Below are 113766 nucleotides of genomic sequence, written 5' to 3'. Positions count from 1 at the left end.
GCCGGCCAAGCTGTTCGCGATCACCGATCCGGGCCGCAGCGCCTTCGAGCACGCCTATGACGACCTGGCCGGGAGCGCGCTGCGCTTCCTGGCCGAGCGCATGGGACGGGAAGCGGTGTCCGACTTCGCCCGCGAGCAGGTCTCCAGCCTGCTGCGGCGGCTGGAGCCGGTCATGCGGACGGTGCCGGCGGACCAGCGCGTGCAGGTGCTGGCGCAGGCGCTGTCGGCGGAGGGGTATGCCGCCTCGGCCAGCAAGGCCAAGTCAGGCGGCGACCAGCTCTGCCAGCATCACTGCCCGGTGGCCCACGCGGCTGCGGAGTTCCCGCAGCTCTGCGAGGCCGAGACGGAGGCGTTCGCGCAACTGCTCGGCACCCCGGTGCAGCGCCTGGCCACGATCGCCCACGGCGACGGGGTCTGCACGACACATGTGAGCCCGCAGAGTTTGGGCGAATCCGCACATAGAGACAAGAGCAAGGAGACCGGAAGGTGACTGTCACCGACCGCCCGGAGCTGGAAGGCCTGGGGAATTACAAGTTCGGCTGGGCCGACCCGGACGCCGCGGGTGCCACGGCCAAGCGAGGCCTGTCCGAGGAGGTCGTCCGCAACATCTCCGCGCTCAAGAACGAGCCGGAGTGGATGCTCGACCTTCGCCTGAAGGGCCTCCGCCTGTTCGACAGGAAGCCGCTGCCCACCTGGGGCTCTGACCTCACCGGCATCGACTTCCACAACATCAAATACTTCGTACGCTCCACCGAGAAGCAGGCCGCTTCCTGGGACGAGCTGCCCGCGGACATCAAGAACACCTACGACAAGCTCGGCATCCCCGAGGCGGAGAAGCAGCGCCTGATCGCCGGCGTCGCCGCGCAATACGAGTCCGAGGTCGTCTACCACAAGATCCGTGAGGACCTCGAGGAGAAGGGTGTCATCTTCGTCGACACCGACACGGGCCTGAAGGAGCACGAGGAGATCTTCAAGGAGTACTTCGGCTCCGTCATCCCCGTGGGCGACAACAAGTTCGCCGCTCTCAACACCGCCGTGTGGTCCGGTGGCTCGTTCATCTACGTGCCGCCGAACGTCGAGGTCGAGATCCCGCTGCAGGCCTACTTCCGGATCAACACCGAGAACATGGGCCAGTTCGAGCGGACCCTGATCATCGTGGACGAAAACAGCTACGTCCACTACGTCGAGGGCTGCACCGCGCCGATCTACTCCAGCGACTCGCTGCACAGCGCGGTCGTCGAGATCATCGTGAAGAAGAACGCCCGCTGCCGCTACACGACCATCCAGAACTGGTCGAACAACGTCTACAACCTGGTCACCAAGCGCGCCGTGGCCTACGAGGGCGCGACCATGGAGTGGATCGACGGCAACATCGGTTCCAAGGTCACGATGAAATACCCGGCCGTCTACCTGATGGGCCCGCATGCCAAGGGCGAGACGCTGAGCGTCGCGTTCGCGGGCGAGGGCCAGCACCAGGACGCCGGCTCCAAGATGGTGCACCTGGCCCCGCACACCAGCTCCAGCGTCATCTCCAAGTCGGTGGCGCGCGGCGGCGGCCGCACCTCCTACCGCGGTCTCGTGCAGATCGAGGAGGGCGCCCACGGCAGCGCCAGCACCGTCAAGTGCGACGCCCTGCTGGTCGACCAGATCAGCCGCTCCGACACCTACCCCTACGTCGACGTCCGCGAGGACGACGTCAAGATGGGGCACGAGGCCACGGTCTCCAAGGTCAGCGAGGACCAGCTGTTCTACCTCATGAGCCGCGGGCTCGACGAGGACGAGGCGATGGCGATGATCGTGCGCGGCTTCGTGGAGCCGATCGCGCGCGAGCTGCCCATGGAATACGCCCTTGAGCTCAACCGGCTGATCGAGCTGCAGATGGAAGGAGCCGTCGGCTGATGGGCCTGAACGAGAAGCCCCTGTCGACTCTGCACGAGCAGGCCTCCTTCGACCTGGGCGACTTCGAGGTCCCGACCGGGCGCGAGGAGGCGTGGCGGTTCACGCCGCTCTCGCGCCTGAAGGGCCTGCACAACGGCAAGGCCGAGGCGGCGGGCAACGTCCGGCTGGACGTCGACGCGGCCCCCGAGGTCACCGTCGAGACGGTGGGCCGCGACGACGCCCGCCTCGGCAAGGCGTTCGTGCCGACCGACCGGGTGAGCGCCCAGGCGTGGCAGAGCTTCGAGAAGGCCACCGTCGTCACGGTGCCGCGCGAGGCCGTCACGTCCAAGCCGACCGTCCTGACGCTGACCGGCTCCGGAGCGGGCGCGGCCTACGGCCACATCGTGGTCAAGGTCGAGCCGCTGGCCGAGGCGGTGCTCGTGCTCGACCACCGGGGCAGCGCCGTCTACGCCGACAACATCGAGTTCGTGGTCGGCGACGGCGCCTCGCTGCGGATCGTCAGCCTGCAGGACTGGGACGACGACGCCGTCCACGTCTCGCACCACCACGCCCAGCTCGCCAAGGACGCGACGTTCCGGAGCTTCGTGGTGACCCTCGGCGGTGACCTCGTACGCCTGTCGCCCAACGTCTCCTACACCGCCCCGGGCGGCGACGCCGACATGTCGGGCGTCTACTTCGTGGACGCCGGGCAGCACCTGGAGCACCGCCTGCTGGTCGACCACTCGCAGCCCAACTGCAAGAGCAACGTCGACTACCGCGGCGCCCTGCAGGGCGAGGAGGCGCACGCCGTCTGGATCGGCGACGTGATCATCAGGGTCGAGGCCGAGGGCACCGACACCTACGAGCTCAACCGCAACCTCATCCTCACCGACGGCGCCCGCGCCGACTCGGTGCCCAACCTGGAGATCCTCACCGGCGAGGTCGCCGGAGCGGGGCACGCCTCCGCCTCGGGCCGCCTCGACGACGAGCACATCTTCTACCTGCAGGCCCGCGGCATCCCCTACGACGAGGCCCGCCGCCTGGTCATCAGGGGCTTCCTCGGCCAGCTCATCGAGAAGATCCAGATCGAGGAGATCCGCGAGCGCGTGCTGAGCGCGGTGGAGGCTGAGCTCGCGCTATGACCAGGACAGAACCCGGCGCGGTGAGCGCGGCCCGTGTGGCGAATGGGGAGTGGTGAGCGACTCATGACCTACGAGAAGGTGTGCCGGCTCGCCGACATCCCCGACGGCGGCGCGCTCGGCGTGGAGATCGGCGAGACCCCCGTCGCGCTCGTCCGCAAGGGCGAGGAGGTCTTCGCGCTGCACGATGTGTGCTCCCACGCCGAGGTGAAGCTGAGCGAGGGCGAGGTCTACGACGGCACGCTGGAGTGCTGGCTGCACGGCTCGTGCTTCGACATCCGCTCCGGCAAGCCCACCGGACCGCCCGCCACCAGGCCCGTGAACGTCTACACAGTCAAGATCGACGGCGAAGACGTTCTCGTCTCGCTCTCGAAGGAGTCATAAGCGATCATGTCCACCCTAGAGATCCGTGACCTGCACGTCGCCGTCGAGGACAAGGAAATCCTGCGCGGCGTCAACCTGACAGTGCGGTCCGGCCAGACCCACGCCATCATGGGACCGAACGGCTCGGGCAAGTCGACCCTCGCCTACGCCATCGCCGGCCACCCGAAATACACGATCACCAGCGGCCAGGTGCTGCTCGACGGCGTTGACCTGCTGGAGCTGTCCGTGGACGAGCGGGCCCGCGCGGGCCTGTTCCTGGCCATGCAGTATCCGGTCGAGGTCCCCGGCGTGTCGGTCTCCAACTTCCTGCGCTCGGCCGTCACCGCCGTCCGCGGCGAGGCGCCCAAGCTGCGCGAGTTCGCCAAGGACCTCAAGAACGGCATGGACGCGCTGTCCATCGACGCGGCCTTCGCCCAGCGCAACCTCAACGAGGGGTTCTCCGGCGGCGAGAAGAAGCGCCACGAGATCCTCCAGCTGGAGCTGCTCAAGCCGAAGATCGCGGTGCTCGACGAGACCGACTCCGGCCTCGACGTCGACGCCCTGCGCGTCGTCTCCGAGGGCATCAACCGCTTCCGCGCCTCCGGCGAGACCGGCGTGCTGCTGATCACGCACTACACGCGGATCCTGCGTTACGTGAAGCCGGACTTCGTACACGTCTTCGCGGGCGGCCGGATCGTCGAGGAGGGCGGCCCCGAACTGGCCGAGAAGCTCGAGTCCGAGGGCTACGAGCAGTACACGAAGGCGACTGCATGACTTCCTTCAGCTTGGATGTGGAGAAGATCAGGAAGGACTTCCCGGTCTTCTCTCGCGAGCTGCCCGACGGGCGTCCGCTCGTCTATCTCGACTCGGGCAACTCCTCGCAGAAGCCCAACCAGGTCATCGAGACCATGCGCGAGCATCTGGCCCTGCACTACAGCAACGTCGGGCGGGCCATGCACGTGCTCGGCGCGGAGTCGACCGAGGCCTACGAGAGCGCCCGTGACAGGATCGCGGCGTTCGTCGGGGCGCCGTCGCGGGACGAGATCATCTTCACGAAGAACGCCTCCGAGGCGCTCAACCTGGTCGCCTACTCCTTCGGCCCGCACCACTGGCGCGCCTCCGGCACGGCGGCCGGCACCGACCCCCGCTTCACCCTCGGGCCCGGCGACGAGATCGTCATCTCCGAGATGGAGCACCACTCCAACATCGTGCCCTGGCAGCTGCTCGCGCAGCGCACGGGCGCGACGCTGAAGTGGTTCGGCGTCACCGACGACGGCCGGCTCGACCTCGACCCGGCGGTGATCACCGAGCGGACGAAGATCGTCTCGATCGCCCACCAGTCCAACGTGCTCGGCACCGTCAACCCGGTCGCCGAGGTGGCCGCCCTGGCCCGCGAGGCGGGTGCGCTGATCATGCTGGACGCCTCCCAGTCGGTGCCGCACCACCCGGTCAACGTGGCCGAGCTGGGCGTCGACTTCGTGGCCTGCACCGGTCACAAGATGCTCGGGCCCTCCGGCATCGGCGTGCTGTGGGGCAGGGCCGAGCTGCTCGACGCCATGCCCCCCTTCCTGGGCGGCGGCGAGATGATCGAGGCGGTCTGGATGGACCACTCGACGTACGCGCCGGTCCCGCACAAGTTCGAGGCGGGCACGCCGCCCATCGTCGAGGCCATCGGGCTCGGCGCGGCCGTCGACTACCTCGGCGAGATCGGCATGGAGGCCGTCGAGGCGCACGAGCGCGAGCTGACCGGTTACGCGCTCGACGCCCTGCGCGAGGTGCCCAGCCTGCGGATCATCGGCCCGGACTCCCTGGAGGCGCGGGGCGGCACGGTGTCGTTCACGCTGGAGGGCATACATCCGCACGACGTGGGGCAGATCCTGGACGACCAGTTCGGCGTCGCCGTACGCGTCGGGCACCACTGCGCCCGCCCGCTGCACCTGCGATTCGGAATACCGGCGACGACCAGGGCGTCGTTCTATCTGTACAACACCACGGGCGAGATCGACGCCCTGGTGCGCGGTCTCCACCACGTTCAGAAGGTGTTCGCATAGCCATGATCGGCGAGTCGATGTACCAGGAGCTGATCCTGGAGCACTACAAGCACCCGCAGGGGCGGGGGCTGCGCGAGCCGTACGACGCCGAGGTTCACCACGTGAACCCGACGTGCGGCGACGAGATCACGCTCAGGGTCAAAGTGGACGACGCCGGCCAGATCCTCGACGTCTCCTACGAGGGTCAGGGTTGTTCGATCAGCCAGGCCGCCGCGTCGGTGCTGCACGAGCTGGCCACCGGCTCGACGGTGGCGCAGACGCTCTCCGTGGTCGATGAGTTCACCCGGCTCATGCAGGGCAGGGGTCAGGTGGCGGCCGACGAGGAGGTGCTCGGCGACGCCGTCGCGTTCGCGGGCGTGGCCAAGTTCCCGGCGCGGGTCAAGTGCGCGCTGCTTTCTTGGATGGCCTACAAGGACGCTGTTGTGAGGAGTGCTGCCCAATGAGCAAGCCAGTGGAGACCCCGACCGCGGGCTTCGACGGCCAGACGAGCGTCGAAGAGGTCATGGAGGCGCTCAAGGACGTCGTGGACCCCGAGCTCGGCATCAACGTCGTGGACCTCGGCCTGATCTACGGGCTCAACCTCGACCCGTCCGACGGCGACCGCCCCGTGGCCACCATCGACATGACGCTGACCAGCGCGGCCTGCCCGCTGACCGATGTCATCGAGGACCAGGCGCATTCCGCGCTCGACGGCATGGTGTCCGACGTCAAGATCAACTGGGTCTGGTTGCCGCCGTGGGGCCCGGACAAGATCACCGACGAGGGGCGTGACCAGCTCCGTATGCTAGGATTCAACGTCTGATCTTTTCTGCTGTTACGGCTGGCGTAAAGCGTCAGCCGTCTCAGGCTGCCAGCGAGGGTCTCGGAAGGTCCGGACCTGTCCGGGGAATATCCGATAACATCCCTGGGTTGGCATCAGATGCACCTGACGTCTCATCGCGCGTCACGCGCCGCCTGCGGCCGGTGCCCGGTGCATCCCCCCTTTGTGATCCCGCCCCCAGCGGCGGGTGCCCCTGCACGTGTACGGCCCACGCCGTACGTCCCGGCTCGTCCTTTCGCAGAAGTGACGCGCCACTTCGACGGAAAGGCACGACTTTCGTGACCATGCTTGACGCTGTCCTGCCCTCGCTCAGCGAGAGCGCCCCCGAGCCGGGCCCCTCCGAGTTCGAGCTGCTGGGCCTGCCCAAGCCGCTCGTCACCGGGCTGGCCAGGCAGGGCATCGACAGCCCGTTCCCCATTCAGAGTGCCACGATCCCCGACGTACTGACCGGCGCCGACGTGCTCGGCCGCGGCCAGACCGGCTCCGGTAAGACCCTCGCCTTCGGCCTGCCCACCATGGCCCGCCTGGCGGGCGTGAAGCCCTCCCCGGGCCGTCCCCGCGCGATGATCCTGGTCCCCACCCGCGAGCTCGCCCTCCAGGTGCACGACGCGCTGGAGCCGCTGGGCCGCGGCCTGGGGCTGCGCATGAAGGTCGTCGTCGGCGGCATGTCCATGGGCAAGCAGATCGAGGCCCTGCGGCGCGGCGTCGACCTCGTCATCGCCACCCCCGGCCGGCTCGGTGACCTCATCCGGCAGGGCGAGTGCTCGCTGGCCGAGATCGAGGTCAGCGTCCTGGACGAGGCCGACCACATGTGCGACCTCGGCTTCTTCCCCGTCGTCACCGACCTGCTCGCGCAGACCCCGGCCGACGGGCAGCGGCTGCTGTTCTCGGCCACGCTCGACGGCGACGTCGACAAGCTGGTGCAGCGCTTCCTCAAGGACCCGATCACGCACTCCGTGGCCCCGGCGACCTCGCCGGTCGACACCATGGAACACCACGTGATGCAGGTCACGCGCGACGAGAAGTTCGACGTGATCGCCGAGATCGCCAACCGCGAGGGCCGTACGATCATCTTCGTGCGCACGCAGCACGGCGTGGACCGGTTGTGCAAGCAACTGGCCAGGGTCGGCGTCAAGGCGGGCGGCCTGCACGGCGGCAAGCGGCAAAATCAGCGCACCCGCATCCTCGCCGAGTTCCGCGAGGGCTCCGTCAACGTGCTGGTCTGCACCGACGTCGCGGCCCGCGGCATCCACGTGGACAACATCAGCCTGGTGCTGCACGTGGACCCGCCCCAGGACCACAAGAGCTACCTGCACCGGGGCGGGCGCACCGCCCGCGCCGGGGAGAAGGGCACCGTCGTCACGCTGGTGCTGCCCAACGAGCGGCGCTCGACCGACGCGCTCACCCGGCGCGCCGGGATCCACCCGTTCCGGCTGAAGGCCACCCCCGGTCACCCGCGCGTGGCCGAGGTGACGGGAGCGCGCATCCCGAGCGGCGAGGCCATCCCCGTCTGGGAGCCGGACGTCCGCAAGCCGCTGCGTCCGCGCCGCGAGGGCGGCCCCTCCGAGCGCCGCGGCGGGCGCCGCGGGCGTCGTGACTTCGACGGCGAGCGCCGTCCGCGCCGCCACGAGGACGGCGAGCGATCGTTCAGGTCCGGTCCGAGTGACGATCGGCGTCCGCGCCGTCATGAGGACGGCGAGCGGCCGTTCGGGTCGGGTGCCGGTGAGGACCGGCGTCCGAGCCGGGAGTTCGACGGCGATCGCCGCCCGCGGCGGCACGAGGACGGAGAGCACGGGTTCGCGCCGCGGCGGCACGCCGAGGGCGAGCGGCCGTTCGGGCGCTCCACCGGGCAGGAGCCGCGCCCGGTCGGCGACGACCGCCGCCGGGACAGCAGGCCGCGCGGCGGCTACCGCTCCGAGGACCGGCCGCTCCGTCAGGACGACCGGCGTGGCGGCGGCTACCGCCCCGACGAGCGCCCCTACCGGCAGGACGACCGGCGTGGCGGTGGCCGTTTCGGCGGCGACCGCGGCCGGCCCTTCTCGGGTGACCGTGACCGCCCCTCCGACCGTGGCGTCCGCTCTGACGACCGCGCGCCCCGCGACGGCTACCGCCCCGGCGGCGGCCGTACGGACGAGCGCGGCAACGGCGGCTACAGCCGCAACTCGGGCCGCCGCTTCGAGCGCTGAACCGGCTGCTCAAAGAAGGACTGATCGCGGGTCGCGTGCCGCCAGGCGCTGACCCGCATCGAGCCTCTGCCCGCCGTACCTTTCCCCCGGGGAAGGTACGGCGGGCAGTCGCTTTGGTGGGGCCGCACGTCCCGCAAGAAGCCGCAGTACACTCGGTCGGCGGTTCACTGCACGCCAGCGGAATTGTACGTCGCTCTGGCGGTCATGAACTGAGCGCGCCGATTAGGTGATCACTCGCGCCAGACCTCCAGCCCGTACTGCCCACATCGCGCGAATGCGGGGTTGGACGGTTGCCGGCCGGCCAAGGTCCTGCGTGTGCATGGAGGCGATCTCGATCACGCGTTGGTGGTGATCAGGGTCTTGCCGAACGCGGTGCGGCCCTCGATCGCGGCATGGGCGGCCCCCGCCTGATCGAGCGGGAACGTCTGCCCGATGACCGGCGCGAGCACACCCGAGGCGGCCTCGTGCAGTGCCTGCTGGACATAGCGTCTGCGGTCGTGCTCGGACAGTTGCACCGCCTCGATACCGGTCACCGAGACGCCTCGTTCGTCGGCGGCCTGCCGGTCGATGCTCGCGAATCGCCCGCTGGGTGCGCCGTGGGCCGAGAACCGTCCGCCCCGGGCGGTGAACGTGAAGCCGGCCTCACCGAGCGGGCCGCCGACGTTGTCCAGCACGACGTCGGCACCATGTTCGCCGAACACCGCTCGGACCTGCTCAGCCCAGTCCGGCCGAGCGGAGTCGATCAACGCGTCGGGACCGAGCCGCGCGACCCGCTCCAGCTTCGCGCCACGGGCGACGGCGGCCACCCTTGCCGCGCGGGCGCGGGCGAGTTGTACGCACAGCACTCCCAGGCCACCGCTGGCCCCGATCACGAGCACCCCGTCCCGTGGGCCGACCTTGGTCGTGTCGAACAGGGCCAGAGCGGTCGCTCCGTCATGCAACAGAGCCGCGGCCACCGTGAGGTCGACGCTGTCGGGCACCTCCACCACCGCCTCGGCGGCGACCACGGCACGCTCGGCGTAACCGCCCTCCCCGCGGGTGTGGGCCACCACTCTGCGCCCGCGCAGGTTCTGGTCGGCTCCCGTACCGATCTGTACGACCCGGCCGGCGACTCCGTTCCCGGGCACGTACGGTGGGCGCATCGGCCAATACTCCTGACCCGCCCCTGAGCGCACCATCGTTTCCAGCCACAATGTGTCGATCACGTCAACGTCGATCAACACCTCCCCGGCGCCTGGTACGGGATCGGGCATCTCGACCACTTGAAACACTTCCGGACCGCCGAACCTCGACACCGTTGCCGCACGCATCCGCACCACGCTCCGTTCTGCTGTTTGTTCCCACAGCCCGCTACGCTAGAAGTTCAACATTGGTTTAAGTCAAGGGGTGGGCATCATGACCGGAGGCGTCGCCGTGCGGCAGCCGTATCTGACGGTCGGGGATCTGGCGCGCGCCAGCGGGGTAGCGCCCTCAGCCGTACGGTTCTACGAATCCCACGGCCTGCTCACCTGCGAACGCACAGCCGGCAACCAACGCCGGTTCGGTAAATCGGATGTCTGCCGGACCAAGGTCATCCGTGTGGCCCAGCGTGTGGGTTTGTCCGTCGCGGAGATCAAGGCGCTCCTCGCCGAACTGCCTGCCGACCCGGTCCTCGCTGACTGGGAGCGCCTGACGATAAGCCTCATGGCGGAGGTCAACCACCGGATACGACAACTGCGGAGCGTTCTCGACGAGATCGCGAGCGGCGAGGAGCTGTGCCACCTCCCACCCGTCGACCGGGCTTCCTGACCCAGCGACAGCCCACCTACCCGCCGGGTCAGTGGTGGTAGCCGTGGATCACCGCATGGCCTTTGCCACGGCCGATGATCCACTTGTTGATCGGGGTGGTCACCAGGAAGGCGACCAGCAGCGCGAAGGCAAGGGTGCCCCAGAACAAGGCGGAGGCCAGCGTGGCGTCCATCGCGCCGGGAACGGCGAGCATCACGCCGTTGTCCACGATCTCCATCACCAGGATCGAGACGGTGTCGGCGGCCAGCGCCAGCTTGATCGCGGTGCGCCAGTTCACGCCGGCCCGGCGCAGCGGCACCAGGGTCAGCAGGTAGCCGAAGAAGAAGGCCAGCACCACGGCTATGGCGATCGAGGGCGCGGTGCTCCAGCCGAGCCAGGTCGCGATCACCAGGCCGAGCACCTCGCCGATGGCGCACCCGGTCAGGCAGTGCAGCGTGGCGGAGGCGGCCATCGACCAGGACGCCTTGCCTGTGTGCGCCTGATGCGTTTCCCTGCCCGGGTGGCCGGTGTGCTCGGCCGGACCCGTGCGGGTGCTGTGCTCATGGGTCTCATGTCCGGTGCGTTCGTGGGGTGTGGGCGGGTTCTGCTCGGCCATCGGGCACTCCTCGACGGTGCGGGTGGATATCGTCGCCCCCGACGTTATACCCCATAGGGGTAGGGGCCGAGTGTTGGCTGGGGGTAAGCGCATCGCCGGTCGGTGCGATGCCTCCTTTACACCGCGCCGCTGCGCAGTTCTTCGTGCGTGCCGTGTTCGTCGTCACATGCCGCCGCTGGAAGCCGTCGTTCTGCGTCGTCGCCGGTGCCGTCAAATTCGTGCCGTCTCGCGTGGCGGACGCGGGGCGGCGTCACTCCCTCGCGCAGACTAGGCTTGACACGCACGTCAGCCAACCTGCGAGAGAGACCATGAAGACCTTCGAAGAGCTGTTCGCCGAGCTGTCAGAGAAGGCCAGGACCCGGCCCGCGGGCTCGGGCACCGTGGCCGCGCTCGACGCCGGCGTCCATGCCATCGGCAAGAAGGTCGTCGAGGAGGCCGCCGAGACCTGGATGGCGGCGGAGCACGAGTCGGACGACAGGGCCGCCGAGGAGATCTCCCAGCTCCTCTACCACGTGCAGGTGCTCATGATCGCCAAGGGCATCGGGCTGGAGCAGGTCTACAAGCATCTCTAGGGCGCCGAGCGCCCACAGCCCCGCCCCCCTTGGAGAAGCACCCGCGACACATCGAAGGACCTGACATGCTGCGTCTGGCAGTACCGAACAAGGGCGCGCTCAGCGACGCCGCCCAGAGCATGCTCAAAGAGGCCGGCTACCGGCCCCGCAGGGACAGCAAGGAGCTCGTCGTCGTCGACCAGGAGAGCGGCTGCGAGCTGTTCTTCCTGCGACCCCGCGACATCGCCGTCTACGTCGGGGAGGGCACGCTCGACGCCGGCATCACCGGCCGGGACATGCTGATCGACTCCGGCGCCCCGGTCGAGGAGGTCATGTCGCTCGGCTTCGGTGCCTCCACCTTCCGCCTGGCCGCCAAGGCCGGCACGATGAGGTCCGTCAAGGACCTCGACGGGCTGCGGGTGGCCACCTCCTACTCGGGACTGCTCGAGAAATACCTGTCCGAGCAGGGCGTGGACGCCCGCGTGATCAAGCTGGACGGCGCCGTCGAGACCGCCATCAGGCTCGGCGTGGCCGACGCCGTCGCCGACGTCGTGGAGACCGGCACCACGCTGCGCAACGTCGGGCTGGAGGTGTTCGGCGAGCCGATCCTGAAGTCGGAGGGCGTGCTGATCAGGCAGCAGAGCGCCCCCGACACCCCCGGCATGGACCAGCTCGTCCGCCGCATCCAGGGCGTCGTGCACGCCCGCGACTTCGTCATGATGGACTACGACATCCGCGTCGAGCGGATCGACGAGGCCATCGGCATCACCCCCGGCATGGAGGGCCCCACGGTCTCGCCGCTGCACCGCGAGGGCTGGGTGGCCGTGCGGGTGATGGTCCGGCGCAAGGGCCACCAGCACGTGATGGACCAGCTCTGGGAGATCGGCGCAAGGGCCATCCTGGTCACCGACATCTACGCCTGCCGCCTGTGACAGCTGCCCGCTGGGCACCACGCCCACGGGCATACCGGGCAAGTCGACCTCCGTCAACCTGCTGCTGGGCCTGCTGCGGCCCACCCGCGGCACGATCACCCTGCACGGCCGTGGCCCGGACGAGGCGGTGCGGGCCGGCGAGCTGGGCGCCATGCTCCAGGACGCGGCGCTCATCCCGGAACTGACCGTCAAGGAGCTCGTCGACGTGGTTCGCCGGCTCTACCCGCGCCCGCTCGGCCTGACCGAGATCCTTGAGCTGGCCGACCTGACCGAGCTCGCCGGGCGGCGGGCGAACAAGTTGTTCGGCGGGCAGTCGCAGCGGGTCAGGTTCGCCCTGGCCATCGCGGGCGCGCCGCGGATCTTGCTGCTCGACGAGCCGACCGCGGCCATGGACGTGGAGTCCAGGCTGCGGTTCTGGGCGGGGACGCACGACTACGCGGCCGGGGGCCGTACCGTGCTGTTCGCCACCCACTACCTGGAGGAGGCCGACGAGCACTCCGACCGGGTCATCGTCATCGCCCGGAGCAGGCTCGCGGCCGACGGCACCGCCGCCGAGATCAAGGCGGGCGCCGGCTGAGCGTGCGCATCCCCGCCCGGGAGGTGGCGCCCGCGTGATCCGGGTGATGCTCGCGGAGGACCAGGGCAAGATACGCGGCGCGCTGGCCTCCCTGCTGGGCCTGGAGCCCGACATCGAGGTCGTCGGCGAGGCCGCGGACGGCCGGGAGGCGATCGCCGTCGCGGTCAGGACCCGGCCCGACGTAGCGCTGCTGGACATCGAGATGCCCGGCATGGACGGGCTCGCCGCCGGAGCCGAGATCGTCGACCAGGTGCCGGGCTGCCGGGTGATGATCCTGACCACGTTCGGGCGGCCCGGCTACCTGCGCACGGCCATGGAGGCGGGGGCGGTGGCGTTCATGGTCAAGGACAAGTCCGGCCAGGGAGCTCGCGGAGGCCATCCGGCGGGTGCACGCGGGGGAGCGGGTCATCGACCCCGGCCTCGCGGCGGCGGCGCTGAGCGCCGGGCCCAATCCGCTGTCGGCGCGCGAGCGTGACGTGCTGTCCGCGGCGGTGGACGGGTCCACGATCGGCGACATCGCCCAGAAGCCGCACCTGTCGGAGGGGACCGTACGCAACTACCTGTCGTCGGCCATCCAGAAGACCCGCGCCCGCAACCGCATCGAGGCCGTGCAACGTGCCAAGTCCCAGGGCCGGCTCAGCGGCACAACGCTGATGAAACGCGGCTCGGCTCATCGCAGGGTCTTCATCGCCTCGATCGCCGCGTCCACCTGCTCGGGTGAGGTCACGATGCTCGTCCCGAACCGCAACAGCGCCGGGCTGTACGGCGTCACGCTCGCCTTCACCTTGCGCTCGTGCAGCCGCTGGACCGCCTCGCCCGGCGACAGGCCGGTCACCGAGCAGCACACCAGCCCGGCTGACAGCTCCGGCGCCGTCGGCGTGGCCAGCGTGACCTGCGGGAGCCCGGCCAGGCCCGCCTTGAGCCGGGTGGCCAGCTCCTGCGTACGCCGCTGGACCCGGTCCTTGCCGATCGCCATCATGAACCCGAACGCCTGCGTCATCGCCCATCGGTGCTCGAAGGCCTTGTACCCGCCGGGCGTCACCAGCGCGGCGGTGCTGGCCCCCGGCGTCCCGCCGTCCAGCCAGGCGCCGAACGAGGCGTCGCTGAAGCTGGGCACGATCGGAGCCAGGGCGTCCCACGCGCGGCCCCACAGGATGCCGGTGCCGCGCGGCCCGAACAGCCACTTGTGCGTGCCGCTGGCCAGGAAGTCGCAGCCCAGGTCCGCCATCCCGTCGGCCATCGCGCCGAACCCGTGCACCCCGTCCACGCACAGCAGCGCCCTGTCCCGCTCGTCGCGGCCCCGGTTGGCCTCGGCCAGCATGTCGGCGATGGCGCGGACCGGCACCCGCACGCCGGTGCTGGAGTGCACCCAGGTGATGGCGACCACCCTGGTGCGCGGGCCGAGCCCCTTTTTGACCGCTTCGACCATCCGGTCGGCCGTGGCCCGCGCCGGGTCGTCGTACAGCCTGACCCGGCGTACCTTCGCCCCCGTGCGTTCGGTCAGCAGCCGCAGTCCCTCGTGGGTGGCCAGGAAGTCGTGCTCGGTGGTCAGCACGTCCTGGCCGGGGCGCAGCCTGATGCCGGAGTAGAGCAGGCCCAGGCCCATCGTGGTGCTGTCGGTCAGCGCGATGTCGCCCGACCGGCCGCCCAGGTAGCGGGCGGCGGCCTCCAGCACCGGCTGGTCGGGGGCACCGCCGTTGGGCGGGGTGTACTCGGGGTCGGCGTCGAGGGCGTCGCGGTGCAGTCTGATCGCCTCGCGGACCGGGGCGGGCGCGGGGGCCAGGACGAAGGCCGCGAACTGCCCGTACGCGGGATCCAGCGCGAACTGGGCGCGTACCGATTCCCAGTCTCCCGGCACGAAGGCGGCGCCCGTGGCGGAGGGCGGTCGAGCAGAACCCGTGGGCGCTGAGGAGGTGCAGGCCGCGACCCCGGCGAGCATCCCGGCACCGAGCAGCGATCTTCTGTCCAGATGCATGCCTACTTCCTACCCCGGGCGTCGGGCGTCGTCAGCTCCTCATCGCGGCCACCTGCCGGATCAGGTCGGAGACGCGCACGATGCCCAGGCAGCGGTTCATCTCGTCGGTCACCACCAGGTCGTCGTAGACGCGGGCCGAGTCCCTGCCGGCCGCCTGCATGGCTGCCACGGCCGGGGTGGTGCGCGGCACCGTACGCGGCGGGTCGGCCAGCCGCTGCGCCGGTTTGGAGCCGTGCAGGGCGTGACCGTAGCGGGCCGCGAACGACAGCAGGAACCGGCTGCGGTCCAGGCTGCCCTTCGGCCGCTGGTACTCGTCCACCAGGATCACGCTGGTGATCGTGGGCTCGTGCCCGAACGCCTCGACCACCTCCTCCGCCTTCGCCTCCGCCGGCAGGGTCACGGCGGGGATCAGCAGCTCCTGGACACGGGGGCCGAGCATGGCCACGGACGGCGCGTCGTCGGCGACGGGGAGCGGGACGCGTACCTTGCCGTCGGGGCCGGGGGCCATCAGCGGGCCGTGCGCCAGGCGTACGCCGAGGCCGCGGGCCACGGCGAGCTGCGGCTCGCGTTCGACGCCGGGGGCGAGCACGTGGGCGCCGATGCCGCGAGCCAGCGTCACCACCGCCCGGGCCACCGCGGTGGCCCGATAGTCGCCCGGAATGCGGGCGACCAGCTCGGGGTCCAGGGCCAGCAGGTACGGGGCGGCGTCGGAGGCCAGGTCCGCCGACACGCCCCGGCTGCCCACGTCGGCGAAGCCGAGGAGGTAGCCGATCGTGCGCAGGCTGTCGAGCCCCACCTTCAACAGCGGCCTGTCGGGTTCTTGGCACGGTCCAGTCAGAAGCAGAATGGCCTCGCGCGGATGCCTGCCGGCCCTCCTGAGGGCTTCGTGGAGTGGGGCGAGGGCGCCCGCGCCGGAAAGCACGACTCCGATGGGAAGCTCCAGCACCATGGGCAGGCGGCTCGCCCGCAGGACGCCGGTGGAGTCGACGACGGCGGGCTGAGCGATGACGGCCCCAGTGTCGAGATCCACCATGGGGCTGGTGAGCAGGGAGGACACGAGTAGATGCTTCCGCTTGCCGCCGGGCTGGCAGAAGTGGCTTGAAACTAAATTCACCCACATTTCGTTTTATTTGCCGCTGATGTGCTACAGGGGCTCCCGCAATGGCCGCGTGCGGCTCCGGCACCGTCGCCCGTCCGGCTGGTCTAGCCTTCGGTGCATGAGTGCGCGTCCTGCCAGAGGCGGCGGCCGGTGGGTCACGGTGCCGCCGGAGCGCGTGCACCCGTGGATCGACGGGTTCGCCGCGCGTCATGGTCCCTTCACCGCGAGCGGGGACGCGAGCGTGGTGCACCTGCGGGCCACGGACGGGGCGGCGGCCGAGTTGCACGTGCCGTTCCCGCCCCTGGACCCGCCGGGGCCGCCGCACGTCACCCGGCTGGTCGCCCACGCCGGGAGGGAGCGGCGGGTGGGGGTGTTCCTGGTGCGGCTCGGGGGCTACGCGGCGGGCGTCTTCCACGGGGACTCGCTGCTGGCCTCCAAGGTGGGGTCGCGGCTGGTGCAGGGGCGTACGGCGGCGGGCGGGTGGTCTCAGCAGCGCTTCGCCAGGCGGCGGCGCAACCAGGCTTCGCAGGCGTACGACGACGCGGTGCAGACGGCGGTACGGGTGCTGACGCCCTACCTGGGGGAGCTGGACGGGGTGGTGCTCGGCGGGGACCGGCGGGCCGTGGACGGGCTGCGGCGGGACCGGCGGCTGGCACCCCTGCTGGCGCTGGAGAAGGAGCCGTTCGTGGTGGTGCCCGATCCCCGGCTGGCGGTGCTGCGCGACACCCCGGCCACGTTCCGGGCGGTCCGCGTGCGCGTACTGGACCCACCCTGACGGTGGACGAGCGCGGGCCGAGGGTTGGTTGAGACGATTCAACTCAATCTTGGATGCCGCTATGATGAGCGAACTCAGGGTGGGCCACGTGCGGGGGCACACCGGCGGCAGCGGTTCACGCCCCTGTGGTGGGCGCCTCCGGCGGACCACCGCGAGCAGCGGCTCATGCATCCACGGCAGCACGGCCTCGTGAGGATCGATGGCGACCAGGAACATCAAGGAGGTCGCGCAGCTTGCGCGCGTCTCCGTGGGCACGGTCAGCAATGTGCTCAACCGCCCGGAGATCGTCGCCCCCGCCACCCGCGAACGCGTCTTCGAAGCGATCAAGAAGCTGGGCTTCGTCCGTAACGAGGTGGCCCGCCACCTGCGGGTGGGGCGCAGCAGGACGGTCGGCCTCGTCGTGCTCGACGTGTCCAACCCCTTCTTCGTGGACGTGGCCCAGGGCGCCGAGTCGGTGGCCGACGACCACGACACGATGGTGGTGCTCTGCAACAGCGCCGGCGACCCCGGCCGCGAGCGCCGCCACCTCGATCAGCTCGAACAGCAGCGCGTCATGGGCATCCTCATCACTCCGGTTGAGATGGAGAGCCCCTGGCTGGAGGAGCTGGCCGCGCGGGGCACGCCGGTGGTGCTGGTCGACAGCCCCGCCACCGGGCTGCAGTGCTCGGTGGCCGTGGACGACCGGCTCGGGGGGCAGATCGCCGGCGCCCATCTGATCGAGCGGGGGCATCGGCGGATCATGTTCGTCGGTGGGCCGCCGTCCATCAGGCAGGTGGCCGACCGGCACGCGGGCATCGGCGCCGCCGTGGCCGCCGCCGCGGGCGCCGTCGAGCTGCTCACCTCCACCTCGCCGACGCTCACGGTGGCCGAGGGGCGGGCCGTCGGGGAGCGCGTGGCGGCACTGCCCGCCGGGGAGCGCCCCACGGCCGCCTTCTGCGCCAACGACATGATGGCGCTGGGGTTCCTGCAGGCGATGGCCTCGCACGGGCTGCGCGTGCCGGAGGACATGGCCATCATCGGGTACGACGACATCGACTTCGCGGCGGCGGCCGCGGTGCCGCTGTCGTCGGTGCGGCAGCCGCGGGAACTGCTCGGACGGACGGCCATCGATCTGCTGCTGGAGGAGGTGGCGGAGCCCGAGGAGCACCGGCACCGTCAAGTGATCTTCCAACCCGACCTGGTGGTCCGCAAGTCCAGCGCCCAGGGCCGCAACCCCTGACCTACGGCCCTGGCCGGACCCCGTCGAGTCCTTGAGTCTCCTTGAGAGTCGTTGACGGTCCTTGACGGGCTGGATGCACGCCCGGGTCCTCGGCGGGCTTGGGGCGGCTCGGCGGGCTCGGAGTGCCTGGGCGTCGCTCCGATGCCGTGCTCGTGCTGTGAGAGGGGTGCCCGTGCTGGGCGCCGTCCGCGTTGCGCCGGGCCCCGCCGCACACCTTCTCGCCGACGCGGCGCGCCAAGGGGGGTCCTGGATCTTGGTGTGCGTGCAGGCGGCGCATCCGGTCCGGGCCTGCGCGTGCGTGTGCTGGCGCGTTCGCTCCGGCGTCCGTGTGCGTGTGGGTGGCGCGTCTGCTCCTGGGCCTTCGTGTGTGTGCGGGCGGCGCGTCTGGTCGGGGCCTCCGAGTGTGTGTGGGCGGGCGCGTCCAGTGTGCGTGTGGGTGGCGCGTCCGCTCCGGGACTCCGCGTGTGTGGGCGTGTCCGGTCGGGGGCCTCGGTGTCGCTCCGAGCCGTGCTCGTGGTGTGAGGGGGTGTCTGTGCTGGGCGCTGTCCGCGTTGCGCCGGGCCCCGCCGCACATCTTCTCGCCGACGCGGCGCGCCAAGGGGGGTCCTGGATCTTCGTGTGTGTGCGGGCGGCGCGTCTGGTCGGGGCCTTTGCGTGCGTGTGGGTGGCGCGTGCGCTCCTGGGCCTTGGTGTGCGTGTGGGTGGCGCGTCTGGTCGGGGACTCCGGGTGTGTGGGCGTGTCCGGTCGGGGGTCTCGGTGTCGCTCCGAGGCGTGCTCGTGGTGTGAGGGGGGTGTCTGTGCTGGGTGCCGTCCGCGTTGCGCCGGGCCCCGCCGCACATCTTCTCGCCGACGCGGCGCGCCAAGGGGGGAGCCTGGATCTTGGTGTGCGTGTGGGTGGCGCGTCTGGTCGGGGCCTCCGCGTACGGGCAGCGCGTTCGCTCTGGGCCTTCGTGTGGGTGGGGGTCCGGTCGGGGCCTGCGGGTGTGTGCGGGGGCACGTCCAGCGCGTGTGAGGGGGCGTGTTCGGTGTGGTTCTGGTGCTCTGGGGGCGTTCGGGGGTGTCGCAGTCGCGAGCGTGGGTGAGGTTGGGTCCCGGTGAAAGCTGGCTGGAATGCTGGGGAAATCTGCGGGGCCTCGTCATTGACTTTGAGTCGATTCAACACTAATTTCGCACCAACCGCCGTTCACTAGCTTGTAACGGAGCAGGAACCACGGTGCGACACATCACCCCCATATCCGGATACGTGCCACCAGAAAGTGGTGCCGGATGAACCAGCCCGCCATGTCGATCAGGATTCAAGCTGCCTGCTCAGAGCTTGTCTGGGCGGTTCGGCTGAATGTCATGTGGATCCTCTTCACCCTCGCCGGGGGAGTGGTGCTCGGGCTCGGGCCAGCCACCGTGGCCGCGTATACGCTGGCCCGGCGGCATGCTCGTAATGAAACGTTTCAGGCTTGGCGCGAATTCTGGACCGTCTACCGGCGGGAGTTCGTCCGGGCGTCGTTACTGGTCCTTCCGGCGGCGGCGGTCGCCGTCGTGCTGGTCGGGAACTACCTGTACTTCTCCGCTCTCGGGCCGGACATGGGAGCCCTGCGGATCGCCACCTTCGTGGCGCTGCTCCTCCTGGCCGCCGTAGGGGCCTACGTCGGCCCGCTCCACGCGCACTACGACCTGCCGCTGTGGGCCTACTGGCCCAAGGCGTCCCAGCTGGCGCTGCTGCGCCCGGCCTCGACCGTGCTGTTGCTGCTGCCGCTCTCGGCCATCGTCTACGCGACCTCGGCGGCGCCCGTCCTCGCGCCGGTGATCAGCTTCGGTGCCTGGATCCACCTCAACACGTGGCTGTGCCTGCGCTTCTTCCAGGAGAACGAGGCGCGCCTGCACTCGAAAGGGGACTCATGAGTGCATCCCGTCGCCGGCGCCTCATCGCCGGGATGTTAACGATAACGGCTGCTCTCACCGCCTCGGCCTGCGCGGGCGGTAGCGCGCCCGCCGCCGACCCCAACACGCTGACCATCATGGCCAAGCTGTTCGGCACCGCGCCCGATCCCAAGGGCGAGCTGCAGCAGGCCGTCGAGAAGTTCCTCGGCAAGAAGCTCCAGGTCACCTGGGTGCCCAACGCCCAGTACACCGACAAGCTCAACGTGACGCTCGCCTCGGACAAGCTCCCGCAGGTCATGGGGGTGGACCCGAAACTGCCGGCGTTCGTCCGGGCGGCACAGGCCGGTGCTTTCTGGGATTTGACCGACAAACTGGATAAGTATCCGAACCTCAAGCCGATGGACGAGCGCACCGCGCTCAACGCCTCCGTCAACGGCAAGATCTACGGCATCTACCGGATGCGGCCCGCGCTGCGTTCGGCGATAGTGATCCGCAAGGATTGGCTCGACAAGCTCGGCCTGAAGCCGCCCGAGACGGTGGACGACTTCTACGACATCGCCAAGGCGTTCACCGAGAAGGACCCCGACGGCAACGGCAAGAACGACACGTACGGGCTGATCATCCCGAAGTGGCCGGGCAACTACGCCAGCTCCAGCCCGTACGACACCCTTGAGACCTGGTTCGGCGCCCCGAACGGGTGGGGCATGCGCAACGGCAAGCTCGTGCCCGGGTTCGACACCCCCGAGTTCCTGGAGGCCAACAGGTTCCTCAAGAAGATGGTCGACGGGGGCATGGTCAACCCGGACTTCGCCACCCTCGACTCCGCCAAGTGGAACGAGCCGTTCCACCAGGGCAGGGGCGGCATGATCATCGACGTTAACGTGCGCTCGCGGCAGGTGCTCGACCTGTTCAGGGACGAGGGGGACAAGGACTACGGCGACAAGGTCGCCATGGTCGGCAACCTCAAGCGCTCCGACGGGCAGAAGTTCTCGCTCCCGTTCACCGGCTACCTCGACGTCCTGGCCATCTCCCGGCAGAGCGTGCCGACCGAGCAGGACCTCGACAACGTGCTGAAGACCCTGGACAAGCTGGGCACGGTGGAGGGCCAGAACCTGGTCATGAACGGCATCGAGGGCCGCAACTACCAGGTCGTGGACAACACCGCGTCGCTGATCAACGAGACCGACCCCGCGATCAGGACCATCCAGGACAACGCCGATGACGCCTTCGTCCAGCTCGGCTTCAAGGGAGACACCGACATCGGCGGCATCGCGCTCCCGCGTACGCCGTCCGGCCAGCCGTACAAGGACATGATCAAGCTGCAGAACGAGCTGATGGCCGAGGACCTCAAGACGGCCGTCCACAACCCGGCGCTGCCGGTCATCTCGCCCACCGCCGTGGCCAAGGGCGCGCAGATCGACACGATCATCCCGGACGCCCGGATCAAGTTCCTGTCGGGGGAGATGACGGAGGACCAGCTGAAGGGCGAGATCAAGCGCTGGTACGACAGCGGTGGCACGCAGGTCACCGCCGAGGTCAACGACCTGGTCGCCAAGCTTCCTAAGTAACCCGTTCCGAGGGGCCCGGGAGGCATCCCCGGGCCCCTCGCACGAAAGGAGGCCGCTGTGGCGACCGACCTGGTGCCGCCTCCTCCCACGAAGGCGGCGCCCAAGGCCAAGCGGGGAGCCGGCAAGGTGCCGCTGCGCGCCGCGCTGCTGCGCTACCGCTGGCTCTACCTGATGCTCATCCCGGGCCTCGTCTACTTCGCGCTCTTCAAGTACCTGCCGATGTACGGCGTGACGATCGCCTTCCAGGACTTCCTGCCGTTCCTCGGCTACTCGGGCAGCCCCTGGGTCGGGTTCAAGCACTTCCAGGAGCTGTTCTCCGGCCCCGACTTCGGCCGGCTGATGTTCAACACCCTGTTCCTGGCGCTGCTGCACATCCTCATCGTCTTCCCCGCGCCGATCGTCGTCGCGCTGCTGCTGAACGAGCTGCGGCTCAACGTGCTCAAGCGCTCGGTCCAGTCGCTGATCTACATCCCGCACTTCCTGTCCTGGACGATCGTGGCGTCGCTGACGTACCTGCTGTTCGCGGCGGACTTCGGGGTGCTGTCCGGCTGGATGCGCGACCTGCTGGGCGACACCGCGAAGATCGACTACATGGCGCAGGAGGAGTGGTTCCGGCCGCTGGTCATCCTGCAACAACTGTGGAAGCAGACCGGCTGGGGCACGATCATCTACCTGGCCGCCCTGGCCGGGGTGGACCCGAACCTGTACGAGGCCGCCCGCATGGACGGCGCCGGACGCTTTCGGCAGCTCTGGCACGTCACCCTGCCCGCCATCCGTCCCACGGTCGTCGTCATGGCCATCCTCTCCTCCGGAAACCTGCTCGACTCCGGCTTCGAGCAGATCTGGCTCATGACCACCTCGCTGAACCGCTCGGTCGCCGACGTGTTCGACACCTACGTCTACTACACCGGCATCACGCAGGGCGCGATCAGCTACTCCACCGCCGTCGGCCTGTTCAAGGGCGTGGCCGGCGTCCTGCTGATCTTCGGCTCCAACTGGCTGGCCAAGCGCCTGGGCCAGCGTGGACTGTTCTAAGGGACCATCGCATGCCGACCATCACCACGACGAAGAAGCAGGCGGTCGTCGACCACCACGGCTCGCTCGGCAGCCGCGTCTTCGACACGCTCAACGTCGTCGTCCTCGCCGGCCTGGCGCTGATCACGGTCCTGCCGCTGCTCTACGTGCTGGCCGGATCCTTCGCGGGCGAGGCGGAGATCTCCTCGCGGCCGTTCTTCCTGTGGCCGGAGAGGTTCGTCACCGAGTCCTACGCCTACATCTTCGCCACCGACGCCTTCCTGCGCGCCCTGCTGACGACCGTCGTGGTGACGGCGGTGGGCATGGTCGTGCAGGTACTGCTGACCTTCACCATGGCCTACCCGCTGGCCAAGCGGTATCTGCCGGGCCGGGTGCTGGTCCTCAACCTGGTGATCTTCACGTTGGTCTTCTCCGGCGGCATGATCCCCACCTACCTCGTGGTGCGCGACCTGGGACTGCTCGACAGCTACTGGGCGCTGATCCTGCCGCTGGCGATCAACCCGTTCTACCTGATCATCGTCAAGAGCTTCTTCCAGGAGCTGCCGCAGGCCATCGAGGAGGCGGCGCGCATCGACGGCTGCAACGAGATGGGCGTCTTCTTCAGGATCGTGCTGCCGCTGTCCAAGCCGATCATCGCCACGTTCTCGCTGTTCTACGCCGTCGGGATCTGGAACGACTACATGTCCCCGCTGCTCTACATCAGCGACCCGCAGAAATGGACGCTGCAGGTCCTGGTACGCCAGCTCACCCAGACCGACGCCGCCAGCGCCCTGTCCCAGATGGACCGGACCTGGGTGCCGCCGGAACAGGGACTCAAGTTCGCGGTCGTGGTGATCGCGACGCTGCCGATCCTGTTCTTCTATCCCTTCCTGCAGAAGCACTTCTCCAAGGGCGTGCTGATCGGCGGCGTCAAGGAATGACACGAAGGAGCTCACATGACCGTACTGCGCTGGCTGGACCGGCCGGTAGATCAGGGGGTGACCTGGGGAGTCCCGTGGCCGCGCGGCACGGCCGCCCGGGACGCGGCGTTCGCGCTGGCCGAGGCCGGCGGGCGTGAGGTGCCGGTGCAGAGCTGGGTGACCGCGACCTGGCCGGACGGCTCGGTCAAGTGGACGGCCCACGCCATGGGCGCGCACGACCCGGCGGAGTCGTACCTGCTCGAACCCGGGCGCGAGCCGGCCGCCGGGCCCCGGGTCACCGTCGAGCGCGCGGACGGCCTGCTGCGGGTCGGCACAGGCGTGGTCACCTGGACGATCGAGGAGCGGGGCGGCACGCTGGCCCGCTCGATCTCGCGCGGGAGCCGCGAGATCGCCAGGGACGTCCGCCTGGTCAGCCTGCGCCAGAGCGAGCCCACCCCGGACGAGGGCGGCGGAGTGCCGCGCGAGCGGGCCACGGGCATGGTCGAGCGGGTCACCGTGGAGCAGGACGGGCCCGTGCGCGCGGTGGTGCGGCTGGAGGGCCGGCACGGCGACTGGCTGCCGTTCTCCGTGCGCCTGTACTTCTACGCCGGAGCCGAGGACGTGCGCGTCATGCACACGTTCGTCTGGGACGGCGACGTCGAGCGAGACTTCCTGGCCGGGCTCGGCCTGCGCGCCGACGTCGTCATGCGCGACGAGCCGCACGACCGGCACGTACGGCTGGCCGGGCCCGAGGGCGGCACGACCGGCTTTTTCACTGAGGCGGTACGCGGGCTGACCGGCCTGCGCCAGGACCCCGGCGAGGCCGCGCGCCGCGCGCAGATCGAGGGCAGGCCGGCCGGCGAGCTGCACCCGGAGGTCGGCGACCGGTTGCGCTACATCCCCACCTGGAACGACTACACCCTCGACCAGAGCTCCGCCGACGGCTTCACGCTGCGCAAGCGCACCGCCGAGGGCCACTCCTGGGTGACCGTCCCGGCCGGCACCCGCTCGGCCGGGTACGGCTACGTCGGCGGCGTGAGCGGCGGCCTCGGCTTCGGCCTGCGCGACTTCTGGCGCCTGCACCCCACCCGCCTGGACATCAGGAACGCGGCCACCGACCTCGCCACCGTGACCGTCTGGCTCTGGTCGCCCTCCGCGCCGGCCATGGACCTGCGCTTCTACCACGACGGCCTGGGCCAGGAGACCTTCGAGCAGCAGCTCGACGCCCTGGAGATCACCTACGAGGACTACGAGCCGGGGTTCGGCGACCCGCACGGCGTGGCGCGTACGCACGAGCTGACCCTGCGCGCCCACGACGCCACGCCCCCGCCCGCCGACCTGGCGGCGCACGCGGCCGCCATGAACCGGCCGGGCCTGCTGGCCGTGACCCCCGAGCGGGTGCTGGAGGCCGGCGTGTTCGGCGTGTGGGGCCTGCCCGACCGCTCCACCCCCGCGCACGCCAAGATCGAGGACCGCCTGGACTTCCTGTTCGAGCACTACGTACGCGAGCGCGAGCAACGCCGCTGGTACGGGTTCTGGGACTACGGCGACGTGATGCACACCTATGACCCCGACCGCCACACCTGGCGCTACGACATCGGCGGTTACGCCTGGGACAACTCCGAGTTGTCGCCCGACCTGTGGCTGTGGCTGCAGTACCTGCGCACCGGCCGGTCGGACGTCTTCCGCTTCGCCGAGGCGATGACCCGCCACACCGGCGAGGTCGACGTCTACCACCTGGGCAGGTGGAAGGGCCTGGGCAGCCGGCACAACGTGCAGCACTGGGGGTGCAGCTGCAAGCAGGTGCGCATCTCCAACGCCGCCTACCGGCGCTTCTACTACTTCCTGACGGCCGACGAGCGCACCGGCGACCTGATGGACGAGCTGAGCGTGCCCGAGGAGACGTTCCTGGTCGTCGACCCGCAGCGCAAGGTGCGCGAGGATGGCTACACCCCCGACCCGTCGGCGCTGTCGATCGGGCTCGGCACCGACTGGGGCGCGCTCGCGGCGGCCTGGCTGACCCGCTGGGAACGGCACGGCGACGAGCGGGCCAAGGACCGGCTGCTGGGCACGATGGCCGGCATCGGGGCGCTGCCGCACGGCTTCCTGACCGGCTCGGCCCGGCTCGACCTGGCCACCGGGCGCTTCGACACCACCAGGGACGACATCTCCATCTCGCACCTGTCGTCGTTGTTCGGGCTGCCGGAGATGTGCGCCGAGCTCATCGGGCTGGGGCTGGACGTGCCCGGCTTCGAGCGGGCGTGGCTGGACTACTGCCGGCTCTACCTCGCCACCCCCGAGCAGCAGGAGGCGGAGGTGGGGCAGCGGCTGACCGGCATCTCGCTGGTGCAGGCGCACAGCCGGCTCACCGCGTACGCGGCCGTGCGGCTGGAGGACGCCGAACTGGCCGCCTGGGCGTGGCGGAAGTTCTACCTCGACGAGGGCGACCAGCGAAACCGCAACCCGTTGCAGCGCAGGCGGGACGACTGGGAGGTCACCCTGGTCGACGGGCCGACCGTCCTTTCCCCCGTGCGGGAGGCGCCGTTCGTGAGCACCAACACGGCCTCGCAGTACGCGCTCGCCGCCATCCACAACCTGGCCCTGATCGGCAAGCACCTGACGGAGTATTAAGCAGAGGTGGGGCCCCCGGCAGGGGCCCTACACTGACCGGTATGCCTACTCCCGATTGATCGGCGTCGCACGCCCCAACCCTCGTTTCCTAGCTCGGGAGTGTTTCGCCATCATGATCATCGCCACTGACATCGAGCTGCGCGCGGGTGCGCGCCTGCTCATCGAGAAAGCCTCGTTCCGGGTCAACCCGGGCGACAAGATCGGGCTTGTCGGCCGCAACGGCGCGGGCAAGACGACCCTGACCAAGGTGCTGGCCGGTGAAGGGCTGCCCGCCGCCGGCACCGTCACCACCTCGGGCGCCGTCGGCTACCTGCCCCAGGATCCGCGCACCGGCGACCTCCAGGTGCTGGCCCGCGACCGCATCCTGTCCGCCCGGGGGCTCGACGAGGTCCTGCGACGGCTCCGCGAGGCCGAGCGGGGCATGTCCTCCGCCGACGAGCGCACCCGGGAGAAGGCCGTCAGGCAGTACGGCCGGCTGGAGGACCAGATGCACGTGCTCGGCGGTTACGCGGCCGAGTCCGAGGCCGCCTCCATCGCCTCCAGTCTCGGGCTGCCGGATCGTGTCCTGTCACAGCCGTTGCAAACGCTTTCCGGGGGCCAGCGCAGGCGCGTCGAATTGGCGCGAATTCTTTTCAGCGGAGCGGAAACTCTCCTTCTCGACGAGCCGACAAACCACCTAGATGCGGACTCAATCGGGTGGCTTCGCGATTTTTTGCGATCTCATCAAGGTGGCTTGGTGATCATCAGCCACGACGTCGGCCTTCTTGAAGCCACGGTCAACAAGGTCCTGCACCTCGACGCCAACCGGGCCATGATCGACCACTACAACGTGGGCTGGACGGCATACCTGGCCCAGCGCGAGACCGACGAGAAGCGCAGGAAGCGCGAGCGCGCCAACGCCGAGAAGCAGGCGGGCGCGCTGCTCGCGCAGGCCGACAAGATGCGGGCCAAGGCCACCAAGGCCAAGGCCGCGCAGGACATGATGAGGCGCGCGCACCGGCTGCTGGCCGGCACCGAGGAGGAGCGCCAGAGCGACAAGGTGGCGCGGCTGCGCTTCCCCGAGCCGCAGCCGTGCGGGCGCACCCCGCTCATGGCCGCGGGCCTGTCGAAGTCCTACGGCTCCCTTGAGGTTTTCACCGACGTCGACGTGGCCATCGACCGAGGTCACAGGGTCGTCATCCTCGGTCTCAACGGCGCCGGCAAGACCACGCTGCTGCGTCTGCTCGGCGGGCTGGAGAAGCCCGACACCGGCGAGCTGCGGCCCGGACACGGCCTCAAGATCGGTTACTACGCGCAGGAGCACGAGACCCTCGACCCGGGCCGCACCCTGCTGGAGAACATGCGCTCGGCCGGCGGCGAGTTCACCGACACGGAGCTGCGCAAGGTGCTCGGATCGTTCCTGTTCACGGGTGACGACGTGGACAAGCCCGCGGGGGTGCTGTCGGGTGGCGAGAAGACCCGGCTGGCGCTCGCGATCCTGGTGCTTTCGAGCGCCAATGTGCTGCTTCTCGACGAGCCCACGAACAACCTCGACCCGGTCAGTCGCGAGCAGGTTCTCAATGCTCTGAGGTCGTATTCAGGAGCAATCGTCCTAGTCACACATGACGAGGGTGCCGTTGACGCCCTGTCACCGGATAGGGTGATCTTGCTACCTGACGGAACTGAAGACGCATGGAGCGACGAATTTTCCGATCTTGTGGCACTTGCCTGATCTTAATTTGAGTGGGTACGGATCTTTTCCCGTGGAGTAGGTAGCCGATCCCGCTGAAATGACTGATCATGGCGGAGTAACGCTGCGGAAGTCCGGCACTACAGGAGGTACTCGTGGCCGAGACACTGAAGAAGGGCACCCGGGTCACCGGGGCCGACCGGGAAAAACTGGCCGGCGATCTCAAGAAGCGCTACGCCGCGGGCGAAAGCATCCGCGCCCTGGCCGCTTCGACCGGTCGGTCTTACGGGTTCATCCACCGCATCCTCAGCGAGTCCGGTGTGACTCTGCGTGGGCGCGGCGGGGCGACCCGAGGCAAGTCCAAGCGCTGACGGCCGCCTCGGAACGTGCGACCGCAGCCGCCCGTCCCTAGTCAGCCGACGTCGCGCCCGTGCCAGAACCATCTTCTGTAGGCTCGGGCGCGACAGTCAGCACGCCGATGGCCGCGCGACCGCGCGCGCTTCGGCGAGCCGACGGGCAGGACTGGAGGATCGGACGATGGCGGAAGCACAGGCGCGACAGCGCGGGGGGTATACGGACGACGGCTCCGCCATGGCGGAGAGCGGAGTTCGCTTCGAGGTGGACGGTGAGATAGCGACGATCACGCTGGACCGGCCGGAAAAGCGCAACGCGATGACGTTCGCGACATGGTCCGGACTGGCTCGCATCGGCGAGAGCCTGCCCGAGCAGGTGCGCGTCGTCGTCGTGAAAGGTGAGGGACCGTCCTTCTCGGCAGGGATCGACCTGCACATGTTCACATCTGATGGGGTGCCCGGACAGGGCTCGTTCAGTTCGGCGGCCAAGAGCGGCGAAGCCGGCATCGAGCAGCGCGTCAGGCAGTTCCAAGCGGGCTTCCTGTGGCTGCGACGACCGGAGATCGTCTCCATCGCCGTGGTGCGGGGCCACGCGATCGGCGCGGGATTCCAACTCGCGCTCGCCTGCGACCTGCGGATCGTGGCCGAAGATGTTTCGTTCTGTATGAAAGAGCCCGCACTGGGCCTGGTGCCCGACCTGACGGGGACCAAGCCCCTGGTCGATCTGGTGGGCCTGGCCAAGGCGATCGACATCTGCCTGACCGCCAGGACCGTGCACGCGGACGAGGCCATGCGCATCGGCCTCGCGGAGAAAGTGGTCGCCGGGGGCGACCTGGACCAAGCTGTACAGGACAAGGTCGCGGAGCTGCTGTCCACCAACCGGGAGGCGGCCATCGCGACCAAGCGGCTCCTCCAGGGAGCGCAGGCACGCACCCTGGAGGAGCAGAGTGCGGCCGAGAGGAGCGAACAGGCGGCCCGGATCAAGGCCCTCTTCGGCTGATCGCGGGCTCAGGACCGCCCCGGGGCGGTCGTGTGCGGCGGGGCGTTCGGGGAAGGGTTCCAGGTGTGCGCCCTGAGAGGCGGACGGCGAGAGGCGGACGGCCGCGGGTTTCGCGGTGAGCTGAGCCGGGAATCACCGCGCGCCCTGGTGGCGCTGTCTCCGGGGGAGTAGGAGGGATCCCCCGTATGACGATGATGGGAGGGGGCTTCGGGCCCCAGGTCTGGACCTCGTTGCGGCGCGACGGCTCCGTCACCAAACAGCGGCTGCGGCCCGGCATCGCGCGGCGGATCGCCCGCTACGCCCGGCCGTACACCAAGCAGATCGCGGCCTTCCTGGGGCTCGTGGTGGTGGGCGCGGTGATCGTGATCGCCAACCCGCTGCTGATGAAGGCGGTCATCGACGACGGCATCCTGGCCCGGCGGCCGGGCGTCGTGGTCGCGCTGGCGGTGACGATCGCCGCGCTGGCGGTGGTGGACGCCGGGCTGACGCTGGTGCAGCGGTGGTTCTCCGCGCGCATCGGCGAGGGGCTGATCTACGACCTGCGCACCGAGGTGTTCGACCACGTGCAGCGCATGCCGGTGGCGTTCTTCATGCGGGCCCAGACCGGCGCCCTGGTCAGCCGGCTCAACACCGACGTGATCGGCGCCCAGCGGGCGCTGACCAGCACGCTGTCGTCCGTGGTGAGCAACGTGGTCAGCCTGATCCTGGTGCTGGGCGCGATGCTGGTGCTGTCGTGGCAGGTGACGCTGGTCGCGCTGGTGCTGCTGCCGATCTTCGTCGTGCCCGCCAAATACGTCGGCCGCCGCATGTCGGCGCTGACCCGTGAGCAGATGCAGCTCGACGCCGAGATGAGCTCGGTCACCACCGAGCGGTTCAACGTCGCCGGCGCCATGGTCGCCAAGCTGTACGGCCGCCCGGAGGACGACGCCGAGGTGTTCGGCCGCCGGGCCGCCAGGGTGCGGGACGTCGGCGTCACCGTCGGCATGTACGGCACCGTGTTCCGGGTCGCGCTCGGCCTGGTGGCGGCGCTGGCCACCGCGCTGGTCTACGGCATCGGCGGCGTCCTGGCCGTCTCCGGCGCCTTCGAGCTGGGCACGCTGGTGGCCCTGGCCGCGCTGCTCATGCGCCTCTACGGCCCCCTCACGTCGCTGTCCAACGTGCACGTGGACGTCATGACGGCGCTCGTGAGCTTCGACCGGGTCTTCGAGATCCTCGACCTGCGGCCCATGGTGGCGCAGAAGCCGGACGCGGTGCCGGTGCCCGCCGGGCCGGTGACGATCGAGTTCGACGACGTGACCTTCCGCTACCCGGCCGCCGAGGAGGTCTCGCTGGCCTCCCTGGAGTCGGTGGCCCGTCAGGACACCGGCCCCTCCCACCAGGTGCTCGAGGGCGTCTCGTTCACGGCCGCGCCCGGCCGGCTCATCGCCCTGGTCGGCCACTCCGGCGCGGGCAAGACGACGATCACCTCCCTGGTCTCCCGCCTCTACGACGTCAACGAGGGCGCCGTCCGGATCAACGGGCTCGACGTGCGGGAGGCCACCCTCGACTCGCTGCGCGACACCGTGGGCGTGGTCATGCAGGACGCCCATCTCTTCCATGACACGATCGGGGCCAACCTCCGCTATGCCAGGCCCGGGGCCACCGACGAGGAGATCTGGGAGGCTCTCAGGGCCGCGCAGATCGGTGATCTCGTGGAGAGCCTGCCCGACGGGCTGGAGACGGTCGTCGGCGACCGCGGCTACCGGCTGTCCGGCGGCGAGAAGCAGCGCCTGGCACTGGCCCGGCTGCTGCTCAAGGCGCCGCGCGTGGTCGTGCTCGACGAGGCCACGGCCCACCTCGACTCCGAGTCCGAGGCGGCGGTGCAGGTGGCGCTGAAGACCGCGCTCAAGGGCCGCACCTCGCTGGTCATCGCGCACCGGCTGTCGACGATCAGGGAGGCCGACGAGATCCTCGTCGTGCACGACGGGCGGATCGCCGAGCGCGGCCGGCACGAGGACCTGCTGGCGCGCGGCGGGCTCTACGCCGAGCTCTACCGCACCCAGTTCACGTCTTCAGATAGCCCAGCCGCATGAGCTCCTCGCGGGCGACCTTCTCCACCAGCTCCAGGTCGCCGCGCCGGAGCCGGGACCGCCAGGCGCCGGCCCTGGGGACGTCCGTGCCGTACATGACGACCTTGGACACGCGCGTGTCCAGATACTCCGCCAGCGTGGCCACCGCCTGGGCGGGCTTGAGCACGAGATCCTCGTAGCGCAGCGTGAGCAGCTGCTCCCCGGGCAGCGTCCGGCGCAGCTCGGCGCTCTGGCGTACGGCGCTGCGCCAGCGCAGGGCGCACTTGCCCGCCGCCGGCATGCCCTTCCACCGGTCGAGGTGCTCGTCCTTGTTGACGCCCAGGAACGCGTTGGGGAACTCGGTCTGGTCCGACAGCATCGCCGGCTTGAACCAGGCCAGGCACGCGGGATCGTCCAGCATGTCGGCCGCCACGTCCCTGCCGTCGCGGATGAGCTGGATGAACCGGGCGTCCGGGAACGCCTGCAGCAGCACGGGCACGCTGTAGAGGAGGTCGGGGCTGCCGTCGCCGAACCGGGTGATGTCGGTCGCCGCCACGCACGGGCCGGTGCCGGTGACGCCGCCCGCCTCCCGGCAGGGCTCCGCGCACTCCCCGCAGGAGCGGGGCAGCACCTGCCAGGACTCGGCCAGCGCGTCCCGCATGACGCGGACGGCGCCGGACGTACGGCCGATGGACGGTTTTCTGGCGAAGGCGTAGACCACGTGCGCCACGCTCGCGCGGCCCATCGTCACGTGGAAGCCTGGAGACCGTTTCAGGGCGCGGGCCAGCAGGTCCGTGCCGGAATGCGGCGCTCCGACCAGGAAGACCGGCCGGCGGACCTTAATGCCGTTGACCACGAGGATGTGAGGCGGAAGTCGCATACGAGAGGTAAGTGTGACACCGTTTGCCACGTGAAGGAGCCAATGTCAGTGTCGGTGCTCACTGGAGCGGGCATCTCCACCGATTCCGGCATCCCGGACTTCCGGGGCCCGCAAGGCGTGTGGACCAAGAACCCGTCCGCGGCCGCCAACGCCTCGATCGACCGCTACCTGGCCGATCCCGGGATCAGGCGTGACTCCTGGCGGGCCCGGCTCGACCATCCGGCCTGGCAGGCCCGCCCGAACGCCGCCCATCTCGCCCTGGTCGACCTGGAGCGCGCCGGGTTGCTACGGGCGCTCATCACCCAGAACATCGACGAGCTGCACCAGCGCGCCGGCTCCGCGCCGGAGCTGGTCATCGAGCTGCACGGCACGCTGCACCGGGCGGAGTGCGTCTCCTGCGACCTGATCACACCCATGCCCGAGGTGCTCGCCAGGGTGACCGCCGGCGAGGAGGACCCGCCGTGCCCGCGCTGCGGCGGCATCCAGAAGTCCAACACGATCTCGTTCGGCCAGGCGCTCAAGCCCGACGTGCTGGACGCGGCGCTGACCGCCGCCCGCTCGTGCGAGCTGTTCCTGGCCGTGGGCACCTCGCTGACCGTGCACCCCGCCGCGGGCCTGTGCGGCGAGGCCCTCGACGCGGGCGCCAAGCTGGTGATCATGAACGCCGAGCCCACGCCCTACGACCCCTTCGCCGATCGGGTGATCAACGAGCCGATCGGCGCGGCACTACCCGGTCTCGTCAAGGAGCTGATCGATGCAGCGCGGTGACACCGTCGCGATCGTCTCGCCGTCGGGCCCGCCCAACGCCGTCCTGCTCAGGCGCGGCGTCGAGCGGCTGGAGTCCCTCGGGCTGAAGGCGGTGGTGGGCGCGCACGCGCTCGACCGCCAGGAGCTCGACTACCTGGCGGGCGGCGACGCCGACCGCGCCGCCGACCTGCAGGCCGCCTGGTGCGACCCGTCGGTCGCGGGGGTGTTCTGCTGCCGGGGCGGCTACGGCGCCGGCCGGCTCCTCGAACTGCTCGACTGGGACGCCATGCGGGCCGCGGCCGGGGCGGGCGGCAAGGTCCTGCTCGGGTCGAGCGACATCACGGCCCTGCACAACGCCTTCGCCGTCGAGCTGGGCGTGCCCACCCTGCACGGGCCGATGCCGGCCTCCGACGTCCTGGCCGGCGAGTCCGGCCCGGAGCCGCTGACCTGGGAGAGCCTGCAGGCGGCCCTGTTCGGCGAGGTCATGCCGGTGCCGGGGGATCGCGTGCTGGCGCCAGGGCGGGCCGAGGGCGTGCTGGCCGGGGGTAACCTGTCCCTGCTCGCCTCGATGTGCGGCACGCGGTGGCAGCCGTCCTTCGACGGGAAGCTCGCCTTCCTGGAGGACGTGGGCGAGGAGCCGTACCGGATCGACCGGATGATCACACAGTTGCTGCAGGCGGGGGTGTTCGACGGGGTACGCGGGATCGCGCTCGGCTCGTGGGTGGGCTGCGGAGACCCTTATCCGGTGCTCCGGGACCGGCTCCTGCCGCTCGGAGTGCCGGTATTGGCGGGACTTCCGGTGGGGCACGGGTCACCACAGATGAGTGTGTGGCTGGGGGCACTTGGTGTTATCGATACCGAATCGTGCTCGCTGTCCGGTCCGTTCCGCGACGAGGAGCAGGCAAGGTAGGAGGGACGAATCCGACAGAGAGGGACACAACGCGTGAGCTGGTTCCGGCGTAAGCGCGAGTCCGCGCGTCGGCCTGTCGAGCACGTCGATCTGGACTCGCTACTCGCCCTCGTCGCCGAATCCCTCGGCTACACCTTCGCGTTCGCCCGTGACGGCTCCTCGATGTCGCTGAAGGCCGCGCCGGGCACGTCCCCGGAGGGCGCCGCCGAGCTCGCCGTCCGGCTCACGGGGCTGCGGCGTGAGGCCGGGCGCAGGGCCAGGGAGGACTGGCCGATGCTGGTCTCCGAGCACCTCGCGCACGCCGTCGCCGGCTCGGGCGACCCGGTGGACGCGTGCGACCTCGACCAGGCCCGGCCGCTCATGCGCACCCGCGTGGAGTCCGTGGACGAGGTCCCCGACCTGACCCGGGTGGTCGGCCGCCACCTCAACGCCGATCTGGTGGAGCTGCTCACCGTCGGCTCCCGCGCGGTGCGGCCCGAGGAGGCCGGGTGCTGGCCGGTGGCCACGGTGCAGGCCCTGGACCTGGCCGTGGACAACGTACGGCGGGAGGAGCGGCTGGGGGTCGAACGCATCGAGTTGTCGGGCACGCCGGTGACCCGCCTGACCGGCGCGTCCCCCTCGGCCGCCACCCACCTGCGGTGGCTGGACGACTATCTGGCCGTGCCCGCCGACGGGGCCCTGGTCGCGCTGCCCGACCCGTACACGCTGCTGCTGCACCCGGTGGACGGGATCGGCGTGGTACGCGCCATCGAACGGCTGCGCGTGCACGCGGCGCGTACGGGCGGGCTCAGCTCCCAGGTGTACTGGTGGCACGAGGAGCGGCTGCGGCTCATCAAGTCCGACATCGTCACCCAGAGCGGCCAGACCAGGCTCGTGGTGGCCCCGCCGCCGGAGTTCGCCAAGGTGCTGGCCCGCCTGGCCGTCTGAGCGCGAGGCAGGCGGGCCGCTCGCCTGGCCTACCGCCCGACGTATTCGCGCAGGTGGATCGCGGTCAGCGAGGTGCCGGTGGCGACCAGCTCGGCCGGGGTGCCGGTGAACACCACCTCGCCCCCGTCGTGACCTGCTCCCGGACCCAGGTCCACGATCCAGTCCGCGTGCGCCATGACGGCCTGGTGGTGCTCGATCACGATGACCGTGTTGCCGTCGTCGACCAGGCGGTCCAGCAGCTCCAGAAGCTGGTCCACGTCCGCCAGGTGCAGGCCGGTGGTCGGCTCGTCCAGGATGTACGTGGTGCCGTTCTTGGCCATGTGGATGGCCAGCTTGAGCCGCTGCCGCTCGCCGCCGGACAGCGTCGTGAGCGGCTGGCCCAGCCCCAGATAGCCGAGGCCGACCGCGACCAGCCGGTCCAGGATCGTCCTGGCCTGCCCGGAGGTGAAGAACTCGCGGGCCTCGGCCACCGGCATGGCCAGCACCTCGCTGATGTTCTTGCCACGCAGCCGGTACGTCAGGACCTCCGGCGTGAACCGCTTGCCCTCGCACTTCTCGCACACCGACGCCACCTCGGCCATCATCGCCAGGTCGGTGTAGATCAGGCCGATGCCCTTGCAGGCCGGGCAGGCCCCCTCGGAGTTGGCGCTGAACAGGCCGGGCTTGACCCCGTTGGCCCGGGCGAACGCGGTGCGGATCGGGTCGAGCACCCCCGTGTACGTCGCCGGGTTGCTCCGGCGCGACCCCCGGATCGGCGACTGGTCGGCCACCACGACGCCGTCCCGGCCGGCCAGATAGCCGTGGATGAGCGAGCTCTTGCCCGACCCGGCCACCCCGGTGACCACGGTGAGCACGCCGAGCGGCAGGTCCACGCTGACGTCCTTGAGGTTGTGCAGCGTGGCGCCCTTGATCGACAGCTGCCCGGCCGGCTCGCGGAACCGCTCGCGCAGCCGCGCCCGGTGGCCGAGGTAGCGGCCGGTCAGGGTCCCGGAGTCGGACAGCCCGGCCAGGTCACCGGTGTAGCAGATCCGGCCGCCGGCCGTGCCCGCGCCGGGGCCGAGGTCCACGATGTGGTCGGCGATCCTGATCGTCTCCGGCTTGTGCTCGACGACCAGCACCGTGTTGCCCTTGTCGCGGAGCTGGAGGAGCAGGTTGTTCATGCGCTGGATGTCGTGCGGGTGCAGGCCGGCCGTGGGCTCGTCGAAGACGTACGTCACGTCGGTCAGGCTGGAGTTGAGGTGGCGTACCATCTTGACGCGCTGCGCCTCGCCGCCCGACAGCGTGGAGGACTCGCGGTCGAGGCTGAGATAGCCGAGGCCGATCTCGACCAGCGAGTCCAGCGTCGAGCGCAGCCCCTCCAGCACCGGGCCGACGGACGCGTGGCCGAGGCCGCGCACGAAGGCGGCCAGGTCGTTGATCTGCATCGCCGAGCAGTCGGTGATGCTCCGCCCGGCGATCAGGCAGGACCGCGCCGCCTCGTTGAGCCGGGTGCCGCCGCAGGAGGGGCACGCGGCGAGCCTGACCGCCCGGTCCGCGAACGCCCGGGCCGCCGGCTGCATCGAGTCGCGGTCCTTGGCCAGGTAGGTCCGCTTGACCCGGAGGAGAAGCCCTTCGTAGGTGAAGTTGTTCGAGCCGTACTTGAGCTTGGTGGCGGGCTTGTGGAGCAGGTCGTCCCACTGGGCGGGGGTGAAGTCCGCGAGCTTGACGTCCGGGTCGAACAGGCCGGAGCCGGCCACGATCTGCCAGGGCCAGGAGTCCACCGCGTAGCCGGGGACCTTGATTGCGCCCTCGTTCAGCGACAGGTCGCGGTCGACCAGCTCGTCCACGTCGATGTCGGAGGCCCTGCCCAGCCCCTCGCACTCGGGGCACATGCCCTCGGCCATGTTGAAGCTGAAGGCGGAGGCCGGGCCGACGTGGGGCTCGCCGATGCGGCTGAACACGATCCGCAGCATGGTGTGCGCGTCGGTGGCGGTGCCCACGGTGGAGCGCGCGTTGGCGCCCATGCGCTCCTGGTCGACGATGATCGCCGCGCTCAGGTTGTGCAGGGCGTCGACGTCGGGGCGGGCCAGGCTGGGCATGAACGCCTGGATGAACGCCGTGTACGTCTCGTCGATGAGCCGCCGCGACTCGGCGGCGATGGTGTCGAAGACGAGCGATGACTTGCCGGAGCCGGACACTCCGGTGAAGACGGTGAGGCGCCGCTTGGGGAGGTCGAGGGAGACACCCTTGAGGTTGTTCTCCCGCGCGCCACGGACCTGGATGAGGTCGTGGCTGTCCGCGGCGGTGTGATCGCGATGCCGGTCGGTGCTTGCCTGATGGCTGGGGCCCACGGAATCCTTCCATCGTCGAGCGACAATTTATGGTGTAAGGGGATAGCCGGGACAGCTTACATTGCCGCGCGCCCGGCCCGGTCGCTCGTCGAGGTGTGGGGATTCGTCAGGCCGACAGCGGGTTGGCGTGCCTGTGGTGCAGCCCGATGACCGGGATCTCGTGCAGGCTGCCCGAGTACAGGAACTGGGTCATGCCGATCAGCAGCCGCCGTACGTCCTCCTGGGGGCGTACCACGAGGCGCAGGAACTGGCTGGTGGTGCCGAGCTTGTTGCCGCACTCGCGGACGTACACGCCGTGTTCGGTGAGCAGGTGGTCGCGCAGCGGAACCCCGTCGTGCCCCGGCGGCAGCTTCACCAGCAGGAAGTTGCCCTGCGAGGCGAACACCGACAGCCCCGGCATGGTGCTGAGCTGCTGGAACATGGCCCGCCTGTCCTGGCCCAGCCGCCTGAGGCTCTCCTGGTAGCCGGACCAGAACTGGCGCATCATGAACACCACGACCTCGGCGAAGGAGTTGAGGTTCCACTTGGGCAGCGCGTCGCGCACGCGCCCCGCCAGCGCGGGGTTGGCCACCATGTAGCCGAACCTGATGCCGTGCAGGCCGAAGTTCTTGCCCAGGCTGCGCAGCACGATCACGTTCGGGCGCACCGCGGCCTCGGCCGCCACCCCCGGGTACGGCTCGGCGTCCACGAAGTCGCCGAAGGACTCGTCCACGATCACCAGGTCCAGGTCGATGAGCTCGTCGAGCAGCCGTACGACCTCGTGCTTGGGCAGGTAGCCGCCGTCGGGGTTGTTGGGGTTGCAGATCACCGCCACCCGGGAGCCGCGTACGCGGACGAACGACACGAAGTCGCTGACGTCGAGCGCGAAGTTGCGGCTCTCCAGCAGCGGATACATGTCCACCCGCTTGCCCGTCTCCAGCGGCTGGTCGGTCCAGCGGCCGAACGTGGGGATCGGCACCGCCAGGCTCTCTCGCACCAGCAGGTGGTCGATCCAGGTGATCAGCTCGGTGGAGCCGTTGCCCATGGCGACCGTCCTGGGATGCAGCCCGAGGGTGGAGCAGAGCTCCTCGGTGATCGCGCCCGCGTCGCTCGGATAGAACTTGAGTATCGTCTCCAGGTTCCTGCCCAGGTGGTCGAAGATCTCCGGGGTCGGGAAGTACGGGTTACAGGGAACGCAGAAGTCCACCGGGGCGCGCTCTCCCGACGAGCCGCGCATCAGTGAGAAGAACGACGGGCTGTGCGCCTGTGCGCGCAAGAGGCTGAGCTCCACGACACCTCCAGGGACCATGTCCGATGTGTGGAGGTACGCGCTGATGCGGCGACCGGTTCATGACAGAACGGCCGGTTGGTTCATGGTTCGTGGCCGTCCGGGGGTTCGCCGTCCACGAACTGGCGGGAGTCGGCCGACCAGCCCACCCTGCGCATTGGCTCGGCCCTGCGCAGCGTCAGCACGGCGACGTCGTCGCGCGGGGTCCCGGTGAACTCGCGCAGGTCCTCGCCCAGCGTCTCGGCCAGCCTGGGCGGCGGGGACGCGGCCCAGGCGCGCAGGCGGGTCTCCAGCGGGTAGAACAGGCCCGCCGGGTTGCGCGCCTCGGTGACCCCGTCGGTGCACAGCAGCATCGTCGCGCCCTGCGGGAAGGGGAAGCGGATGCCCCTGCGCGGCGAGGGGGACAGGGAGGCCAGCCCCAGGGGCACGGCGGGCTCGCCGAGGTTGATCTCCCAGGCGCCGCCGTCGTGGATGACGAACGGGGCGATGTGCCCGCAGTTGATCGCCTCGACCTCCAGCTCCTGGTCGAGGTCCAGGACGAGCGCGGTGACCAGGCGCTCGGGCTCGCCGGTCAGGGTGGCGAACGCGTTGGTGCGGACCACGGCGTTCTCCAGTGAGGTCACGACGCCGGCCAGCGTGGGCTCCCGGTAGGCGGCCTCCCTGAACGCCCCCAGCACCGCCAGCGCGGTCCCGATGGCGGGCAGCCCCTTGCCCTGCACGTCGGTGATCAGCACCCTGGTCCCGTACGGGGAGGGCGCGACCTCGTACATGTCGCCGCCCACCATGGTGTCCTCCTCGACCGGCTGGTAGATGCCGTCGACCACCACGTTGGCGGTGCGCAGCGGCAGCGGGCGGACGATCTGCCGTTGCAGGGCGGCCACCGCCGAGCGCAACCGGTGCACCTCCTCCTCGCGCCGCACCCGATATCGGCAGCTGAACACGCTCAGCACCCCGAACAGCGCCGTGAACCCCGTGGCCAGCATGTTGTCGTCCCACTGTCTGCCCACGTAGGCCACGGTGCAGGCCACGACCACGACCACCCACGCCGAGGCGATGGCGGTCTGCCGCACCGAGCCCAGGCCCGAGACGACGGCGGGCAGGAAGATCAGCAGCGGGAACAGCCGGATGGCCGAGCCCGTGCGCAGGTCGAGCGCCACCACGACCACGCTGACGACGATGAGGCCCAGGATGAACACCGGCGCCGGCAGAGAGGGCCGCTGGAGCCCGTGATCCTCCTCCGTCACGACTCTCCGTCACCCCCCTGCGTCCTGTGCCAGTCTGTCCGCTGCCCTGGCCTCCATCGTGCCGGGAGAACAGTGCCCTCGATTATTCGTCACCCCCGGAGAAAGCGGCCTTCCCCGCGTTTCCAGGCGCCGTGGAATCGGCGCGCGTACGGTAACGCGTATTTTACTCGCCCGCGCCGGGCGTGCTCCTGTGCGGCGGCCTGTCATGCCATCTGTACAGGAAGAATACCGGGATGACTGCGTATAGTAAAAAACCTTTGCCCCTATTGGCGGGGTTTGGTGGCGTTGCTTCCTCTCGTCCAACTGACGTGTCCCTAAAATTCGCGCAAAGAAAGCGAAAGGTCTCCATGGACATCGAAGGTGCCGCCGGCCGTTAAGGGGCGGGGGAGGGCGGGTGAGCGGGAAATCGGTTGGTCTACTGGTGGAACGTGGCGGCGCTGCTGCGGGCCAACGTGCTGCGCTCCGTGCTGACCGCCCGCGGGCCGGCCGCCGCGCGGCTGCCGCACTCGCCGGGGGAGTCGGTGGCCCGGCTGCGGGACGACGTGGCCGACGCGGTGGACTTCACCGACGAGAGCGTCAGCCTGGCGGGCACGACGCTGTTCGCCGCCGCCGCGCTGGCCATCATGGCCACCGTCGATCCGGCCGTCACGCTGGCCCTGGTGGTGCCGATGATCGCGGTCGGGGTGCTGAGCACGAGGCTGCGCAGGGTCATCGGGCGGCTGCACCGGCGGGCCAGGACGCTCGGCGCGGCGGTCACCGCGTACGTCGGCGAGATCTTCGGCGGCGTACTCGCGATCAAGACCGCCGGGGCCGAGGCGGCGGCGCTGGAGCGGCTGCGCGAGCACAACCGGCGGCGGCGCGCGGCGGCCGTCAAGGACCGGCTCGCGACCGAGCTGCTCGACGCCGTGACGGGCGCCACCGTCGAGCTCGGCATCGGGCTCGTGCTGCTGCTGGCCGCGCCCGCGATGCGCGGCGGCGACTTCACCGTGGGGGACCTCGCGCTGTTCACCAGCTACATCGGCTGGCTCACCGCCCTGCCGCGGACGATCGGCGCCGTCCTCTACCGCCTGCCCCAGGCCGCGGTCGCGACCGAGCGGCTGACCCGGCTGATGGCGGCGCACGAGGACGCCGCCGACCTGTCCGCGGGCACCGGCGTGCACCTGCGTGGCGAGCCGCCGCCCGTAGCGGGGCCGCCGCGCCACGCCGACCCCCTGCGCGTGCTGGAGGCGCGCGGGCTGACCGTGCGCCACGACGGCGGCGAGCGCGGCGTGCACGCCGTGGACCTGCGTATCGAGCGCGGCTCGTGCACCGTGATCACCGGCGCGGTCGGCGCGGGCAAGACCACCCTGGTACGCGCCCTGCTCGGCCTGTTACCGCTGGATGAGGGGACGATCACCTGGAACGGCGTCCCGATCGACGACCCCGGCACGTTCCTCGTCCCCGGCCGGGTGGCCTACGCCGGCCAGGTGCCCCGGCTGTTCTCGGAGACCCTGCGGGATAACCTGCTCCTGGGCCGGCCCGCGAGCGATCACGAGCTCGGGCGGGCGCTGGAGCTGGCCGCGTTCGAGGCGGACCTGGCCGGGATGCCCGACGGGCTCGGCACCGTCGTCGGCCCGCGCGGCGTGCGGCTGTCCGGCGGGCAGGTGCAGCGGGCCACCGTCGCCCGCGCCCTGGTCCCCGCGCCCGACCTGCTGGTGGTGGACGACGTGTCGTCCGCGCTGGACGTGGAGACCGAGCGGCTGCTGTGGGACCGGATCGCCACCGGCGGCCCGGAGACGCTGCTGATCGTCTCGCACCGGCAGGCGGCGCTCGAACGAGCCGACCAGATCGTCGTGCTCGACCGGGGTCGCGTCGCCGGTCGCGGGCGGCTGGCCGAGCTGCTGGAGACCTGTCCGGAGATGCGGCGATTGTGGAGCGCGGAGCTGATCGCCGAGGCGGAGGAACGAGCAGGAAAGTAGATCGGGCACTATGGATGCTGTGACGGGAAGCACGACGACGGCCCCGGCCGAGGCGCTGGCCGAGCTGGTCGGGCAGGGTGGTGTGGCGGTGCTCAGCGGGGCGGGGCTCTCGACGGAGTCCGGGATCCCCGACTACCGCGGGCCGACCGGGCGGGCCCGGCGTGCCGAGCCGATGACCTACCAGCAGTTCGTCGGCAGCGCGGAGGCGCGGCGGCGCTACTGGGCGCGCAGCCACGTCGGCTGGCGGCAGATCGGCCTGGCCCGGCCCAACGCCGGGCACCGGGCGGTGGCCGAGCTGGAGCGGCGCGGGCTGCTCGCCGGGATCGTCACCCAGAACGTCGACGGCCTGCACCAGGCGGGCGGGGCGCGGGGGGTGATCGAGCTGCACGGCGGGCTGGACCGGGTCATGTGCCTGTCGTGCCGGGTGCGGACCCCGCGCGCCGAGCTGGAGCGGCGGCTGCGGGAGGCCAATCCGGGCTTCGACGCCGACGGCCTCTTTTCCGGCGGCCGGGTCAACCCCGACGGCGACGCCGTGCTCACCGACAGGCAGGTCGCCGGGTTCCGGGTGGTGGACTGCACCGGGTGCGGCGGGCTGCTCAAGCCGGACGTGGTGTTCTTCGGCGAGAACGTGCCGCGCGACCGTGTCGAGGAGTGTTTCGCGGTGGTGGCGCGGGCGCGGGCGCTGCTGGTGCTCGGGTCGTCGCTGAAGGTCAAGTCGGGGCTGCGGTTCGTGACCAGGGCCGCGGCGCTGGGCGTGCCGATCGCCATCGTCAACCAGGGGCCCACCGGCGGCGACGAGGAGGCCGTGCTCACCCTTGACGCCCCGCTGGGCACGACCCTGACCGACCTGAGCACCCGGCTGGCCCTGCGCCCCCGGAAGCAGTGACTCCAAGCCGACCGGGTCACATGAGGACGCGTCGGCGGCGACCACGGCACGGCGGCCGGTGGACGTGCGCTGTGCGGAGTCCTGGCTGCGGCGGCTCGACCCCGGTGATACGGCGTAGCGCGGAACGGCACAATGGAGGGCATGCCTGCTCGATCGTGCCCCTGTGGTCTGCCCGCCTCCTATCAGGACTGCTGCGGCAGGTTGCACCGCGGGGAGGGGGCGGCGGCCACCGCCGAGCAGCTCATGCGGTCCAGGTTCAGCGCGTTCTGGGCGGGCGATACCGCCTACCTGCTGCGCACCTGGCATCCCGCCGCCCGCCCCGCCCGCCTCGACCTGGACAGGAAGGTCCGCTGGGTGCGGCTGGAGGTGCTGGAGAGCACCGGCGGCAGCGTCGTGCACACCGACGGCACCGTACGCTTCCGCGCCCACTACCTCGAGCGCGGGCGGCCGGGGGAGATGGAGGAGAACAGCCGGTTCGTCCGGCTCGACGGCCGCTGGGTGTACGCGGGCCCCGACCACGCGGCCCCGTGAGGGCTCAAGGGTCGCGCGCCTGGCTTGGGTGACCTTATGCGGATTCGCGGATGACCAGCTCCGTCGGCAGCACCACCGGATCGACGTGCCCGGCGCCGTCGATGAGGGCCAGCAGCAGGCGGATGGTCTCCTGGGCGACCTCCGCCAGCGGCTGGCGGATCGTGGTCAGCGGCGGATGCGTCGAGACGGCCACCGACGAGTCGTCGAACCCGCCCACCGCCACGTCGTCCGGCACCCGCCGGCCCGCCGCCCGCAACGCTGCCAGCGCCCCGGCCGCCATCAGGTCCGAGGCCACGAAGACGGCGTCGAGGTCCGGTGCGCGCGCCAGCAGCTCCGCCATCCCCCGCTCGCCGCTGGCCTGCGTCCAGTCGCCGTGCGCGATCAGCTTCCTGGACGCCTTGCGGCCGAGCACGTCGGCGAAGCCTTCGAGCCGCTGGATTCCGCCCGGCGTGTCCATCGGCCCGGTGATCATGGCGATCCGGCGGCGGCCCTGGCCGACCAGGTATTCGGCCATCTGCCGGGCGCCGAGGCGCTCGTCGGTGGCCGCGTACGGGATGATCGTCTCGCGGCCGATGACGGCGCCGCAGGAGACCGCGGGCGGGCCCGCGGCCAGGGCGTCGACCAGCGGGTCGCCCGCGTGGGTGGAGACCAGCAGCACGCCGTCGGCGTGGCCGCCGCGCACGTAGCGCACCACGCGCTCGCGGTCGCCCTCGTCGCCCGCCAGCATCATCACCAGCGACATGTCACGCTCGGCGAGCATGCGCACGGCGACCCGGGTGAGCGTGCTGTAGTTGGGGTCCTCGAAGAACTTGGCGTGCGGCTCGGACATCACCATCGCAACCGTGCCCGTGCGCTGCGTGACCAGGCTGCGGGCGGCCCGGTTGACCACGTAGCCGGTCTCCGAGATCGCCCGCTCGATCGCCGCCCGCGCCGCCGGGCTCACGTATTTGTCCCCGTTGAGCAGCCGGGACACCGTGCCGCGGGACACGCCCGCGGCGGCGGCGACGTCGTGGATCGTTGGGCGCTTCATTTCACGGCTCCGGAGGACAGGTCGGTCTTCCAGTATCGCTGCATCGTGAGGAAGAGCACGATCAAGGGGATGAGCGACAGGAAGGCGCCCGTGAGGATGAGGTTGTAGAGCGCGGGCTGGTTCGCCCCCGCGGCCAGCAGCGTGTAGAGCCCCACCGTGAGCGGGAACTTGCCGTCGTCGCCGAGCATGATGAACGGCAGCAGGAAGTTGTTCCAGATGGCCACGAACTGGAACAGGAAGATCGTCACCATCCCCGGCACCATCATCGGCAGCGCCACCCGGGTCATCAGCCGCCCCTCGCTCGCCCCGTCGATCCGGCCCGCCTCCAGCATGGAGTCGGGGATCGCCGCGGTGGCGTAGACGCGGGCCAGATAGATGCCGTACGGGTGCAGGATCTGCGGCAGCAGTACGGCCCAGTGGCTGTCGGCCAGGCCGATCTTGGAGAACAGCAGGTACTGGGGGATCGCCAGCACCACGGAGGGCACCAGGATGCCGCCGATCAGCAGGTTGAAGATCAGGTTCCGGCCGGGGAAGCGGTATTTCGCCAGCGCGTACCCGGAGACGGCCGAGACCGCGGTGGACAGCAGCGCGCCGCCGCCCGCGTAGAGCAGGGTGTTGCCCGCCCACAACCAGAACACGCCGTCGCGGTAGGCGAACAGCTCGGCCACGTTGTCGAAGAAGCCGGTGCCGAAGGCGAGCGTCGAGGTGGTGAACAGCTCGCCGGGCGACTTGGTGGCCGCGATCAGCACCCAGCAGACCGGGAACAGGCAGTAGAGCGCGCCGAGCAGCAGCAGCCCGGTCGGCACCACCCCCCACGGCCGGCGTACGCGTACGGTGTGCGCGGCCATCAGCCCTCCCCGAAAGCGCGGTCGCGGACGATGCGCAGGAACCCGAACGACAGGACGAGCGAGATCGCCGCGATGACGATCGAGGTGGCGGCGGCCGAGTACAGGTCGCCCGTGGTGAACGCGTCGCGGTAGACCTTCATGAGCGGGCTCCAGGTGGAGCTGATCGTGTTCGTCAGCGGGCGCAGGGTGGTGGGCTCGGTGAACACCTGGATCGTCGCGATGATCGAGAACACCGTGGTGAGAATGATCGCCGGGGTCAGCAGCGGGATCTTGACGCGTACCGCGATCTGCAGCTCGGAGGCGCCGTCGAGGCGGGCGGCCTCGTACAGGTCGCGCGGGATGGCGCGCAGCGTGGTGTAGAGCACCAGCATGTTGAAGCCGGTGCCGCCCCACACCGCCACGTTCGCCATGGAGTACGTGACGGTGGTCGCGCCCAGGAAGTCGATGTCCAGCACGTCCCGGATCGGGCTGAGCGAGGGCAGGTAGAGGAAACCCCACAGCAGGGTGGCCGCCACCCCCGGCACCGCGTACGGCAGGAAGATCGCGATCCGCGAGAACCGGGCCAGCCGCACCCGCGTCGAGTCCAGCAGCAGAGCGAACAGCAGCGCGAGGCCCAGCATCACGACCAGCACCAGCGTGCCGTAGCCGAGCACCCGCAGCCACCCGGCCCACAAGTCGCCGTCGGCCAGGGCGGCGGCGACGTTGTCGAACCCGACGAACACCTCCCGCCGCGCGCCCCTGCCGAGCCCCAGCCCGGAGACCCGGGTCCGGCGCGTCGCCAGGTAGAGGGTGTAGCCGATGGGCACGGCGAGGAAGAGCGTGAACAGCACGATCGCGGGCGTCAGGAACAGGTACGGCCACGCTCCCCGCTGAGAGCGGTTCATGAGGCGAGCTGGAAGCCGGACTTGCGCATGTCGGCGACCGTGGCGTCCTGCATGCCCTGCACGGCCTGGGAGAAGGGGGTCCCGTCCCGCAGGGCCTGGTCGAAGCCGTCCTTGAAGGCGTTGTAGGTGACGCCGACGTTCGGGCCGAAGGTGAAGCCGCGCGCCCCGGCGGACACGGCGGCGGCCTGCTGCCAGAAGTCGGCCTGGTTGGCGAAGTAGTCGGGCGCCTGGCCGAGCGACGACTGCGCCTTGGTCGCGGCCGGGTAGATGGCGGCCTCCTTGACCAGCAGCCCGATGGCCTGCGGGTCGGTGTTGAGCCAGGTGGCGAACTGGACGGCGGCGGCCTTGTGCGGCGTCTTCGCCGACACGGCCGTGGACGAGCCGCCCCAGAAGCCGCTGTGGCTCTCGCCCGCGTTCCACTGGGGGAGCGGCGCGACGGCCCACTTGCCCTTGGCCTTGGGCGCGTTGCTCGACAGCACGCCCGGCGCCCACACCGCCGACGGCCAGGTCAGCAGTGTGCCGTCGTTGAGGGCCTTGTTCCACTCCGGGGTGAAGTACGGCATGTCGTCGATGACGCCCTCCTTGACCAGCGCGCCCCAGTAGTCGGCGACCTTCCTGGTGGGCTCGTCGGCCACGTTCACCTTCCACGACTCGCCGCTGATCGACCACCACTGCGCCCCGGCCTGCTGGGCCAGCCCTGTGAACGCTCCCGGGTCCTTGCTGGAGAACGTGCCGAGGAAGACCTTCGGGTCCTTCTTCCGGACCGTACGGGCTGCCTCGGCGTACTCCTGCCAGGTCTTGGGGACCTCGATGCCGTACTTGTCGAACAGGTCCTCGCGGTAGAAGAGCATCATCGGCCCGCTGTCCTGCGGGATGCCGTAGACGGCGTTGGTGCCGAGCGTGACCAGGCCCCACAGGCCCTCGGTGAACTCGCCCTTGACCGGGGCGGTCTCGGCCTTGAGGTCGGCCACCGCGTCGGCGGCGATGAACGAGGGAAGGTGCTGGTACTCGGCCTGCACCAGCTCGGGAGGGTTGCCCGCCTTGGCCGCGGTGAGGAACTTGGCCGCCGCGTCGTCCCCGCCCGCCTGCTTGCTGACGGTGACCTGGATGTCCGGATGGGCCTGGTTCCAGACCGCGACGATCTTGTCCATGTTGGGGGCCCAGGTCCAGTACGTGAGCTTGACCGGCCCCGAGCCGGCGGCCGTGGGGCTCTGCGCCGCCCCGGTGCCGTCGGCGGGCTCGCCGGACGCGCAGCTCGCGAGCGTCACCGTGAGGACGACGGCCAGGGCGGCTCCCAGGCGGTTGGCGCGCATGCGTACCTCCAAAGGTTCTGTGAACGTGCACAGAGTGATTCAGGTCGGAAATGGCCGTCAAGGGGTTGTTACGGTCTCGTTAACGTCCCGGCCGCTCGCCTGGCTTCTTGCGATATTTCGGGAAATCTAGGGCTTGCCGTTCCGTTCGTCGCGTGATGAGCATTACTGTGCACGTTCACAGAAGCCTTCGAGGGGGATGGATGTATCCGGAGCGTCCTGCCGGTATCGCCTTTGGCGGGGACTACAACCCAGAGCAGTGGCCGCGCGAGGTCCTGGAGGAGGACGCGGCCCTGATGCGCGAGGCCGGGGTGAACCTGGTCAGCCTGGGCGTGTTCTCGTGGGCGCTGATGGAGCCGGCGGAGGGGCGCTTCACGTTCGGCTGGCTAGACGAGATCCTCGACCGGCTGCACGCGGCGGGGGTCGCGGTCGCCCTGGCCACGCCGACGGCCGCCCCGCCCGCCTGGTTCGTCGCCCGCCATCCCGACGTGCTGCCGGTGACCAGGGAGGGCACCAGGATCGGGTTCGGCGGCAGGCAGAGCGCCTGCTCCAGCGCCCCCGCCTTCAGGGAGGCGACCGCGCGGCTGGTGCGGGCGCTGGCCGGGCACTACCGGGACCATCCCGCCGTGGCCATGTGGCACGTGCACAACGAGTACGGGGCGCCGCTCGGCGAGTGCTACTGCGAGCACAGCGTGGCCGCCTGGCGGGAGTGGCTCCGGCGCACCTACCGCGAGGTCCCCGCGCTGAACGACGCCTGGGGCGCCGCCTTCTGGGGGCAGACCTACACCGACTGGTCCGAGATCGACGCCCCCCGCGCCAACCACACGGTCGTCAACCCGGCCCAGCGCCTGGACTACGCCCGCTTCAGCGACGGCGAGCACCGGGCGCACTACGCGCTCCAGCGTGACATCCTGCGCGAGCTCACCCCCGGCGTCCCCGTGACCACGAACTTCGCCGGCACCGTCAACTGCAAGTCCACCGACCTGTGGCGGTGGGGCCGCGAGGTGGACGTGGTCGCCAACGACCACTACCTGCGGGCCGAGCGGCCGGACAACCACATCGACCTGGCCATGTCGGCCGACCTCGCGCGCTCGGTGGCCGGGGGCGCGCCGTGGATGCTGATGGAGCACTCGGCGGGCGCGGTCAACTGGCAGCCGCGCAACCTCGCCAAGCGGCCGGGCGAGATGCGCCGCAACAGCCTCGCGCACGTCGCCCGCGGTTCCGACAGCGTGCTGTTCTTCCAGTTCAGGGCGTCGCGGTTCGGGGCGGAGAAGTTCCACTCGGGGCTGGTGCCGCACGCGGGGACCGGCTCGGAGCAGTGGCGTGAGGTGGTCCGGCTCGGGGCCGACCTGCGCAGGCTCGCGGGGGTGCGGGGGAGCCGGGTCAGGGCCGAGGTCGCGCTCGTGTGGGACTGGGAGTCGTACTGGGCGCTGGAGCTGGACTGGCGGCCGTCGGTGGACCTGGCCTTCCGGGAGCGGATGGACGCCTTCTACGAGGCGTTGTGGCGGGAGCACGTCACGGTGGACTTCGTCCATCCTTCCGCTGATATTTCGGGTTATCGGGTGGTGGTGGCGCCCAGCTCGTACCTGCTGACCGAGGCGTCCGCCAAGAACCTCCACCGGTACGTCGAATCAGGCGGCAACCTCTTCGTGTCGTACTTCTCCGGCATCGTGGACGAGCACGACACCATCCACCCCGGCGCCCACCCGGGGGCGCTGCGCGAGCTGCTGGGCCTGTCGATCGAGGAGTTCCACCCGCTGCGCGAGCACGAGACCGTCACGCTGACCGGCGGCGACGGCGACCACGCGGGGACGGCCCGCGTCTGGTCCGAGCGGGTCAGGCCCGCGGGGGCGCTCGCCGTACGGGAGTTCACCTCGGGGCCCGACGCCGGCCATCCCGCCCTCACCCGCCACGACCTCGGCGCGGGCACCGCCTGGTACCTGGCCACGGCCCCCGTGACGGGCCTGCGGGACCTGCTGGCGCAGGTGCTCGACCACGCCGGCGTGTCCCGCCCGCGCGGCCTCCCCGACACCCTCGAACTGGTGCGCAGGGGCGGCCACGTCTTCCTGATCAACCACGGCGACGAGCCCGTCACGGTCGAGGGGGTGACCGGCGTGAGCGTGCTCGACGGCGTACGCCACGACGGGCCGGTCACCGTCGCGTCCGGTGCGGTCACGGTCGTCGCGGACACCCCCCAACCCTAGGGAGCCCCCATGAAACGGATCCTGACCGCGCTCCTGTTACTCGCCGCCGTCCTGGTCGCCGCGCATCCGGCGCAGGCCGGGACGGGTCCCGGCCGCCTGCAGATCCGGGGCGCCGACATCTCCAGCCTGGCCAAGTCCGAGGCCCTGGGCGGCCTCTACCGCGACAGCCGCGGCCGGACCGGCGACGCGCTGCGCATCATGTCCCAGGCCGGACTCAACTACATCAGGCTCAAGGTCTGGGTGAACCCGGCCGACGGCTACAACACCAAGACCCAGGTGCTCGCGGTGGCCAGGCGGGCCAAGGCCCTCGGCCTGCGGCTGCTGGTAGACTTCCACTACTCCGACACCTGGGCCGACCCGGGCAAGCAGTTCAAGCCGGCCGCGTGGGAGGCGATGCCGTTCGACCAGCTCAGGCAGGCCGTGTACGACCACACGTACGACGTGCTCGACGCCCTGCGCCGCCAGGGCACCACGGCCGACATGGTGCAGGTGGGCAACGAGATCAACGGCGGCCTGCTCTGGCCCGACGGCTCCAACTCCTCCTGGGCCGGCACGGCCGCGCTGCTCGGCGCCGGGTACGACGCGGTCAAGCGGGTGTCGAGCGCCACGAAGGTCGTGCTGCACCTGGCGAACGGCGGCGACAACGGCCTCTACCGGTGGTGGTTCGACAACGCCGCCGCCCAGGGCATCCGGTACGACGTGATCGGGCTGTCGTACTACCCGTTCTGGCACGGGACCCTGGAGGCGTTCCAGGCCAACCTCAACGACGTGGCCGCCCGGTACGGCAAGCCCGTGGTCGTGGTGGAGACCGCCTATCCGTTCACCACCGGCGACGACGACAACTGGCCGAACATCATCACCTCGGCGGAGCCGTACCCCGGATACCCGGCCACCCCGCAGGGGCAGTCGGCACTGCTGGCCAGGGTGGCCGACATCGTGCGCGCCGTGCCGAACGGGCGTGGCCTCGGGCTGTTCACCTGGGAGGCCACCTGGACGGGTGTGCGCGGCAACGGCTGGGACCCGGCCGACCCGGCCTCCGGCAACGGCTGGGAGAACCAGGCGCTGTTCGACTTTGGTGACCGGGCGCTGCCCGCGCTGTCCGTACTCGGTCGCGGCTGAGCCGGCTCCGGGCGGGCGGCCTCGGCCGTGAGCCCCTCCGCCCGGCCCGGAGACCCGGGCCGGGCGGGCGCCGAGGCCGGGTGGGCGCTGCGGATCGCGCGGTGAGATTGACATGATGGGCGCATGACGATCAAAGCTCTGGCGCCCGACGAGTTGCTGACCACCACCCGCAGCGTCCGCAAGCGACTCGACCTCACCCGTCCCGTGGACCCGGCTCTCGTGCGGGAGTGCCTGCGGATCGCCCTCCAGGCGCCCAGCGGCGGCAACCGGCAGGACTGGCACTGGATCGTGGTGACCGACCCCGAGCTGCGCCGGGCGATCGGTGACTACTACAGGCGCTCGTTCCAGGTCTACCAGCAGTCGGGGAGCTCGGCCGGAGCGCTCTTCCAGGACGAGCCGGCACGCGCGGCGACGCAGCGGCGCGTCTCCGAGAGCGCCGTCTACCTGGGCGAGCACATGGGAGAGGTGCCGGTGCTGGTGATCGGCTGCATCGCGGTGTCCGGTGGCCGGCTGCCCGAGGGCAACCAGGCCGGGCTGTGGGGCTCGCTGCTGCCCGCCGCCTGGAGCTACATGCTCGCCGCCCGGGCCAGGGGCCTCGGCACCGCGTGGACCACGCTGCACCTGGCGTACGAGAGCGAGATCGCGACGCTGCTCGGCATCCCGAGCGAGGTACGGCAGGGCGTGCTCATCCCCACCGCCTACCACACCGGCGAGACCTTCAAGCCCGCGCACCGGCAACCGCTCGACGAGGTGCTCCACCTCGACCGGTGGTGAGCGCGGCGCAACCGGTGAACGCACAGTGAGAGGACCGACGTGAAGGAGAAGTCCGTGATGTCCCTGCCGCTGCTGCCGACGTCGCTGGTCGGCAGCTACGCCCAGCCCGAGTGGCTGATCGACCGCGCCCGGCTGGCCGGGCGGTTCCCGCCGCGGGTGCGGGCCAGGGAGCTGTGGCGGGTGCCGCCCGAACTGCTCGCCCAGGCCCAGGACGACGCCACCGAGCTGGCGATCAGAGCGCAGGAACGCGCCGGGCTGGACATCATCACCGACGGCGAGATCCGGCGCGAGAGCTACTCCAATCACTTCGCCACCGCCCTGGACGGCCTCGACCTCGACAATCCCGGTACGGCGCTCGACCGCAGCGGCCACCCGAACCCGGTCCCGCGCATCATCGGCCCGATCCGCCGCCCGCGCCCGATCGAGGTCGGCGACCTGCGGTTCCTGCGCGAGCACACCGGCCACGCGGTCAAGATGACGGTGCCGGGGCCGTTCACGATGAGCCAGCAGGCGCAGAACGAGCATTACCTGGACGCCGAGGCGGCCGCGATGGACTACGCGGCGGCGGTCAACGCCGAGATCCGCGACCTGTTCGCCGCCGGGGCCGACATCGTGCAGATCGACGAGCCGTACATGCAGGCCAGGCCCGAGGCGGCACGCGCGTACGGGCTGGCCGCGCTCAACGCCGCGCTCGACGGCGTCACCGGCACCACCGCGGTGCACATCTGCTTCGGCTACGCCGCGATCATCCACGAGCGGCCGGAGGCGTACTCGTTCCTGCCGGAGCTGGCCGGGTGCCCGGTGCAACAGGTGTCGATCGAGACCGCGCAGTCCGGACTGGACCTGGGCGTGCTGTCCGACCTCAAGGACAAGACGGTCATCCTTGGGGTGATCGACCTGTCCACCCCGGACGTGGAGCCGGTCGAGGTGGTGGCCGGGCGGGTGCGCAGGGCGTTCGACCGGGTGCCGCCCGAGCGGATCGTCATCGCCACCGACTGCGGGATGAAGTATCTGCCGCGCGAGTCGGCCGAGGGCAAGATGCGGGCCATGGCCGGTGCCGCCCGGCTGTTGCGAGCAGAGCTCGGAGCAGGCGGCTGAGATCGCCGCCCCCCGCACCCGCCCCCGCCCCCGAGGCCCGGCCGCCGACCAGGCCACCACGACCGTGGCGGGCGGGCTCCGGATCAGGCCGCCGGCAGCTTGCCGGAGGTCACCACATCGCGGTACCAGTGGGCGCTGTCCTTCCAGGTGCGCCGCATCGTGTCGCGGTCCACCCGGACGATGCCGAAGCGCTTGGCATATCCGTGCGCCCACTCGAAGTTGTCCATCAGCGACCACACGAAATAGCCGCGCACGTCGGCCCCCGCCGCCATCGCCGCGGCCACGGCGCTGAGGTGGCGGCGCAGATAGTCGACGCGCCGCTCGTCGTGGACGCGGCCGTCGGCGTCCGGGACGTCGGCGAACGCCGCGCCGTTCTCGGTGATCATGAGCGGGGTGGCCGGGAAGTCCCTGCGCAGCCGCAGCAGCAGCTCGGTCAGGCCGGTCTCGTCGATGTTCCAGCCCATCTCGGTGTACGGGCCCGGCTGGCGCACGAACTCGACGTCCTCGCAGCCGATCCACGGCGAGGCGGCGCCGTCGGCGTGCCCGTCGGCGGTCTCCCTGGCCGATACCCCGTCCCACTGCCGGACCAGCACCGGGTTGTAGTAGTTGACGCCCAGCACGTCCAGCGGCGCGCACGCGGTGGCCTCGTCGCCGTCGCGGACGAACGACCAGTCGGTCACGGCGGCGGTGTCGTCGATGAGGTCACGCGGGTAGGCGCCCTCCAGCATGGGGCCGAGGAAGGCCCGGTTGGCCAGCGCGTCGGTGCGCCGTACCGCGTCGGCGTCCCGCTCGGACACGCCGCGTACGTGGTGCAGGTTGAGCGTGACCGACATGGCCGCGCCCGGGTCGGCGACCGAGCGCAGCGCCGCCACGGCCAAGCCGTGGCCGAGATTGAGGTGGTGCGCGGCGGCGAGCGCGGCGGCGGGCTCGGTCCTGGCCGGGGCGTGCACGCCGGAGGCGTAGCCGAGGTAGGCCGAGCACCACGGCTCGTTCAGGGTGCTCCAGGTGGTGACGCGGTCGCCGAGCGCCTCGCCCATGAGGCGGGCGTACTCGGCGAAGCGCAGCGCGGTGTCGCGGTGCGGCCAGCCGCCCGCGTCCTCCAGCTCCTGCGGCAGGTCCCAGTGGTAGAGGGTGGCGACGGGCGCGATGTTCCTGGCCAGCAGGCCGTCCACGAGCCGGTGGTAGAAGTCCAGTCCCCGCTCGTTGACCGGGCCGCGCCCGCCGGGCTGCACCCGGGGCCAGGAGATCGAGAAGCGGTAGGCCCCGACGCCGAGGGCGGTGAGGAGGTCGAGATCCTCCTCCAGCCGGTGGTAGTGGTCGCAGGCGACGTCACCCGTGTCGCCGCCCGCCACCCGGCCCGGGGTGTGGCTGAAGGTGTCCCAGATCGACGGACCGCGGCCGTCCTCGGTAGCGGCGCCCTCGATCTGGTACGCGGCGGTGGCGGTGCCCCACAGGAAGGTGCCGGGGAAGGTGATCATGTCACTCCGTTGAAACGTTTCGCACAACCTAAAGTCCGTTTTGTCGCGATGTCAAGATCGTGGAACCCGACCGGAACTCCTGCCCATCGGCCGCCACCACATCACGAAGCCCCAGCGGGCGGCTCACCGAGTGGCGCAGTGGGTGGTGCGGTGGGCAGCGCGGCGGGAGGCTCACTGGGTGGCGCATTGGGTGGCGCGGCCCTGCGCGGCCGCCTCCGCCTCCGCGCCCTTGATGATCTCGGCGTAGACCGGGTTGGCGAAGTCGGGGATGAACAGCCCGAACATGTGCGCGCAGGTTGCGGCTGCTCTCCCCGCGTCCATCGACTCGTAGAGCGCGGGGTGCCGAGGTTGTCCCCGCCGGAGGCCGCCCTCGCCGGTCGTGCGGCAGCGAGCCCATAGGCCCGCTCACCGCGTCGGGCGGCCACACCATCAGACGGGTGCGCGGACTACTGCCAGCCGAGCTCCGCGTGGAAGGCGGCGCGGGCGCGGGCGAACGCGGCCCGGTCGAGGACGGCGCCCTCGTGCGGGCCCGCGGCGATCGGCTCCTCGTGCAGCCGGGCGGGCAGCTCGTCCGCGCCGCCGCCGCCCTCGCGGACCGCGTACGCGCGCAGGCCGTCCAGGCGCCGCTGACCGGCCGCCAGCAGGTCCTCCACGGTGAACTCAGTGCCGAGCACGGCGGTGACCAGCGTGGTCAGGCGGTCGAGGGTGAGCGGGCGGGTCGGGGAGGAGGCGAACACGCACAGGTTGAGCGCGTCCAGGCCGCTCCACAACCGCAGCAGCAGGGCGCTGCGCCGGCCCCGCTCCTCGTCCAGCGCGCCGGCCGGGGCGGGCTCGGCCCCGATCCGCGCGGCCTCGGGGAAGCTGTAGAGCAACCCGGCGACGGGGTCGAAGTCCAGGTCGTGCTCCAGGGCGTCGTAGCGGGGACCGCCCGGCGCGAGGGCGTACCCGAGCCCGATGCCCGGCTGGATGCGCGGGTCGAAGCACGGCAGCTCTACGCCCTTGACCGTCATCGCGTAACGCGCCGCCGCGGGCCCGAGCCGGACGGCGGCCCTGGCCGCGCCCTCGGCGAGCAGGTCGCCCAGCTCCCCGGCGCGCGCCGCGACGTCGCGGACGAGCCCGGGCAGCGCCGCCGCGTCGCCGAAGGCGGGCCCGTGGGGGAGCAGGCCGTGCTCGGCGCACTCCATGGCGAAGGCCAGCGTGCCGCCGAGCGAGACGGGGTCGAGGCCGAGGTCGTGGCAGAGGGCGTTCGCGGCGAGCACGGTGTCGAGGTCGTCGATGCCGAGGTTCCAGCCGAGCGACAGGAACGCCTCCTGCCCCAGCCCGCCGGCCCGCCGCTCGATCCTCGCCGCCGGGGGCGCGTACACCTTGAAGCAGTCAGTCGGGCAGCCGGGGCAGCAGCCGGTGGTCGACACCGCGCGGCCGTCGTAGTCGGCGGCCCGCGGCACCCGCAGGCCCGGCGCGCCCGGCAGCGAGAAGTTGCGTACGGAGGCGTAGCCGGGGACGAGGGTGTCGCCCACCCATCCGGCGAACCCGGGCACGCCGGCCTGGAGGGCGGTGAGCGGGTTCGAGGCCAGCGCGTCGCGGTAGTGGGCGGCCAGCCCGGCGACCGCCTCCGGGTCGGCGACCTCGGCGGGGGCCCCGTCGTGGCCCGCGCACACGATCGCCTTGAGGTTCTTGGCCCCGAAGACCGCGCCGAGGCCGTACCGGGCGGCGGGGTAGGCGTAATCGGTGACCACGCTCGCGTAGCGGACGAGGCTCTCCCCGGCCGGGCCGATGGCCGCGACGTGCGCGCCGCCGCCGTGGCGGGCGCGCAGCGCGTCCGTCGTGGCGGCGGTGCCCAGCCCGCGCAGCTCCCCGGCGTCGTGGCAGGTCACCTCGCCCCCCTCGACCAGCAGGTACGACAGCCGCTCGGCCCGCCCCGCGACCGCCAGGGACGTGACGCCCGCGCTGCGGAGCCCGGCCGCGAACGGTCCCAGCGCGTGCGACTCCCCGGCCACCCCCGTCAGCGGCGACTTGGCCAGGAACACCGCCTTGGCCAGACCCGGTGCCGCCGTCCCGCCGAGCGCCCCGGCCGCCACGTAGAGCAGCGCCCGCGGATCGTACGGGTCCAGCCCGGTGGGAGTGCGCTCGCCCATGAGCCGCACCCCGAGAATGGTCCCGCCGAAGTGCCCTTCCTCGGCGGACCGGTCGTCACGCTCGACCTTTCCGCTGGTCAGGTCGACGATGATCGGCACAGTAAAGCCTCCATGAGACGAAACAAGAGGATCACCGCACAGTAACGTCAGTTGACCGGCGTACGCGGAGCCGAGCCCGACAGCACGTCGGCCACGTTGGCCACGGCCAGCCCGCACATGCGTTCCCTGGTGACGGTGCCCGCGCTGCCGATGTGCGGGGTCAGCACGGCGTTGTCCAGCTCCAGCAGCGCCGGGTCGACCCGGGGCTCGCCCTCGAACACGTCCAGCCCGGCCGCCGCGATCCGGCCCGCGCGCAGCGCCTCCACCAGCGCCCGCTCGTCCACCACGCCGCCGCGGGCGGTGTTGACCAGCACGGCCGTGGGTTTCATCAGGGCGAGGGCGCGGGCGTCGATGAGGTGGCGGGTGGCCGGGGTGAGCGGGCAGTGCAGGCTCACCACGTCGCTGCGCGTCAGCAGCGTGTCCAGGTCCACGATCTCGACCGGCTCGTCGCCGGGCGGGGCGGAGGAGGGGGTGGCCAGGATCTTCATGTCGAACGCCCGCGCCCGCCGGGCCACGGCCCGGCCGATCCGGCCGTACCCGACGATGCCCAGCGTGGCGCCCGCGCCGAGGTCGAGCCCGAGCATCATCCGCGGCCCCCACACCCAGGGCGTGCGCTGCCGGAGCAGCCGGTCGCCGTCCAGCACTCTGCGGGCGGCGGCCAGGATCAGCGCCATGGTCAGGTCGGCGGTCGCCCCGTCGAGCACGCCCGGCGTGTTCGTCACCCGGACGCCGCGCTCGGTGGCGGCCGGCACGTCGATGTTGTCGTAGCCCACCGCGACGTTGGCCACGACCTTCAGGCCGGGGCCCGCCGCGTCCAGGAACTCGGCGTCGATGCGTTCGGTGATCGTGCAGATCACGGCCGTGGCGCCGGCGGCCCGCGCCAGCAGCACCTTTCTGTCCGGCGGCGCCTCGTCACCGACCGTGACGGGGCCGAGTCGCCCCACCTCGGCCATCGCGGCATCCGTCAGCACCCGGGTCACATAGATCATCGCCCCACCACTCTCGCACAGCCGTTGACGGCTCACAGATTAGGAGGATCCGGCCGGGTGGCATTCCCGGTACCCGTGTCTCGGCGCGACGACGGGTGAGGACCGGGCCGGATGCTCCTGAGATCGTACTCAGGCGTTGATCATGGACCTATGGCGCTGTTACCCGCATATGTCGGGCATATTTCGGGACAATAGATCCGACTTTTAATTCTTGTCAACATAAGTCAGTCGATGTCCGAAGTAAGGTAGTTCGCATGACAAATGGTTCCAACGGCCAGAGCGCGGGGGCGGGAGCGCTGTTGGCGATCCTCCGGGACGGGCGGGCGCGCACCCGAGGTGAGCTCGCCGAGCTGACCGGGATGTCCAGGTCCACCGTCTCCCAGCGGCTCGACGGGCTGATCGACCGGCACTGGGTGGTGGCGGGCGAGGGCTCGATCTCCTCCGGGGGCCGGCCGGCCGCGGTGTTCGCCTTCAACGAGGGCGCGCGGGTGGTGCTGGCCGCCGACCTCGGCGCAACCCACGCCCGCCTGGCCGTGGTGGACCTCGGCATGACCGTGCGCGCCGAGCGGGCCATGGAGCTGCCCGTCGATCGCGGGCCCGAGCCCACGCTGGAGCGTGTGGTCGCCGCGTTCCGCGAGCTGCTGGCCACCGGCGGATACGACCCGGCCCAGGTGTGCGGGATCGGCGTCGGCCTGCCGGGGCCGGTGGAGCACGCCTCGGGACGGCCGGTGAACCCGCCGATCATGCCCGGCTGGCACGGCTTCGGGGTGCCCGCGTGGCTCGGCGAGCGGCTCGGCGTCCCGCCGGCAGGACCGGGCCGGGTGCTGGTGGACAACGACGTGAACGTGATGGCGCTCGGCGAGCACTGGGCCGCCCGGCCCGCCGTGGACCACCTGATCTTCATCAAGATGGGCACCGGGATCGGCTGCGGCATCATCACCGGCGGCCGGCTGCACCGGGGCGCGCAGGGGGCGGCGGGCGACGTCGGCCACATCCGGGTGCCCGCGTCGGACGCGCCCTGCCGGTGCGGCAACTCCGGCTGCCTGGAGGCGGTGGCCGGCGGGGCGTCGATGGCGGCGGTGCTGCGCGAGGCCGGGATCGAGGCGCAGGGCGGCCGGGACGTGGTGACGCTGATGCGGGCGGGCGACCTGCGCGCCACCTGGCTTGTCAGGCAGGCGGGCCGTGAAGTCGGTACGGTGATGGCCTCGATCGTGAACTTCTTCAACCCGTCGGTCATCGTGATCGGCGGTGACATCGCCGAGGCCGGTGAACAGGTGCTGGCCGGAGTCCGGGAGGCGATCTACAGCCGGTCGCTGCCGCTGGCCACGCAGCACCTCGGCATCCGGGCCAGCCGGCTGCGCGACCGCTCGGGCGTCATCGGCGCGGCCGTCATGGTGGTCGAGGACGTGCTCGCCCCGGCTGCCATCGACCAGGCCGTCACGTGAAGGGCGGTAATGGGCCCCTGTCAAAGGCATCGTCGCCCAATGCGCACCATTGACCCCCCGTCAACGACGTAGTAACAATTGATCGTCCCTGGCTTCAGCGGCGGTGGCATGCTCGCGGGCCCGGGCGCAGATTCGCCGTGACGTGGTCGGCGCACGCGTCCCTCAAGGAAGGGAACCGCGCGTGAGCCATACCCATGAACAGGAAGAGGCGCTCCGCCGTGGGCTCGGACTGAGCCGCCGCCAGGTGCTCGCCGCCACGACCGGCGTCGCCGCCGCGGCCTCGCTCCCGCTCGCCCAGCCGGCAGCGGCCGCCTCCCGGCGACCGCTGGTCCCGCCGAACCGGCGGGGCATCATCCTCTACACCGTCCGGGACGCGATCTCACGTGACCCGCTGTCCACGACCCTGCCCTCGGGCTTCCGCCGCGTGTTCGAGGCGCTGTCGGGCTACGGCTACCGGCAGGTCGAGTTCGCCGGCTACCGCCAGCACGCCAACGCCGAGGGGGGCGCCGACCTGGAGACCGTCGAGGGCGCCCGGCTGCTGCGCCGCTGGCTCGACGACAACGGGCTGCGCGCCGAGGGCAACCACGGGTTCATCCCCAGCTCGTGGCCGCTGACCACCGCCGACCGCGACCGGTTCATCCAGGTGCTGGAGATCGCCAACATCCTGGGCCTGGACCACGTGGGCACCGGCAACGACCCGACCTCCAGCGCGTACAAGGACGACTGGGACGTGGCCGCCGACAAGTGGAACCACCTCGGCGAGCTCGCCCGCGGCGCCGGGATCAAGCTCTACACCCACAACCACGACGCGGCCTACGCCTTCCTGCTCGACCGCGGCCCGCTCGACGAGCAGGGCAGGCCGACGCGCTCGTCCGGCATCCGCAGGCTGGAGTACTTCTTCGAGATCAGCGACCCGCGCCGGGTCCACTTCGAGATGGACATCTTCTGGGCGTACGTGGCGCAGTTCAAGCACCGCACCTACACCGCGTACGACGGGTCCGTGCGGACCGACGTCTTCGACCCGCTGGCCACCGTCCGGGCGCGGGAGAGCCGCTTCCCGCTGTTCCACGCCAAGGACGGCACCTCCAACCCGGCCGCCGCCAACGGCTACGACATGGTGCCCTTCGGCACCGGTGACATCGACTACCGCCGCTTCTTCGACAAGCTGCGCGACCGGAACTTCCACAACCCCATGTACGAGCAGGACAACGCCCCCGGCACCGACCCCGCCCAGTCCCTCCAGTACGCCGAGCTGAGCTATCGCAACATGGCCGCCCTGCGCGGCTAGGCGACCGCCGGACCGCCACGTGACTCCGCCGTTGCCGCGGCCGGCGTGGCGGCCCGGGTCATGACACTCCTCGTCCTAGGAGCAGCATCACCATGCAGCGTACTCTCGCGGTGCTCGCCGGCCTGTGCCTGGCGGCCACCACCCTCGCCTTACCCGCCCGGGCGGCCGACCCGGCGACCGTCTGGACCAGCTACGAGAAGATCACCCTGACCAAGAACGTGGGCGAGCCGATCGACCTGGCCGTCCTGCCGGACCGGAGGGTCCTGCACACCGCCCGTAACGGCGACGTCCGGCTGACCGACCCCGCCACCGGCGTCACCAGGATCGTCAACACGGTCCCGGTCTACGCCAACTCCGAGGACGGCCTGCAGACGGTCGCCCTCGACCCGGACTTCGCCGAGAACCGCTGGGTCTACCTCTACTACGCGCCCCGGACGATGACGGCGCCCTACCCGGAGACGACCCCGGTCGGCTCCGCCCCCGAGTCGCTGCCCGCCGGGGCCGACGAGACGTACTGGAACCAGTGGAAGGGCTACAACCAGCTCTCCCGCTTCAAGTGGACGGGCAACGCCCTGGACCTGTCCACCGAGCAGGTCATCATCAAGGTCGAGACGCAGCGCGGCCAGTGCTGCCACGTCGCGGGCGACCTCGACTGGGACGCCGACGGCAACCTCTACCTCGCCACCGGCGACAACACCCCGGCGAGCACGCCGGGCGCGAGCGGCTACGCGCCCAACAACGACGCCCCCCGGATGAACCCCGGCTTCGACGCCCGGCGCGGCGCGGGCAACAGCAACGACCTGCGCGGCAAGATCCTGCGGATCAAGGTGGGGGCCGACGGCACGTACACGATCCCGCCGGGCAACCTGTTCCCGCCCGGCACGGAGGGGACCCGGCCGGAGATCTTCGTCACCGGCGTACGCAACCCGTTCCGCATGGACGTGGACGCCGAGACCGGCACCGTGTCGTGGGCCGACTACGGCCCCGACGCCGGGACCGCCAACCCGCAGCGCGGCCCGCTCGGCTACGTCGAGTGGAACATCACCCCGGTCACCAAGCCCATGAACAGCGGCTGGCCGTACTGCACGGGTGACCAGTTCAACTACAACGACTGGGACTTCGAGACCGCCACGCCGGGGGCCTGGTTCGACTGCGCGGCCGGGCCGGAGAACACCTCCCGCTGGAACACCGGCCTCACCCGGCTCCCGCCCGCGGTGCCCGCCGACCTGTACTACGGCGACAACAACACCCACCAGCCCGCCGCCTGGGCCGGGCTGACCGACTTCGACCCGCAGACCGGCCAGGGGCCGATGGGCGGGCCGATCTACCACTACGACGCCGACAACCCGGCACCCGGCAAGTTCCCGCAGTACTGGGACGGCAAGGCGTTCTTCGCCGAGTTCTCCCAGGACTACCTGGCGGCCTTCACCGTGAGCCACCCGGACGGGCCGGTCACCGCGATCGAGCACTTCCTGCCCAACAGCGCGCTCAGGGCGGCCGCCCAGCCCATCACCGACAGCCCGATGGACATCGAGTTCGGCCCGGACGGCTCCCTGTACGTGCTGGACTACGGCGACGGCTTCTTCCGCGCCAACCCGGACGCCGGGCTCTACCGGATCGACTACACCCCGGACAACAAGACGCCCCAGCCGCGGATCGTCGCCGACCGGACGTCGAGCAGCCAGGCGCCGCTCACCGTCGCCTTCGACGCGCGCACGTCCACCGACACCGAGCCGGGCACGCTGACGTACGAGTGGGACTTCGACGGCGACGGCACCTTCGACGCCACCGGGGCGACCGCCTCGCACACCTACACCGAGCGGGGGCAGTACGCGGCGCGGCTGCGGGTGACCGACTCCGGCGGCCGGGCCGGGCTCACCTCGATCGAGATCACCGTGGGCAACACCGCGCCCGTCGTGACCATCCAGACCCCGCCCGACGGCGGGTTCTTCGACTGGGGGAACGCGGTGCCGTACCGGATCGGGGTGTCCGACGCCGAGGACGGCGACACACCGGTGTGCTCGCGGATGCAGTGGACGTTCGGGCTCGGCCACGACGTGCACGCCCACCCGGAGACCCTGGGCACCGGCTGCGCCGGCGCCTGGCCCACCCCGGCCAACGCGCCCGACCACGGCGAGACCGAGAACATCTACGGCGTCGTGGTCGCCAGCTACCGCGACAACGGCTCGGGCGACATCCCGCCCGCGCTCGGCGAGGACACCCTCGTGCTCAACCCGAAGCTGACGCAGGCCGAGCACGCCGACGAGACCAGCGGCGTCACCGAGACGCCGGACGACACCGCCTCCGGCAAGGCCAAGGTCACCTCGTTCGACGCAGGGGACTGGCTGGCCTACCAGCCGGTCAACTTCACCGGGATCACCGGCGTCCAGACCAGGGCCTCCGGCGCCGGCACGCTCGCGCTGCGCTGGCAGTCGCCGACCGCCGAGCCGTTCGCCACCGTACAGGTGCCCGCGGGAACGGGCTGGCAGACGGTCACCACCGCGCTCACCGGCCTGCCGTCCGGCTCCGGCCGCCTGTACGTCACCTCGACCGGCGGCGTGGACGTGGACGCGCTCACCTTCCAGGGCCGCGGCGTGGCCGACACCAGCCCACCCACCGTCACCGCCGCGCTCAACCCGGCCCAGCCGGACGGCGCGAACGGCTGGTACACCGGCAACGTCACGCTCACGGTCACCGCGACCGACAACGGCACGGTGGCGAGCCGCCAGTACTCCCTCGACGGCGGCCTCACCTGGTCCAACGCCAACAACCCGGTCACGATCGGCACCGAGGGCACCCGGGAGGTCCGCTACCGGGCCACCGACAACGGCGGCAACGTCTCCGCCGTCGGCACGCTCACCGTCAAGATCGACAAGACCGATCCTGTGCTGTCGGCGAGCGGGGTGGAGGCCAGGCCGTACGGGGACTCGGCGACGGTCACGCCCGTCGTGTCGGCCACCGACGCCACCGCGGGCGTGGCGAGCACCGCCGTGCGGATCGACGACAAGCCGGTGACCTCCGGAAAGCCGGTCGAGCTGTGGCGGCTGCCGCTCGGCGCGCGTACGCTCACCGCCACGGCCACGGACGGAGCGGGCCGGGTCACCACCCGGACGGTCACGTTCGAGGTCACGACCTCCTACACCGACGTGCGGTCGCTGATCGCGCGGTTCGGGAAGGCCGGGTCCGTGACCGGCAAGGCCGCCGACGAGCTGCTCGCCCACCTCGGCCAGGCCGAGCGGCACGAGAGTCAGGGCAGGCCCGGGGCGGCGATCGACGCGCTGAAGCGCTTCGTGAAGACCGCCGAGAAGCGGGGCAACGTCAAGGACGCCGCGGTCCGCGCCGTCCTGGTACGTGACGCCAACGCCCTGATCGAACGGCTGCGTACGGCCTGACGACCCCGGGACCTCGAGCCCGGCGCGGCCCACCGCCCCCAGCGGCCGCCCGGGCCGAGGCCCCGGCCCTCATCACGCTCTCTGACCGCGTGCATTTGCACACGAAAGCCCTCAGAGAAAACCCGCCCCGCCGTGTCGCGACGAGAGTGCCCCGCGGAGCCGACCGCCCCCGGTAGGTTGACCCTCCATGGAGGCACGCCGGAAGCACCCACGACGCCCGCCCCGCGCCCGCGCCGTCATCGCGCTGACGACGGTGACCCTCATCGGAGGATCGGCCTGCGGAGTCTCGACCGCCGCCGACGGGCGCCCCGCGCCGACCCCTTCCACCGGCCCATCGGCCACCAACCCGGTCACGGGGCCGGCCACCGAGCGGGCCGACCCGCTCCCGGCCCCCGACGCGTCCATCCCCCAGAGCCCGGCCAAGTTCGCCACGGCCCTGACGAAAACCACCGCCGCCCTCAACGACGCCATCGACGCCTGGTCCAAGCAGGGCCTGCCCCCGGAGGACGTCGAGCTGCTGGCTCTGCACCAGCAGCGCCTCTACCGCCACGCCGCCCGCCACCCCGAGACCGCCTCCCGCGCCTTCGCCCGCTTGGAGGCCCCGCTGGCCGCCCAGGCCAGGGACAACACGTCCGCCATCCGCGGGCTGGTCTCCCTGGCCCGCCCGATCAAGCCCTCGGCCGTCTTCAAGGTGCAGGAGCCCAGGCCCGCCGCCGAGCTCCTCGGCCACTTCAAGAAGGCCGAGCGCCGCTTCGGGGTGGAGTGGGAGGTGCTGGCGGCGGTGATGTTCGCCGAGACCAAGTTCGGCCGGGTCAAGTCGCCGAGCTACGTCGGCGCGCAGGGGCCGATGCAGTTCATGCCCGCGACCTGGAAGGCGTACGGCCTGGGCGGCGACGTCCACGACCCGCGCGACGCCGTCATGGGCGCGGCCAACTACCTGCGCGCCACCGGCGCCCCCCGCGACTACCGGCGCGCGTTGCACGCCTACAACCCGTCGCAGGCGTACGTGGACGCCATCCTCAAACACTCCCGCCAGATCAAGCGGGACCCGCGCAACTACTACGCGTACTACAACTGGCAGGTGTTCGTCCTGACCACGAAGGGCGAGCGCCGCCTGACCGGCCCATGAGCCCAGACGCAAGCTACGAGAGCGCCCGCGCGGCGTGGATCAGCGGGACGTGGCTGAAGGCCTGCGGGAAGTTGCCGACCAGCCGGCCGTAACGGGGGTCGTACTCCTCGGCCAGCAGCCCCACGTCATTGCGCAGGCCCAGCAGCCGCTCGAACAGGTCCCTGGCCTCGTCCTTGCGCCCCTGCATCGCCATGACCTCCACCAGCCAGAAGCTGCAGGCCAGGAACGCGCCCTCGCCACCGGGCAGGCCGTCCACCTCGTTGTCGGCCGCCACCGGGTAACGCAGCACGAACCCGTCGGCCATGAGCTCCTTCTCGATCGCGGCCACCGTCCCCACCACCCGGGGATCGTCGGCGGGCAGGAAGCCCACCATGGGGATCAGCAGCAGCGCCGCGTCCAGCTCCGAGGACCCGTACGACTGGGTGAAGGTGTTGCGCCGCGGGTCGAACCCCTTGTCGCAGATCTCCGCGTGAATGACGTCCCGCAGCCTCCGCCACCGCTCCACCGGCCCGGTGCGCCCGAACCCCTCGACGTATTTGACCGCCCGGTCGAGCGCCGCCCAGCACATCACCTTGGAGTGCACGAAGTGCCGCCGCGGCCCGCGGACCTCCCACAGGCCCTCGTCGGGCTCGTCCCAGTGCTCCTCCACGTAGTCGAGGAGCTGCCGCTGGATGCTCCAGGCCCGGTCGTCCGGGGCCAGGCCACGGGTGCGGGAGACGTACAGGCAGTTCATCACCTCGCCGTACACGTCGAGCTGGAGTTGCCGGACCGCCTCGTTGCCGATTCGTACCGGCCGCGAGTCCTCGTATCCGTCGAGCCAGTCGAGCTGCAGCTCGGGCAGGCGGCGTTCGCCGGCGACCCCGTACATGATCTGCAGGTCCTGCGGCCGGCCGGCGATGGCCCGCAGCAGCCACGAACGCCAGTCGGCCGCCTCCTCCAGGTAGCCGGAGCTGATCAGCGCGTCGAGCGTCATGGTGGCGTCGCGCAGCCAGCAGAAGCGGTAGTCCCAGTTGCGCACCCCGCCCAGGTCCTCCGGCAGCGAGGTGGTGGGCGCGGCCACGATGGCGCCGGTCGGGGAGTAGGTCAGGCCCTTCAGCGTGATCAGCGACCGGACCACGGCCTCCCGGTACGGTCCCGAGTAGGTGCAGCGGGCCACCCACTCCGCCCACATGGCCTCGGTCTCGGCGAGCTGGGTCTCGGAGTCGATGCGCGGTGGCATCGGCTCGTGCGAGGGATGCCAGGTGAACACGAACGGCAGCCGATCACCCTCGTTGACGGTGAACGTCGCGCGGTGGGCGTAGTCACCGCCCTTCAGCGGCACGGTGGAGTGCAACCACACCGAGTCGGGCCCGCCGACCGCCTGCAGATGCCCGTTGTCCCGGCGCACCCACGGCACGATCCTGCCGTAGTCGAAGCGCACCCGCAGCTGCGTGGACATCTCCACCGACCCGGCCACGCCCTCGACGATCCGCACGACGTCGGGGTTGCGGTCGCGCGGGGGCATGAAGTCGATCACCCGGACGGTCCCGGTGGGGGTGTCCCACTCGCTCTCCAGGATCAGCGTGTCGGGACGGTAGCGGCGTCTCGTGGCCGGCCGGCGTCCCTGGGGGCCCAGCCACCAGTGGCCGTTGCGTTCGTTGCCCAGCAGCGCGGCGAAACAGGACGGCGAGTCGAACCTGGGCAGGCACAACCAGTCGATCGAGCCGTCACGGGCCACGAGGGCGGCCGACTGCATGTCTCCGATGAGGGCGTAATCCTCGATCCGCATGCCCTTGACGTTACTCGGCGAAAAGGTGATCCCGCGGCCGAGCCGATCATGTCGCGTCATGATCGGCCCCGGCCCGCGGGATCACGTCAGCGGGAACCAGCGGGTGAACAACTGCGTCAACGGCCCGATGGCCAGCGCGAACACCAGCGTCCCCAGGCCCACGGTGCCGCCCAGCAACCACCCGACGGCCAGTACGCCGGCTTCGACGAGGAAACGCCCCAGCCGGACGGAGAAGCCGCGCCGCATCAGCCCCGTCATGAGGCCGTCGCGGGGTCCCGGCCCCATCCCGGCCCCGATGTAGAGCACGGTGGCCAGGGCGATCGAGACGACCGCGAGCACCACGTACGACCCCTGCAGGGGCAGCGATCCCGGCGTGGGCAGCAGGTGGATCGCGGCGTCGGCGAACAGGCCCACGAACACCACGTTGCTGATGGTGCCGAACCCGGGTTTCTGCTTCAGCGGGATCCACAGCACCATCACCAGCGCGCCCGCGGCGATGATCACGGTTCCGATGGACAGCCCGGTCTTGAGGGCCACACCCTGGTGGAACACGTCCCAGGGGCTGTTGCCCAGCCCGGACTCCACCTGCAGTCCGATGCCGAGCCCGTACAGGGCCAGCCCGCCGTAGAGGCGGAGAAGCCGGGAGGGGAGGGATCCCAGCCGCTGGAAGGTTGCTTCGCTCATAGTGGCCCCAGATTGGCATCTCTTCGGTTTGCCAAAACAGTGCCAATCCAGAAAAGTGGCCTTATGAGGCATATGTCGGCAACGCAGCTGGCCCGGCTCGTCGCGCTGGACCCCGCCGCCCGCCCGTACTACCGGGCACTCGCCGACGCGATCCGCACCCGGATCATGGACGGCCAGATCCCGGTCCGCCTGCGCCTGCCCGCCGAGCGCCACCTCGCCGAGACTCTCGACGTCAGCCGCACCACCGTCACGGCCGCCTACGACCTGCTGCGCGAGCGCGGCTATCTGGAGAGCAGGCAGGGCTCCGGGAGCTGGACCGCCCTGCCCGACCCGGCCATGACCGCCGACAACCCGTGGCTCAGCACCGACGGAGACGGCCTCGTCCAACTCCAGGTGGCCGCCCCGCCCGCCCCCGCGCTGCTGCACGCCGCCATGGTGGAGGCGGTGGAGGACCTGCCCAGGTACGGCATGGGCAACGGCTACGACCCCATGGGCCTGCCGATCCTGCGCGAGCGCATCGCCGCTTACCACACCGCCCGGGGGCTGGCCACCAGGCCGGAGCAGATCGTCGTCACCACCGGCTCCCAGCACGCCCTCCAGCTCGTCGCCGGGCTGCTCGTCGGCGCGGGGGACCCGGTGCTGGTGGAGTCGCCGACGTACCCGCACGCCATCGAGGTGATGCGCCACCGCGGCGCCCGCATCGTGCCGGTCGGCATCTCGCACGGCGGCTGGGAGCCGGACCTGCTGGCCGGGTCCATGCGCCAGTCCGGCGCCCGCCTGGCCTATCTCATGCCCGACTTCCAGAACCCGACCGGCGCCCTGATGGACGACGCGACCCGGGCCGCCGTGGTGGGCGCGGCCCGGCGCGCGGACACGATGGTGCTGGTGGACGAGACCTGGACGGAGCTGGCGCTGGACGACGTGCCGCGGACCGCGCCGCTGGCGGCGTTCGACACCGACAACCGGGTGATCGGCGTCGGCTCGGCCTCCAAGCTGTGGTGGGGCGGGCTGCGCATCGGCTGGATCCGCGCGACGGCGGCGCTGGCCCGGCGCCTGGCCATGTACCGCTCGTCGGTGGACATCGCCAGCCCGGTGCTGGAGCAGCTCGTGGTGGTGCGGCTGTTCGACCGGCTGGCGGAGACGCGGGCCGAGCGCCGCCGCACGCTGCGGGCCTCCCGTGACGCGCTGGTCACGGGCCTGCGCACGCAGTTGCCCGAGTGGACGTTCACCGTCCCGCGCGGCGGCGGCACCCTGTGGGTGCGCCTGGACGGGGTCGGCGCCACCCCGTTCGCCGAGGCCGCGCTCACCCACGGCGTACGCCTCGCGCCCGGCCCCTGGTTCGGCCTGGAGGGCACCCTGGAGAGCTACCTGCGCCTGCCCTACACCCAGCCGCCCCAGGTGCTCACCGACGCGGTCACCCGCCTGCGCGCCGCCCGCGACCACGGCCCCGCCGGCGTCGTGCGCCCGCCGGACCCGCTCATCGCGATGGTGTGAGCCCACGCCCCTACCGTGCGCCACCCGCTCATGGACTACTCGTCGAGCCCCCTGGCCAGCGGCGCCCGCCACTTGCGCCGCATGGCCGCGATCCGCAGCCCGAACGCCAGCAGCGCCGCCGCCAGCGTCGCCGGCCACCCGTGCGTCCCGTGCCACGACAGCCCCGCCATCACGGCCGACCCCAGCATCGCGGGCACGGCGTAGAGCTGGCGGTCGTAGAGCAGCGTCGGGATCTCCCCGGCCAGCACGTCCCGCAGCATGCCCCCGCCCACGCCCGTGACGACGCCCAGCAGGGCGGCGTGCAGCGGGCTCAGGCCGTACTCGACGGCCTTCTCCGTGCCCACCGCGCAGAACAGGCCGAGCCCCGCCGCGTCCAGCACCAGGATGGCCGGCATCACCCGGGCCACGTGCGGATGCCAGAAGAACACGATCACCGTCGCGGCCACCGGCACCGCCACGTAGCCGAGGCTCTGGAACGCGGCGGGCCGCACGTTCAGGATCAGGTCGCGCACGACGCCCCCGCCCAGGGCGGTCATCTCGGCCAGCACCAGCATCCCGACCACGTCGAGCCGCTTGCGCACGCCCATGAGCGCCCCCGACAGCGCGAAGACGAAGATGCCGACCAGGTCGAGAAGCTGAGACACGTTCGGAATGTCTACCGCATCCCCGGCCCTGCTCGCGCCGGGGGGAGCGATGGGCGATCGGACGACTACCGGCAGTGTCGGATATGGCACTCTTTTGGCCAGGGCTTGAAGCCTTCTTGAGGGTGTGGTGCGATGCATCCCACTCCGCAAGTGAACGCTGACTGGAGGCGGGTCCATGGCCGAAGCCCTCGAGGTCCGTGCCGAGATCGAGCAGGAGATCGCCGGCCGTACCATCTGTGAGCAGCTCAAAGCCGTAGCCGACGAGCACCCGGACGCTCCTGCCTACTCCGACCCGGAAGCCGACGGCTGGCGCACCCTCACGTACGCGCAGGCACGGCGGCGCGTCCTGGAGATCGCCGCGGGGTTCGCCGCCCTCGGGCTCGAACCCGGCGACTCCGTGGCCCTCATGATGGTCAACCGGAGCGAGCACGTCCTGGCCGACCTCGGCGCGGTGCACGCGGGAGGCGTCGGGTGCACGGTCTACTCGACGTTCGCCCCCGACCAGATCGCCTTCGTGGCCTCCGACGTGGCCGCCAAGTACGCCGTCCTCGGCGGCCCGGCCGACCTGGCCCGCTGGCAGCCCGTGCTCGACCGGCTGGACGGCCTGCGCAAGATCATCGTGCTGGACGGCGCCCCCGCCGGCGACCGCTACATGAGCTGGGCGGACTTCCTCGCGCTGGGCCGGGAACGGCTGACCGCGGACCCGGCCCCGGTCGAGGCCCGCTGGCGCGCCGTCACCTCCGACGACGTCGTCACCATCCTGTACACCTCGGGCACCACCGGCACCCCCAAGGGCGTCCCGCTGACCCACGCGAACGTCTTCTACGAGGTCGCCTCCACCGACCGCATCACCGGACTGCCCTCGATGGGCACGCAGATCTCCTACCTCACCTACGCCCACATCGCCGAGCGGGTGCTCAGCCTCTACCTCCCGCTGGTCAAGGTCTCCCACGTGCACTTCTGCACCGACCTCGCCCACCTCGGGACGACGCTGGGGCAGGTCAGGCCGATGATGTTCTTCGGGGTGCCGCGGGTGTGGGAGAAGATGATGGCCCGCCTGCTGGCCCTGCTCGCCACCCAGCCGGAGGAGCGGCAGGCCGCCGTGCGCGAGGCGATGCGGGCCGGGGCCGCCTACGTCGAGGCGGGCCAGTACGGCGGCACCGTCACGCCCGAGATCCAGGCCGCCTACGAGCAGGCCGACGCGTCCATGCTGTCGGTCATCCGCGGCCTGATCGGCTTCGACCGCGCCCAGTGGACCGCCACCGGCGCCGCGCCGCTGCCCGCCGAGGTGCAGCACTTCTACGCCGGCCTGGGCCTCAAGGTCATCGACGTGTACGGCATGACGGAGACCACCGGCGCCTTCACCGGCAACGGCCCCACCTGCTACCGCCTGGGCACCGTCGGCAGGGCCGAGCCCGGCGTCGAGGTCCGCATCGCGGACGACGGCGAGATCCTCACCCGCAGCCCGCTCAACACCCGCGGCTACCTCAACCGCCCCGACGCCACCGCCGACCTCCTCGACGAGGACGGCTGGCTGCACACCGGCGACATCGGCTCGGTCGACGAGGACGGCTTCTACCGCGTCGTGGACCGCAAGAAGGAGCTGATCATCACCGCGGGCGGCGAGAACATCTCACCGGCCGAGATCGAGAACCACCTCAAGGAACACGTCCTCATCGGCCAGGCGCTCGCCTACGGGGACCGGCGGCCGCACCCGGTGGCCGTGCTGACCCTGGACGGCGAGGTGGCGCCCGGCTGGGCGCAGGCGCGCGGCATCGCGTTCGGCTCGCTGGCGGAGCTGGCCGAGCACCCCCAGGTCCGCGAGGAGGTGGGGGCCGCGGTCGAGGCCGCCAACGCCAAGCTGGCCCGGGTGCAGCAGGTGAAGAGGTGGGTCCTCTTAGGCACCGAGTGGACCGCCGAGAGCGGCGAGCTCACTCCCAGTCTCAAGCTCAAGAGACGTGTCATCCACGCGAAGTACGGTGACGTCATCGAGGGCCTCTACAGCGGGCCGCACTGAGCGGTCTCCACCCGGCTTTGCCATTCGTGGCGTGTGTTGCGGTCCTGGCCATTACCGGGTGGTTCCTACCGTCTCGATCATGACCAGAAGCCTTCTTCTCGTCTCGCTCGCTGTGGGGCCGTTCCCGGCGCCCGCACCCCCCGTCGCGACCGAGCCAGTCATCCGCGCCATCACCGTACGCCCGGCGGCCCCCGTGGTCGGGGCGCAGGGCTCCGTCCGCCTGGTGATCGACGTGATCGCCAAGGGGGCGCGCGGCCGGGACGGCGTCACCGTCAAGGTGGAGCCCGGCCGCCCGCCCGGCCCACTCCTGTCCGACAAGCCGCCCGTCGCGGACGTCGCGGCCCCGGCACCGGCACCGGCCCCGGCCCCGGCACCAACGCCGGCCCCGATCACCAGGCCGAGCCGGCCGGCGCAGCCGCCGGTCGGCTCGGTGCCCTTCCTCGACCCGCAACCGGACCCGGTCAGGGCCGAGGTCCCGGACCCGGCGGAGCAGACGCCGGAGCCGGCCAGAACGGCTCCCAAGGAAGGCGTCAACGCGGAGGGCCGCCAGGCCGCCGCGCCGCCGATCCTCGTCCGGCGCCAGGGCTCGGCCCCGCCGGCGCGCGTGGCCCCGGGCTGGGAGACCTGGCGTTTCCTGCCGGACAAGAAGCTCAACCGGTTCTATCCGACCGGCACCTGGACGATCGCCGCCACCGCCAAGGGGCCGAATGGGACGACGGTCACGGAATATGCCTCGTTCCAGCTCAAACGCGCGACGAAACTCTCATCGGTACGGGCGGAAAAGAGCGCGGGCCCGGCCACCGGCGTACGCGTGCGCGGCACGCTCACCAGGGTCGACCCGCGCGGCCTCACCGATTTCGGGCCTTTCGCCAAGCAGCCGCTGGAAATCCTGTGGCGCCCGGACAGCGAGTCGGCCTGGGTGAAGGTCGGCGACGCGAGGACCGACGCCGCCGGGGCGTTCGTCAGCACGGTCCCCGGCCGGCCGGGCGGCTACTGGCGGGCCCGCTACCCCGGATCCGAACACTACGCACCGCACCACTCAAAAGAACGACAAATAACCACATAATGGCATAAAGCGGTACAAGCGAAATGCATTGAGCGGCGCCATTATGGCGGTCGTTGCGGAATCGTGATCAACATCATCGCAACTTTTCTTTACCCTTACGCGTCATTGCCGGTGACGTGCCCCGACTTGGGGCTTTTGGACGGGGAAGGAAGTTTGTTGTGAAGATGCGACGCCTAGCCGCAGGACTGGCGGCCGCCGCTCTGGGCGCCACGGTGGTGGCCACCGCCGCCTCGCCCGCGCTCGCGGACCCCGCGGGCCACACGACCCTGCAGTTCGACGCGGGTCCCGAGCCCGCGTGGCGCGGCAAGGCCATCACCCTCAGCGGCAAGCTGTCCGTGGAGTGTGACGGTGACTACATCAGCGGCATCGTCTCGGTGCACAAGGCCGACCACTGCAGGGGTTCGGAGCGCTGGCACCGCCTGGGCTGGAAGCGGATCGTGATCCTCTTCCAGCCGGCCGGCCACGGCAAGTGGGAATACGTCGACACGATCAAGACCGGCAGCAGGGGCTACTTCGAGACCAGGGTGCCCGCCCGTACGTCGGGCACGTGGCGCGCGGTCTTCGAGGGCTCCGGCCCGCTGGCGCCGGCGCAGGCCACCGACTGGGTCAAGGTCATCGGCCGCCGCTGACGCGACACCCGGACGCCCGGCCACCCAAGGCCGGGCGTCCGGCATGTCCGCCCCCGTCAGTACGACACCGCGACCTGCGCCCGGTGCCGGCGCGGCCGTTCGACCTCGTCGACCAGGGCCGCCGCCAGATCCGCGTACGAGAACACCGGATCGGCCGGGTCCTGCTCCGGCACCCGCCCGTCCCCGAACCGGTACCGCCCCGTCCCCGTGGCCTCGGCGTCGAGGATCACCGGCGGCGGCGCCAGTACCACCCAGTCCAGCCCGGACTCCGCGAGCACCGCCAGCTCCACGGCGTGCCCCAGCGAGAACGCCCGCGCCTCCGCCGGGAACCCAGGCGTGTCGATCAGCCGCACCCCGGGCGAGACCTCCAGCAGGGAGCCGATGCCGAGCGCGACCAGCCGCGACACCCCGGCCCGCCCGAGCCCCTCGGCGAGCGCCCGCGCGGCCGCGCCGTAGAACTCCTCGGACGGCATGTCGAGCCGCGCCGCCACCTGGATCGCCGCCCCGTGCCCCGCCGCCGTCTCCGCCACGCTGGCGGCATCGGTGACATCCCCGCCCACCACCCGAACCCGCCCACGCCGGTCGCCCACCCCGCCGCCCCGAAGCCCCACCGCGCCAGGTCCCTCCGCCCCACGGGCCTCCGCTCCACGGGCCTCCGCTCCACGGGCCTCCGCCCCACGGCCCTCCACCCTGGGTCCCTCCGCGCCGAGGACCGGCACCTCCGACAGATGCGCGTACCTGTCCGGATCCCGCACCACGGCGGTCACCTCGTGCCCCCGCCGCGCCGCCTCCGCGACCACCCGAACCCCGGCCCGCCCGCCGGCCCCGTACACCACGATCCTGCTCATCGCGCCATCACTCCGTTCGCCCGAAGCCCGGACGGACTCAGATCGGCCCGTCCACGCCGGAGACGGTAGATGGCGACCCCACGCTTTCCGCAACGATAGTGACCTGCCTACGATGGCGGGCATGCCGGAGCCGCTCGATCCAGACATGTTCGCCGGGTGCCCGCCCGTCGCCGCCCCCGTCCGCATCGGCGACAAGTGGACCGCGAAGATCATCCGCTGCCTGGAGCCGGGCCCGCGCCGTTTCACCGAGCTGCAGGTGCCGCTGCGCGGCATCACTCCGAAGGTGCTCACCGAGTCCCTGCGCGCCATGGAACGCGACGGCCTGCTGACACGCACCGCGTACGAGGAGATCCCGCCGCGCGTCGAGTACGCGCTGACCGACCTCGGCCGCAGCCTGCTCGCCCCCATGAACGCCGGCTGCGAATGGTCCCGGCGCCACCTGGCCGAGCTGATCCGGGCCCGCGAGACCTGGCACGCCACCGCCGCCCGGTAGCCGGGACGGGCGTTCACCCTGCCTCCGGCCAGCCGGGGAATCGATCTAGGATAAATGCGTTGTGCCTAGAGCGGGCGGTTTTGAGCCTCGGACGAATGCCGTCATAGTCTGGCCTTCGGGCCAAATGAACAGGAGGTGACGCCATGTTGCGAGACTCGTTCGGACGGGTGGCGACGGATCTGCGGGTGTCCCTCACGGACAAGTGCAACCTGCGCTGCACCTACTGCATGCCTCCCGAGGGTCTCGACTGGCTGCCGAACGCCCAGCTCCTCACGGCCGACGAGATCGTCCGCCTCGTCGCGATCGGCGTCGAACGCCTCGGCATCACGGAGGTGCGCTACACCGGCGGCGAGCCGCTGATCCGGCGCGAGCTGGTCGACATCGTCACCCGCACCGCCGCCCTCACGCCCAAGCCCCAGGTCTCGCTGACCACCAACGGCATCGGGCTGGCCCGCCTGGCGGGGCCGCTCGCGGAGGCCGGGCTGGACCGGGTCAACGTCTCGCTCGACACCCTCGACGCGGCCACGTTCAAGCGGCTCGCCCACCGCGACCGGCACGCCGACGTGATCGCCGGGCTGGCCGCCGCCGACGCCGCGGGCCTGCGCCCGGTCAAGGTGAACTCCGTGCTGATGCGCGGTGTCAACGAGCACGAGGCGGTGCCGCTGCTGCGGTGGTGCCTGGAGCAGGGCTATGAGCTGCGCTTCATCGAGCAGATGCCGCTCGACGCCCAGCACCGCTGGAGCCGCGACGACATGGTCACCGCCGACGAGATCCTCGACCTGTTGTCCGGCTCGTTCGACCTCACGCCCGACGACCTGGAGGAGCGGGGGAGCGCGCCCGCCGAGCGGTTCCTGGTGGACGGCGGCCCGTCCAGGGTGGGCGTGATCGGCTCGGTGACCCGCCCGTTCTGCGGCGCCTGCGACCGGGTCCGCCTCACCGCCGACGGCCAGGTGCGCAACTGCCTGTTCGCCACCGAGGAGTCCGACCTGAAGTCCGCGCTGCGCGCGGGCGCGTCCGACGAGGAGTTGGCCGCGCGCTGGATGGCGGCCATGGCGCGCAAGCGCGCCGGGCACGGCATCGATGACCCGTCCTTCCTCCAGCCGTCCAGGCCCATGTCCGCGATCGGCGGCTGAGCGACCCCCGGCGGACCGGCGCGGCCGGTCCAGAGCTCCTGCGAGGGGTACGCCGGGTGCCGTGGGGAAGGCCGTGATCTGATCGCGGACTGCCTGCGACACAATGGACGACCACCCGGAGGAGGCTCGTATGCACGTGCTCAACGAATGGACCGCGCTGGCCTGCAAGGAGCTGGGCATCGACCCGGCGACCGTGGACCGCGACCAGATCCTCGACCTGACCAAGGAGGTGGCTCACGGCGTCGCCAGGCCGGCCGCGCCGCTGACCGCCTACCTGCTCGGGCTAGCGCAGGGGTCAGGCAGCGCTCCGGAGGATGCCGTGGCCAGACTGACCACATTGGCGAAAAACTGGGGCGAAGCGACTACTGAGACGCTGACTGACAGCTGACACCCGAACGAACTCGTGATGTCAAGCTCCCTCCCGCCTGAAGATTTCCTGTGAATAACGAGGCGGGAGGGAGTGTAAACGATTTCGGGAAAGCGGTCCTATCCGATGACCGGCCCGAGCGCGCCCTTGATCGTTACGGGTCGCGGGTTTCCCCTGGAGGAAAGGGCGACGCCGGGTGGTTACGGGGGCAAACCACCCGGCGTCGCTTCATCGGCGTTCCGACGGGGGCCCGGAACGCCGGCACCAGCACTCCGACGGGGGACCGGAGCGCTTGGCTAAAGCGTACACCTACAACCCATGGGATGCGTCAAGACTTAGTCACGACCCGATCTCGCGTCGATGCAGCGGTATCTCGGTTTGGTTAGCCTCAGGCGACTGAAAGGTAGGAGGCGGGGCAGGCTTGCCCCTCTCATTGGCCCCGATTACGGCTATGTATGGCAAAAAGACCGCCGCCCCGATGAACAGCAGCCGGTACGGCCACGGCACCGGCACCACGACCGCCAGGATCAGGCAGATCGTCCGGATGCCCATCTTGATGAGGTAGCTGATCTCCCGCTTGCGGATGTCGGCCGACAGCGACGGCCCGGCGTCCGTGACCTGGTGGACAGCCTGCTTCTTACGCCACCCCTTCATACCTTCCACGGTAGACCTCGGAGGAGCCGCCCGCGAGTGCGCCCCTGGACGGGGACGAGGGTCATGCGATCATGGCCTTCTAGTAAGGAGGATGTGGAGATGACGGATCGAACGTATCGGGTCACCGAGATCGTGGGCACCTCGGCGGAAAGCGTGGATCAGGCCATCCGCAACGGGGTCAAGCGGGCCTCGCAGACCCTGCGCCACCTCGACTGGTTCGAGGTGACGGAGATCCGCGGATACCTCGACGCGGGCGAGGTCGCGCACTTCCAGGTCGGCATGAAGGTGGGCTTCCGCCTCGAGGACGCGTGATCCACGGGTGACACGGCGGGCGCCGGAAGGCACACTACGACCATGCGAACCCCTGCGGTGGCGGTGTTGTCGGCCCTCGTGCTGGCGTCAGCGGCGGCATGCGCGCCTGAGAGCCCCTCAGAGGCTCCGGTGCCGCTGAGCCGCTCCGCGCGGCCGGCGCCCCCCTCCGCGGCCGTCCAGGAGGTTCTCAGCCAGACGCGGGACGAGATCAGCCGGACGGCGGCCACCCTGCGCCAGGTGGACGACATGCCGCTGTACGAGATGACCTACCACGGCCGCTACGACGCCGAGGCCCCGCTCACCGAGGCGGAGCTGGCCCGGCGCGGGGACGGCTGGGCGTGCTCGCTGTTCCACCGCCCCGGCGAGTTCGGCAGGAACTTCGACTGGGACCCCAACCCCGCCATGATCGTCCACAACGACCCGCGGGACGGCTACGCCTCGGTGTCCATGGCCGACGTCTCCTACCTGTTCCCGCCGGGGGCCAAGCCGGACCTGAGCGCCCCGCAGGACCGGCGGCGGCTGGCGCACGCGGTGCTGACCCCGTTCGACGGCATGAACGAGCAGGGGCTCGTCATCGGCCTGGCCCAGGCGCCCGACGCGCGGTTACCCGACCCGGCCCCGGGCCGCACCACCGTGAGCGGCGTGCGGATCATCAGGCTGATCCTCGACCGGGCCGCGACCGTGTCCGAGGCGATCGCCCTGATGGGCCGCTACAACCTGGACTTCACCGGCGGCCCCCAGCTCCACTACCTGATCGCCGACCGGGCGGGCAGGTCCGCGGTCGTCGAATTCGGCGAGGGCCGCCTCAACGTCATCGACGACCGCTATCTCACCAACATCACGATGACCGGCGCCGACCGGGCCGCCAAGCTGTCCGACGCCCGCTACCGCAAGCTCGCCGAAGGCGCGGGGACCGAGGCGATGGAGCTGCTCAGGAGGGTCGCCCAGGTGCACACCAGGTGGTCGGTCGTCTACGACCAGGACGACCTCACCGCCCGGCTCGTCACGGCTCAGAAGTGGGACCGCGTGCACGACGTGCGCCTCTCGGCGGCGGGCGGCAGCGGCTAGCGTGAGCGACGAGTTCGGCATCCTGCCGGTCTGCACGGCGGACATCTGCCGCTCCGCGATGGCGGAGGTGATCACCCGGGCGATGCTCCGCTCCACGGCCCAGCCCATGGCCGTTCCCATGACGGTGGCCGGCGCGGGGGTGTCCGCACCGACCGGCCACGCCATGGCGCCGCACGCGATCACGACGCTCGACCGGCTGGGCCTCGACCCGGCCGCCGAGCGCCGCCACCCGCGCCGGGCCGCTCAGCTCGCCTGGCTGACCGTCGACATGTTGAAGTCCGGCACCCGCACCGCGGGCATGACCGTGCGCTGGAAGTAGTCGTTCCACTCCCGGGGCAACGTGCGCTCGCTCGCCCCCACCTCGGTCATCCGCCCGAGCAGGTCCACCGGGCTCTCGTTGAACCGGAAGTTGTTCACCTCGCCGACCACCTCGCCGTTCTCGACCAGGTAGACCCCGTCCCTGGTCAGCCCCGTCAGCAGCAGCGTCTGCGGATCGACCTCCCGGATGTACCACAGGCAGGTGACCAGCAGCCCGCGCCGGGTGCCGGCGATCATCTCCTCCAGCGACCGCCCGCCGGCCGGCCCCTCCATGATCAGGTTGTCGATCCCCGGCGTCACCGCCAGCCCGCTCAGCTCCGCCGAGTAGCGCGTCTGCAGCAGCGCCTCCAGCCGCCCGTCCCTGATCCAGTCGGTCGGCCCCAGCGGCAGCCCGTTGTCGAAGACCGAGCTGTCCCGGCCGGAGGCGTGCGCCGCCACGAACGGCGCGCACGCGATCCCCGCCGCGCCCGGATCGCTGGACAGCGACACGGGCAGCGTGGCGAGCCGCTCGCCCACCCGCGTGCCGCCGCCCGGCCTGGAGAACACCGAACGCCCGTCGAGCGCGTCCCTGGCCCCCGACGACCAGTACATGTAGATCATCAGGTCGGCCACCGCGCCCGGCGGCAGCAGCGTCTCGTAGCGCCCCGCGGGCAGGTCCACCCTGGTCCTGCCCCAGTCCAGGCGCCGCGCGAGCGCGGACCCGAGCGCGGTCACGTCCACGTCCGTGAAGTCCCGCGTGGACACGCCCGTCCACGCCGAGCGCTTCAGGTCGGAGGACTTGGCGTTGAGCTCCAGCCGCCCGGTGGGCTGGTCGTGCCGCAGCCGCAGGCCGCTGGACGTGCCGAGGAACGTCGAGGTCAGCGAGTGCTCCGCGAATCCGTACAGTCTCCTGCCGCCCGCCTCCGCGTCCGCGAACGCCTCGCCGAGCGCGGGCGCGAACCTCTCGAACACCCCGAAGTCGGTCGGCCGTATCTCCTCGTCCCAGTGCGGTGAGGCCGGCACGCCCTCGACGAGCGCGCGGGCGTCCTCGGCGGGCTGCGCCGCGCGTGCCGCCGCGTCGGCCGCGGCCACCACGTCGGCGAGCTGCTCCTCGCGTACGGCCGCCCGCGACACCACCCCGACCCCCTGCCCCGCGATCGAGATCACGGTCAGCCGGGACGACCGGGCCACGCCGTTGGTCGTCAGCGTGTTGCCCGCGAACCGCAGGTTGGCCGTGGACTCCTCGTCCACCAGCACCACGCAACCGTCATTGGCGGACAGCTCCAGCGCCCGCTCCACCATCCCCTGCGGAGAGACCTGGACCGGCATGCCGGGCGTTCCCTCCGGGAATCCGCGCTCGCCGAGCTCGCTCACTTTCCACCCTCCTGCACGGTGTTGAGGATCCGCACGCCCCTGAACAGCGCCGCCGGACAGCCGTGGCTGACCGGCGCGACCTGCCCCGGCTGGCCCTTGCCGCAGTTGAACGCGCCCCCGAGCACGTAGGTGCCCGGCCCGCCGACGGCCTCCATCGACTGCCAGAAGTCCGTCGTCGTCGCCTGGTAGGCGAAGTCCCTGACCTGCCCGGCCAGCCTCCCGTTCAGGATCCGGTACGCCCGCTGCCCGGTGAACTGGAAGTTGTAGCGCTGCATGTCGATCGACCAGCTCTTGTCACCGACGATGTAGAGGCCGCGCTCGACCCCGGCGATCAGCCCGTCGGTCGACGGCCCGCCGGGCGCCGCGGCCAGCGACACGTTGGCCATGCGCTGGATCGGCATGTGCCCCGGCGAGTCGGCGAACGCGCACCCGTTGGACCGCCCGAACCCCTGCATCAGCGCCATCCGCCGGTCGAGCTGGTAGCCCACCAGGATGCCGTCCTTGATGATGTCGAAGCTCTGCCCCTGCACGCCCTCGTCGTCGAACCCGACCGTCGCCAGGCCGTGCGTCACCGTCCTGTCGCCGGTCACGTTCATCGCCGGCGAGCCGTAGACCAGCTCGTTGAGCTGCTCGAACGTGGCGAAACTGGTGCCCGCGTAGGCCGCCTCGTAGCCGAGCGCCCGGTCCAGCTCGGTGGCGTGGCCGACGGACTCGTGGATCGTCAGCCACAGGTTGGACGGGTCGATCACCAGGTCGTAGTCGCCGGCCTCGACCGAGGGCGCCGCCAGCTTCTCCGCCAGCAGCTCGGGCAGCCTGGCCAGCTCGGCCTGCCAGTCCCAGCCGGTGCCCGTCAGGTATTCGTAGCCGCGGCCGACCGGCGGCGCGATGGTCGACATGTCGTCGAAGCCGCTTTCGCCCGCCTTCATCGCGTTGAGCCTCGGGTAAACCCGCACCCGCTGCTGCGTGGTGACCGTGCCGGCGGTGTCGGCGTAGAACTTCTGCTCCTTGACCTGCAGCAGCCGCGCGGAGACGTGGTCGGCGCCTTGCAGCAGCCCGGCCGACCACTCCGCCAGCAGGCTCACCTTCTCGGCCGCGGCCACCTCGAACGGGTCGACGTCGTAGGCCGACACCCACACGGCCTCGGCGTGCACCGGCTCCTGGGCCAGCTCGATGGGCTCCCGGTTGACGGGCGCGCTCACCTCCGCCACCCGCACCGCCTGCTCGGCCACCGTGGCGGCCGCCTCGGCGGTCAGGTGGATGCCCGCGGCGAACCCCCAGGTGCCGCCCTTGACGACGCGGACGGCGTAGCCGAGGTCGTCAGCGTCCATGGCGCCTTCGAGCCGGGCATCATAGAGACTGAGCGTCTCCGCTCGTACACGTTCGAGCCTGAAATCGGCGTGCTCGGCGCCGAGGTCGCGGGCGCGCTGGAGAGCGGCGTCCGCGAGCCGCCGCAGCGGCAGTTCCAGGAAGTCGGGATCGATCTGGCGCATGTCCACGATCCTAACCCTGTGATCTTGTGCCACCCGGACAAGCGGATACTCGCCGGTAGGGGATAGCGTCAGATGCCATGGCACGTTCTGTACTCGTCACCGGGGGCAACCGGGGCATCGGCCTCGCCATCGCCCGTGAACTCTCCGCGAACGGCGACGCCGTCGCCGTCACCTACCGATCGGGGGAGCCGCCCGAGGGCCTGTTCGGCGTGCGCTGTGACGTCACGAGCACGGCCGACGTCGAGGCCGCGTTCGACAAGGTCGAGGCCCAGCAGGGCCCGGTCGAGGTGCTCGTCTCCAACGCCGGCGTCACCAAGGACACGCTGCTGGCGATGATGAAGGAAGACACCTTCACCGACGTGATCGACACCAACCTGACCGGCGCCTACCGCGTCGCCAAGCGGGCCATCCGGCCCATGATGAGGCTCAAGCGCGGCCGGATCATCCTCATCTCCTCCGTGATCGGCCTGTCCGGCCAGGCGGGCCAGGCCAACTACGCCGCCTCCAAGGCGGGCCTGATCGGCTTCGCCCGCTCGCTGGCGCGCGAATACGGCTCGCGCAACATCACCGTGAACGTGGTCTCGCCCGGCTTCGTCGCCACCGACATGACGGCCGAGCTCGACCACGACACGATCGTCTCCACCATCCCTCTCGGGCGGCAGGCCAGGCCCGAAGAGGTGGCACGCGTCGTCCGCTTCCTGGCAGGCGACGACGCCTCCTACATCACCGGGGCCGTGATCCCGGTCGACGGCGGACTCGGAATGGGGCACTGACGGTGGGAATTCTCGAAGGCAAGCGGATCCTGGTCACCGGCGTCCTCACGGACGCCTCGATCGCGTTCTCGGTGGCCAGGCTGGCCCAGGAGGAGGGCGCCACGGTCGTGCTCACCGGCTTCGGCCGCCTGAGCCTGGTGGAGCGCATCGCCAAGCGCCTGCCGGGCCCGGCGCCCGTCCTGGAGCTCGACGTACAGAACACCGAGCACCTCGACACCCTGGCGGCCCGGGTGGGCGAGCACGTGGACGGCCTCGACGGCGTGGTCCACTCGATCGCCTTCGCCCCGCAGACGGCCCTCGGCGGCAACTTCCTCCACACCTCCTGGGAAGACGTCGCCACCGCCGTCCAGGTCTCCACCTACTCCTTCAAGTCCCTGGCGGTGGCCTGCCTCCCCCTGATGAAGGAGGGCGGCGCGGTGGTCGGCATCGACTTCGACGCCTCCAAGGCCTGGCCGGTCTACGACTGGATGGGCGTGGCCAAGGCGGGCCTGGAGTCCTGCAACCGCTACCTGGCGCGTGACCTGGGCCCGCACAACATCCGGGTCAACCTGGTGGCGGCCGGCCCGCTGCGCACGATGGCGGCCAAGTCGATTCCGGGCTTCAAGGACTTCGAGGACAGCTGGCCGGACAAGGCCCCCCTGGGCTGGGACCTGGCGGACACGACCCCGGCCGCCAAGGCCTGCGTCGCCCTGATGTCCGACTGGTTCCCTGCCACCACGGGCGAGATCGTCCACGTGGACGGCGGCGTCCACGCCATCGGCTGACCCGCTGACCCCGCACCCCGGACCGGCCGCGTGAGCCGTGTCCGGGGGGGCGGGTCAGGCCAGGCGGTGGCGGCTGTTGCCGGCCCGGGCCGGCTCGAAGGGGATCGACTCCACCGGCTCCTTGCGGTGCCGCCGCTGCTGCACGATCCGGGTGGCCAGCACCGCCGAGCCCAGCAGGGCGATCGTCAGCGCCGTGCCCAGCACGTCGGAGGCGGGAGGGCTCGGCCGGACCACCCGCCGGTCCTGCATCGGCACCGTCAGCTCGTGCGCGAACGGGTTGGGCCACAGCAGATCGACCCGCGGCTCCTCCGCCGAGGCCGTCTCCTTCTTCTGCACCGGCCGCGCGGTCTCGGTGAGCTGCGGCCGGCTCTCCGGCCGCGCCTGCGTCCTGGTGGGCGTCGGCGGCGACGGCTCCACGCGCCCCTCACGCGGCGGCCGGCGCGAGTGCCCGGCCGAGGGGGTGGGCGACAGCGTGCCGGCCGTGTCCGCCTCCCGCCCGTCGCAGGCCAGCACCGGCAGGCACACCTCCTTGAGCGTCTCGGGCACCAGCCCGTCGCTCGTGATCGTCGGCACGGGTGAGGAGTCGGCGCGCCGGGAGGGGGAGGCATCGGCCGTCGGCACGGCCTCGCCGACCTTGCCCAGCACCTCGTCGGTGGTCTTCTCCACGCCTTCGGTCACCGGGTCGGTCGTCCCGCCCGTGAGGGTGCCCACGGTTCCCGTGACCGCGTTCACGACGTCGCACAGGGCGTTGGTCACTCCCGAGAGCAGACCCCCGTCGCGCGTGCAATCCTGCGCTGCCGCCGACGCGGCCGGAGCCGCCATCGGGACGGCCGCCAGCGCCACCGCGAGAACTCCGGCCGAGATCGCGGTTCTGCTCCCCATCCGTCCCCTCCTGCGTCGCTTCCGGGGGAAATCTTTATGGACATCGCGCGTCAGACGCAGGCGTTTGCCGGGTAAAGTTGCGATTCGGTATCGAGTAGTGATACGCGAGTGTCCCTCCGCTTCCGGGTCAGTCGAGTGACGACACGTCATCAAGGGCCTCTCGGATCTCTATGGGCAGCACGACGTCCTCGGCCGGGAGGGCCCCGGTGAGCTGCGCGTGCGTACGGGCTCCGACGATGGCCGAGGCCACCCCCGGCTGGTCGCGCACCCAGGACAGGGCCACGGCCACGGGGGAGACGCCGAGCCCGTCGGCGGCGGTCATGACGGACTCGACGACCCGGCGGCTGCGCTCGTCGAGATAGGGGCGGACGAAGTCGGCGAAGTGCGGGGTGGCGGCACGCGAGTCGGAGGGGATGCCGGTGCGGTATTTGCCGGTCAGCACCCCGCGGCCCAGCGGTGACCAGGCCAGCACGCCGACGCCGAGGTGGGCGGCGGCGGGCAGCAGCTCGCGTTCGGGCTCGCGGGCGAGCAGCGAGTATTCGGCCTGGGCCGAGGTGATCGGGATGCGGCCGGGGATCATCTTCTGGGTGACCGCGGCGGCCGCGAGCTGCCAGCCGGCGTAGTCGCAGACGCCCGCGTAGACGGCCCGGCCGGAGGAGACGATGGCGTCCAGCGCGGCCAGGGTCTCTTCGAGGGGCACCTCGGCATCGTACGTGTGGAGCTGCCACAGGTCGACGTAGTCGAGCCCGAGCCGGTTGAGCGACTCGTCGACCGCGGCGATCAGGTGGCGTCTGGAGGCGTCGCGCGGCCTGCGGCCGTTCGGCGTCACCACGGCCTTGGTGGAGATCACCAGCTCCGAGCGGGGCACGGAGTCGCGCAGCAACCGGCCCAGCAGGCGCTCGGAGTCGCCGCCGGTGTAGACGTCGGCCGTGTCGACGAGGTTTCCGCCCGCCTCGAGGAACGTGCGGAGCTGGGCCGCCGCCTCGTCCCCGTCGGTGTCACGCCCCCAGGTCATCGTGCCGAGTCCCAGCCGGGACACCGACAGCCCGCTGTGGCCGACATAGCGCTGCTCCATGATCCCGCCAGGTTACCGTTCAGGCCGATGAAACGTTGTGATCGACGCCTGCGACACTTGATGCGTGACCACGCTGCTTCTGGCCCGGCACGGGCTGACGGATCTCACCGGGCCGGTGCTGGCCGGCCGCACCCCGGGGGTGCACCTGAGCGAGGCGGGCCGGGCGCAGGCCGCCGCGCTCGCCGGGCGCGTCGCGGGCGTCAGGCTCGACGCCATTGTCTCCAGCCCGCTCGAACGCTGCAGGGAAACGGCCGAGGCGGTCGCCGCGGACCGCGACACGGAGGTGGCGATCGACGAGGGCTTCATCGAGTGCGGCTACGGCACATGGACCGGCCGGCCACTGAAGGAGCTCGCCCAGGAGCCGTTGTGGCAGGTCGTCCAGGCCCACCCGAGCGCCGCGACGTTTCCGGAGGGGGAGTCGCTGGCCGAGATGCAGCACCGGGCCGTCGCGGCGGTCCGGGGGTGGAATCAACGCCTCGGGGAGAAGGCTGTCTACCTGGTTTGCAGCCATGGCGACGTGATCAAGGCGATCGTCGCGGACGCTCTGGGCCTCCATCTCGATCACTTTCAACGGATAACAGCTGATCCGGCGGCTCTCACCGTCATTCGCTATGCCCCCTTGCGTCCCTTTATTCTCAGGCTTAACGATATGGGGGAATTGCGGCTTCCTGAGGATTCGGAGGAGAAAGACGGGGGAGAAAACATCACCGGGAGCGATGCCGCCGTCGGCGGTGGACCCGGAACCACGTAAGGTCAGGCTATGCCGGTCTTCGACTACGACCCACCAGAGAGGTTCGTCGCTGGCGCCTTGGGGCAGCCGGGCGCACGGGTCTTTTATCTGCAGGCAAGGGCCGAGGGCAGACTGACCACGGTGGCGCTGGAGAAACTGCAGGTCGCCGCGCTGGCGGGCAGGCTCGACGAGCTGCTCGACGAGGTGCTGCGGCTGAGCGGGGGGACCGCGGGGGTGCCCGCCATGGCCCCGGCCGACCTGAAGGACGAGGAGCCTCTCGACGTGCCCGTCGCGGAGGACTTTCGCGTCGGCACCATGGCGCTGGCCTGGGACGCGGAGAGATCGCAGGTGGTGATAGAAGCACAGGAGGTCGCCGACGAGGACGACCTTGAGAGTCCCGACCCCGCGGTGCTGCGTGTGCGCATCAGCGCGGGGGCGGCGCGTGCCTTCACCCAGCGGGCCCTCCAGATCGTCGCGGCGGGCCGACCGCCGTGCCCCCTCTGCGGACAGCCGCTCGACGCCGCCGGGCACGTCTGTGTCAGGCTCAACGGCTACCGCGGGGGTGAGGCGGCTTCATGACCGCTCCGGAGAGCGAACCGGCCATCAAGCCCACCCAACCCCCGGTCACGGACGAAGACGCGCTCACGTTGCTGCGTGACGGCCGCCTCGAAGTGGCGGGGCGCCTCGTCGAGGCCACCAACATGACGCTCTACTGCTCGGTCAAGATGGGCTCCCGCTCGGCCGCCTGCGTCTACAAGCCGGTGCGGGGCGAGCGGCCGCTGTGGGACTTCCCCGACGGCACCCTCGCCGCCCGTGAGGTGGCCGCGTTCGAGGTGTCGCAGGCGACCGGCTGGCGCATCGTGCCTCCCACGGTCTACCGCGAGGGGCCCTTCGGGCCCGGCATGTGCCAGCTCTGGATCGACACCGAACGCGAGATCGACCTCATGCGGCTGGTCAGGAGCCGCAACCCGGTCGTGCGCCGGATGGCGGTGTTCGACGCGGTGGTCAACAACGCCGACCGCAAGGGCGGCCACCTGCTGCCGCTGCCCACCGGGCACGTCTACGGGGTCGACCACGGGGTCTGCTTCTCCGTCGAGGACAAGCTCCGCACGGTGTTGTGGCAGTGGCGAGGCAAGCCGCTGGCCCGCGAGGCGGTGGCGGTGCTGGCCAAGCTGGAGCGCGACCTGGAGTCCGGCTCGCTCGGGCGCAGGCTGCGCGAGCTGCTGTCGCTGGCCGAGGTGGAGGCCACCTGGCAACGGGTCAGGAGGCTGCTGGACACCGGCGTGCACCCCTACCCGTCAGAGGGCTGGCCCGCCATCCCCTGGCCACCCATCTAGCCCACGCCCCAGCCAGAACCGGCCGCCCTGGTCACATCGGCTCCGGGCGGCCCGCCCTGCCATGCCCGCGCCGCCCTGGTCACTTCGGCTCCGGGCGGCCCGCCCTGCCATGCCCGCGCCCCCCGCGGACCGGCGGCCCGGCTGAGGGGCATCCGCTGTCGGTCGGCCTGAACGCTTTTATTACTCTTTGCCCATGTGCACGCTGATCGTGAGAACCGGGCGGCCGCTGACGCTCATGGGCGTCAGGGACGAGTTCGCCGACCGTCCGTGGGAGGGGCCGGGGGAGCACTGGCCGGAATACCCGGGTGTGATCGGCGGGCGCGACCTCAAGGCGGGCGGCACCTGGCTGGCCGTCAACCCGGTGGCCCGCCGTGCCGCCGCCCTGCTCAACGGCCACGGCACGCCCGCCGCGGAGGTGAGCAGGGTCTCGCGGGGCGATCTGGCGCTGCGGGCGGCGTACACGGGGGAGCCGCCCACGGCCGGCCTGACCCGCTACGACCCCTTCCATCTGGTGATCGCCGACCTGGCCGGGGTACGGCTGCTGAGCTGGGACGGGCGGCGGACGGCCGCCTCCGGCCTGCCCGAGGGCACCAGCATGGTGGTCAACTCGGGTCTGGATCCGGCGAGCGAGCGGGTGGCCGCGTACCTGCCCAGGTTCGAGACCGAGCCCTGGAAGGAGCTGATCACGGCGGAGCCGTCGTCCGAGCCGGACGCGCTCATCGTCCGGCACGAGCTGCCCGACGGCCGCGTGTTCGCCTCCCTGGCGGTGATGGAAGTGACGCTCACGCCCGACGGTGTGACGTACGACTTCACCGACCTGACCGCCGATTGGGATAGATAGGCTCAAGGACATGAGATCGTGGTCTGCCCCGAACATCCCGAAACTCCCAGGTGAGAGCGTTCCACTGCGGCTCTACGACACCTCCGCCAAGCAGGTGAGGCAGACCGACCCGGGCCCGACCGCCAGGATGTACGTCTGCGGCATCACCCCCTACGACGCCACCCACCTCGGCCACGCCAACACCTACCACGCCTTCGACCTCGTCGGCCGGATCTGGCGTGACGCGGGCCACGAGGTCCACTACACGCAGAACACCACCGACGTCGACGACCCGCTGCTGGAGCGGGCGGCCCAGACCGGCGTCGACTGGCGGCGGCTGGCCGAGCGGGAGATCGAGCTGTTCCGCGGCGACATGGAGGCGCTGCGGATCGTGCCGCCGCGCGACTACGTCGGCGTCACGGAGGTCGTCGGCCGGGTCGCGGACCTGATCTCCAAGCTCGCCGCCAAGGGCGTCACGTACGACCTCGACGGCGACGTCTACTTCAGCGTGGCCGACGCCCCCAAGTTCGGCCAGGTGTCCGGCTACGACGAGGCCCAGATGCTGGCCCTGTTCGCCGAGCGCGGTGGCGACCCGGACCGACCGGGCAAGCGGCACCCGCTCGACTGGCTGCTGTGGCGGGCCGAGCGGCCCGGCGAGCCCGTCTGGGACACCTCCCTGGGCCGGGGCCGCCCCGGCTGGCACATCGAGTGCAGCGCCATCGCCCTCGACAACCTGGGCGCCGGCTTCGACCTCGCGGGCGGCGGCTCCGACCTGATCTTCCCCCACCACGAGTGCGGCGCCTCGGAGGGCCACGCCGCCACCGGCGAATGGCCGTTCGCGAAGCTCTATGTGCATACGGGGATGGTCGCCCTCCACGGCGAGAAGATGTCCAAGTCCAAGGGCAACCTGGTCTTCGTCTCCAAGCTGCGCCGGGAACACGACCCGATGGCCGTCCGGCTCGTCCTGCTGGCCCACCACTACCGCGCGGACTGGGAGTACGTGCCCGAGATGATCGGCGCCGCCGAGCACAGGCTGGCGCGGTGGCGCTCGGCCGTCGCGCTGCCCTCCGCGCCGCGCGCCGGTGACCTGCTGGCCACGGTGCGCGAGCGCCTGGCCGACGACCTCGACTCGCCGGCGGCGGTGGCCGCCGTCGACGCCTGGGTCGAGCGGGCCCTGGCCGAGGGCGGCCCAGACGCGTCCGCCCCCGCCCTGGTCAAGGACCTGGCCGACGCCCTGTTCGGCATCACGCTCTGACCCGCCCCCGGCTGTCGCAGCACCACCTCTGAGCCCCGCGCACCTCGTGGCGCGGGGCTTTGTCATGCGCCCGTGAACCGCTGAACGAGCGCCGCCCCTGGACAGCGCCCGCACCTGTCCCTAGGCTGATTGTCAGCAGTACTGATTATTCGCCTTTCTGATGGATGGACTCATGATTCTGATCACCGGCGGGCTCGGCTTCATCGGCACGCACACCACCCGCGCGCTGCTCGACCTGGGCGAGTCCTGCGTGCTCGTCCAGCGCCGGGCCGCCACGACCCCCGGCCACCTCCCCGCCGACCGCGTCTTCGTCGAGCAGGCCGACCTCGCCGACCTGAAGGCCCTGCTGGACGTCGGCCGCCGCCACGACATCACCGGCATCGTGCACCTCGCTGGATCCATGCCCTGGCCGCCGGGCGCGCACGAACCGCTCGAAGGGGCGCGCGGGGCACTCGACACCCTGTTCAACGTGTTCGAGGCCGCCCGGGAATGGCAGGTGCGCCGGGTCGGCGTGGCCAGCACGATCGGCGTGTACGGCGGCGTCACGGCCGAGAGCCCGCTTCCCGAGGACGTGCCGCTGCCGCTGACGGCCGGCCACCCGATCCCGGCCTTCAAGAAGGTGGGCGAGCTGATCAGCGACCACCTGGCCGGCACCATGGGCCTCGACGTGGTCAACTACCGCATCGGCGCCATCTGGGGCCCGCTCGGCCACACCCCGTCGCGGTTCTTCGGCGCGCCGCAGCTCGTGCACGCGGCGGCCGCCGGCACCGTCCCCGACCTGTCCACGGTGATCGCGGGCCGCCGCGCGGGCGACGGGACCGACCTGTGCTACGTCAAGGACTGCGGGCGGGCCATCGCGCTGCTGCAGCTCGCGGACCGGCTGCGGCACCGCACGTACAACGTGGCCTCCGGGCGGGCCACCACCAACGGCGAGGTCGCCGCGGCGATCCGGAGGATCGTCCCGGACGCCCGGGTGGACCTGCCCGAGGGCCGCGACGCCCCGCCGATGTGGCTCGACATCAGCCGGCTGCGCGCGGACACCGGCTACGAGCCCGCCTACGACACCGAGCGGGCCGTCGCCGACTACCTCGCCTGGCTGCGCGCGGGCAACCCGCGCTGAAGCCCCGGCCCGGCGGCTCAGACCTGGAGCTCTTCGAACCCTTCGGCCGTGGCCAGCTCCGCGGAGAACCACTCGATCGTCCGCTTCAGGCCCTCCTCGGCCGGCACCCTGGCCTGCCAGCCCAGCCGCTCGGCCGCCAGCGACGTGTCGGGGCGGCGTACCTTGGGGTCGTCGGCCGGCCGGTCGATGAACTCGATCTCCGACGACGACCCGGCCAGGTCCCTGATCATCGTGGCCAGCTCCAGCATGGTCAGCTCCTTCGGGTTGCCGATGTTGACCGGGCCGGTGAAGTCGCTTCGAGCCATGGCCAGGATGCCGGACACGGTGTCGTCGACGTAGCAGATGGAGCGCGTCTGCGAGCCGTCCCCGGTGATGGTGATCGGCTCGCCCGTCAGCGCCTGCCGGATGAACGTCGGTATCGCCCGGCCGTCGAAGGGCCGCATACGGGGCCCGTAGGTGTTGAAGATGCGCACGATGCCGGTGTCGGTGCCGCGCGAGTGGTGGTAGGCGGTGGTCAGGGACTCGGCGAAGCGCTTGGCCTCGTCGTAGACGCTGCGCGGGCCGACCGGGTTGACGTTGCCCCAGTACGTCTCCCGCTGGGGGTGTTCGAGGGGATCGCCGTACACCTCGCTGGTCGAGGCCAGCAGGAACCTGGCGCCCTTCTCCCTGGCCAGGCCCAGCGCGTGCAGCGTGCCGACGCTGCCCACCCGCAGGGTCTCGATCGGGTAGCGCAGGTAGTCGGCGGGCGAGGCGGCCGAGGCGAAGTGCAGGACCAGGTCCAGTCGCCCGCCGACGTGTACGTAGCCGGTCAGGTCGCACTCGACGATCCGGAACTCCGGCCGGTCGATCAGGTGCTCGACGTTGCGCGGCCCGCCGGTCAGGAAGCTGTCCATGCAGACCACCTCCGCCCCCTCGTCCAGCAGCCGCTCGCACAGGTACGAACCCAGGAACCCGGCGCCTCCGGTGACCAGAGCCCTCATGACGTGACCTCCAAGGCAGCGTCGACCACTTCGGAAACCTCGATCCGCAGCAGGCCGGGATCCACCCGTTCGCCGTGCGGATCACCGCTCCGCCCCGCCCACAGCGCCACATGACGCCAGCCGGGCGGCGGACCCCACAACGACGGCGAGACCGGCCCGAACAGCACCACCGACGGCACGCAGAACGCCGTCGCCAGGTGCGCCACGCCGGTGTCACCGCAGACCACCAGCTTCGACCTGCTGACCAGGTCGATCAGGTCGCCCAGGGACGTACGCCCGGCCAGCATGCGCTCCGGCGGCAGCCCCGCCAGCTCGGCGACCCGCTCGGCCAGCGGCACCTCCTCGGCGTTGCCGGTGACGACCACGTCGTCCAGCTCGGCGGCGACCTCGGCGAAACGCTCCGGCGGCCAGCGGCGGGCCGGGTAGGCCGCCCCCGGGTGCACGATCGCCGGGCCGGTCCGGTCCGAGACGCCCAGCGTCAGGTCCCCGGGGTCGGCGCGGATGCCGTACCACTCCAGCAGGCCGCACCAGCGCCGCACCTCGTGCACCCCGTCCTGCCACGCGGGCCCGGTGCCGAAGCTGATCAGCCGCCCCGGGTCGGTGCGCCGCAGCGCGTCGATGCTCTGCGGGCCCCGCCCGTGCAGGTTCACCGCGATGTCCGGCCGCTCGAACGGCACCGGACCCGGCCCCCGCACGTCCACCTGGGCGTCCACCGCGCCGGTCAGCGGCAGCAGGGCCTCCAGCGCCCGCGGTGCCGCCAGCGTGATCCGGTGCCCGGGGAACGCCTGGCGCAGCGCCCGCAGCGCGGGCACGGCCGTGAGCAGGTCGCCCAGGCCGAGCCCGCGCAGCACGAGCAGGTTCAGGGCCATGACGTCTCCGTGGACGGGCAGACCACGAGCTCCCTCACCTCGCATCCGGCCGGCTGCCGCAGCGCGAACACCACCGCCTGCGCCACGTCCGCCGGGTCGTTCAACCCTGCCTCCGGCCCCGGTTTGTACTGCTCGGGCCGCCCGTCGAAGAAGCTCGTCCGCATGCCGCCGGGGATGAGCAGCGTCACCCCCACCTCCCCGCGCAGCTCGATGGCCAGCCCCCTGGTGAAGCCGACCACGCCGAACTTCGACGCCGAGTACGCCGACGCGTCGCTGAGCGGCCGCAGCCCCAGCGTGGAGGCGCAGGTGACGACCTTGCCCCGGGAGTGCTTCAGGTACGGCAGCGCCGCCCGCACGACGGCGGCCGTGCCCAGCAGGTTCACCTGGATGACCCGCTCCCAGTCGGCGGCGGGCACGTCCTCCAGGCGGCCGCACGCGTCGATGCCCGCGGCCGTGACCACACCGTCCAGCCCGCCGGCGCGCTCGGCGAGCTCGCGTACCGCCCGCTCGGCTTCCCCTCTGTCGGCCAGGTCGGCGACGACATGTTCGAAACGCTGGTCCGGCCGGCGGACGTCGACGACCAGCGGCCGCCAGCCCTCCTTCTCCACGGCCTCCGCGGTGGCGCGGCCGAGCCCGGAGGCGCCGCCGGTGATCAATATGTTCATCGGATCTCCCTGATCAGGTTCGTTGTCGAACGGCCCGGCAGCATGCTCAGCACGACGGTCTCCGCGCCGAGCCTGCCGAGGACCTCGGATTCGGGCAGCAGCTCCCCTTCGTACTCGCCGCCCTTCACCCACACGTCGGGGCGCAGCAGCTCGATCACGGCCGCGGGGGTGTCCTCCTCGAACACCTGCACCGCGTCCACGCAGCTCAGCGCCCTGAGCACCTCGACCCGGTCGCGCACGTCCACGATGGGCCGGGTGGGGCCCTTCAGCCTGCGCACCGAGTCGTCGGAGTTGACGCAGACGATGAGCGCGTCGCCCAGCGCCCTGGCCCGCCGCAGCAGGCTCACGTGGCCCGCGTGCAGCAGATCGAAGCAGCCGCCGGTGGCGATCAGGCGGCCGCCGTACCCGCGGGTCAGCCGGGCCACCTCGACCGCCGTACGCGGCCGGTCGCCCAGCCGCTGCTCCTGGACCCGGACGGCGGCGGCCCCGCCGCGCTCCACGAAACGCGAGGCCGCGTCCACGCCGGCGGTGACCGCGTCCACGACGCCGGCGCCGTCGCGCAGCGCCAGCGCCGCGGCGCCGGCGAACCGGTCGCCCGCGCCGCACGCGTCCCGGCCGCCGGCCGTCACCGGCGGCCGCACCGTGGTCAGCGGGCCGCCCTCGACGGCCAGTACGGCCCCGCGCGCTCCCGTCGTGACGGCCACCGCCCCGGCCCGCATGTCCCGCACCAGGCGGCGGGCCGCCTGATCGGGGCCGTGGTAACCCGGGCACCACCCGCGCGCCTCCGCCTCGCTCGGCGTCAGCAGCGCGCAGCCCGGTGGCGGCCGCTCGCCCCGGGGATGCGGGTCCCACACCACCGGTACGGACACGTCGCGCAGCAACTCGCGGGCCATCCTGGCGACGCCCCTGCCGTAGTCCGACACGAGCACCACGCCGGCGCGGGCGATCGCCTCGCGGGCCTCCTGGCTGGGGGCGTACCGGGCCAGGCCGTCGCCGGTGTCCAGCCTGAGCAGCGTCTGGCCGCCGGACCTGACCCTGGCCTTGCGCACGGTACGGCCGTGCAGCGGCAGCCGTACGAGATCGACCTCCTCCGACAGCAGCCCGCACAGGCGGTGGCCGTCGGCGTCGTCGCCGATCGCCGTGATGAGCACGACGTCCGCGCCGTCGCGGGCCGCCAGCAGCGCGGCCAGCCCGGCCCCGCCCGGCCGCGCCTGCTCGGCGGCCACGTCGACCACCGGAACCGGCGCATCCGGACAGAGCCGCTCAGCCGCCCCCTCGACATCCACGTCCAGCAAGGTGTCCCCGACCACCACGATCGGCCCCGTCACAGCGTCTCTTTGTCGAGCTGCGCTCGGTGTGCTGTGGCGGATGTCCTCGCTTCGCTGCGGATCCGTCACAGCGCGCCCTCCAGCGCATCGCAGAGGAGGTGGATCAGGGCCAGGTGGACCTCCTGGACGGTGGCCGTCTCCTCGGCGGGAACGGCGATCGCCTCGTCGCAGAGGTCGGCCAGCGGGTTCGGCGCGGGACCCGTCATGGACCAGGACACGATCCCGAGCTCCTGCGCCGCCCGGGCGGCGGCCAGCACGTTCGGGCTGCCACCGCTGGTGGACAGGCACAGCAGCACGTCTCCCGCGCGGCCGTGCGCCCGCACTTGGCGGGCGTACACCTCCTCGACCCCGTAGTCGTTGGCGATGGCCGTCAGCGACGAGCCGTCGGCGTGCAGCGGGATGGCCGCGTACGGCCGCCGGTCGTCCCTGAACCGGCCGACCAGCTCGGCCGTCAGGTGCTGCGCCTCGGCCGCCGAGCCGCCGTTGCCGCAGGCCAGCAGCCTGCCCCCGGCGCTCAGCACCCCGGCCAGCTTGCCGCCCCAGGCCCGGATGGTGACGACGTGGTCGTCGACCTTCTCCAAGGCGTTCGAGAGCTTTTCCAGATGAGCATCCATGATCAACCCCCCAGGGCAGCCAGACGGCAGACCTTGCCATCGATGACCTGCGTGTAGACCGCCTCGGTCAGCTCGGCCACGCGCGCCCAGCCGTACCTCTCGCGGGCCCGCCGCGCCCCCGCCGCCCCGAGCTGCTCCCGCCTGCCGGGATCGTCCAGCACCTCCCGCAGCGCCCTGGCCAGGGCCCGTGGGCGGCGCGGCGGCACCAGCACGCCGCAGCCGGCGACGGTGTCCAGGTGCCCGCCGACCGCCGAGGCGACGACCGGCACGCCGCACGCCATCGCCTCGATCGGCACCATGCCGAACGGCTCGTACCACGGCACCGCCACCACCACGTCGGCGGAGCGCATCAGCGCGGGCACGTGCTCGCGTGGCACGCTGCCGAGCACGTGCACCCGGTGCTCCAGCCCGTTCGCGACGGCCAGCTCGCGCAGCCTGACGGCCTCGGCGTCGTCCGGATGCCCGCCCGCGATCACCAGCTCCGCGCCGGGGAGCAGGCGCAGCGCCCTGACCACGGTGTCCACGCCCTTGCGCGGCACCATCCGGCCGATGCTGAGCACCGTCGCCCCGCCGGGACGCGGCGCCACCGGCCCCTCCGGGCAGAACGCCGACAGGTCAACCCCGCACGGCACCACCGAGACGCGCCGCTCGGGAATCCCCATCGCGCACAGCTCACGCACCTCGTCGCCGCAGGTCGCGATGACGGCGTCGGCCCGCTTGCCGATCTCGCGCTCGGTGTCGACCCGGTGCGCCGGGCTGGTGTCCGCCACGCCCTGCCAGCGCCGCTTGACCGTGCCGAGCGCGTGGAAGGTCTGCACCACCGGCACCCCGCCGGCCGCCCCCAGCGCAGCCTGCCCGCTCATCCAGAAGTGCGCGTGCACGACGTCCGGCCGGCGCTCGGCCCACCGGCCGGCCAGCCGGGCGGTGAACTCCGGTATGTACGGGGGCAGCTCGTCCTTCGGGACGGGGACCGGGGGACCGGCGGTGACGTACTCGACCGTGACGCCACGCGCCAGGGTCACCGACTGAGGTTGGGACGCCGAGGAGCGCCGGGTGTGGATGACGACCGAATGCCCGCGCTCGGCCAGCGCGACGGCGAGTGCTGCGACGTGGACGTTCTGACCGCCCGAGTCGACGCCGCCGACCGCCGCCAGCGGGTCCGCGTGCTCGGAGACGAGATCGACCTTCACTGAGTCAGCTCCCTCACTGCCTTGACCACCTGCTCACTGGTCACCTGGGACAGGCACGGATGCCCGGCCACCGGGCAGTCGCGCGCCCTGCTTCCGCGGCAGGACGCCTGCTGGTCACCGAGCATCGTCACGGGCACGCCGTACGGAGCCCACCGCGCGGCCGGGACGACGGGGGCGAACAGGCTCACGACCGGTGTGCCGACCGCCGCGGCAAGGTGCGCCGGGCCCGTGTTGCCGGCCACGAGCACTCCGGCGCGTTCGATCACGGCGGCCAGTTCGGCGAACGTGGTCACACCGCCGAGATCGGTGGCGAGGTCGCCGGCGACGTAGGCGGTGAGATCACGTTCTGTTCCGGTCACGACGACTCGATGCCCGTCTTCGACCAGCTCCCGTACGGCCTGCCGATGCCGGTCGGCGGGCCAGGTACGGGCGGGGGCCGAGGTCCCTGGGTGCACCACGACGTACGCGCCTTTGTCGGCAGGGGCGCCGACGCCTACCTGGTGCCCCAGAAAGTGGCCGATATCCGGCAAGGGCCGCTGAACAGCGAGTTTGCCGTCATCGCCCTTCGGCAGCTCGAACCCGGCCGCCCTGGCGACCGCCAGCATGCGCTCGGCCTCCGGCACGTCGACGCTCTCGTCAAAGACGTGCCGGACGTCGAGCAGGGAGCCCGGGTAGTCGTTGCTGATCGCCGTGATCCGGCCCACCCCGGCCAGCCTGAGCAGCAGTGCCAGCGGTAGCGCCGACTGGTGGAACGAGGTCAGCACGACCGCCTCGTCCAGCCCGCGCAGGGCGGTCACCAGGGCGGCGACCTGGTCCTCGGTGACGGGCGGCGGCGTGTGGTCGATCCACGGCGCCCGCCACTCGATCACGCGGTCCACACCGGGCAGCAGTTCGGCGGCGGCCCGGCCGTTCGGCCCGGCCAGGAACACCACCTCGCGGGCCAGCGTACGCACGGCCCTGACGGCGGGCCCGGCCAGCAGCACGTCACCGGCGTCGTCCAGCCGCGCCACCAGCACCCGCCCCCGTCCCCGCCCTCCGGCACCGCGGCGGGCCGAGGGGTTGGAGGCCGCGCGGGTCGCGGGCGCGGCGGTGGCGCCGGTCGCGGGCGCCTCCGCCGTCCGGCCGGTCGCGGCACCGCGGGGCCGCCGGCCGCGCGGCCCCGTTCCCGGGATGCGAGCGTTCATCCGCGCACCCTCCATTCCCCCCGCAGCCGGTGCGCGCAGGCGACCGGCGGGATCACCACGCTGGTGACGGCCATCCGCGCCACCTCAGCGGCGGTACGCGGCCCCGGCGCGATCCGGCGCCAGGCGAACTCGCAGGTCAGCACCCCCCACAGGCCGGCCGCGAGCCCCGCCGCCACCTTCACGCCACGACCACCGCCCGCCCGCCCGGAGCCCGCCGCCAGGGCCAGGGTCACCGCCGCCAGGCCCGCGGCGGTCGTCAGCGCGTGCGACGGCAACCGGCCCCGCGCGCCGCCGATGTCCGCGCGCCAGCGCGGGCCGTGCAGGCGCCGCATGAGCGCGTCGTCGGCGTTGCCCCGCTGGAAGCGCACGCTCGCCCAGAACCCGTCCGCGCGCACCGGATGCTCCGTCACCCGCCCGCCCCGGACCAGCCGGTGCCCCGCCCGTCCGGCCCGCAGCGCGAGGTCGGCGTCCTCCCGGTACGCCCTCGGGAACCGCTCGTCGAACCCGCCCAGCGACTCCAGCACCGAGCGCCGGTAGGCCATGTCGGCCGTCACCCACAGCGCGGAGGCCAGCCCGGCCGTGTGCCGTTCGATGTCCGTCGGCGCCCGGCCGGCGGGCGGCGGCACCACGATGCGTCCCTGGCTGCCCGCCACGTCGGCGGGCAGGTCCACCAGGTCCTTCCAGACCGCCTCGGCCCACCCCGGCGCGGGGATCACGTCGTCGTCCAGGAAGGCCACCCAGGGTGTGTCCGCGGCCCGCCACCCGGCGTTGCGCGCCGCAGCCGGTCCCCGGCCGCCGGACCGTACGACCCGCACGTGGGCGGGCAGCCCCGTCAGGCCGGTGGCGGCGCCGGGCCGGTCGTCCACCACGATCACCGGCAGCGCGGAGCCCACGGCCGCGAGCGTGGCGCGCAGCGTCGGCCGCCCCACCGTGGGGATCACCACGGTGATCACGAGGCGAACACCTCCTCGCGCCGCACCAGGTACGGCCCCAGCGCCAGCACGTCCACCGGCGCGGACCCGAAGCACTCCAGCGCGTCCCGCGGATCGTCCACCATGGGCCGCCCGGCCGTGTTCAGGCTGGTGTTGACCACCACGGGCAGCCCCGTCCGCGTCTCGAACTCGGCCAGCACCCGCGCCATCAGCGGCTCCTCGGCCGGCGAGACCGTCTGGACGCGCGCCGTCCCGTCCACGTGCACCACCGCGGGAATGCGGTCCCGCCAGTCGGGGTGCACGTCGTGCACGAACAGCATGTACGGCGACGGCACCGGCCCCCGCCCGAAGATCCCGGCGGCCCGCGACTCCAGCACCATCGGCGCGACGGGCCTGAACTGCTCGCGCCCCTTGACGTCGTTCAGCCGCTCGGTGTTGTGCGCGTACCCGGGATGGGCCAGCAGCGACCGGTGGCCGAGCGCGCGCGGCCCGTACTCGGAACGCCCCTGGAACCAGGCCACGATCCGGTCGGCGGCCAGCTCGGCCGCCACGGCGGCGGCCAGGTCGGCGGGCCGGGTGTGCGGCACCCGGGCCACGTCCAGCCAGGCCCCCAGCTCCTCGTCGGTGAACCCCCGCCCGAGCGCCACGCCCGGCATCGGACCGGCCGGCTCGCCGTGCGCCTGGGACAGGTGCAGCGCCCCGCCCAGCGCCGTGCCCGAGTCGCCCGCGGCGGGCTGCGCCCACACTTCGTCGAACGGCCCCTCGGCGAGCAGTCGGGTGTTGGCCACGCAGTTCAGCGCCACCCCGCCGGCCAGGGCGAGCCGCCGCTCGCCGGTGCGTTCGTGCAGCCAGCGGGCCAGCTCCAGCAGCACCTCCTCCAGCCGCGCCTGCACGCTGGCGGCCAGGTCGGCGTGGTCGGAGGTCCAGGGCGCGTCCTTGGGCAGGGCCTTGGCGTAGCCGCCCCAGTCGATCGGCTCGACCCGGAAACCGCCGTCACCGGTCGGGTAGATGAGCTCCCGCAACGACTCCAGGTGCCGCGGCCGGCCGTAGGAGGCCAGCGCCATCACCTTGTACTCGTCGCTGGAGCGCAGGAAACCCAGGTGTTCGGTGACGTCCTCGTACATGAGGCCGAGCGAGTGCGGCAGCTCCTGGGCGGCCAGCACCTCCAGCTCGCCGTCGCGGTAGCGGCCCGCCAGGTGGGACACGTTCTCGCCGCGCCCGTCGCACACCAGCACCGCGCAGTCCCGCCCCGCCGTCCCCGACCACCGGCAGGCCAGCCCGGCCGAGGCGGCGTGCGCGACGTGGTGCGGCACGTACGTGACCCGGCCGGGGTCCAGCCCCGGCAGCGCCGTGGAGAGGAAGGCGGGGGCGCGCACCGCGTACCTCGTGCGCAAATCCTCCCAGTCGCCGTCCGGCCGTCCGGTCACCAGCGTGGGGTCGTAGGAGTAGGCCACGGCGTCGAGGTCCTCGGGACCGAGCCCGGCCTGGCGCAGGCACCACGCGGCGGCCTGCTCCGGCAGCTCCCACGCGGAGAACACCAGTGGCCGCTTGCCGTGCTTGCGGCGGCTGAAGCGCTCCTCCTCCGCCGCGGCGACGATCTCACCGTCGACCACGAGCGCCGCGGACGGGTCGTGAAAGATCGCATTGATGCCAAGAAATTTCATCATTCCTCCCCATGCGCTGCCGAGAACCGCTACCGAGAGAAGTGGTTCTCAAACCTGGCCACCTCCGATACCAGCCAAAACAGGCCATATCGCCTGGGGTTGGTCACTGTCAGTAGTTGTTTGCCGAGTCGGCCCACGGGTAGCTGCCCGGCACGTTACGGAGGTGAGAGTTGTTCGAGAAGCGACGTCCCGGCGCCGTTCTCTTCGACCGGGACGGGACCTTGATCAGGGACGTGCCGTACAACGGTGACCCGGCCCTCGTCGAGCCCATGCCGGGTGCCGTGGAGGCGCTGGGCAGGCTCCGCCGGGCCGACGTGCCGGTGGCCGTGGTCACCAACCAGTCCGGCGTGGCCAGGGGACTGCTGACGCCGGATGACATGGACCAGGTGAACGCCAGGGTGGAGGAGCTGCTCGGGCCGTTCGACGCGTGGGCGATCTGCGTCCACGACGACAACGACGGCTGTACGTGCCGCAAACCCGCGCCCGGGCTCGTGATCAGGGCGGCCGCCGTGCTCGACGTCAGCCCCCGGGACTGCGTGGTCGTGGGGGACATCGGCAGGGACATGGAGGCGGCCAGGGCGGCGGGAGCCCGCGGCATCCTCGTCCCGACCCCGCAGACCCGCCTGGAGGAGATCGAGGAGGCCGCCGAGGTCGCGGACGACCTCACCGACGTCGTGGACCGCGTGCTCAGCGACGTGGCAGGACCGGTGCCGGCCGTGTCGGCGCCCTGGGCCCGGGCGATGGGCTGGAGCCGCTGGTGAGGATCCTCCTGTGGCACGTCCACGGCTCGTGGACCAACGCCTTCGTCCAGGGCGGGCACGACTACACGCTTCCCCTCGTCCCCGATCGCGGTCCCGACGGCCGGGGACGGGCGCGCACGTACGACTGGCCCGCCTCGGTGCGCGAGGTGCCGTGGGACCGGCTTCGCGACGAACCCGTCGACGTGGTCGTCCACCAGCGCCCGCACGAGCTGGAGCTGGCCCGCGAATGGCTCGGCCGGGACGTGCCCGGCGTGTACGTCGAGCACAACACCCCCGCGGGTGACGTGCCGCGCGCCCGGCACCCGCTGGCCGGCCGGACCGACCTCACGCTGGTGCACGTCACCCACTTCAACGAGCTCTACTGGGACAACGGCCGGGCGCCCACGCGCGTCATCGAGCACGGCGTGCCCGACCCCGGCCACCGCTACACCGGGGAGCTGCCCAGGGCGGGCGTGGTGGTCAACGAGCCGGTACGCCGCGCCAGGGTCGCCGGGACCGACCTGCTGCCGCGCTTCGCGGCCCGGGTGCCCCTCGACGTGTTCGGGATGAAGGTGGCCGGGCTCCCGTACACCACCCACGAGGACCTGCCCCAGCACGTCATGCACGCCGAGCTCGCCCGGCGCCGCGTGTACCTGCACCCCTACCGCTGGACTTCGCTCGGGCTGGCCCTCATCGAGGCCATGACCCTGGGGCTGCCGGTGGTCGCGCTGGCCGCCACCGAGGCCGTCGAGGCGGTGCCGCCGGAGGCGGGCGTCCTGTCCACCCGGGTGGACGTGCTCGCCGACGCCCTGCACGCCTTCGTGGCAGACCCCGAGCGCGCGAGCCAGGCCGGCAAGGCCGCCAGGGCCGCCGCGCTGGCCCGCTACGGGCTCGCCCGGTTCCTCGCCGACTGGGACCGGCTGCTGTCGGAGGTATGACGCCGGGACACCTGGGTAGGCGCGAGAAGCATGATGACGCTCGACTGGACCCGCAGGGCGGCCTGCCTCGACTTCGACCCGGAACTGTTCTTTCCCATCTCCCTTGAGGGGCCGAGCCAGTCCCAGGTCGAGCGGGCCAAGAATGTCTGCCAGGAATGCCCCGTGCGCCGGCCGTGTCTGGACTACGCGCTCACCACCCGGCAGGCGGACGGTGTGTGGGGCGGCACCGACCCGGCCCAGAGACGCGAACTCGCCCGCCACCTCCCGGTGGCATAGGACCGGCCCCGGCACGGATCAGCCCGGCAGGGCCGCCTCCAGGAAGCGCGCCCGCTCGTCGGCCGCCAGGTGATCGCTGAACAGCACGCCGTCGAGGTGGTCGGTCTCGTGCTGCAGCACCCGGGCCAGCACGCCCAGCGCCCGCACGGTCACGGGCTTGCCGAACATGTCACGGCCACGCGCCGTCACCATGTAGGAACGTTCCAGTGGCCACCACACACCGGGCGCCGACAGGCACGCCTCGTCGGCGACGATCCGCCGCTCCGACAGCTCCAGCCGCGGGTTCACCAGATGGCCCGACTTGCCGTCGTAGGAGTAGACCACCACCCGCACCGGCTCGCCGATCTGCGGGGCCGCCAGCCCGGCGCGGCCGGCTCCCGCCCGCATCGTCGCGGTCAGGCTCTTGACCAGCTGCCGCAGCTCCCGATCGAAATCCTGGACCGGTGCCGCGACCGTGCGGAGCACCGGATCGTCGAACACGCGTATAGGCCGGACCGTCACCCGCAACTCCCCGATAGGCGGCGTCATCACGACGAACATTTCCCCCGGCCCCTGCCGGCCAACCATGCCGGACCGGTCTTGTAGCACAGCGGTAACAGAGGAGACCCAGGGGCGAAACCACCCGAAAGGAGTATCGGAGGGTGATCTCACTTGTGTCACACGTGCCTGTGATGCCGGGCCGGGTGCTCGGGGCCCGGCCCGGCGTCACGCCGACGATCCCCCAAGACCTGGAGTGGCCCGTGCGAGCGGAAACGAGCGGCCGGCCCGCGGAGGCGCCATGACCGTGCTCCCCTCCGAGGGCGGCCCGTCGCCGGAGACGGCGCCCGACGCCCTGTCCGGTTTCACGATCGGGGTGACCGCGACGAGACGGCGCGAGGAGTTCGGCGCGCTGCTGGAGCGGCGCGGCGCGCGGGTGGTCAGCGCCCCGGCGATCCGGCTCGTCCCGCTGGCCGAGGACGCCGACCTGCTGGCCGCCACCCGGCTCAGCCTGGAGAGGCCGGTGGACGACGTGGTGGTCACCACCGGCGTGGGCTTCCGCGGCTGGATGGCCGCCGCCGAGGGCTGGGGCCTGGCGGCCGACCTGAGCGCGCACCTGTCCCGGTCGCGCCTGCTGACGCGCGGCCCCAAGGCCAGGGGAGCGGTACGCGCCGCCGGGCTGAACGACCACTGGACCCCGGCCACCGAGTCGTGCCAGGAGGTCAAGGAGTACCTGCTGGCCCAGGACCTGCGCGGCCGGCGCATCGCGGTGCAGCAGCACGGGGAGCCGCTCGATGACTTCGTGGCCGACCTGCGGGAGGCGGGGGCCGAGGTGATCGAGATCCCGGTCTACCGGTGGCTGCCGTACCGGGACGTCTCGCCGCTGCGCCGGCTGATCAGCCAGACGATCTCCGGCTCCGTGGACGCGGTGGCCTTCACCAGCGCGCCCGCCGTCCACGCCATGCTGGGCATGGCCCGCGCCGAGGGGCTGGAGGACACGGTGCTGGCGGCGTTCGGCGGGTCCGTGGTGGCCGCCTGCGTGGGGCCGGTCACCGCGGGGCCGCTGACCTCGCGCGGCGTGCCGACCCTGCAGCCGGACCGCTCGCGGCTGGGCGCGCTGGCCCGCGCCCTGGCCCGGCACCTGCCCGAGCACGGCGTCACCCGGCTGATGGCGGGGGAGCACCGGCTGGAGATCCGCGGGCACGCCGTGGTCGTGGACGGGGAGTTGCGGCCGCTGCCACCGGCCCCGATGGCGGTGCTCAAGCGCCTGGCCGACAAGCCGGGGCACGTGGTGTCGCGTGGCGACCTGCGTACCGTGCTGCCGGGCAGCCTCGCCCGCGAGTCGGCCGAGCACGCCGTGGAGATGGCCATCACCCGGCTGCGCCGCGCACTCGGGCCGAGCGGCATCGTCGAGACGGTCGTCAAACGCGGCTACCGCCTCGCCTGCCGGTACGAGCCCATCCCATGACCACACCCCACCCGACCCCCCACGGCACCCCCGCCCTTGTGCTGGCCGCGCACGGCACCCGCAGCGCCGCGGGGGAGCGCACGCTGGCGGCGCTGGCGGAGGCGGCCGGCAGGGCCCGTCCCGGGTGCCGCGTCGAGCTCGGCTACCTGGAGATCAGCTCCCCGCTCCTGTCCGCGGTGTTGCCGTCGGTGCCCGGCCCCGTGGTCGTCGTCCCGCTGCTGCTGGCGGGCGGCTACCACACCCATGTCGACCTGCCCGCCGTGGTCGCCGGGTGCAGGCCCGACGCGGTGGTGGCCGGCTGGCTGGGGCCGCACCCGCTGCTGACCTCCGCGCTTGCCCGCCGGCTGGCCGAGGCGGGGCTGCGCGGGACGGACGCGGTCGTGCTCGGCGCGGCCGGCTCCACCGACCCGGCCGCCCTCGCCGACGTCCGCGCCGCCGCCCACCACCTCGCGGTACGCCTGGCCCGCCCCGTCACGGCGGCCTTCGCCGCCGCGGGCTCTCCGTCACTGGCGGAGGCCATGGACCGGCTCGCCTCGACCCCGGCCCCGCGGGTCGCCATCGCCTCGTACGTCCTGGCCCCCGGCCACTTCCACGGACGCCTGGCCACGGCGGGCGCCGGGCTGGTGAGCGCGCCGCTCGGCGCCGGCCCGGACGTGGCGGCACTGATCTGGCACCGCTACGACGAGGCCCTGAGCCGCCACCGCCGTGCCAGCACCCCGCACCGGGCGGCCTCCCGCTAGCCTCCCTCCTGGGGAGTGCTACGCGGAGGCGGACTCCAGGCGCAGCTCGCGGACGATCTCACGGGCGCTGGCGTCGCGTGACGGCCCGGCGTCGGCGCCGACGAACATCTCGATGTAGGCGCGGTGGAAGCAGCCCGCGATCAGCAGCCGCGCGCTCGCCTCCGGGTCCACGCCGGCCGCGATCCGCCCCAGACGCTGCTCGGCCGCCAGGTAAGCGGCCAGCGGCGCGGTCTCCGCGGGCGGCCCGAGCCCCGTGTCGCGGATCGCCTCGCGGAAGCGGACGGTCACGTGGGGCGAGGTGAACGCGGGCAGCGCCGCGCCCTGCACCTCCAGGTAGTAGTCGATGCCCGCGCGCGCCACCGGCAGCAGGTTGTCCGCCACGCGGCCCTTCCCCACGCGGTGGGACAGATCGTGGAGGATGCTCAGCCAGAGCGGAAGCCGGTCCTGCAGCAGGGCGAGGAAGTGGTCCACGGAGCCGCCGGGGCGGTCCTCCCTGACGAAGACGGCCATCTCCAGGATGCGCCGTCGCGTGTCCTGACTACGTTGGTGCGGGTCTACCCGGGAAGTCGCCATGGCGTGCCTAACGTGCGCGGTCGGTCAAGCCAGTGAGTGAGCAGGTCCAGTGAGTGAGCGGGTGTCGCGGCGCGGAGCCGGACGGCGGCCGCCGTTCAGCGGCCAGATCTGGAGTCCCAACTAGGGCGAGCAGGTGCGATCCTCGATTATTACTCGAAATCGCGAAAAGATGTCGAATTTAAGCCCAAGCGTTAGCTGTCAGTGTCTCTGTCCCTGCGGCGCAGGTAGCGCTCGAACTCGGCCGCGATGGCATCGCCGCTGGCCTCGGGCAGCTCGGCGGCGTCCTTGCGCTCCTCGAGCTCCTTGACGTATTCGGCGACCTCGCTGTCCTGCGAGGCCAGCTCGTCGACGCCGCGCTCCCACGCCCGGGCCTCCTCGTCGAGGTCGCCCAGCGGCATCGGGATCTCCAGCACGTCTTCCAGGCGCCGCAGCAGCGCCAGGGTGGCCTTGGGGTTGGGCGGCTGGGCGACGTAGTGGGGCACCGACGCCCACAGCGAGATCGCGTCGAGCCCCGCCGCGCCGAACGAGTGCTGCAGCACCCCGACGATGCCCGTCGGGCCCTCGTAGCGGCTCAGCTCCAAGTTGGTCGAGCGGGCCAGTGCCGCGTTGGTCGCGCCCCCGAGGATGGGCACCGGACGGGTGTGCGGGGAGTCGTTGAGCAGCGCCCCCAGCATCACCGCCAGCTCGACGCCGAGCTCGCGGCAGACCTCGATGATGTCGGCGCAGAACGAGCGCCAGCGCATGTTGGGCTCGATGCCGCGCAGCAGCACCACGTCGCGCTCGCTGCCCGGTGGCCGCGCCCGCAGCAGCCGCGTCGTCGGCCACACGATCGACTGGGCGAGCCCGTCGTTCATCTCCACCACGGGCCGCGTCACCTGGAAGTCGTAGTAGTCGTCAGGGTCGAGCGCGACGAGCGGCTCGGCCTTCCAGGCGGATTCGAGATGGGCGATCACGCCGCTGGAGGCCTCTCCCGCGTCGTTCCACCCCTCGAACGCGGCTATGAGCACCGGGTCGACGAGCTCGGGGAGCCCTTCGAGCTCTATCACGTGTCGCCTCCTCTCTCCATCGTCCAGCTAAGCCTATGCGGTCGGCAGGCATCAACGTCACTGATCTCCCCCGAACCCACGGGACCGCCTGCCACACGGGCGTTCCGGGGCTCGGCGGGCGCCCCACGGCGGCGTACCCGCTCGGCGGGCCCGCCAACAGCGCCGCCCACATCGAGCCGCCCCCGCCCGCGCTCGATCCGGGCCCCGTCCGCGAGTGAGCCACTGGCGAGAAGGGCGCTCGAGCGGCACCCGATAAGCTCTACCTCATGAGCATCTCCCCATCCTTCCGAGAAGTACTGTCCCAGCGGGTCGTCGTCGCTGACGGGGCAATGGGCACGATGCTCCAGGCCCAGGACCCGACGATCGACGACTTCCACGGCCACGAGGGCTGCAACGAGGTGCTCAACGTCACCCGGCCCGACATCGTGCGCGGCGTGCACGACGCCTACTTCGCCGTCGGCGTCGACTGCGTGGAGACCAACACCTTCGGCGCCAACATGGCCGCCCTCGGCGAATACGACATCGCCGAACGGGTATACGAATACTCCGAGGCCGGCGCCGCGATCGCGCGCGCCGCCGCGGACCACTGGTCCACGCCCGACCAGCCGCGCTTCGTGCTCGGCTCCATGGGCCCGGGCACCAAGCTGCCCACCCTCGGCCACCTGCCGTACGCGAGCCTGCGCGACGCCTACCGCGACAACGCGGCGGGCCTGATCGCGGGCGGCGCCGACGCGCTGATCATCGAGACCTGCCAGGACCTGCTCCAGGTCAAGGCCGCCGTCATCGGCGCCCGGCGGGCCGTGGAGGACTCCGGACGGGACGTCCCGATCATCGCGCAGGTGACGATCGAGACCAACGGCGCGATGCTGCTCGGCTCCGAGATCGGCGCCGCCCTGACCGCGATCGAGCCGCTCGGCGTCGACGTCGTCGGCCTCAACTGCGCCACCGGCCCCGCCGAGATGAGCGAGCACCTGCGCTACCTCGCCCGCCACTCCCGGCTCAAGCTGTCCTGCATGCCCAACGCCGGCCTGCCGGTGCTGACCGCCGACGGCGCCTACTACCCGCTGTCGGCGGGGGAGCTGTCCGACGCGCACGCCACCTTCACCCGCGACTACGGCCTGTCCCTGGTCGGCGGCTGCTGCGGCACCACCCCCGAGCACCTGCGCCAGGTCGTCGAGCGGGTGCGCGGCAAGGAGGTCGCGCAGCGCCGCCCGCACCCCGAGCCGGGCGCCTCCTCCCTCTACCAGACCATGCCGTTCCGGCAGGACACCTCCTACCTGGCCATCGGCGAGCGCTGCAACACCAACGGCTCCAAGGCCTTCCGCGAGGCCATGCTGGAGGGCCGCTGGGACGACTGCGTCGAGACGGCCCGCGACCAGGCCCGCGACGGCGCCCACATGCTCGACCTGTGCGTCGACTACGTCGGCCGCGACGGCGTGGCCGACATGAAGGAGCTGGCCTTCCGCTTCGCCACCGCCTCCACGCTGCCGATCATGCTCGACTCGACCGAGCCCGCGGTGCTGCAGGCCGGGCTGGAGATGCTCGGCGGGCGCGCCGCCGTCAACTCGGTCAACTACGAGGACGGCGACGGCCCCGACTCCCGCTTCCAGAAGATCATGCGCCTGGTGCGCGAGCACGGCGCGGCCGTCGTCGCGCTCACCATCGACGAGGAGGGCCAGGCCCGCACCGCCGAGTGGAAGATCCGCGTCGCCACCCGCCTCATCGAGGACCTGACCGGCAACTGGGGCATGCGCGTCGAGGACATCATCGTCGACTGCCTGACCTTCCCCATCGCCACCGGCCAGGAGGAGACCAGGCGCGACGGCCTGGAGACCATCGAGGCCATCCGCGAGCTCAAGCGCCGCTACCCGGGCGTGCAGACCACGCTCGGGCTGTCCAACATCAGCTTCGGCCTCAACCCGGCCGCCCGCATGGTGCTCAACTCGGTGTTCCTCAACGAGTGCGTCAACGCCGGGCTCGACTCCGCCATCGTGCACGCCTCCAAGATCCTGCCGATGGCCCGCATCCCCGACGAGCAGCGCCAGGTAGCCCTCGACATGGTCTACGACCGGCGCCGCGACGGCTACGACCCGCTGCAGCGGTTCATGGAGCTGTTCGAGGGCGTCGACGCCGCCGCCCTGCGCGCGGGCAAGGCCGAGGAGCTGGCCGCGCTGCCCCTGTGGGAGCGGCTCAAGCGGCGCATCATCGACGGCGAGAAGAAGGGCCTGGAGGCCGACCTCGACACCGCCCTCGACCAGCGGCCCGCCCTGGAGATCATCAACGACGTGCTGCTCGACGGCATGAAGACGGTCGGCGAGCTGTTCGGCTCCGGGCAGATGCAGCTGCCGTTCGTGCTGCAGTCGGCCGAGGTGATGAAGACCGCCGTCGCCTACCTGGAGCCGCACATGGAGCGGGTCGAGGGCGAGTCCAAGGGCCGCATCGTGCTGGCCACCGTCAAGGGCGACGTGCACGACATCGGGAAAAACCTCGTCGACATCATCCTGTCCAACAACGGCTACCAGGTGGTCAACCTCGGCATCAAGCAGCCGGTCTCGGCCATCCTGGAGGCCGCCGACGAGCAGAAGGCCGACGTCATCGGCATGTCCGGGCTGCTGGTCAAGTCGACGGTCATCATGAAGGAGAACCTGGAGGAGATGAACTCCAGGGGCCTGTCCGACAGATACCCCGTGCTGCTCGGCGGCGCCGCGCTGACCCGCGCCTACGTCGAGCAGGACCTGGCCGAGCTGTTCGAGGGCCAGGTGCGCTACGCCCGCGACGCGTTCGAGGGGCTCCGGCTGATGGACGCGTTCATGGCCGTCAAGCGCGGCGTCGCCGGGGCGACGCTGCCGCCGCTGCGCGAGCGGCGCGTCAGGACCGGCGCCACGCTGGTCCGCACGCCCGTCGAGGAGCTGCCCGCCCGCTCCGACGTGGCCGCCGACAACCCCGTCCCGAAGGTCCCCTTCTACGGCGACCGCGTCGTCAAGGGCATCTCCCTGGCCGAATACTCCGCCTTCCTCGACGAGCGGGCTTTGTTCCTCGGGCAGTGGGGGCTCAAGCCCTCCAGGGGCGGCGACGGGCCCGGCTACGAGGAGCTGGTCGAGACCGAGGGCCGGCCGCGGCTGCGCATGTGGCTGGACCGCATCCAGACCGAGGGGCTGCTGGAGGCGGCCGTCGTCTACGGCCACTTCCCGTGCGGCTCCGACGGCGACACGCTGATCGTGCTCGACGACGACGGCGACGAGCGCACCCGCTTCACCTTCCCGCGCCAGCGCCGCGACCGTCACCTGTGCCTGTCCGACTTCTTCCGGGCCAAGGACTCCGGCGAGGTCGACGTGGTCGGCTTCCAGGTGGCCACCATGGGCTCGAAGATCTCCGAGGCCACGGCGGAGCTGTTCGCCAAGGACGCCTACCGCGACTACCTGGAGCTGCACGGCCTGTCGGTGCAGCTCACCGAGGCGCTGGCCGAATACTGGCACGCACGGGTGCGCGCCGAGTGGGGCATCGGCGGCGAGGAGTCGCTCGACGACATGCTCAAGGTCAACATCCAGGGCTGCCGCTACTCCTTCGGCTACCCGGCCTGTCCCAACCTGGAGGACCAGCAGCAGCTCTTCCAGCTCCTCGACCCCGAGCGCATCGGGGTCACGCTGTCGGAGGAGTTCCAGCTCCACCCCGAGCAGGCCACCTCGGCGCTCGTCGCCCACCACCCGGAAGCGAAATACTTCAACGTCTGACCCGCCACCGGCCGCCCGCCGTTCATCGGCGGGCGTTGACAATGGCAGGCACGGGAGCACTGAACAGGGGTGGGCATGCAGGCGGTCTTCTTCGACATGGACGGGTTGCTGGTCGACAGCGAGAGGGTCTGGCTGGAGATCGAGACCGAGGTGGTGGCCAGGCTCGGCGGCCAGTGGACGACCGAGCACCAGGCCCACCTGGTCGGCGGGTCCATGGAGCGCACGGTCGCCTACATGCTGGCCGTCTCCGGCTCAGAGGAGAGCCCCGCGACCGTGGCCGGGTGGATGGTCGCCGGCATGGTGGACCGCCTGTCGCGCGGCGTGCGGGTCATGCCGGGCGCCTCCGAGCTGCTCGACGCGCTGCGGGCCGAGGGCGTGCCCGTGGGGCTGGTCACCTCGTCGCTGAAGGAGATCGCCGACGCGGTGCTCAAGGGCGTGGGCCGCGACCGGTTCGACGTCATCGTCACCGCGAACGACGTCACCCGGACCAAGCCCGACCCTGAGCCGTACCTGACGGCCGCGCGGCTGCTGGGGGTCGAGCCGGTGCGCTGCGTGGTGCTGGAGGACTCGCCCAGCGGCGTGGCGGCGGGGACGGCCGCCGGCTGCGCGGTCGTGGCCGTTCCCAGCGTGCTCGCCATCGACCCGGCGCCCGGGCGGCTCGTGGTCGCCTCCCTCGAAGAGGTCGGCGTCGCCGACCTGCGCGCACTCATCACCGTCTGACGGCCCTGAGATCCCCCGCCGCCCCGGAGGCGATGATCCCTAGGGGACAAGTGGTCCTCGCGGAGGAGGGGCCGGCGCGGATTCGCGTGCCAGGATGGAGTGCAGGAGCCACGATGAGGGGCGGCACGATGGAGACGTTCAACACGATCGCTTGGCTACCGCTGTGCGGCGGGGCGACCGCGGTGGGGCTGGTGCTCAGCTTCCTGGCCTTCAGGCGCAGGGGAGCGGCCGCGGGGATGAGGGTGATGGCGTGGGCGCTGCTGCCGCTGGCGGCCTACCTGACCAAGGCCCTGCAGACGCTGTGGACCATCGGCAGCAGCATCGTGACCTTCGTGACCAGCCTGGTGTTCAACCCGCTCGTGTGGGCCGGGGTGGCCGTCGCGGGGCTGTCGGTGGTGCTTTTCGTCGTGTCGGGGGTGATGCGCGGCAGGACGCTGTCGGTCGGCCGGCGCAAGACCGGTGACAAGACCGGTGACAAGGCCGCCAAGGCGCCCGCGGAGCGCCCCGCGGTTCAGCCCTCAGCGAACAATCCGGCCGCGCCCACCAAGCCGCAACCCTCCGCCGCCGCCCGGAAACCGGCCAAGAGCGACGACGATTTCTCCGACATCGAGGAGCTTCTGAAGCGCCGCGGCATCAGCTGAATCCACTGCGAAACCCAGTGCTATGTCACAGTTCCGAGACGCAACCGGAACCCGGCCTAGACAATCAAATCAAGATCAATACGAATGAGTTTCGCATCAATCACAGATTAGCCACATAGCACCCCAAGGGACTGGTCATACCAGCTCAGGCCATAGATTCTGCCTCCTGAGGTCGCGACTCGCGGTCTAAAGTACGTAGTTCAAGACGGCCGTCGTCTGGTACCAGGGGGCATTTCGGCATGACCGCACCGCTAGACGTTTCCGGCTCCGCAACAGAAGCTCAACCGGAGTCGGTGCTCGCGGGAGCGGGCAAGGCGATCCAGGGCCGATCCCTCACCCGGATCGCCTGGATGCGGCTCAGGCGCGACAAGGTCGCGCTCGCGGGCGGGATCATCGTGATCCTGCTCATCCTGATGGCGGTCTTCTCCTCGCCCATCATCTCCTTGTTCGGGCACCCGCCGCTGGAGTTCCACCAGGACCAGATCGACCAGTCCACACTGCTGCCCAAGGGCACCTTCGGCGGCATGAGCAGCGAATACCTGCTCGGCATCGAGCCGGTCAACGGACGTGACATCTTCAGCCGCATCGTGGCCGGTGCGTGGGTCTCGCTCGTGATCGGCTTCCTGGCCACCGTCCTGTCGGTCATCATCGGCACCACACTGGGCGTGATCGCCGGTTACTTCGGCGGCTGGGTCGACCAGGTGATCGGCCGGCTGATGGACGTCTTCCTCGCCTTCCCCCTGCTCGTCTTCGCCATCGCGCTGGCGGGGGTCATCCCCGACAAGGGGTTCGGCCTGGAGGGCAACGGGCTGCGCATCGCGATGCTGATCTTCATCATCGGCTTCTTCAGCTGGCCCAGCATCGGCCGCATCGTCCGCGGTCAGACCCTCTCCCTGCGCGAGCGCGAGTTCGTCGACGCGGCGCGCAGCCTGGGGGCGCGCAACGGCTACATCCTGTTCCGCGAGATCATGCCCAACCTGATGGCGCCGATCCTGGTCTACGCCACCCTGCTCATCCCCACCAACATCCTGTTCGAGGCGGCGCTGTCCTTCCTGGGCGTCGGCATCAACCCACCCACCCCGACCTGGGGCGGCATGCTCTCCGAAGCGGTCCGCTTCTACACCTTGCCGCACTTCGTGCTCTTCCCGGGTCTGGCGATCTTCGTCACCGTCCTGGCGTTCAACCTGTTCGGTGACGGGCTGAGGGACGCCTTCGACCCGCGAGCTCACTGAACTTCGCCCAGGCCTCGTCCCCCGCATCTCACTAATCAAGGGGTTAGTAAATGAGAAGGAAACACGCACTGGCAGGAGCCGCGACAGCGGCGCTCGCCCTGGTGCTCTCCGCCTGTGGCGGCGGAGGTGGCGGAACACAGCAACCCGCTTCATCGGGCTCCGGCGACGCCGCTGCCGCGCAACCCGTGTTCAACGCCGGCCTCACTCAGGTGTGGAACCCGTCCACCAAGAAGGGCGGCACGCTGAAGGCCGCCCACCCGGCGGACTGGGACAGCCTCGACCCGGGTGACACCTACTACGGCTTCTCCATCAACTTCGGCCGCTTCTACTGGCGGACGCTGACCATGTACAAGCCGGGTCCCGGCCCCGAGGGCAACACCGTGGTGCCCGACCTCGCCGAAGGGCTCGGCACGCCCAGCTCTGACGGCAAGACCTGGACGTACAAGCTCAAGAGCGGGCTGAAGTTCGAGGACGGCACGGCGATCACCGCCAAGGACGTGGCGTACGCGGTGGCCCGCTCCTTCGACAAGGAGACCTTCGCGCACGGCCCCTCCTACCTCAACGAGCTGCTCGAGTGGCCGAAGGACTTCAAGGGCGTCTACAAGTCGCCCGACATGGACTACTCCTCGGCCGTCGAGGCGCCCGACGACTCCACGGTGGTCTTCCACCTGAAGAAGCCGTTCGCGTCCATGGACTACGTCGTGCAGATGCCGATGACGGCGCCGGTGCCCAAGGCCAAGGACACGGGTGCCAAATACCGCGAGCACGTGATCTCCTCCGGCCCGTACAAGTTCGAGACGAACCAGGCCGGCAAGAGCTTCTCCCTGGTCCGCAACGACCAGTGGGACCCCAAGACCGACCCCTACCGGCCCGCCCTCCCGGACCGGATCGAGGTCCAGCTCAACGTCAACGCCGACGACCTGGACAACCAGCTCATCGCCGGTGACATCCAGCTCGACGTCAACGGCACCGGCGTGCAGCCGGCCGCCCTCGGCAGGCTCCTGCCGGACCCGGCGCTCAAGGCCCGTACGGACAACCCGACCATCCCCAGGCTCTGGTACGTGTCGGTGATCCCGTACAACAAGCCGCTGGACAACATCGAGTGCCGCAAGGCCGTGCAGTACGCCGCCGACCGCGTCGCCAACCAGACCGCCTTCGGTGGCGAGCTGGCCGGTGGCGAGATCGCCACGAACGTCATGCCGCCGGCCATCGTCGGCCAGGAGAAGTTCGACCTCTACCCCTCCCCGGGCAACAAGGGCGACCTGACGAAGGCCAAGGCCGCGCTGGCCGCCTGCGGGCAGCCGAACGGCTTCTCCACCACCATGACCTACCGCGCCGACCGCCCCAAGGAGAAGGCGCTGGCCGAGGCCATGGAGCAGGCGCTGGCCAGGGTCGGCATCAAGCTCACGCTCAAGGGCTTCCCGGGCTCCAGCTACTTCTCCGAGTACGCGGGTAACGTCGACTACGTCAAGAAGAACGGCATCGGCCTGGCCGCCCACGGCTGGGGCTCCGACTGGCCCGACGGCTACGGCTTCATGCAGGCCATCGTCGACAGCCGGACCATCCGTGACGCGGGCAACTACAACCTCAGCGTCATGAACCCCGAGGTCGACAAGCTGATCGACCAGGCCTCCTCCGAGCTCGACGAGACCGCCCGCGCCAAGCTCTGGGTCGACGTCGACAAGAAGGTCATGGAGGACGCCTCCATCCTTCCGGTGGTCTGGGCCAAGACGCTGCTGCTGCGCGGCAAGGGCCTGACGAACGTGGCGTACAACGAGGGTCAGTCGATGTACGACTACGTCATGCTCGGCGTCGAGTGACCAGGCGAGGTTCGGGGATCTAGCGAAGGCAGGTGAAGGCAGGAGTGGCCCGTGCGGATACGGACGGGCCACTCGGCCGGTAGCGGTGCTCACATATATCATCAGACGACTGATCGGCGCGTTCGCGATGCTGATCGTGATCAGTATGGTCACCTTCGGCATCTTCTTCGTCGTGCCGCAGTGGGCCGGGGCGAGCCCCGAGGCCCTCGCCTCGCGCTACGTCGGGCGCGCGGCGACCCCGGAGACCGTGGCCCTCGTGACCGAGCGGCTCGGATTCAACGATCCCGTGGTCGTACAGTACGGACGATTCGTCAAGGGCATCTTCGCCGGCGCCCAGTACGACTACGGCGCAGGTGTCGAGCAGTGCCCGGCGCCCTGCTTCGGCTACTCCTTCATCAGCGGCCAGCCCGTCTGGCCGGACCTGGTCGACCGCATGCCGGTCACCTTCTCCCTGGCCATCGGCGCGGCCGTCATCTGGGTGCTGGCCGGGGTGAGCGTGGGCGTCCTGTCCGCGCTCCGCAGAGGCAGCTTCTTCGACCGGCTGTCGATGGGCACCGCACTCGCCGGCGTGTCCCTGCCGATCTTCTTCACCGGCATGATCTCGCTCGTCATCTTCAGCTACGGCCTGGGCTGGACACCGCCGGGCGGCGCCTGGACCGACCTGACGGAGAACCCCGCGCAGTGGGCCTACAACCTGCTGCTGCCGTGGATCACCCTGGCGTTCCTGTTCGCCGCCGGATACGCCCGGCTCACCCGCGCCGGGATGCTGGAAACCATGGGGGAGGACTACATCCGCACCGCCCGCGCCAAGGGCCTGAGCGAGCGCCAGGTCGTGGTCAAACACGGGCTGCGGGCCGCGCTGACGCCGATCCTGACGCTGTTCGGCATCGACTTCGGCCTGCTCGTCGGTGGCGC

At 71.4% G+C, this 113766-nt stretch carries 104 protein-coding genes and 1 pseudogene (1 of these 105 only partly in view); 69 read left to right on the top strand and 36 right to left on the bottom strand.

Going from position 1 to position 113766, the window contains the following annotated elements:
• From BLS95_RS37365 to BLS95_RS37325, 9 genes are all read left to right on the top strand, one after another.
• Positions 1-490, top strand: the 3' portion of a protein-coding gene (locus BLS95_RS37365; RefSeq protein ID WP_090943084.1) for a helix-turn-helix transcriptional regulator. The gene continues 227 nt to the left of window position 1, outside the view; the window shows 490 of its 717 coding nt (coding positions 228-717); its start codon lies beyond the left edge, outside the window; the stop codon is at positions 488-490.
• Positions 487-1899: a Fe-S cluster assembly protein SufB gene (gene sufB, locus BLS95_RS37360; RefSeq protein ID WP_090942847.1), complete on the top strand. Its 1413-nt coding sequence runs from the start codon at positions 487-489 to the stop codon at positions 1897-1899. Before BLS95_RS37365 ends, sufB begins: the two co-directional genes overlap by 4 nt.
• Positions 1899-3020: a Fe-S cluster assembly protein SufD gene (sufD, locus tag BLS95_RS37355; protein ID WP_090942845.1), complete on the top strand. Its 1122-nt coding sequence runs from the start codon at positions 1899-1901 to the stop codon at positions 3018-3020. Before sufB ends, sufD begins: the two co-directional genes overlap by 1 nt.
• A 63-nt stretch (positions 3021-3083) precedes the next feature.
• Positions 3084-3401 (top strand): Rieske (2Fe-2S) protein, encoded by a 318-nt coding sequence (locus tag BLS95_RS37350; RefSeq protein WP_176993584.1) that lies wholly within the window; start codon positions 3084-3086, stop codon positions 3399-3401.
• Positions 3402-3407: 6 nt separating this feature from the next.
• A complete protein-coding gene (gene sufC, locus BLS95_RS37345) occupies positions 3408-4154 on the top strand; it encodes a Fe-S cluster assembly ATPase SufC (protein ID WP_090942838.1) in 747 nt (248 codons plus the stop codon).
• Positions 4151-5431 (top strand): cysteine desulfurase, encoded by a 1281-nt coding sequence (locus BLS95_RS37340; RefSeq protein WP_090942835.1) that lies wholly within the window; start codon positions 4151-4153, stop codon positions 5429-5431. Before sufC ends, BLS95_RS37340 begins: the two co-directional genes overlap by 4 nt.
• A 2-nt stretch (positions 5432-5433) precedes the next feature.
• Positions 5434-5874: a Fe-S cluster assembly sulfur transfer protein SufU gene (sufU, locus tag BLS95_RS37335; protein WP_090942832.1), complete on the top strand. Its 441-nt coding sequence runs from the start codon at positions 5434-5436 to the stop codon at positions 5872-5874.
• The gene (locus tag BLS95_RS37330; protein WP_090942829.1) at positions 5871-6233 is read left to right on the top strand and encodes a metal-sulfur cluster assembly factor; all 363 of its coding nucleotides are present in this window, start codon (positions 5871-5873) and stop codon (positions 6231-6233) included. The genes sufU and BLS95_RS37330 overlap by 4 nt, the downstream gene beginning before the upstream one ends.
• A gap of 302 nt (positions 6234-6535) precedes the next feature.
• Positions 6536-8437, top strand: a complete 1902-nt coding sequence (locus BLS95_RS37325; RefSeq protein ID WP_090943082.1) for a DEAD/DEAH box helicase — start codon at positions 6536-6538, stop codon at positions 8435-8437.
• 335 nt (positions 8438-8772) lie between these two features.
• On the opposite strand, the gene BLS95_RS37320 is transcribed toward BLS95_RS37325, so the two are convergent.
• Positions 8773-9690, bottom strand: a complete 918-nt coding sequence (locus BLS95_RS37320; RefSeq protein ID WP_425434775.1) for a zinc-binding dehydrogenase — start codon at positions 9688-9690, stop codon at positions 8773-8775.
• A gap of 142 nt (positions 9691-9832) precedes the next feature.
• On the opposite strand from BLS95_RS37320, the gene BLS95_RS37315 reads away from it, so the two are divergent.
• On the top strand, positions 9833-10225 hold the full coding sequence (locus tag BLS95_RS37315) for a MerR family transcriptional regulator (protein ID WP_090943080.1): 393 nt from the start codon (positions 9833-9835) through the stop codon (positions 10223-10225).
• A 28-nt stretch (positions 10226-10253) separates the two neighbouring features.
• On the opposite strand, the gene BLS95_RS37310 is transcribed toward BLS95_RS37315, so the two are convergent.
• Complete coding sequence (locus BLS95_RS37310) at positions 10254-10820, bottom strand: DUF4396 domain-containing protein (protein ID WP_090942823.1); 567 nt, start codon at positions 10818-10820, stop codon at positions 10254-10256.
• 308 nt (positions 10821-11128) lie between these two features.
• Between BLS95_RS37310 and BLS95_RS37305 the strand changes: the two genes are divergently transcribed.
• From BLS95_RS37305 to BLS95_RS37290, 4 genes and pseudogenes are all read left to right on the top strand, one after another.
• A complete protein-coding gene (locus BLS95_RS37305) occupies positions 11129-11392 on the top strand; it encodes a phosphoribosyl-ATP diphosphatase (RefSeq protein ID WP_090942820.1) in 264 nt (87 codons plus the stop codon).
• A 65-nt stretch (positions 11393-11457) separates the two neighbouring features.
• Entirely contained in the window at positions 11458-12303 is an 846-nt protein-coding gene (gene hisG / locus BLS95_RS37300) for an ATP phosphoribosyltransferase (protein ID WP_090942817.1), read from the top strand.
• 10 nt (positions 12304-12313) lie between these two features.
• Positions 12314-12880, top strand: coding sequence for an ABC transporter ATP-binding protein (locus tag BLS95_RS37295; protein WP_342742811.1), 567 nt, complete (start codon positions 12314-12316; stop codon positions 12878-12880).
• A gap of 34 nt (positions 12881-12914) precedes the next feature.
• Positions 12915-13518, top strand: a pseudogene (locus BLS95_RS37290) (response regulator transcription factor); the annotation flags it as partial.
• A gap of 32 nt (positions 13519-13550) precedes the next feature.
• Here BLS95_RS37290 and BLS95_RS37285 read toward each other — a convergent pair.
• Positions 13551-14855 (bottom strand): aminotransferase class V-fold PLP-dependent enzyme, encoded by a 1305-nt coding sequence (locus BLS95_RS37285; RefSeq protein WP_090942814.1) that lies wholly within the window; start codon positions 14853-14855, stop codon positions 13551-13553.
• A 31-nt stretch (positions 14856-14886) separates the two neighbouring features.
• On the bottom strand, positions 14887-15912 hold the full coding sequence (locus tag BLS95_RS37280) for an EAL domain-containing protein (protein ID WP_245765509.1): 1026 nt from the start codon (positions 15910-15912) through the stop codon (positions 14887-14889).
• Between the two features lie 160 nt (positions 15913-16072).
• On the opposite strand from BLS95_RS37280, the gene BLS95_RS37275 reads away from it, so the two are divergent.
• From BLS95_RS37275 to BLS95_RS37225, 11 genes are all read left to right on the top strand, one after another.
• Positions 16073-16729, top strand: coding sequence for an acVLRF1 family peptidyl-tRNA hydrolase (locus tag BLS95_RS37275; protein WP_090942808.1), 657 nt, complete (start codon positions 16073-16075; stop codon positions 16727-16729).
• A gap of 199 nt (positions 16730-16928) precedes the next feature.
• A complete protein-coding gene (locus BLS95_RS37270; RefSeq protein WP_090942805.1) occupies positions 16929-17948 on the top strand; it encodes a LacI family DNA-binding transcriptional regulator in 1020 nt (339 codons plus the stop codon).
• Between the two features lie 1342 nt (positions 17949-19290).
• Positions 19291-19845, top strand: coding sequence for a YesL family protein (locus BLS95_RS37265; protein ID WP_090942802.1), 555 nt, complete (start codon positions 19291-19293; stop codon positions 19843-19845).
• 32 nt (positions 19846-19877) lie between these two features.
• Positions 19878-21392: an extracellular solute-binding protein gene (locus BLS95_RS37260; protein WP_245765508.1), complete on the top strand. Its 1515-nt coding sequence runs from the start codon at positions 19878-19880 to the stop codon at positions 21390-21392.
• 57 nt (positions 21393-21449) lie between these two features.
• The gene (locus BLS95_RS37255) at positions 21450-22427 is read left to right on the top strand and encodes an ABC transporter permease (protein WP_090942798.1); all 978 of its coding nucleotides are present in this window, start codon (positions 21450-21452) and stop codon (positions 22425-22427) included.
• Between the two features lie 11 nt (positions 22428-22438).
• Positions 22439-23347 (top strand): carbohydrate ABC transporter permease, encoded by a 909-nt coding sequence (locus BLS95_RS37250; RefSeq protein WP_090942795.1) that lies wholly within the window; start codon positions 22439-22441, stop codon positions 23345-23347.
• Positions 23348-23362: 15 nt separating this feature from the next.
• On the top strand, positions 23363-25957 hold the full coding sequence (locus BLS95_RS37245; protein WP_090942792.1) for an exo-rhamnogalacturonan lyase family protein: 2595 nt from the start codon (positions 23363-23365) through the stop codon (positions 25955-25957).
• A 112-nt stretch (positions 25958-26069) separates the two neighbouring features.
• Positions 26070-27668, top strand: a complete 1599-nt coding sequence (locus BLS95_RS37240; protein WP_090942789.1) for an ABC-F family ATP-binding cassette domain-containing protein — start codon at positions 26070-26072, stop codon at positions 27666-27668.
• Between the two features lie 113 nt (positions 27669-27781).
• The gene (locus tag BLS95_RS37235) at positions 27782-27997 is read left to right on the top strand and encodes a helix-turn-helix domain-containing protein (RefSeq protein ID WP_020547488.1); all 216 of its coding nucleotides are present in this window, start codon (positions 27782-27784) and stop codon (positions 27995-27997) included.
• A 166-nt stretch (positions 27998-28163) separates the two neighbouring features.
• Positions 28164-28979, top strand: a complete 816-nt coding sequence (locus BLS95_RS37230) for an enoyl-CoA hydratase/isomerase family protein (RefSeq protein ID WP_245765507.1) — start codon at positions 28164-28166, stop codon at positions 28977-28979.
• Positions 28980-29164: 185 nt separating this feature from the next.
• On the top strand, positions 29165-31051 hold the full coding sequence (locus BLS95_RS37225) for an ABC transporter ATP-binding protein (protein ID WP_090942784.1): 1887 nt from the start codon (positions 29165-29167) through the stop codon (positions 31049-31051).
• On the opposite strand, the gene BLS95_RS37220 is transcribed toward BLS95_RS37225, so the two are convergent.
• Positions 31023-31907, bottom strand: a complete 885-nt coding sequence (locus BLS95_RS37220) for a sulfotransferase family protein (protein ID WP_090942781.1) — start codon at positions 31905-31907, stop codon at positions 31023-31025. The two genes, BLS95_RS37225 and BLS95_RS37220, sit on opposite strands and share 29 nt — an antisense overlap.
• A 42-nt stretch (positions 31908-31949) precedes the next feature.
• On the opposite strand from BLS95_RS37220, the gene BLS95_RS37215 reads away from it, so the two are divergent.
• The 3 genes from BLS95_RS37215 to BLS95_RS37205 are packed head-to-tail and all read left to right on the top strand — an operon-like array spanning position 31950 to position 34491.
• The gene (locus tag BLS95_RS37215; RefSeq protein WP_090942778.1) at positions 31950-32675 is read left to right on the top strand and encodes an SIR2 family NAD-dependent protein deacylase; all 726 of its coding nucleotides are present in this window, start codon (positions 31950-31952) and stop codon (positions 32673-32675) included.
• Entirely contained in the window at positions 32662-33564 is a 903-nt protein-coding gene (locus BLS95_RS37210; RefSeq protein WP_090942776.1) for a S66 peptidase family protein, read from the top strand. Before BLS95_RS37215 ends, BLS95_RS37210 begins: the two co-directional genes overlap by 14 nt.
• 33 nt (positions 33565-33597) lie before the next feature.
• Positions 33598-34491 (top strand): hypothetical protein, encoded by an 894-nt coding sequence (locus tag BLS95_RS37205; protein WP_090942773.1) that lies wholly within the window; start codon positions 33598-33600, stop codon positions 34489-34491.
• A 29-nt stretch (positions 34492-34520) separates the two neighbouring features.
• Here BLS95_RS37205 and BLS95_RS37200 read toward each other — a convergent pair whose 3' ends face one another.
• The 3 genes from BLS95_RS37200 to BLS95_RS37190 all read right to left on the bottom strand — a co-directional run bounded on the left by BLS95_RS37200 (position 34521) and on the right by BLS95_RS37190 (position 39332).
• Positions 34521-36821, bottom strand: coding sequence for an ATP-binding cassette domain-containing protein (locus BLS95_RS37200; protein ID WP_090942770.1), 2301 nt, complete (start codon positions 36819-36821; stop codon positions 34521-34523).
• Positions 36822-36927: 106 nt separating this feature from the next.
• Complete coding sequence (locus BLS95_RS37195; RefSeq protein ID WP_218136168.1) at positions 36928-38091, bottom strand: pyridoxal phosphate-dependent aminotransferase; 1164 nt, start codon at positions 38089-38091, stop codon at positions 36928-36930.
• A gap of 80 nt (positions 38092-38171) precedes the next feature.
• Entirely contained in the window at positions 38172-39332 is a 1161-nt protein-coding gene (locus BLS95_RS37190) for a PP2C family protein-serine/threonine phosphatase (RefSeq protein ID WP_090942765.1), read from the bottom strand.
• 410 nt (positions 39333-39742) lie between these two features.
• Here BLS95_RS37190 and BLS95_RS37185 point away from each other — a divergent pair, with 410 nt between their 5' ends.
• The 3 genes from BLS95_RS37185 (at position 39743) to BLS95_RS37175 (ending at position 42707) form a co-directional block, all read left to right on the top strand.
• On the top strand, positions 39743-41290 hold the full coding sequence (locus BLS95_RS37185) for an ABC transporter ATP-binding protein (RefSeq protein ID WP_090942762.1): 1548 nt from the start codon (positions 39743-39745) through the stop codon (positions 41288-41290).
• A gap of 10 nt (positions 41291-41300) precedes the next feature.
• A complete protein-coding gene (locus BLS95_RS37180) occupies positions 41301-42176 on the top strand; it encodes an NAD-dependent protein deacetylase (RefSeq protein WP_090942759.1) in 876 nt (291 codons plus the stop codon).
• A gap of 141 nt (positions 42177-42317) precedes the next feature.
• Positions 42318-42707, top strand: coding sequence for a YchJ family protein (locus tag BLS95_RS37175; protein WP_090943078.1), 390 nt, complete (start codon positions 42318-42320; stop codon positions 42705-42707).
• A gap of 34 nt (positions 42708-42741) precedes the next feature.
• Here BLS95_RS37175 and BLS95_RS37170 read toward each other — a convergent pair whose 3' ends face one another.
• The 4 genes from BLS95_RS37170 to BLS95_RS37155 are packed head-to-tail and all read right to left on the bottom strand — an operon-like array spanning position 42742 to position 46782.
• A complete protein-coding gene (locus BLS95_RS37170; RefSeq protein WP_090942757.1) occupies positions 42742-43737 on the bottom strand; it encodes a LacI family DNA-binding transcriptional regulator in 996 nt (331 codons plus the stop codon).
• Positions 43734-44585: a carbohydrate ABC transporter permease gene (locus BLS95_RS37165; protein ID WP_090942754.1), complete on the bottom strand. Its 852-nt coding sequence runs from the start codon at positions 44583-44585 to the stop codon at positions 43734-43736. The genes BLS95_RS37170 and BLS95_RS37165 overlap by 4 nt, the downstream gene beginning before the upstream one ends.
• Positions 44585-45469: a carbohydrate ABC transporter permease gene (locus BLS95_RS37160; protein WP_090942751.1), complete on the bottom strand. Its 885-nt coding sequence runs from the start codon at positions 45467-45469 to the stop codon at positions 44585-44587. The genes BLS95_RS37165 and BLS95_RS37160 overlap by 1 nt, the downstream gene beginning before the upstream one ends.
• Positions 45466-46782 carry an ABC transporter substrate-binding protein gene (locus BLS95_RS37155; protein ID WP_090942748.1) on the bottom strand — a complete coding sequence of 439 codons (1317 nt, stop codon included), beginning with the start codon at positions 46780-46782 and terminating at the stop codon, positions 45466-45468. The genes BLS95_RS37160 and BLS95_RS37155 overlap by 4 nt, the downstream gene beginning before the upstream one ends.
• Positions 46783-46982: 200 nt before the next feature.
• Between BLS95_RS37155 and BLS95_RS37150 the strand changes: the two genes are divergently transcribed.
• The 4 genes from BLS95_RS37150 to BLS95_RS37135 all read left to right on the top strand — a co-directional run bounded on the left by BLS95_RS37150 (position 46983) and on the right by BLS95_RS37135 (position 51974).
• Positions 46983-48983, top strand: coding sequence for a beta-galactosidase (locus BLS95_RS37150; protein ID WP_090942745.1), 2001 nt, complete (start codon positions 46983-46985; stop codon positions 48981-48983).
• 9 nt (positions 48984-48992) lie between these two features.
• Entirely contained in the window at positions 48993-50102 is a 1110-nt protein-coding gene (locus BLS95_RS37145; RefSeq protein ID WP_090942742.1) for a glycoside hydrolase family 53 protein, read from the top strand.
• A 123-nt stretch (positions 50103-50225) separates the two neighbouring features.
• Positions 50226-50876 carry a nitroreductase family protein gene (locus BLS95_RS37140; protein WP_090942737.1) on the top strand — a complete coding sequence of 217 codons (651 nt, stop codon included), beginning with the start codon at positions 50226-50228 and terminating at the stop codon, positions 50874-50876.
• Between the two features lie 39 nt (positions 50877-50915).
• Positions 50916-51974, top strand: coding sequence for a uroporphyrinogen decarboxylase family protein (locus tag BLS95_RS37135; protein WP_218136167.1), 1059 nt, complete (start codon positions 50916-50918; stop codon positions 51972-51974).
• 83 nt (positions 51975-52057) lie between these two features.
• Here the strand turns inward: BLS95_RS37135 and BLS95_RS37130 are convergent, their stop codons facing one another.
• The 3 genes from BLS95_RS37130 to BLS95_RS37120 form a co-directional block, all read right to left on the bottom strand.
• Entirely contained in the window at positions 52058-53452 is a 1395-nt protein-coding gene (locus BLS95_RS37130) for a GH1 family beta-glucosidase (protein WP_090942734.1), read from the bottom strand.
• Between the two features lie 446 nt (positions 53453-53898).
• Positions 53899-55686 (bottom strand): aldehyde ferredoxin oxidoreductase C-terminal domain-containing protein, encoded by a 1788-nt coding sequence (locus BLS95_RS37125; RefSeq protein ID WP_176993583.1) that lies wholly within the window; start codon positions 55684-55686, stop codon positions 53899-53901.
• Positions 55687-55733: 47 nt separating this feature from the next.
• Complete coding sequence (locus BLS95_RS37120; protein WP_090942728.1) at positions 55734-56675, bottom strand: 2-hydroxyacid dehydrogenase; 942 nt, start codon at positions 56673-56675, stop codon at positions 55734-55736.
• 254 nt (positions 56676-56929) lie between these two features.
• On the opposite strand from BLS95_RS37120, the gene BLS95_RS37115 reads away from it, so the two are divergent.
• The 4 genes from BLS95_RS37115 to BLS95_RS37100 all read left to right on the top strand — a co-directional run bounded on the left by BLS95_RS37115 (position 56930) and on the right by BLS95_RS37100 (position 63929).
• Complete coding sequence (locus BLS95_RS37115) at positions 56930-58120, top strand: ROK family protein (protein WP_090942725.1); 1191 nt, start codon at positions 56930-56932, stop codon at positions 58118-58120.
• A 181-nt stretch (positions 58121-58301) separates the two neighbouring features.
• Positions 58302-59408: a sugar phosphate isomerase/epimerase family protein gene (locus BLS95_RS37110; protein WP_090942721.1), complete on the top strand. Its 1107-nt coding sequence runs from the start codon at positions 58302-58304 to the stop codon at positions 59406-59408.
• A 92-nt stretch (positions 59409-59500) separates the two neighbouring features.
• Complete coding sequence (locus BLS95_RS37105) at positions 59501-62800, top strand: PQQ-dependent sugar dehydrogenase (RefSeq protein ID WP_090942718.1); 3300 nt, start codon at positions 59501-59503, stop codon at positions 62798-62800.
• Between the two features lie 187 nt (positions 62801-62987).
• The gene (locus BLS95_RS37100; RefSeq protein ID WP_090942715.1) at positions 62988-63929 is read left to right on the top strand and encodes a lytic transglycosylase domain-containing protein; all 942 of its coding nucleotides are present in this window, start codon (positions 62988-62990) and stop codon (positions 63927-63929) included.
• Between the two features lie 13 nt (positions 63930-63942).
• On the opposite strand, the gene BLS95_RS37095 is transcribed toward BLS95_RS37100, so the two are convergent.
• Positions 63943-65697 carry a glycoside hydrolase family 15 protein gene (locus BLS95_RS37095; protein WP_090942712.1) on the bottom strand — a complete coding sequence of 585 codons (1755 nt, stop codon included), beginning with the start codon at positions 65695-65697 and terminating at the stop codon, positions 63943-63945.
• An 81-nt stretch (positions 65698-65778) separates the two neighbouring features.
• Positions 65779-66381, bottom strand: coding sequence for a membrane protein YczE (yczE, locus tag BLS95_RS37090; RefSeq protein ID WP_090942709.1), 603 nt, complete (start codon positions 66379-66381; stop codon positions 65779-65781).
• A gap of 72 nt (positions 66382-66453) precedes the next feature.
• Between yczE and yczR the strand changes: the two genes are divergently transcribed.
• Positions 66454-67875 carry a MocR-like transcription factor YczR gene (gene yczR / locus BLS95_RS37085; RefSeq protein WP_245765505.1) on the top strand — a complete coding sequence of 474 codons (1422 nt, stop codon included), beginning with the start codon at positions 66454-66456 and terminating at the stop codon, positions 67873-67875.
• Positions 67876-67910: 35 nt separating this feature from the next.
• Here the strand turns inward: yczR and BLS95_RS37080 are convergent, their stop codons facing one another.
• Complete coding sequence (locus BLS95_RS37080) at positions 67911-68519, bottom strand: trimeric intracellular cation channel family protein (RefSeq protein ID WP_245765504.1); 609 nt, start codon at positions 68517-68519, stop codon at positions 67911-67913.
• Positions 68520-68694: 175 nt separating this feature from the next.
• Between BLS95_RS37080 and BLS95_RS37075 the strand changes: the two genes are divergently transcribed.
• From BLS95_RS37075 to BLS95_RS37065, 3 genes are all read left to right on the top strand, one after another.
• Entirely contained in the window at positions 68695-70536 is a 1842-nt protein-coding gene (locus BLS95_RS37075; protein WP_090942700.1) for an AMP-dependent synthetase/ligase, read from the top strand.
• 79 nt (positions 70537-70615) lie between these two features.
• Positions 70616-71602 (top strand): hypothetical protein, encoded by a 987-nt coding sequence (locus BLS95_RS37070; RefSeq protein ID WP_143044005.1) that lies wholly within the window; start codon positions 70616-70618, stop codon positions 71600-71602.
• 158 nt (positions 71603-71760) lie between these two features.
• Positions 71761-72231, top strand: a complete 471-nt coding sequence (locus BLS95_RS37065; RefSeq protein WP_090942694.1) for a hypothetical protein — start codon at positions 71761-71763, stop codon at positions 72229-72231.
• Between the two features lie 56 nt (positions 72232-72287).
• Here BLS95_RS37065 and BLS95_RS37060 read toward each other — a convergent pair whose 3' ends face one another.
• Positions 72288-73079, bottom strand: coding sequence for an NAD(P)-dependent oxidoreductase (locus BLS95_RS37060; RefSeq protein WP_090942691.1), 792 nt, complete (start codon positions 73077-73079; stop codon positions 72288-72290).
• 121 nt (positions 73080-73200) lie between these two features.
• On the opposite strand from BLS95_RS37060, the gene BLS95_RS37055 reads away from it, so the two are divergent.
• The 3 genes from BLS95_RS37055 to BLS95_RS37045 all read left to right on the top strand — a co-directional run bounded on the left by BLS95_RS37055 (position 73201) and on the right by BLS95_RS37045 (position 75093).
• Positions 73201-73572, top strand: coding sequence for a winged helix-turn-helix transcriptional regulator (locus BLS95_RS37055; protein WP_090943073.1), 372 nt, complete (start codon positions 73201-73203; stop codon positions 73570-73572).
• 143 nt (positions 73573-73715) lie between these two features.
• Positions 73716-74705: a GTP 3',8-cyclase MoaA gene (gene moaA, locus BLS95_RS37050; protein ID WP_090942688.1), complete on the top strand. Its 990-nt coding sequence runs from the start codon at positions 73716-73718 to the stop codon at positions 74703-74705.
• A 130-nt stretch (positions 74706-74835) separates the two neighbouring features.
• Positions 74836-75093, top strand: a complete 258-nt coding sequence (locus BLS95_RS37045) for a DUF6457 domain-containing protein (protein WP_090943070.1) — start codon at positions 74836-74838, stop codon at positions 75091-75093.
• Positions 75094-75411: 318 nt separating this feature from the next.
• Here BLS95_RS37045 and BLS95_RS37040 read toward each other — a convergent pair whose 3' ends face one another.
• A complete protein-coding gene (locus BLS95_RS37040) occupies positions 75412-75726 on the bottom strand; it encodes a DUF3099 domain-containing protein (RefSeq protein ID WP_090942685.1) in 315 nt (104 codons plus the stop codon).
• A gap of 99 nt (positions 75727-75825) precedes the next feature.
• Between BLS95_RS37040 and BLS95_RS37035 the strand changes: the two genes are divergently transcribed.
• Genes BLS95_RS37035 through BLS95_RS37025 form a run of 3 tightly spaced genes read left to right on the top strand, consistent with a single transcriptional unit; the run spans position 75826 to position 77425 of the window.
• Entirely contained in the window at positions 75826-76038 is a 213-nt protein-coding gene (locus tag BLS95_RS37035) for a dodecin (protein ID WP_090942682.1), read from the top strand.
• Between the two features lie 42 nt (positions 76039-76080).
• Positions 76081-77106 (top strand): linear amide C-N hydrolase, encoded by a 1026-nt coding sequence (locus BLS95_RS37030; RefSeq protein ID WP_245765503.1) that lies wholly within the window; start codon positions 76081-76083, stop codon positions 77104-77106.
• A 1-nt stretch (position 77107) separates the two neighbouring features.
• Entirely contained in the window at positions 77108-77425 is a 318-nt protein-coding gene (locus BLS95_RS37025) for an arsenate reductase/protein-tyrosine-phosphatase family protein (RefSeq protein WP_090942675.1), read from the top strand.
• Here the strand turns inward: BLS95_RS37025 and BLS95_RS37020 are convergent.
• Positions 77350-78732: a metallopeptidase TldD-related protein gene (locus BLS95_RS37020; RefSeq protein WP_090943067.1), complete on the bottom strand. Its 1383-nt coding sequence runs from the start codon at positions 78730-78732 to the stop codon at positions 77350-77352. The genes BLS95_RS37025 and BLS95_RS37020 overlap by 76 nt on opposite strands.
• Positions 78733-78773: 41 nt before the next feature.
• Positions 78774-80267, bottom strand: a complete 1494-nt coding sequence (locus tag BLS95_RS37015; protein WP_090942672.1) for a TldD/PmbA family protein — start codon at positions 80265-80267, stop codon at positions 78774-78776.
• A gap of 77 nt (positions 80268-80344) precedes the next feature.
• Between BLS95_RS37015 and BLS95_RS37010 the strand changes: the two genes are divergently transcribed.
• Together BLS95_RS37010 and fabI are read left to right on the top strand one after the other, a co-directional pair.
• Positions 80345-81040 carry a beta-ketoacyl-ACP reductase gene (locus BLS95_RS37010; protein WP_090942669.1) on the top strand — a complete coding sequence of 232 codons (696 nt, stop codon included), beginning with the start codon at positions 80345-80347 and terminating at the stop codon, positions 81038-81040.
• 2 nt (positions 81041-81042) lie between these two features.
• Complete coding sequence (fabI, locus tag BLS95_RS37005) at positions 81043-81804, top strand: enoyl-ACP reductase FabI (protein ID WP_090942664.1); 762 nt, start codon at positions 81043-81045, stop codon at positions 81802-81804.
• A 54-nt stretch (positions 81805-81858) separates the two neighbouring features.
• On the opposite strand, the gene BLS95_RS37000 is transcribed toward fabI, so the two are convergent.
• Together BLS95_RS37000 and BLS95_RS36995 are read right to left on the bottom strand one after the other, a co-directional pair.
• The gene (locus BLS95_RS37000; RefSeq protein ID WP_090942658.1) at positions 81859-82686 is read right to left on the bottom strand and encodes a hypothetical protein; all 828 of its coding nucleotides are present in this window, start codon (positions 82684-82686) and stop codon (positions 81859-81861) included.
• A gap of 127 nt (positions 82687-82813) precedes the next feature.
• The gene (locus tag BLS95_RS36995; RefSeq protein WP_090942655.1) at positions 82814-83761 is read right to left on the bottom strand and encodes an aldo/keto reductase; all 948 of its coding nucleotides are present in this window, start codon (positions 83759-83761) and stop codon (positions 82814-82816) included.
• Positions 83762-83825: 64 nt separating this feature from the next.
• Here BLS95_RS36995 and BLS95_RS36990 point away from each other — a divergent pair, with 64 nt between their 5' ends.
• The 6 genes from BLS95_RS36990 (at position 83826) to BLS95_RS36965 (ending at position 89023) form a co-directional block, all read left to right on the top strand.
• Positions 83826-84512: an MSMEG_4193 family putative phosphomutase gene (locus BLS95_RS36990; RefSeq protein WP_090942653.1), complete on the top strand. Its 687-nt coding sequence runs from the start codon at positions 83826-83828 to the stop codon at positions 84510-84512.
• Positions 84513-84521: 9 nt separating this feature from the next.
• On the top strand, positions 84522-85070 hold the full coding sequence (locus BLS95_RS36985; protein WP_090942650.1) for a DUF3090 domain-containing protein: 549 nt from the start codon (positions 84522-84524) through the stop codon (positions 85068-85070).
• Positions 85067-85828 carry an SCO1664 family protein gene (locus tag BLS95_RS36980; RefSeq protein WP_090942648.1) on the top strand — a complete coding sequence of 254 codons (762 nt, stop codon included), beginning with the start codon at positions 85067-85069 and terminating at the stop codon, positions 85826-85828. The genes BLS95_RS36985 and BLS95_RS36980 overlap by 4 nt, the downstream gene beginning before the upstream one ends.
• Positions 85829-86021: 193 nt before the next feature.
• The gene (locus tag BLS95_RS36975) at positions 86022-86669 is read left to right on the top strand and encodes an NRDE family protein (RefSeq protein ID WP_090942645.1); all 648 of its coding nucleotides are present in this window, start codon (positions 86022-86024) and stop codon (positions 86667-86669) included.
• Positions 86670-86679: 10 nt separating this feature from the next.
• Complete coding sequence (gene mshC / locus BLS95_RS36970; protein WP_090942643.1) at positions 86680-87903, top strand: cysteine--1-D-myo-inosityl 2-amino-2-deoxy-alpha-D-glucopyranoside ligase; 1224 nt, start codon at positions 86680-86682, stop codon at positions 87901-87903.
• 172 nt (positions 87904-88075) lie between these two features.
• On the top strand, positions 88076-89023 hold the full coding sequence (locus BLS95_RS36965; protein WP_090942640.1) for an NAD-dependent epimerase/dehydratase family protein: 948 nt from the start codon (positions 88076-88078) through the stop codon (positions 89021-89023).
• Between the two features lie 17 nt (positions 89024-89040).
• On the opposite strand, the gene BLS95_RS36960 is transcribed toward BLS95_RS36965, so the two are convergent.
• The 9 genes from BLS95_RS36960 to BLS95_RS36920 all read right to left on the bottom strand — a co-directional run bounded on the left by BLS95_RS36960 (position 89041) and on the right by BLS95_RS36920 (position 98449).
• Positions 89041-90003 (bottom strand): UDP-glucuronic acid decarboxylase family protein, encoded by a 963-nt coding sequence (locus BLS95_RS36960; RefSeq protein ID WP_090942638.1) that lies wholly within the window; start codon positions 90001-90003, stop codon positions 89041-89043.
• The gene (locus BLS95_RS36955) at positions 90000-90872 is read right to left on the bottom strand and encodes a glycosyltransferase family 9 protein (protein ID WP_090942635.1); all 873 of its coding nucleotides are present in this window, start codon (positions 90870-90872) and stop codon (positions 90000-90002) included. Before BLS95_RS36955 ends, BLS95_RS36960 begins: the two co-directional genes overlap by 4 nt.
• A complete protein-coding gene (locus BLS95_RS36950) occupies positions 90863-91537 on the bottom strand; it encodes an SDR family oxidoreductase (RefSeq protein ID WP_090942631.1) in 675 nt (224 codons plus the stop codon). The genes BLS95_RS36955 and BLS95_RS36950 overlap by 10 nt, the downstream gene beginning before the upstream one ends.
• The gene (locus BLS95_RS36945) at positions 91534-92865 is read right to left on the bottom strand and encodes a PfkB family carbohydrate kinase (RefSeq protein ID WP_090942628.1); all 1332 of its coding nucleotides are present in this window, start codon (positions 92863-92865) and stop codon (positions 91534-91536) included. Before BLS95_RS36945 ends, BLS95_RS36950 begins: the two co-directional genes overlap by 4 nt.
• A gap of 65 nt (positions 92866-92930) precedes the next feature.
• On the bottom strand, positions 92931-93479 hold the full coding sequence (locus BLS95_RS36940; RefSeq protein ID WP_090942625.1) for a D-sedoheptulose-7-phosphate isomerase: 549 nt from the start codon (positions 93477-93479) through the stop codon (positions 92931-92933).
• 2 nt (positions 93480-93481) lie between these two features.
• A complete protein-coding gene (locus BLS95_RS36935) occupies positions 93482-94669 on the bottom strand; it encodes a glycosyltransferase (RefSeq protein ID WP_090942621.1) in 1188 nt (395 codons plus the stop codon).
• Entirely contained in the window at positions 94666-95853 is a 1188-nt protein-coding gene (locus tag BLS95_RS36930) for a glycosyltransferase family 9 protein (RefSeq protein WP_090942617.1), read from the bottom strand. The genes BLS95_RS36935 and BLS95_RS36930 overlap by 4 nt, the downstream gene beginning before the upstream one ends.
• Positions 95850-96806 carry a glycosyltransferase family 2 protein gene (locus tag BLS95_RS36925; RefSeq protein ID WP_090942614.1) on the bottom strand — a complete coding sequence of 319 codons (957 nt, stop codon included), beginning with the start codon at positions 96804-96806 and terminating at the stop codon, positions 95850-95852. The genes BLS95_RS36930 and BLS95_RS36925 overlap by 4 nt, the downstream gene beginning before the upstream one ends.
• A complete protein-coding gene (locus tag BLS95_RS36920; RefSeq protein ID WP_090943064.1) occupies positions 96803-98449 on the bottom strand; it encodes a carbamoyltransferase family protein in 1647 nt (548 codons plus the stop codon). The genes BLS95_RS36925 and BLS95_RS36920 overlap by 4 nt, the downstream gene beginning before the upstream one ends.
• A 170-nt stretch (positions 98450-98619) precedes the next feature.
• On the opposite strand from BLS95_RS36920, the gene BLS95_RS36915 reads away from it, so the two are divergent.
• The 3 genes from BLS95_RS36915 to BLS95_RS36905 are packed head-to-tail and all read left to right on the top strand — an operon-like array spanning position 98620 to position 100403.
• Positions 98620-99210: a D-glycero-alpha-D-manno-heptose-1,7-bisphosphate 7-phosphatase gene (locus tag BLS95_RS36915; RefSeq protein ID WP_090942611.1), complete on the top strand. Its 591-nt coding sequence runs from the start codon at positions 98620-98622 to the stop codon at positions 99208-99210.
• Positions 99207-100127, top strand: a complete 921-nt coding sequence (locus tag BLS95_RS36910; RefSeq protein ID WP_176993582.1) for a glycosyltransferase — start codon at positions 99207-99209, stop codon at positions 100125-100127. Before BLS95_RS36915 ends, BLS95_RS36910 begins: the two co-directional genes overlap by 4 nt.
• 30 nt (positions 100128-100157) lie before the next feature.
• Positions 100158-100403: a WhiB family transcriptional regulator gene (locus BLS95_RS36905; protein ID WP_090942608.1), complete on the top strand. Its 246-nt coding sequence runs from the start codon at positions 100158-100160 to the stop codon at positions 100401-100403.
• Positions 100404-100421: 18 nt separating this feature from the next.
• Here BLS95_RS36905 and BLS95_RS36900 read toward each other — a convergent pair whose 3' ends face one another.
• Positions 100422-100931: a peptide deformylase gene (locus BLS95_RS36900; RefSeq protein ID WP_245765502.1), complete on the bottom strand. Its 510-nt coding sequence runs from the start codon at positions 100929-100931 to the stop codon at positions 100422-100424.
• Between the two features lie 250 nt (positions 100932-101181).
• Here BLS95_RS36900 and BLS95_RS36895 point away from each other — a divergent pair, with 250 nt between their 5' ends.
• Together BLS95_RS36895 and BLS95_RS36890 are read left to right on the top strand one after the other, a co-directional pair.
• Entirely contained in the window at positions 101182-102348 is a 1167-nt protein-coding gene (locus BLS95_RS36895; RefSeq protein WP_090942602.1) for a uroporphyrinogen-III synthase, read from the top strand.
• A complete protein-coding gene (locus BLS95_RS36890) occupies positions 102345-103088 on the top strand; it encodes a sirohydrochlorin chelatase (RefSeq protein ID WP_090942599.1) in 744 nt (247 codons plus the stop codon). The genes BLS95_RS36895 and BLS95_RS36890 overlap by 4 nt, the downstream gene beginning before the upstream one ends.
• An 18-nt stretch (positions 103089-103106) precedes the next feature.
• On the opposite strand, the gene BLS95_RS56095 is transcribed toward BLS95_RS36890, so the two are convergent.
• The gene (locus BLS95_RS56095; RefSeq protein WP_176993581.1) at positions 103107-103598 is read right to left on the bottom strand and encodes a hypothetical protein; all 492 of its coding nucleotides are present in this window, start codon (positions 103596-103598) and stop codon (positions 103107-103109) included.
• Between the two features lie 254 nt (positions 103599-103852).
• Positions 103853-104707 (bottom strand): PAC2 family protein, encoded by an 855-nt coding sequence (locus BLS95_RS36880; protein ID WP_090942596.1) that lies wholly within the window; start codon positions 104705-104707, stop codon positions 103853-103855.
• A gap of 35 nt (positions 104708-104742) precedes the next feature.
• Here BLS95_RS36880 and BLS95_RS54625 point away from each other — a divergent pair, with 35 nt between their 5' ends.
• The 7 genes from BLS95_RS54625 to BLS95_RS36850 form a co-directional block, all read left to right on the top strand.
• Positions 104743-104925: a hypothetical protein gene (locus tag BLS95_RS54625; RefSeq protein WP_143044004.1), complete on the top strand. Its 183-nt coding sequence runs from the start codon at positions 104743-104745 to the stop codon at positions 104923-104925.
• A 48-nt stretch (positions 104926-104973) separates the two neighbouring features.
• The gene (gene metH / locus BLS95_RS36875; protein ID WP_090942593.1) at positions 104974-108438 is read left to right on the top strand and encodes a methionine synthase; all 3465 of its coding nucleotides are present in this window, start codon (positions 104974-104976) and stop codon (positions 108436-108438) included.
• Between the two features lie 75 nt (positions 108439-108513).
• A complete protein-coding gene (locus BLS95_RS36870) occupies positions 108514-109158 on the top strand; it encodes an HAD family hydrolase (protein ID WP_090943059.1) in 645 nt (214 codons plus the stop codon).
• 113 nt (positions 109159-109271) lie between these two features.
• Positions 109272-109799, top strand: a complete 528-nt coding sequence (locus BLS95_RS36865; RefSeq protein WP_245765501.1) for a cellulose synthase — start codon at positions 109272-109274, stop codon at positions 109797-109799.
• Positions 109800-110038: 239 nt separating this feature from the next.
• Positions 110039-111031 carry an ABC transporter permease gene (locus BLS95_RS36860; RefSeq protein WP_090942591.1) on the top strand — a complete coding sequence of 331 codons (993 nt, stop codon included), beginning with the start codon at positions 110039-110041 and terminating at the stop codon, positions 111029-111031.
• A gap of 50 nt (positions 111032-111081) precedes the next feature.
• Positions 111082-112851 carry an ABC transporter substrate-binding protein gene (locus BLS95_RS36855; protein ID WP_176993580.1) on the top strand — a complete coding sequence of 590 codons (1770 nt, stop codon included), beginning with the start codon at positions 111082-111084 and terminating at the stop codon, positions 112849-112851.
• A gap of 85 nt (positions 112852-112936) precedes the next feature.
• On the top strand, positions 112937-113766 hold an 830-nt coding region (locus BLS95_RS36850), incomplete at its 3' end, for an ABC transporter permease (RefSeq protein ID WP_090942588.1).

The sequence above is a fragment of the Nonomuraea jiangxiensis genome (genome assembly GCF_900099965.1).
GTDB lineage: Bacteria > Actinomycetota > Actinomycetes > Streptosporangiales > Streptosporangiaceae > Nonomuraea > Nonomuraea jiangxiensis.
Note: the sequence above shows the minus strand (reverse complement) of the source record. Positions and strands in the feature narration are given on the sequence as shown.

Bases quoted from the DNA above. Each gene is read 5' to 3' on its own strand.
- sufD (WP_090942845.1), top strand. From the start codon at position 1,899: ATGGGCCTGAACGAGAAGCCCCTGTCGACTCTGCACGAGCAGGCCTCC.
- BLS95_RS37350 (WP_176993584.1), top strand. From the start codon at position 3,084: ATGACCTACGAGAAGGTGTGCCGGCTCGCCGACATCCCCGACGGCGGC.
- sufC (WP_090942838.1), top strand. From the start codon at position 3,408: ATGTCCACCCTAGAGATCCGTGACCTGCACGTCGCCGTCGAGGACAAG.
- BLS95_RS37340 (WP_090942835.1), top strand. From the start codon at position 4,151: ATGACTTCCTTCAGCTTGGATGTGGAGAAGATCAGGAAGGACTTCCCG.
- sufU (WP_090942832.1), top strand. From the start codon at position 5,434: ATGATCGGCGAGTCGATGTACCAGGAGCTGATCCTGGAGCACTACAAG.
- BLS95_RS37330 (WP_090942829.1), top strand. From the start codon at position 5,871: ATGAGCAAGCCAGTGGAGACCCCGACCGCGGGCTTCGACGGCCAGACG.
- BLS95_RS37325 (WP_090943082.1), top strand. From the start codon at position 6,536: ATGCTTGACGCTGTCCTGCCCTCGCTCAGCGAGAGCGCCCCCGAGCCG.
- BLS95_RS37320 (WP_425434775.1), bottom strand. From the start codon at position 9,690: ATGCCCGATCCCGTACCAGGCGCCGGGGAGGTGTTGATCGACGTTGAC.
- BLS95_RS37315 (WP_090943080.1), top strand. From the start codon at position 9,833: ATGACCGGAGGCGTCGCCGTGCGGCAGCCGTATCTGACGGTCGGGGAT.
- BLS95_RS37310 (WP_090942823.1), bottom strand. From the start codon at position 10,820: ATGGCCGAGCAGAACCCGCCCACACCCCACGAACGCACCGGACATGAG.
- BLS95_RS37305 (WP_090942820.1), top strand. From the start codon at position 11,129: ATGAAGACCTTCGAAGAGCTGTTCGCCGAGCTGTCAGAGAAGGCCAGG.
- hisG (WP_090942817.1), top strand. From the start codon at position 11,458: ATGCTGCGTCTGGCAGTACCGAACAAGGGCGCGCTCAGCGACGCCGCC.
- BLS95_RS37285 (WP_090942814.1), bottom strand. From the start codon at position 14,855: ATGCATCTGGACAGAAGATCGCTGCTCGGTGCCGGGATGCTCGCCGGG.
- BLS95_RS37275 (WP_090942808.1), top strand. From the start codon at position 16,073: ATGAGTGCGCGTCCTGCCAGAGGCGGCGGCCGGTGGGTCACGGTGCCG.
- BLS95_RS37270 (WP_090942805.1), top strand. From the start codon at position 16,929: ATGGCGACCAGGAACATCAAGGAGGTCGCGCAGCTTGCGCGCGTCTCC.
- BLS95_RS37265 (WP_090942802.1), top strand. From the start codon at position 19,291: ATGTGGATCCTCTTCACCCTCGCCGGGGGAGTGGTGCTCGGGCTCGGG.
- BLS95_RS37260 (WP_245765508.1), top strand. From the start codon at position 19,878: ATGTTAACGATAACGGCTGCTCTCACCGCCTCGGCCTGCGCGGGCGGT.
- BLS95_RS37250 (WP_090942795.1), top strand. From the start codon at position 22,439: ATGCCGACCATCACCACGACGAAGAAGCAGGCGGTCGTCGACCACCAC.
- BLS95_RS37245 (WP_090942792.1), top strand. From the start codon at position 23,363: ATGACCGTACTGCGCTGGCTGGACCGGCCGGTAGATCAGGGGGTGACC.
- BLS95_RS37240 (WP_090942789.1), top strand. From the start codon at position 26,070: ATGATCATCGCCACTGACATCGAGCTGCGCGCGGGTGCGCGCCTGCTC.
- BLS95_RS37230 (WP_245765507.1), top strand. From the start codon at position 28,164: ATGGCGGAAGCACAGGCGCGACAGCGCGGGGGGTATACGGACGACGGC.
- BLS95_RS37225 (WP_090942784.1), top strand. From the start codon at position 29,165: ATGACGATGATGGGAGGGGGCTTCGGGCCCCAGGTCTGGACCTCGTTG.
- BLS95_RS37220 (WP_090942781.1), bottom strand. From the start codon at position 31,907: ATGCGACTTCCGCCTCACATCCTCGTGGTCAACGGCATTAAGGTCCGC.
- BLS95_RS37215 (WP_090942778.1), top strand. From the start codon at position 31,950: ATGTCAGTGTCGGTGCTCACTGGAGCGGGCATCTCCACCGATTCCGGC.
- BLS95_RS37210 (WP_090942776.1), top strand. From the start codon at position 32,662: ATGCAGCGCGGTGACACCGTCGCGATCGTCTCGCCGTCGGGCCCGCCC.
- BLS95_RS37180 (WP_090942759.1), top strand. From the start codon at position 41,301: ATGGATGCTGTGACGGGAAGCACGACGACGGCCCCGGCCGAGGCGCTG.
- BLS95_RS37175 (WP_090943078.1), top strand. From the start codon at position 42,318: ATGCCTGCTCGATCGTGCCCCTGTGGTCTGCCCGCCTCCTATCAGGAC.
- BLS95_RS37170 (WP_090942757.1), bottom strand. From the start codon at position 43,737: ATGAAGCGCCCAACGATCCACGACGTCGCCGCCGCCGCGGGCGTGTCC.
- BLS95_RS37165 (WP_090942754.1), bottom strand. From the start codon at position 44,585: ATGGCCGCGCACACCGTACGCGTACGCCGGCCGTGGGGGGTGGTGCCG.
- BLS95_RS37160 (WP_090942751.1), bottom strand. From the start codon at position 45,469: ATGAACCGCTCTCAGCGGGGAGCGTGGCCGTACCTGTTCCTGACGCCC.
- BLS95_RS37155 (WP_090942748.1), bottom strand. From the start codon at position 46,782: ATGCGCGCCAACCGCCTGGGAGCCGCCCTGGCCGTCGTCCTCACGGTG.
- BLS95_RS37150 (WP_090942745.1), top strand. From the start codon at position 46,983: ATGTATCCGGAGCGTCCTGCCGGTATCGCCTTTGGCGGGGACTACAAC.
- BLS95_RS37145 (WP_090942742.1), top strand. From the start codon at position 48,993: ATGAAACGGATCCTGACCGCGCTCCTGTTACTCGCCGCCGTCCTGGTC.
- BLS95_RS37140 (WP_090942737.1), top strand. From the start codon at position 50,226: ATGACGATCAAAGCTCTGGCGCCCGACGAGTTGCTGACCACCACCCGC.
- BLS95_RS37130 (WP_090942734.1), bottom strand. From the start codon at position 53,452: ATGATCACCTTCCCCGGCACCTTCCTGTGGGGCACCGCCACCGCCGCG.
- BLS95_RS37120 (WP_090942728.1), bottom strand. From the start codon at position 56,675: ATGATCTATGTGACCCGGGTGCTGACGGATGCCGCGATGGCCGAGGTG.
- BLS95_RS37115 (WP_090942725.1), top strand. From the start codon at position 56,930: ATGACAAATGGTTCCAACGGCCAGAGCGCGGGGGCGGGAGCGCTGTTG.
- BLS95_RS37105 (WP_090942718.1), top strand. From the start codon at position 59,501: ATGCAGCGTACTCTCGCGGTGCTCGCCGGCCTGTGCCTGGCGGCCACC.
- BLS95_RS37100 (WP_090942715.1), top strand. From the start codon at position 62,988: ATGGAGGCACGCCGGAAGCACCCACGACGCCCGCCCCGCGCCCGCGCC.
- BLS95_RS37095 (WP_090942712.1), bottom strand. From the start codon at position 65,697: ATGCGGATCGAGGATTACGCCCTCATCGGAGACATGCAGTCGGCCGCC.
- yczE (WP_090942709.1), bottom strand. From the start codon at position 66,381: ATGAGCGAAGCAACCTTCCAGCGGCTGGGATCCCTCCCCTCCCGGCTT.
- yczR (WP_245765505.1), top strand. From the start codon at position 66,454: ATGTCGGCAACGCAGCTGGCCCGGCTCGTCGCGCTGGACCCCGCCGCC.
- BLS95_RS37075 (WP_090942700.1), top strand. From the start codon at position 68,695: ATGGCCGAAGCCCTCGAGGTCCGTGCCGAGATCGAGCAGGAGATCGCC.
- BLS95_RS37070 (WP_143044005.1), top strand. From the start codon at position 70,616: ATGACCAGAAGCCTTCTTCTCGTCTCGCTCGCTGTGGGGCCGTTCCCG.
- BLS95_RS37060 (WP_090942691.1), bottom strand. From the start codon at position 73,079: ATGAGCAGGATCGTGGTGTACGGGGCCGGCGGGCGGGCCGGGGTTCGG.
- BLS95_RS37055 (WP_090943073.1), top strand. From the start codon at position 73,201: ATGCCGGAGCCGCTCGATCCAGACATGTTCGCCGGGTGCCCGCCCGTC.
- moaA (WP_090942688.1), top strand. From the start codon at position 73,716: ATGTTGCGAGACTCGTTCGGACGGGTGGCGACGGATCTGCGGGTGTCC.
- BLS95_RS37045 (WP_090943070.1), top strand. From the start codon at position 74,836: ATGCACGTGCTCAACGAATGGACCGCGCTGGCCTGCAAGGAGCTGGGC.
- BLS95_RS37040 (WP_090942685.1), bottom strand. From the start codon at position 75,726: ATGAAGGGGTGGCGTAAGAAGCAGGCTGTCCACCAGGTCACGGACGCC.
- BLS95_RS37035 (WP_090942682.1), top strand. From the start codon at position 75,826: ATGACGGATCGAACGTATCGGGTCACCGAGATCGTGGGCACCTCGGCG.
- BLS95_RS37030 (WP_245765503.1), top strand. From the start codon at position 76,081: ATGCGAACCCCTGCGGTGGCGGTGTTGTCGGCCCTCGTGCTGGCGTCA.
- BLS95_RS37020 (WP_090943067.1), bottom strand. From the start codon at position 78,732: ATGCCGGTCCAGGTCTCTCCGCAGGGGATGGTGGAGCGGGCGCTGGAG.
- BLS95_RS37015 (WP_090942672.1), bottom strand. From the start codon at position 80,267: ATGCGCCAGATCGATCCCGACTTCCTGGAACTGCCGCTGCGGCGGCTC.
- BLS95_RS37010 (WP_090942669.1), top strand. From the start codon at position 80,345: ATGGCACGTTCTGTACTCGTCACCGGGGGCAACCGGGGCATCGGCCTC.
- BLS95_RS37000 (WP_090942658.1), bottom strand. From the start codon at position 82,686: ATGGGGAGCAGAACCGCGATCTCGGCCGGAGTTCTCGCGGTGGCGCTG.
- BLS95_RS36995 (WP_090942655.1), bottom strand. From the start codon at position 83,761: ATGGAGCAGCGCTATGTCGGCCACAGCGGGCTGTCGGTGTCCCGGCTG.
- BLS95_RS36985 (WP_090942650.1), top strand. From the start codon at position 84,522: ATGCCGGTCTTCGACTACGACCCACCAGAGAGGTTCGTCGCTGGCGCC.
- BLS95_RS36980 (WP_090942648.1), top strand. From the start codon at position 85,067: ATGACCGCTCCGGAGAGCGAACCGGCCATCAAGCCCACCCAACCCCCG.
- BLS95_RS36975 (WP_090942645.1), top strand. From the start codon at position 86,022: ATGTGCACGCTGATCGTGAGAACCGGGCGGCCGCTGACGCTCATGGGC.
- mshC (WP_090942643.1), top strand. From the start codon at position 86,680: ATGAGATCGTGGTCTGCCCCGAACATCCCGAAACTCCCAGGTGAGAGC.
- BLS95_RS36965 (WP_090942640.1), top strand. From the start codon at position 88,076: ATGATTCTGATCACCGGCGGGCTCGGCTTCATCGGCACGCACACCACC.
- BLS95_RS36960 (WP_090942638.1), bottom strand. From the start codon at position 90,003: ATGAGGGCTCTGGTCACCGGAGGCGCCGGGTTCCTGGGTTCGTACCTG.
- BLS95_RS36955 (WP_090942635.1), bottom strand. From the start codon at position 90,872: ATGGCCCTGAACCTGCTCGTGCTGCGCGGGCTCGGCCTGGGCGACCTG.
- BLS95_RS36950 (WP_090942631.1), bottom strand. From the start codon at position 91,537: ATGAACATATTGATCACCGGCGGCGCCTCCGGGCTCGGCCGCGCCACC.
- BLS95_RS36940 (WP_090942625.1), bottom strand. From the start codon at position 93,479: ATGGATGCTCATCTGGAAAAGCTCTCGAACGCCTTGGAGAAGGTCGAC.
- BLS95_RS36930 (WP_090942617.1), bottom strand. From the start codon at position 95,853: ATGAACGCTCGCATCCCGGGAACGGGGCCGCGCGGCCGGCGGCCCCGC.
- BLS95_RS36920 (WP_090943064.1), bottom strand. From the start codon at position 98,449: ATGAAATTTCTTGGCATCAATGCGATCTTTCACGACCCGTCCGCGGCG.
- BLS95_RS36905 (WP_090942608.1), top strand. From the start codon at position 100,158: ATGATGACGCTCGACTGGACCCGCAGGGCGGCCTGCCTCGACTTCGAC.
- BLS95_RS36900 (WP_245765502.1), bottom strand. From the start codon at position 100,931: ATGACGCCGCCTATCGGGGAGTTGCGGGTGACGGTCCGGCCTATACGC.
- BLS95_RS36895 (WP_090942602.1), top strand. From the start codon at position 101,182: ATGACCGTGCTCCCCTCCGAGGGCGGCCCGTCGCCGGAGACGGCGCCC.
- BLS95_RS36890 (WP_090942599.1), top strand. From the start codon at position 102,345: ATGACCACACCCCACCCGACCCCCCACGGCACCCCCGCCCTTGTGCTG.
- BLS95_RS56095 (WP_176993581.1), bottom strand. From the start codon at position 103,598: ATGGCCGTCTTCGTCAGGGAGGACCGCCCCGGCGGCTCCGTGGACCAC.
- BLS95_RS54625 (WP_143044004.1), top strand. From the start codon at position 104,743: ATGCGGTCGGCAGGCATCAACGTCACTGATCTCCCCCGAACCCACGGG.
- metH (WP_090942593.1), top strand. From the start codon at position 104,974: ATGAGCATCTCCCCATCCTTCCGAGAAGTACTGTCCCAGCGGGTCGTC.
- BLS95_RS36870 (WP_090943059.1), top strand. From the start codon at position 108,514: ATGCAGGCGGTCTTCTTCGACATGGACGGGTTGCTGGTCGACAGCGAG.
- BLS95_RS36865 (WP_245765501.1), top strand. From the start codon at position 109,272: ATGAGGGGCGGCACGATGGAGACGTTCAACACGATCGCTTGGCTACCG.
- BLS95_RS36860 (WP_090942591.1), top strand. From the start codon at position 110,039: ATGACCGCACCGCTAGACGTTTCCGGCTCCGCAACAGAAGCTCAACCG.
- BLS95_RS36855 (WP_176993580.1), top strand. From the start codon at position 111,082: ATGAGAAGGAAACACGCACTGGCAGGAGCCGCGACAGCGGCGCTCGCC.